This window comes from Psychrobacter lutiphocae DSM 21542, assembly GCF_000382145.1.
GTDB classification, from domain to species: Bacteria; Pseudomonadota; Gammaproteobacteria; order Pseudomonadales; family Moraxellaceae; genus Psychrobacter; species Psychrobacter lutiphocae.
Genome location: NZ_KB907631.1, coordinates 1 through 92,470, shown reverse-complemented (window position 1 = coordinate 92,470; position 92,470 = coordinate 1). Strand labels below are relative to the sequence as shown.

The window sequence follows — 92,470 nt, the reverse complement described above, 5'->3', positions numbered from 1 at the left end:
GTTATGGATGGTGCTCTATGGCATCAACCAAGTTTAAACCTACATAATGTGACGATGCTTAAATTACCCCCTTATTCACCTGAGTTAAATCCATCTGAACAGGTGTGGTCGTATTTGAAACAACATTGGTTATCCAATAGGTGTTTTGATGGTTATGAGGCTATTGTTAATGCTGCTTGCAAGGCTTGGAATAGACTTTGTTCCAAGCCCGAGCTCATTCAGTCTATAACTTCTCGTGATTGGATTGGTTTATAGGTTTATTTATGGAATTGGTATTAGTTAGCTAGGAATGAACATATAAATTAGCTAAAAACTATCCGTAAAAAAGGCGTGCTATATAGCACGCCTTTTTCTTTATAACTCATTTTGCAGCACTAATTAATAGACCAACTCGGTATCTTCATCTGGCTCATAGCCAACAGCAAACTCATCAGAAATAATATCACCACGCTCGACAAAGCCAACTTCTGGATCTATAAAGTCATCTTCAACGCTTTGGATCTCATGATCTTCAAGAACATGATTATTAGGTCCGTAACTCACTGGATTGTTGTTTGTATTAACATTAACGTTGTTTTCAATCTCGCCGGCTAATTCATTGGCTAAATCATCGACTGCCTGTTCATTAGTTAACTCTTCAGTTTCGGGAGTTAAAGCAGCCGTTTCTATAGTATTGTCTGTAGCGGAAGCGCCTTCTTCTAAGGTATTGGCAAGGGCGATACGAGTCACTTTCCAGCTTAAGCCATCACGACGCATAATGATATCGACTGGATCACTGCCATTCTCATTTAACAGAGTTACCTTGAAGGTCTTGTAATTGACGTAGCTGGTTTTATAGTCAATATTTGGGCGATTATCAGCTGTATCAGGTGAATCTGAGGCCGAAGTTTCTGCATCAGACTCATCAAATAAAGGCTTCTTACCTTGTACCATTAAGGCTAGACCATCTGGCGTGACTATTTTATCCACGATGGAATCTATCATTGCACTTGCCATCATAGCACCTAAAGCCTCAAAACCATCAGTATCTTCTTTGGCCACGTCTTCCATAATTTGGGCATTGATCTGATCTTTTAGGCTTTGCTTGACACTGGGAAAGTCGATATAGTCTGATAACACATCTGCATTACCTTCCACGGCAGCATTTTTAATATTTCTTAACACCAAATAAGGCGAGGCGTATAGGTAGATAGCAATAATGACGATAACGCCAGCAATCCAGATTAATGGTTTTTTCACACAATTCCCCTAAATATTGATTGTCTGTAATTTCTAATTAAAAAAGAAATACATTATAAAAACAAATTAAATATTTAGCAAAATTTAAAGCCAGAGATACAGGTTAGACAGTTGTGTGATAAGCGATAATGTGTTAACAACTATTTTTCTGCTTAATACTTCAATTATGCACTTAACACAACCGTCTAGTTGGATTCAATACACGGCTTTGTTAATCTCGGATTGACTGATTTGGGTGGTGATATTTGAATCGATGGCGACCATATAACAAACTTTCCTTAAATAGAATGATTTTTAATTATTATCGGTACGACTATTCGGTGAGTGCGTCAAGGCAGGTAAAAGTATTGACTTGCACCTTTTTAAGCAGTCGGTAGTCTTGATCGTTGAATGTATACATTAACATATAATTATTAGCAAGCATGAATTCATTAGGTATGAAGTAGTCTATGCATAACTCTTGTAGCAGTTCTTTAGAAGATAAGGCGTTAATTACTTCGCGTCTCTCATCTGCCGTAAAAGGTATGGTGAACATTCCTTGCACATCAGCAAAGTAGGGGGTGAACATGGTACTTTGAATGCGGCTAAAGCTATTGATATCACTGGGCAAAGACTGGGCATATTGATTGGTAGTATATCTGAAAAACTCACTAACTAACGCTTCGTCAGCTATATATACATAGCTTTCATCAATAAGACCGATAGATTTTAACGCTTTATCGATATCCGACTCAGCAAATGCGGCATGAGATAGGAACAAACAGCAGATTGCTGGTAGTATTTTTGTAATAAAGTCTTCATTAGATCGTCCATTGATTCATTAGGGGTAGTAAGTATTTGATTATAGCATTGAAGTTGATTGTCTGAAGAAAAGATGTGGTTTTAGGAGGGATATGGGTGTTGGTATATTTGGATAGCTTTTAGCTGCAATACCAACAATCGTTTTTTAAAAGTAGTTTAAAACAGGTTGAAAAAACTGAATAACTCGCAAAATAACCTGTAAATAAAATACTAGGACGTACTACTAAAAGAGGGGTGAAGGCGCTAAAGCCTTTAAAATAGGTGTTTTTCAGGCATAAAAAAAGCCAGACGGTCTATGACTGTCTAGCTGATTTCATAAAATTGGTGGAGATGGCGGGAGTTGAACCCGCGTCCGCCAGCACTACGCTCATGACTCTACATGTTTAGGGTCTGTCTTTGGCTTTAACCCGCACCGAACCGACAGTCAGGTTGGATAGGGCGATCCTTTAAGTTTGAACCCAAATACCTAAGGCAGATATTTGAGCGAACCCATATGCGTGCGCTTCAACTCGACTAACCCACTATGGGTAAAGGGCAGCGGAGTAAGCAGGGTTTAAGCTGCTAGAGCGTAAGTTTCGTCGTTTGCGACTATAACAATATATGTTTGATTTACGAGAGGACATATACTCTCGACATGCATCATTGAGTTTCATCACCAGCGTCGAAGCCAGAACATCCCCAATGGAACAATACATTATACACAAGTTATGTGCATAATGCAAGGTGGCTGCTTGACTTGCGTTGTGGCGCAAATGAGAGCCATAAGTTGAACTAGATACTGAGCAAGAAATTGAACCATAAAAAAAGCCAGCCGAAGCTGACTTTTTTATCTAAACTATCCGAATGAACGGATAACGCATCAAAAAAGAATAAATTATTCTTCTTCCTCAGCAACTTGTTCTTCTTGCTGTTGCGGCGCAGCTTGAACATTGCCGTCTTCAGAAAGAATAGTCACTAAGATATTCGCAAAGATATCGTGGTGAAGTTGGATATCTACACTGTATTCGCCAACTTGACGTAGCGTACCAGAAGGTAGTTTAACTTCTGAACGGTCAACTTCAAGACCTGACTTGGTTAGGGCATCAGCGATATCGCGAGTACCGATAGAACCAAATAGCTTACCGTCTTCACCAGATTTGGCGCGCATGATGACGTTAACATCAGTTAAGGCATCAGCACGTTTTTGAGCAGCGGCTAACTCTTCAGCTTCGATCGCTTCAAGTTCAGCACGACGTGCTTCAAACTTCTCAATGTTTGCTGGTGTTGCTGGTAAGGCTTTACCTTGAGGGATAAGGTAGTTACGACCATATCCTGCTTTTACATCCACAGTCTCGCCAAGTTTACCAAGGTTGACGATACGCTGTAATAAAATAACTTGCATGAGTCACTCCTAAGTTGGCTTACTTATGGTTGTCAGTGTATGGGAGCAATGCTAAGTAACGAGCTTGCTTAATAGCAGTTGCTAATTGACGCTGATATTTGTTAGACGTACCTGTGATACGGCTAGGAACAATTTTACCATTGTCACTGATGTATTGTTTTAATAGCTCAACATCTTTATAGTCAATGTGAGTAATACCTTCAGCGGTAAAACGGCAAAACTTGCGACGGCGATAAAAACGTGCCATGGATCTTCTCCTTAAATGAGCTTAAATTAGTCGTCAGACTGATTATCCTGATCGTTGTCTGTTTGAGGCGCTTTACGAGCACGTTTCTCATCAGCGCTTTTTGCTAGTTGAGATGGCTCAGTGATTGCGTCATCACGACGAACAACTAGACTACGGATAATAGCGTCGTTATAACGGAATAGCTCTTCAAGCTCTGCTAGAGTGTCACCATCACACTCTATGTTAAATAGTACATAGTGTGCTTTATGGATTTTGTTGATTGGATATGCCAGCTGACGACGGCCCCAGTCTTCAAGACGATGAACCATGCCATTGTTGTCTTGAACTAATTTGATATATCGCTCAACCATACCGACTACTTGGTCGCTTTGGTCAGGGTGTACGATAAGCACCACTTCGTAATGTCGCATTTAAGACTCCTTACGGATTAGTAGCCATTGACCCCATGTCAATAGCAAGGAGATTTATAGTAGATATAGATAATTTTATATCTTACTTACATAAAAAACTAAACTTAACGATTTTGAACAAAAATATTAAGCTGTCAATTATAAAGTCCACTTTTGCTTAAGTACAGAGTTTAGCATTCATTTACTAAAGTCTTTTATAAGCAAATAGTCCTATAAAGCGGCGAATTATAACAGGTAAGCTTAAGTGTTACAAGCTTTGTATCAAATGTTTTCAGCAGTTAATTTCTGATTGAGCCTTGATAAAAAAATGTTTACAGTAATCAACAGTTGCATATTTTTGAGGTTAAATAATAAAAAACTACAAGCGACAGGTTTAATTATTATCTACGATATGCTTATATAACAGATTAAAGAGTATTTATGCGGTATGTATAACGAAATGACGTTATCAAATTAGGTATTATTTATGAAACGTAAAGCCATAGTAATAGGCGCCACAGGGCTGGTAGGCCGACATTTGGTAAGCCAGCTTAGCTTAATGTATGACAGCTTAACTATTATTGCAAGAAAGCAACCTGAGCATATATCTTCCAATATGCAGTTTTATCAGCTTGGGGATTTTAATAATTTACAAGAGGTTATGTCTGGCATATCACTTAGCACAGATACAGATGCCTTTACTTGCTTAGGCACCACCTTAAAACAGGCGGGGAGTGAAGAGGATTTTAAGCGCATTGATTATGACTATAACCTTAGCTTTGCTAAGATTTGTCATGACAAAGGGGTGCAAAGATTTTTTTTACTTTCGGCTTTAGGTGCTGACAGTGATAGTCGTTTTTTTTACAATAGAGTAAAAGCAGAGCTAGAGGAGGCGGTGCGAGCGCTTGAGTTTAGACAGTTATTAATATTTCGCCCCTCTTTATTACTTGGCAAGCACAAAGGTCGCTTATTGGAAAATAGTGCGCAAACTGTGTATAAGCTGTTTGCACCCTTGGTACCGAAGACCATGAAGTATCGTCCTATTGAAGTACAGCGTGTGGCAGCGGCGATGGCACTGTATGCACAAGACTTGCATGAGCGCCATAAGTTTATTAACTCAGATAAATATGTCGAGCAGATACCCAGCCAAGTTACCATTATTGATAATAAGCAGATGCTGGAGATAACCCAGCTTAAAACTTAGCTATAATTAGCTATAATCAGTAAGCTCTGATAATAAGAGCGTCAAAACAACATAAAGGCCAAAACAATATAGAAAGCCAAAACAATAATATAGAAAGTCAAATCAACATAAAATAAGGAAATAAACAGCCATGACTGACATGACTAAAACTAATTTTGTCACCTGTGACTTATTAGATGCCAATCCAGACAGCCAAGTGTGTTTGCCTAATATTGAGGGTAAGTCTTTTCATAGCTTTGGTGGAAAAAACAAGTTCTGTGGTGAGATAGTGACGGTAAAATGTTTTGAGGACAATAGCCGTGTCAAAGAGCTATTAAACAGCGATGGACGTGATGCTAACGGCGATGGTAAGGTATTGGTCGTCGATGGTGGTGGCTCGATGCGTTGTGCGTTATTGGGTGATATGATTGCCCAGTCTGCCATTGATAATGGTTGGGCTGGAGTCATTGTTTATGGCTGCGTTCGTGATGTCGATGATATGGCACAGATGGATATTGGGGTGAAAGCCTTGGGCTGTATTCCTCGTAAGTCAACCCGCCGTGGTGAGGGTCAAACGGATATTGAGATTTGCTTTGGTGATTTGATTTTAACTTCAGGCATGTATGTTTACGCTGATAATAATGGTATTATTGCCAGTAAAAAGCCACTGCTATAAGCTTTTTTCGTTGCTAGAAGTTTGTTTATAGTAAGCTACGCCAGTATTAACCCAATCTTAATTTAGTATGCAGGCTGTTATAGCCATACAGTTGCAGGGTTTGGATTCCTTCCTTTTTTAAAATAAGGGCTGGGGATGGATTTTAGGTTAAATAGAATAAAGTCCTTCCTAAATATCCTAATTTGTACGACATCAGTTATTTTAATCAGGGGGTATCTTAGGATATCCCCCTAATTTTCGTTATTCTTTTTTAGTTTTAGTTCATCAGAGTATTAGAGTAAAGGATAAATAATCATACCACCATGCCGAAACCCACATTAACATCCTCAGCGCAATCTCTCATCCAGATGTTTACTACCATTAATCAACAACTTTTTCCGATTGATAATGCGCAGCGACGCTGGCTGTATCCTGTGCATGGGGCGGCGGGCAGTTTGTGGTTAGCGAGTTTGGCAGACTGTCCAGTTGCTGATGTTGGTAAGCGTCTTAAAGTGGTGGTCACCAAAGACCAAAATCAGCTCAATCAAATTGAAACTGAGCTGGCGTTTTGTGGCGTCGATGCTTATGTGTTCCCAGATTGGGAGACCTTAACTTATGATGAATTATCACCACACCAAGACATTGTCAGTGAGCGTATTAATCTACTGACCGATATGCCAAAGCAAGGCATTTTGTTAATCAGTATTCAGACGCTGATGCAGCGTATGGCGCCACCTAGTTGGTTAATTGGTCAGCATTTTGATTTAAGTATCGGTGACGTCTTTGATATTGAAGCTCAGCGAGAGCAGTTAACTGCTGCTGGATATCGGGTAGTTGACAACGTATTTGAACCAGGTGAGTTCGCGGTGCGTGGTAGTATCATTGATATCTTTGCTATGGGTCAGCCGTTTCCATTACGGTTAGATTTGTTCGATGATGAAATCGAAACCATTCGCTTTTTTAATCCTCAGACCCAGCGCACCTTGTCGCCCCAGACCTTGATGGATTTGGTCGCTGGTCAATCCGATGCAGACACTGCCAGTCGTCATGAGCTAACGGTTGAGTCTTTGTCACTGCTGCACAAGCTGCCAGATGTGTCGCAGCCGATTACTCAGTTTCAGATATTACCTGCCAAAGAGTTTCCGCTAGAAGAGGGCAAAGAGACCTTTCGTACTAACTTTGCCGCTATGTTTCCTAAGGCCAGTAGCCGTAAGTTTGAGCTACACAAGGATGTGATGGCTGGCATTGCTAGCAGTGGACTTGAGTACTATCAGCCGCTATTTTTTGAGTTAGATGACTGGACGCAAACTGGGCATTTATTTTCCTATTTCCCCAAAGATGCGCTGTTTATCCTTGATGACATCATTGTTGAGGCACAAGCAGATTATTGGTCACAAATTCAGCGCCGTTATGAAGAGCGTCGCCATGACATTGATAAGCCAATTGTCGATCCCAATTTGTTGTATTTGTCCAGTAACGAGTTAAATCAAAAGCTAAATGCTTATCCAAGGGTGGTGTTAAGTCAGCAAGACTTGTCGGCAGATGACAGCAATCAAAGCGGCAAGGTGCATTTGCCTGCTGTGCTACCACCTGAGTTGCCAGTCAGCCATCAAAAGGCTGAGCCCCTGTTGGCGTTATTAGACTATGCCAGTAGCCAGTGGGGTGAGGTGGATGCAGAGCAGTCCTTGTCAGCACAAATTCAAACTAAAACACAGCGTCCAATATTAATCGTCGCAGAAACCGCAGGACGGCGTGAGATTTTATTAGAGCTGTTTAAAGGAAAGATTCAAGTCCAGACCTTTGTTAATTTTCAGCAGTTTTTGGCCAGTGAGTTGTATCAAAATCCAAGAGATGTCTCTGCCAGCACACAGGCAGACAATACAAGTGATACCGTTCTAGATAATAGACCTGTGGTTGGATTGACTATTGCTCCAATAGAGCGTGGTGCTGTGCTATATCCACAGCTGTCAATTATCAGTGAAACTCAATTATTTGGGAGGCAAGTACTCCAAACTCGTCGCCGTCGTCAAAGTGATGTATCAGAAGAGTTTTTGATAAAAAGTGTTACTGAGCTCACCGAAGGCAGTCCTGTGGTGCACATTGATCAAGGTATTGGTCGCTATCATGGCTTGGTGACTATTGATGCGGGTGAGGGCGAGCAAGAGTTTATTCATCTAAAATATGCAGACGATGCTAGCATTTATGTACCCGTTGCCAATTTGCAGTTAATTAGCCGTTACAGTGGTGGCGATCCAGCACTTGCGCCACTACATAAGATTGGTAGTGGCAAATGGGATAAAGCCAAACAAAAAGCAATGGAGCAAATCCATGATGTGGCAGCTGAACTGCTAAATATGCAGGCACGGCGTCAAGCGAAGGAAGGTATCCATTTCAAGGTAGATAGCGCTCAATATGAGCTGTTTGCCAGTCAGTTTGCATTTGAAGAAACACCAGATCAGGCCAATGCTATTGAGGCGGTTATCCATGACATGAAGCAAAATAAGCCGATGGATCGCTTAATCTGTGGTGACGTGGGCTTTGGGAAGACAGAAGTGGCGATGCGGGCGGCCTTTATTGCGGTTAATAGTGGCTATCAGGTGGCGGTTTTGGTGCCAACCACTTTGCTGGCAGGTCAGCATGAAGATAACTTTAAAGATAGATTTGCCGATTGGCCGATTCGAGTCGAAACTCTCTCACGCTTTGGGGGAAAAAAATATCAAGATCAAGTATTAGCAGACTTAGCTGAAGGCAAAGTGGATATCGTTATTGGTACCCATAAGTTGTTACAAAAAGATGTTAAATTTGCCAATTTAGGCTTAATGGTTGTCGATGAGGAGCATCGTTTTGGCGTTCGCCACAAAGAGCGGATTAAAGCGATCCAGAGTAATGTGGATAGTCTATCGATGACGGCAACGCCAATACCGCGCACATTGAATATGGCATTAACGGGTATGCGTGATATGTCGATTATTGCCACCCCGCCAGCACGACGCTTGGCGATTAAAACCTTTGTCATGCAAAAGACCAACCAGCTGATGAAAGAGGCTATTTTACGTGAGCTATTGCGTGGTGGTCAGGTGTATGTCTTGCACAATGATGTCGCCAGTATTGAACGTATGGCAGAAAATATTCGTGAGTTGGTACCAGAGGCTCGTGTTGGTGTGGCTCATGGTCAGATGAATGAACGTGGACTTGAGCAAGTGATGCAGCAGTTTTATCACAAAAAGTTTAACGTTTTGGTTTGTACCACCATTATTGAGACGGGTATTGATGTGCCCAATGCCAACACCATTATCATTGAGCGTGCAGATAAGTTTGGATTGGCACAGTTGCATCAATTACGTGGTCGTGTTGGACGCAGTCACCATCAAGCTTATTGTTACCTACTGGTACCTTCAATTAAGGGTCTAAAAGGCGATGCAAAAAAACGACTAAGGGCCGTTGAGCGTGCCAATACTTTAGGCGCTGGCTTTATGTTAGCCAGTGAGGACTTAGAGATTCGCGGAGCTGGCGAGATACTTGGTAAGCAGCAAAGTGGTAATATGCAGGCCATTGGCTTTAGCTTGTATATGGATATGCTTGAGCGTGCGACCAAGGCGATTAAAGCTGGTAAAGAGCCTGATTTAAATACACCACTGTCGTTAACCAGTGATATTAATCTGCATTGTTCAGCTCTTATTCCTGAGGACTATGTTAATGACGTGCCACAGCGTTTGTTGTTTTATAAGCGCATCAGTAATGCTGAAGATAAAGGGGCACTGACTGATATTCGTACTGAGATGATTGACAGGTATGGCGCACTACCAGATCAGAGCAAGCAGTTGTTTGCGATTCATCAGTTGCGAGTTCAAGCTGAGCCGTTGGCGATATACAAAATTGATGCTACCACCAATAGTGTGGTATTAGAGTTTGCACCAGATACGCCAGTAGATGCGCTGGCGATTATTCAACTGATTCAATCTGATGGTAATCGCTATCGGATGCATGGTGCTTCAGGGATACGTTATACCAATCCAGATCGACTTGAGACACCTGAACAGAGGGTAAAAGTTGTGCAAGACTTACTCACTCATTTTGCAAACCACTTAACTGATACTTGATAAACTCTGCCCACGTCTCTTGATGCAGGTTATCGCTTTGGATTAGGGCGTGTTTTCAATTCGTGCAATGACATTTAAAGGGGCCAAAAATAGCTAAATATTGTTAGACAGCGTAAAATAACGGATTAATATAAATATTATTATCTGCATTATTTTCCTAGTCTGACGGTGATTTATCTTATTGTTATCACCATTTTCAAAATGAAAACACGCCCTAGTATCATTTAATACAAATGTCATAATTGAGCATTATATTTACTCCTTATAGCCCCAAAACAAATTAATAAAATAAGGAGTAATAAGCAATGAATAAATTTCGCAGTATCCCTAGCTATAACAATAAGTGTTATATTCATAGTTACGTTGCCCAAAATAGTTACGTTATCCAATGCGCCGTGGATTTGGAAGAGTTACAAGTGCCAGATGCAGATTGGTATGATGATGAAGCTGACGATGCGATGGAAATGTAGGTATTAGTGATATGCCTTAGCTAGCAGTGCCATGCTTAGATTAAGGAAAGCGTAAATAACAACACCTAAAGCAACTTAGACTAAAAAGCTTAGATGAAAAAAGTGACCTCGCTAAAATTATAGTTAGACTTAAAATAGTTGGAAAAGATGGGTGGTCAGATAAAGATATCAGAGCATCTATAATATCTTGCTAATACCTGATAAAATATTGGTTTGCAAAATCATGATAATAACTAAGAGAGCCAATATGTTTCAACTTCATCCAACACTTGCTAAAGATTCGTTTTTAGTTGGAGATTTTCCGCTATCAACGTGTCGTTTGATTAATGATTGTCAGTTCCCTTGGTTGATTTTGGTCCCTAGAGTGGCTGGTGTACAAGAGATTTATGAGCTGTCAGCAGCAGATCAAGCTCAGTTTTTACGTGAATCAAGTTGGTTATCTAGCCAGATGGCTAAGACCTTTAACGCAGATAAGATGAATGTGGCAGCTTTGGGCAACCAAGTACCACAGCTACACTTTCACCATATTGTACGTTACCAAAATGACTTAGCTTGGCCAAATCCTGTATGGGGTACACCTGCGGTACCTTATACTCAAGAGGTCTATTTGGCAATGCAGCAAACCTTGATGATGGCGCTAAGAGGGCACAATCAGATGCCGTTTGATTGGCAGATGCAGTAGTTTAGTTGTACAACAGAGACAGTAGCTGATGAGTTGAGACCGCGACATCTTTAGTTTGGTTTATAATATCTGGCTCACTTATCACAGATCTGCTCTTAAAAAGCCTAGCATATTGATAAATTAACAACTGTATGGTAATAAATAAAAAACACCCAGCTAATTTTACATTAACTGGGTGTTGAGTATATTCTGACTAGATGCCATAAGTCCTAATGATTCTCACTGGCATGGTTAATGGTATATTTAGGAATTTCAACCACAAGATCGGTGTCTTCGATGACTACCTGACAAGACAAGCGTGAATCAGGCTCTAAGCCCCAAGCTCTATCAAGTAAGTCCGCTTCGATATCATCCATCTCATCTAAGCTATTAAAGCCTTTGCGAATAATAACGTGGCAAGTGGTACAGGCTTTTGACATTTCGCAAGCGTGCTCAATTTTAATGCCTTTTTCTAACAAGCCTTTACACAAGTTATCGCCACTTTCTAATTCAACTTCAGCGCCTTCAGGGCAGATTTCGTGGTGTGGGAGTAGCGTAATTTTTGGCATAGCATTTTCCAATATCTTATTTAAAAAAAGGAGTTATTAAGGTCTATTGAGCATTCACATCATGTGTTTAATAGCAATTTAGGTTTCAAAAAAAGTTTTATTTTCGTGCAAAAATAGGCTAAATTTTTTTGACGAAGATGACTGTTCAACAGACTCTAATCTGGATCAAATATAAAAATCAAGATGACTTACTGCGCCCAGTCTTCTGTGCTGGTACCCGATAACGACTGCTTCACACTTAGATCCATGATACGTGCGGCAAAGTTATCACTTAGTGGTTTTAGTTGTGCTTGTTTGGCTTCAATATCTGATTTAAGCATGTGTAAGTCATCGTTATTATTGGCGATATCTGTATTGGCAATCTTTGTTGAAGACACTTGATTGATTGCAGTATTTAGCTGCTGCATCGCCTGTTGTAGTGCTTGGGTTTCCTGCTCTGTTAGTAGGGTATGAAACTCTTGTAATGCAGATTGCAGTGCCAAGATTTCGCGTTCAGCCTCAAGCTTGGCTTCAAGTAAGCTTCGTGCCAACTTGTCTTCGGCTGCATGTTCAAATCCAGCACGTAATAGCTGCTCTTGTTGCTCATCGCTTAGACCATAAGATGGAGTAATCTTAATATCACTATGTACTCCAGAAGTGGCTTCTAGTGCGCTAACAGACAGCTGACCATTGGCATCAATATCAAAGGTAACCTCAATGCGTGCAAGCCCAGCCTTCATCGGTGGAATACCGTATAGCTCAAAGCGTCCTAATGAGCGATTATGCTCTACGGTATCACGCTCACCTTGCACGACATGGATGACCATGCCGGTTTGACCATCTTGGTAGGTAGTGAAGGTTTGTTTTTTGGCAACTGGGATAGGCGTGTTACGTGGGATAATTACTTCGACTAAGCCACCCATGGTTTCGAGTCCTAATGATAAAGGGGTGACATCTAGCAACAAAACATTATTCGATTTGTCTTGCCTTATAAGTTGATCAGCGACTTGTGCAGCGCCTAAGGCGACTACTTGGTCTGGATCTAAATGAGCTAGTGGTGATTTCCCAAAAAACTGTGCTACTACTTGTTGAATCACTGGCATACGGGTTGAGCCACCGACCATAATAATCTCGTCAAGTTGCTCAATGCCTATCCCAGCATCTCGCATAACCTGTTCACAAGTGGCTACTGTACGGCGTGTGATTGGCTCGATGATTTGTGCTAAATCTGAGCTACTCAATTGGCCTTGCCATGATGTGTCAGCTACCTCAATCGCCACTTCAACAGTATCATTTTGGGTTAATTGTTGTTTGTAGCGTTCTGCTTGGCGAGCGATATGAGTGCGTTGTTGCGCACTTAAATCAGCGGGGGCTAAACCAGCTTGTTTAAGTAGCCAGCCCATGATCAGCCGATCCATGTCATCACCACCAAGGGCGCTATTGCCTCCAGTTGCTAATACCTCAAAGACACCATCATTCATCTTTAATAAAGACACATCAAATGTGCCACCACCTAGGTCGTAGATGAGATAAATCTTTTCATCTAGCTTGTTTGCTGAAGACTCAGTATCTGTTCTGTCTAGACCGTAGGCCACAGCAGCTGCGGTAGGTTCATTTAATAGCCTAAGTACATTTAAGCCAGCTAACTTAGCTGCATCTTTGGTGGCTTGGCGTTGCGCTTCATCAAAATAGGCGGGAACAGTAATCACAGCCCCTTGGATACTGCCATTAGGTAAGGCTTTGATAGCGCGTTGTGCCAAGGTACGCAAGATTTCAGCAGAGACAGCAACAGGAGAAATCTCACCTTGTTCAGTGACAAAAGAGGGCATTTCTTTGTCATTTGTGGTACTTGATTTTAATCGATATGGGTGTGAAAACTTAATATCTTTACTACTGCGACCCATAAAGCGCTTTGCTGAAATAATGGTGTTGCTAGGATCTGATTCGAAGTGTGCTAAGGCGGCTTGCCCAACAAGAGGGTGGGTTGAGCCATTTGTATTATGGGTATTGCCATAGTAAACAACTGATGGCAAAAGGGTGTCAGAGACGCTATCGGTAGCCCCTTCAGCATCAATCAAGGTAGCCTTGCCTGAGCGTACGACAGCAACCATTGAACGTGTGGTGCCTAAGTCAATGCCTAGCGCATATTGATGCTCGTGAGGATTGGCACTTTGATTGGGTTCCGCAATTTGTAATAAAGACATAACACACTCAATTTATGATAAAGATTAACAATTAAAAAACAAGATAAGGCTTATAAATATAGATCATCATCGTCTTGTTGCGTTTGTTGTTTACTCACATCAATCGCAGTATCCATATCTTTTTTTAATTTCACTAAAAATTTTAGCTTTTGAGTAGCATCCATGGCTACCGTCCAGTCTTGGTCTGCATAAGCGACTTTGAATTTTTGCGAATACTCGGCAAGGCGTTGATCTACTTTGCTTTTTAGCTCGTTGATACGTGTAAAGTCAGCATCCAAGCTGGCGTCATCTAAGGCTATTCGCATTTCCATTGCATCATCTAAAAAGTCAAAGTCTGCAATGGATAGATCGGTATTTAGTGACTGTCCAGATAACTCTAGTAAGTAATTGGCTCGGCTATCTTCATGACTTAAAATATCATAGGCATGATTGATCAGCGCCGATGTTTGTTGTGATGTTGATGTTTGTTCTTTAGCTGGCTCATGCTGCAAGTTTAACTGATCAGGATGATATTGTTGTTGCAGTAATCGTAAGCGCTCACCTAATTTTTTTTGATCTATATCAAAGGCGATAGGCAGCTCAAAAAGAGCAAAGAAGTTGGCAAAAGTAGGGGCGTTATCAGACATAAGTTTAGATGCTATTAGTGTTTATGGTTAAGTTATGGGCTATAAGGCTACTATTATTGTTAATGGTATTAATGTCATGCTATAAAGGATATGGGATTTGCCTTATGTTATATACGTGCAGTTGCAATATATGTCTTATGGGATTGCCATAAAAATAAAAACAGCCACGAATAACCACTGAAAACTCAATGGCTAAGTGGTGGCTGTCATCAGTGCAGACACGTATTTATGCTATATATCCTATTTATGAGCGCTGTTAATGTATGTGCTCTGTACAAAAAGCTGGGAGAGACAAAACACTTTCGGCTAGTACAAACTACTGTCTGACAGAGGCTACTGCTTACAAAAACACATCATAGGATTAACGGCTAATTATACGGTAAAAGACTCACCACAACCACATTCCCCTTTTTGATTGGGGTTAGTGAATTTGAAGCCTTCATTTAAACCTTCAACCACATAGTCCATATGTAAGCCATCAAGATATACCATACTCTTGGGGTCAACGAAGATGTTTACCCCTTGGCTTTCGAACTTTTGGTCTGTGTCATTCGGCTCATCTACAAATTCTAACACATAGGCCAGTCCTGAGCATCCTGCAGTACGAATCCCTACACGAATACCCTCACCATGACCACGGTTAGTTAAATAGTCGGTGACGTGTTTTGCAGCACGTTCGGTCAGTTCAATCATTTAGACTTTCCTATTGTTAAAATTAGTGAAAAGTGTCTGTATATTTACTATAAAGATTTCAGTATCTTTATCTTTCAGTATCTTTATCTATTCTAGTGTCGTGTCTCTATCAATAAAGATTACTGAATCTGTCTGATTAAGCGCTTATGCATCTACATCATTGGTTTGACCACTTTTAACTCGATAGTCGTTAATAGCGGCTTTAATTGCATCTTCTGCCAATACTGAGCAGTGAACTTTTACTGGAGGTAGCGCTAGCTCTTCAGCGATATGTTTGTTTTTGATCTCAGATGCTTGATCAAGGGTTTTACCTTTTAACCACTCAGTAACCAGTGAACTTGAGGCAATGGCTGAGCCACAACCGTAAGTTTTAAAGCGGGCATCTTCAATGATACCGTCATCGCCAACTTGGATTTGTAAGCGCATGACATCACCACAAGCTGGAGCACCAACCATCCCGGTACCGACATTTTTAGCATCTTTGTCTAAATTACCAACGTTGCGTGGGTTTTCATAATGGTCAATTACTTGATTACTATAAGCCATGATATTACTCCTGGGGTTTAACCTAGATATTTGATTGAAATAATTAGATAAATCTATCTATTATGTAAGGTGTAAGTTAAAAAAATTAAAGTTTTAAATAAAGGGTATAAAAACAGCTTAATGATCTGTCCACTCAACTGTATCTAAGTCGATACCTTCTTTATACATGTCCCAAAGAGGAGATAAATCTCTTAACTTATCAACAGCTTCGTGAATTTGTGCTAAGATGATATCAATATCTTCTTCTGTGGTATAGCGACCAAAGCTAAAGCGAATTGAGCTGTGCGCTAACTCATCTGGACGACCAATTGCACGTAGAACGTAAGACGGTTCTAGTGTTGCTGAGGTACAGGCTGAGCCTGAAGAGACAGCCATATCTTTGAGTGACATCATTAATGATTCACCTTCAACAAAGTTAAAGCTGATGTTAATGATATTTGGAATGCTATTTTCGGCATCACCGTTTAAATAAATCTCTTCAATATCTTGAATGCCATTCCACAGTTTGTCATGCAACTTTTGTGCATGTTCATGATCTTGTTGCAAACGCTCGGCTGCGATGGCAAAAGCTTCACCCATACCTACGATTTGGTGAGTTGCTAATGTACCTGAACGCATACCACGCTCATGACCACCACCATGTTGCTCAGCACGTAGTCGGACGCGTGGCTTACGGCGGACATACAAAGCACCGATACCTTTAGGGCCATATATTTTGTGACCAGAGAAGCTCATCAAATCAACTTTTAACTCCTCTAAGTCAATTGGTAATTTGCCAGCTGCTTGCGCGGCATCTACATGGAAAATTACGCCAGCTTCACGGGTAATCTCACCAATGGCCTTGACATCTGTCACTGTGCCTAATTCATTGTTTACCATCATTAACGATACTAAGATAGTATCATCACGTAATGCTTCTTTAACCTGTTCGGGTAGAATAAGCCCTGTGCCTGGCTGCGGATCTATATAAGTAATCTCGTAGCCTTCTTGCTCTAATTGACGGCAAGTATCGAGTACCGCTTTGTGCTCGATTCTACTGGTAACTATATGCTTGCCACGGCTTTCGTAGAAGTGAGCAGCACCTTTGATTGCTAGGTTATCCGACTCGGTTGCCCCTGAAGTGAAGACGATTTCACGAGGATCTGCATTTACCAAGTCTGCGATTTGTTGGCGTGCTATTTCAACAGCTTCTTCTGCTTGCCAGCCATATCCATGCGAGCGTGATGCTGGATTACCAAACATGCCATCAAAGGTCATGTAATTTGACATTTTTTTTGCCACTTGTGGGTCTACTGGGGTAGTGGCGGCATAGTCTAGATAGATAGGGCGGTTTAAGTTACTCATGCTGGGTTAACCTCGCTGGCAGAAAATATGATATTTGAATTAGATTTTGTTTCAGATGCTTCGGTAGCGACATCATAAATAAGTTGCTGTCGATGCGAAACGTCATTGACATTTTCCATTTGTAATAATTGTTCTAACGAGATATTTTTTAAATATTGCTCGATATGTTTTGACAAAGCACACCACAAATCATGGGTTAAGCACATGGCACCACCTTGGCAGTTGCCTTTGCCACCGCATTGCATGGCATTGACGGACTCATCCACTGCGGTGATGATGGTCATCACATCAATATCAGCCAAAGGTTTGGCCAAATGATAACCACCAGAAGCACCACGAGTGCTGGTTACCAGTCCTGCTTTGCGTAATTTAGAAAATAATTGTTCTAAGTAAGAGATGGATATCGATTGACGCTTGGCAATATCTGATAAGGAGACAGCACTTGATGACTCGCTATCCTGAATAGCCAAATCAAGTAACGCAGTAACGGCGTATCTTCCTCTAGTTGTTAAGCGCATTGATTGCCTCCACAATGTTGTTGTCAGTGTTGCTGTAAGTTGTTGTGTTGGCTATTATAGTTAATCCTGAGTAAAACAGTCAAGATTAATTGGTAACTATTTTGTAAGAGTAACTTTGTAGGTATTTATTAAGTGTAAATTGAGGGCAATTTACGTAACTGCGCGCGCCACTGAATACTAAAAATATGGTGTCAGGTGCTCAAATTACAAGAGCGTTATCTTAGACAGATTAGGTGCTTAGGTAGTTTTTTAATGAGTTGTTACTGATAAGTTATGCTGTATCTAAAACTTTATGGTTAAGTTTTATAAAACAATGGGACTAAGACAGTTATGCTGAGGCAATGTTATATGGATATGGTGTTTAAGTAATGATGTTGGGACAATGGCATGCGGGTTTTTTATGATGGGGCTGTATGCAGTCATGTTCTTTTTAGCACTTTCTCGTCAGTTTGGTAAGTAGTTTTTCTTTCAACGCTTATTTATTATTAGCAACAAAACAAATATGCTGACTTTTAGTCCATAACTCATGTAATTTGCAAATAGGGACACGTCCTAGTAAGTAACAGGTTTTTATTAATAAAATAAATAGTGGCCAGCCCCTGTTTGCTATGCAGACATTAAATGAAGCTAACTTATCCAACCAATTACAGAAATAACCGCTATCAAGGTTGCAATAATAAAGGCAGTTAATGTCACTTTTTGTTTGCTTTGTATCTCTTTTAAGCTCACTTCCAGCTCACGGTTGCGAGTGCTGAGTGCATTAAGCTGTTGTTGTTGCTCTTGGATACGAGCTTTATAGTCTGGCTTATCTGCTTGCTCAGTCTCCTTTTTATCTTTGCTTTTGCCTTTAACTGTCTTAATCACGCCTTGAAATAAGCTGGCCACACCAAGCTGTACCAAAAAGTGACGGGTTTCATTGACAGTATCTGTTGCACCACGCATGGTGATCTTGCTAACTTGTGTCGCATCATTGCTAATGAGGGCGCTAATTAAACTATGACTATAAGTATTGATAACCACATCAGGCTCGGTCACCTTATTAGGCAGTTGACTATCAAGTAATACACCTTTGTTGGTAAAGGTTGCGTAAAATTGAGTGTGTGGTATATAGGTGCGGACACAGACAACAGTATTTTTCTTTGCCAACGGATAGGCCGCTTTACGCAGGTTTGGGTCGAATCTTAAAACCAAAGTAATTGCAGACTCTGCAAGTACCAGGACGACATTAAGTAAAGAGTTTGATATCGAATTTTGACTCATACTAAACCTATTTGAATTGTAAAAGTGAAGCGTTATGCTCATGTTACTGGCTGTTAAAATCTTTGAAATCTATAACTTAGTACGCACAAAAAATAAGCAAACAGCTAAATATGCTATTTACCTTTAAACAATACTATTTATTTTACCTTTAAACATACTATTTATAACCTTTTATCTTGCTTTCGTCCTATTTTATCCATCTATAAAGTGACAATAATCTATGCCTTTTAACCCTGCTACGATGCTGAATTAAGCGTCACTAGTTAGGTAATTATGGATGTCTCTGTCCTAATAACTTATTAATAAATACCAATATAAATAACAACTATTACTATCAGAATAGCCTGTATAGTCAGTTTGCCTATGGTGATAAATAAGAGCGTAAAGGTTCTAAATGTGGTAAATAATAGCACAATGCAGCGTTGACACCATAGGTATCATTGCTATTAATTTGATTTTAATGGGTTAGATATCATTATTTTTGATGAATTAGCTGGCATTGTTCGATATCATAGATAGAATTCAAGTGGTAAACTGATGGAAGTAAAATCTAATCGAAAGTAAATCTAATCGGTAGTAGCACTAAAAACAGTAGCAGTATAATATAAAGTCGCTGCTTAAAATAAGGGTATAAAAGCGGTTTTCTAGTCAATTATTGCAAATTATTACACTTAATGCGCAATAATATGTAAATTTGCTTGCACATTTTAAGCCTGCTTGTTATAACTGCATTTATAAACTATCCCGTCAATAATACTAGAAAGAAAAAGGTGCATTTTTTTGCGCTATTGTGTAGTATTTAAGGGCTTGGCTATTGCTTAATTACCTTTTAAGCGATAGAATTCACCCCCGAATTTATAATCTTTTTAAAGGAATCCTTTATGAATAAATCAGAATTGGTTGATAGCATTGCAGAAAAAAGTGGTTTAAACAAAACTCAAGCTGCTGATGCTTTGAATGCTATGATGGAAAGTGTTGGCGAAGCATTAGAAAATAATGACACAATTTCATTAGTAGGTTTTGGTACATTCAGTGTAAAAGAGCGTAAAGCCCGTACTGGTCGTAACCCAAAAACTGGTGCTGAGTTACAAATTCCAGCAAGCCGCGTACCACACTTTAAAGCAGGTAAAGGCTTAAAAGATCGTTTAAACTAAGCCAAGTCTTATCTTATAATTTGTGCTAAGTTTAGTGAAAATGCTGTCTTTTGTAGACAATAACGCACCTTAGGGTGCGTTTTTTTTGTGTCAGAGCATATTTTCACGTATGATAGGACGTTACCTTTTTATTAACCAATGACTGATATGTACTATGGAATCGATACGTAATTTTCTGAAAAGTTGGCCTGGAAGAATTTTCTTAATGCTGTGTTTGTCACCTTTAGTGATATTGGGGCTTGAGAGTTATTTTGGCGGTGGCAGCAGTGTCAACGAAGTGGCAAAAGTTGGTGAGCAGTCAGTGAGTCGTATGGACTATCAAAACAGTATTAACGCACGTAGAACTGAGCTGCTAGAAAGGGGTGTTGATGCCAGTGCCATTAATACCAATGTGCTTAATAAGGAAGTGTTAACAAGTCTGATTAATCGCGCTTTATTGCGCAATCAAAGTGAGCAGCTTGGTATGCACGTATCTGATGGTATTATTAATAGAATCTTGTTACAAGATCCACAATATCTAGATCAAGATGGTCAGTTTTCTAATGAACGTTTTGCCTTTGCATTACAGCAGCAAGGGATAACCAAAGACCAGCTGTTTGCTGAATATCGTCAGCAGTTAAATTTGATGCAATTGTATGCCAGTATTGCGCAAACTGCGTTATATCCTGAAGCAGAGATTAATGATTTATTAGCGTTACAACTAGAAACGAGGAATGCGTGGGTCTATCGTCTGCCTTGGGCTTTGTTCCAAGATGAGGTATCTGTTAGTAAGGATGAGATTGAAACTTACTATAATGAGCATAAAAATGAGCTAAACAGCTTGGCAATGGTGGATTTATCCTACATTAAATTAGATCCTAGTAAGCTTACTATTAGTCCAGTGACAGAAGAAGAAATACAAGCACAGTATGATGCTTATAAAGCTCGGTTTGTTGGCAATTATACCCAAAGAATCAGCCAAATCTTAATTACTGGTGATAATGCACAAGAGACTATCAAGCAGCTTGAGCAGCGTCTTAAAGCTGGTGAAGACTTTGCGGCTTTGGCCAAAGAGTACTCGGCAGATTCGGTCAGTGCGGCTAAAGGTGGAGATATAGGTACTTTCAATCCAGATGCTTTTGGTGCTGATGGTACTAAAGTTGCTAGTGCTATTGAAAACTTAACCGTAGGCCAAGTCTCAGCACCGATTAAAACTACTTATGGTTATCAATTATTTAAAGTAACCAAGATGTCTGGTGATGAAATGCCATCGCTTGAGAGCTTGCGTGAGCAGCTAACTGCACAAGCTGAACGTCAAAAGCGTGAAGAGCTTATAGCTGACAAAATTACCCGTATTAATGATATGGCAACCGATGGGGTTGGAATTGAAGACATAGCGGCTCAAGAAGAGATGACCGTACATCGCTTAAAAGACTACACTAAGGTCAATAATAAAACCGAGCTACGCCAACCAGCAGTTATAGAAGCTGCCTTTGATGACTTTACCATTCAAGATGAGTCGGTCAGTCCAAGTATTCAGATAAATGCAGGTACGATATGGGTACAGCCGACCAACTACCGTCCAGTAGCACCGTTAACCTTAGCTGAAGCTACCCCGCAGATTAAAGAGATTATTACCAAGCAAAAAGCCAGTGAACTAGCCTTGGTAGAAGCCAAGCGTATTGCTGAGACTGTGAATAATCAAGATATGAGTGCGACCACAGTGACCTTTAGCCCATTGGGTATTGTCAATCGTCAAACGCCACTATTGACTGCGACTGAAAAAGCGATGGCTTTTAGTCAGGATACTGAAGAGGGTAAGCGCTTGGCGGTTGCTGATATTACAGATACTGGTGCTAGTGTTTTGGTACTAGGTAAAATCAAGAAAGGCTCAATGAAAGATGTACCGAAAGCTGAGCTTGCACAGGTGATGTTCGATATGAGAGACACACGTGGTCAAGAGCAGTTTAGTGACTATATTGAGTATTTACGAGTTGCTACCCCAATCAAAGAAAATGAGGCGGTTATTAATGAGGTGGGTGGCTTATAAAGTTTATATCTGCTAAATTACAACCAAAAAAGCCGCTGAAGTAAAGCGGCTTTTATTATACTTTTTTGTAGTCTTGTTTTAGGCTATATTTGATTGAGCGATCAATTTATACCTCTTCTGAAAAACGACCTATCTTTTCATTGTCAAACTTGCCAAACTTACTACTTGTAGCGTTTGCACTGGTTTTCCTCGATATCTTAATTTTCAGACTAGGTATTAGTTTTCTAAATCGATTAACGCATATCAAATCAATTAACGCATATCAAATCGATTAATGGCGGAAATGACGCATACCAGTAAACACCATTGCTATACCATGCTCGTTGGCCGCTGCAATGGTTTCATCATCACGAATAGAGCCACCTGGCTGAATAATGGCCTTAATTCCGACTTCAGCAGCATTATCAATACCATCTCTAAAAGGGAAGAAGGCATCTGATGCCATGACAGCACCTTGGGTCATTAAGTTGGCATGCTCTGCTTTAATTGCTGCAATACGGGCTGAGTTAACACGACTCATTTGACCAGCACCAATACCGATGGTGCGCTTATCTTTAGCATAAACAATCGCATTGGATTTGACATATTTTGCGACAGTCCAGGTGAAGAGTAAGTCATCCATTTGTTCGGTAGTAGGTTGTAGATCAGTAACAACTTTAAGGTCGTCAATACCAATCAAGCCTAAGTCTTGGTTTTGAACCAGTAGTCCACCAGTGACACGTTTATAATCAAGCTGTGGTTTACGCTGCTGTGAATCTGGTAGCGTACCACAAGTTAATACACGTACGTTTTTCTTTTTTGCCGTCACGTCTAGTACGCCATCTTCCAAGCTTGGTGCAATAATAACTTCTGCAAACTGGGTATCAACAATAGCTTGCGCTGTTGTTACAGTTAATGGGCGATTAAAGGCGATGATACCACCAAAAGAAGATTCTGGATCTGTGCTAAAAGCGGTTTTATAGGCTTGGGTTTGGTCAGCATCAATTGCAACACCACAAGGGTTAGCATGTTTGACAATTACACAAGCTGACTCGCTAAAGGATTTGACACACTCTAGAGCTGCATCTGTATCAGCGATGTTGTTATATGATAGCTCTTTGCCTTGATGTTGCTGAGCGGTGGAGATGCTACCCTCATCTGAATTTGTGGTTTCCACATAAAATGCAGCTTTTTGATGTGGGTTTTCACCATAGCGTAAATCTTGTGCTTTTTGTAGCTGTACATTAAAAGTGCGTGAAAAGTCATCTGGCTGTTCAAAAGACTGTAAGCGGCTACCTAGGAAGTTGGCAATCATACCATCATATTGAGCAGTATGTTCAAAAGCTTTGACTGCAAGATCAAAACGGGTGGTCTGTGATAGGCTACCTGACTCTTTTAGCTCTTGTAAAATGCGGTCGTAATCTGTTGGGCTGGTGACAATCGCTACATGCTCATGGTTTTTGGCGGCTGAGCGAACCATGGTTGGACCACCGATATCGATGTTTTCAATGGCGTCTGCTTTAGTTACATCAGGTTTGGCAACAGTTTGGGCAAAGGGGTATAAGTTTACCACAACCAAGTCGATTGGGCGGATACCATGCTCGCTCATAACGGCGTCGTCTTGACCACGACGACCTAAAATACCGCCATGAATCTTTGGATGTAAAGTTTTCACACGACCATCCATCATTTCAGCGAAGCCAGTATAATCAGCCACTTCAGTGACAGCAATACCGTTTTCAGACAGTATGCGATAGGTGCCACCAGTAGATAAGAGGTCATATCCTGCATCAATCAGACCTTTAGCAAAGTCTTCAATATTTGATTTGTCAGATACAGAAATAAGAGCGTACGGCTTAAAAGACATAATTTTTCCCATTGTGTACGATAAGAAGAGGATTAGATGCAAAGATTAAGGTAAAAATAAAAGATAAATGAAAGGTGTTGAACTATTGTTGAGTTATTTTTGACTCAATATTCTTTATGCAACACCTTTATATAGTCAATACCCTTATAGTAGAGTAGTTGCTATTTAAAGCATTTTACAATGGCTACAAGCTATAATGGCTACAAGACAACTAAGTGCAATTACGACTAAAGTTGGCTTAGTGAAACACCACATTGATAGTCAATCACTTTAAACTAGCTACAAGGAGCAGACTCACTTAACATACTTTTTAGATAGTTTTCGCTTATCCATCTTGTAACACTTTAAGGATGATTGGCTGTTGTAGTCCACAGGCGATATTATAGCAGATGATGGCGCTTTGCTTATACAATTAGCTATTTTGATTAGCTCTTTTGATGATGGTGTCTAAGTTCTAAGTCCTTGTATTTTGCTATTTATAGTTACATTAAACCATAAAGCTGCATTTTTTTGCGTAAGGTACCTCGGTTTAGACCAAGAATAGTGGCTGCTTTTGATTGATTGCCCTCTGATTGCGCCAAAACGACTTCCAGCAATGGCTTTTCAACTTCTTGTAAAATAGTTTGATACAAGTTGATTGGTAATTCACCTTCAAGCTCAGCAAAATATTGCTCAACTGCCAACTGAACATGTTGGTGTAGTGGTGTATGCGATGTGGTAGTGACAGCTGGATCTGGTTGTCTAATGTTAGTGTTTGTAGTACGCATTAAGCTTTGGTCGCTATAACAGCTGTCAAGTCTAGGTGATTTGGGTAATGGATTACTCATACCGGTATCTTGTGGGTTGTGGGTGGTTAAGGGTTGTCGTTAAGTTAAGTTGGTAACACTGTCAATGTACCAGAGAGACGGTGCCAATGAGCATCATCCTCTTTATCATAACTGTGATGACCATCTAAACTAAACCAAGGGCTGTAAGCTTCTTTTACAGCTTCTAACTGTTCTGAAATTAAACCTGCTAAAACGATATTTCCTGCTGGTTTTAATAGGGTTGCCAAATAAGGGGCCAGATCCATTAGGGGCTTAGCTAAAATATTAGCGGTAATGAAGTCTGCTTGCGGAATATCACCAGCGCCATGAGCTTTTGCAAAGTCTTCAGGGAGATAGGCTTGTAAGCGATTCGCTACGGCATTACGCTCAGCGTTTTGCTTGGTAGCTAATACTGCTTGTGGGTCAATATCAACACTATATACTTGTTTTGCGCCTAATAATAAAGCCGCTATACCTAAGATACCTGAGCCACAGCCATAGTCGATTACTATCGCACCAGTTAAGTCTTGATCGGTTAACCAGTCTAAGCACAGACGTGTAGTAGCATGATAGCCAGTACCAAAGGCTAAGCCTGGATCCATCATGATATTAACTGCTTTAGGATTTGGTGGCGTCATCCATTTGGGTACAATCCATAAATTATTGGCACACTCAATGGGCATATAGTGCGACATCCATTCTCGCTCCCAGTCGGTATCAGCTAGGGCAGTAGTCCATACTCGATTGGCATTGACTTGGACAGCAATGGTTTGTGCCACAGTTTCAATATTTTGAGCTTTATTGGCATTAAATAAGCCAGTTAGGATGATCTCATCCCATAAAGGTGACTGGCCTGGAAGTGGTTCAAATAAAGGTTGATCACCGGCATCTTCCAGACTAATTGATAAAGCGCCTTCTTCTAATAATAGGCTCTCTGCCAGTTCAATGTCTTGTTTTGCACATTGTAGGTGTAGTTGTTGCCACTGCATAATAATCCTCAAATTAATCTACATTATCTAAAAGTTAATCAGTCACCTCTCTATTCTAGCTGGAATACAGCTTGGTTAATAGAGCTGTATGGAGGTGGAATGTATAGTCATAGCCAAACAAAAGAGTGACAGCGTCAACCTCGTTTAGCCTACGACAAGTACTTCTACTGGGTTACTTGGAACCTCAAGTTATTGATTTCAGCTTACAAGTTATTAACTTCAGCTTATAGGTAGGGACTTATAAAAATAGTTGGCGCTTAGCGAGCCAAAGCGGCTTTGGCCTCATTAATAACGCGTGTATTGCCTTGAGCCTGACCAGACATCAAGATAATTTGCCAAAGTGCTTTTTTTGTAGCTGTCGTTTGCGCAACTACTAGACCACGGCGTGCCATGGCTTCCGCTTTTAGTGGCTGATTTTGTTTTAATGCTATTTGACTGAGGTAGTAATAAACGGCCGATGATTGCGGCGCTATGCGCTGTGCTCGAGTAAAGGTGCTTTGGGCGGCGCTGAGCTGCCCTTGGCGCATTTGTGCCATACCAGTATTCATCAGTCGTTGAAAGGCAGGTATGTTGCTACCATCTTCAATACTTGAGGTGGTAGGGCTAGCTTGCTTACTATTTTGGCGGGCCTGCTCAAGTAGTATTTGTTGTGCTGTTTTGGTTTCAGGCACTGGCATTGGTGGGATGGAAGGCACAGGCTCTGTTTTTTGGGGTGTCGTAGTTGGTTTTGGCTTAACCGAAGGCTCTGACTTAACCGAAGGCTCTGGCCTTGTTGGTTTAGCGATTGTTGTCGCACCTTGCTCATAGATGCCTAGTTGCTGAGTAGTCGATTGTGAGGTGTCATGCTGTATTACGTCTGAAGGTGTATCACCGCGGCTGCTACTAGGTGTGCTGCTACTAGGCAGGTGGGATGTGGTTTGACAGCCTGTCAGTATCCCGACCATTAGTAAAGCAGTGCTAATAGGAGCAATGCTGATAGCTAGCTGGGGTGTTGTTTGATAGCGATGTATTCGAACAAAAAAGGGCATAAACATTCAGTCCGTAGCAGGTTTAGAATTTTCAATTAGTATGCAACAAGTGTAGTGATCTGTGTTTTTATACCTTTTCTGAAAAACCCCCATCTTTGTCAAACTCGCTAAACCTACTATTTGTAGCGTTTGAACTTGTTTTCCTCGATATTTTAATTTTCAGTTTTGGTATTAGCTAGCAACCATAAAAGATAGCTTATATTTAGAGATATCAGATATTCAAACTACTATCCCTAACTTAATGCGATGGACACACAGTTTAAAACCACTCTAGTGCTTTATTATACCAAGTTTCTGCGTTGTTGCCTTCATCTTCAAGTGGCTGGTTGGTTGAGTCTGTATCGACTGTTGCTGAGGCATCCTCATCTGCTGCTAAGCCATCAACTTGTGCCTCATTATCTAACTGACGGCTTTGGTCGAGTAAGGCTCTATGTTGATTTCTAAACCATTGCAGACGCTGGCGCTCTTGTTCTTGCTGATAAATAGCCAATGCACAGTCGCTGGCTTCTTCTGGTAAATATTTACTAAGTACAGGCAAATAACGGGCACCTTCACAGCTTTCATGTGATAGCTTGCCAGTACCGTTTTCTAGCCACAGCCACTCAACACTGTCAGGCTGTACCAGCTCAACTGGAGTTAAGTGCAGCCGGTTCATATAGTCTTTCCAAATAGGCAAAGCACCACTACCACCACTCAAGCCAATAGGTTTGTTATCATCACGACCCACCCAAACCACACTGACATAGTTGCCACTATAACCTGCAAACCAAGCATCTCGATAGTCATTTGTGGTGCCGGTTTTTCCTGCTAGATTTAGTTTTGATCCCAAAGATTTTAATGAGCTTGCTGTACCACTTCTGACGACTTCTTGTAGGGCATAATTGGTGACATAGTTAACATCAGGTGCGATACTACGTTTGGTATCTAATCCTGAGCGCTGTAAGATGTGACCTCGATTGTCAACCACAGAGCGGATACTAATCAGTGGCGTACGAAAGCCACCAGCAGCCATCACTTGATACATACCTAACATATCCATAGGGGTTAGCTCAATTGACCCCAAAAACAAAGATGGATAGGTAGGGATTTTTTCATTTATCCCAAGTCGCTGCATCTGGGCAATAAAAGGGGTAACCCCGTACTCAAGACCAGTATTAACCGCTGCCTGGTTATAAGACTTTGCCAGCGCAGTCATTAAGGGGACATAGCCATGATCGCGACCATCATAGTTTTTTGGACTCCAATTTGAGCCATCAGGTAAGTTTAAGGTCACAGGATTATCATTAACTTGGCTAGCCAAGTTGTATTTACCACTTTCAATAGCCATCATGTAAATAAAGGGCTTTAGTAATGAGCCAACTTGACGTTTGGCATCGACTGCACGGTTAAAACCTGTAAACTCACTACCACTACCGACCACAGCGACCAGCTCACCAGAGGCTGGATTGGCACTGACTAATGCCGCTTGTAGTGACTTAGTTTTACTACTGCGTTTGCGCAAACTGCCCAGCTGTCTATCAACCGCTGCATCAGCAGCCAGTTGTGCAATGGGATCCATCGTAGTAAAGACTTTTAGCCCTTCGTTTTTTAAATCTTCAGGATGATAATTGGCTTGTAGTTCACGCTTTACCACATCCATAAAGTCTGGAAATAAGCTTTTTCCTGTACTGGGCTTGGCGACAACATCAAGAGGCTGAGCGATGGCCTCTTCATAAGTGGCCTGATCTATTTTTCCTGTGGTCAGCATATTGGCCAATACAGTGTTACGCCTGGTTAAAGCCCGTTCTGGATTGCGGCGAGGATTGTAATAACTGGTACCTTTGGCCAGTCCTACTAGCATAGCTTGCTGATCAATGCGAAGCTCTTTTAATGGTTTGTTAAAATAAAACTGAGATGCCAAGCCAAAACCATTAATTGAGCGATTGCCATTTTGACCTAGGTTAATTTCATTTAAATAGGTTTGTAGGATTTCATTTTTATCATAATGTAGCTCAAGTAGTATCGCCATTACAGCTTCATTGGCTTTACGTTTGAAGGTACGATCTGAATTTAAAAAGAAGTTTTTTACCAACTGCTGGGTGATGGTTGAGCCGCCTTGCATTGAGCCACCTTGCAAGTTGTTATAAATGGCACGAGCGATGCCTTTTAGTGATACGCCTTTATGTTGATAAAAACTACGATCTTCGGTGGCAATCAGTGCATCAATTAATGGCTGTGGAATTTCTGCAATAGGCAAGACAATACGGTCTTCATTATTATCTGGATAAATACCACCTATGGTTGCTGGTTCAATACGTACTATGCCAGTAGCATTAGGCTGAGTGCTTTGGATACTGGTAATTTTTGAGTTTTCAATTTTGAGTTTGATGACTTGTTCTGGATCAACATCATTAGCGCTATAACGAAAGCCACGGGTGTGAATAATGTATTGCCCAGAAGACTTATTATACGTACCTGTACGGTCATAGTTGGAACTGGATTGATAATTTAACAGGTTTAGCCAAGTATCTAAGTTTTTTGTCGTCAGCGGTGCGCCTTGATATAATTCAAGGGGCTGTGAGTAAACTTTGGCAGGGATATTCCAGCGTTTACCTTCAAACTTCGTGGTAATGACTCTATCTTGCTTGATCAGATACATGGCTAAGATGAGCATGCCTACGATAATAATAATGAGCAAAATAAAGCTAAAAAATGACCGCCCCTGTTGCTGCTGTGGGCTGGGCAGATGGTTTGTGTGTAGGTTATTTGTGGTCACAGGTTTTAGCTTTATGTGTTTGGGTGTGTTATTTGATGGGTTGTGATGCACGATAGTTTTACCAACATAAAAAAAGACTCGATTATAATGACGTAAAACCACTTTATTTTCAATGTAATTGCCGTCATTGTCTGCCTATATAGTGCTAACACAGCTACTTTTCATTGCTTTTTCACATTTTGCTACCACAGTATTGATAAATGTGTAACATACGAGCAATGACGGTTGGCTGCCAAGACTAAGATGGCATTATTGAATCTACTATAACTGGTACAATAGGCTGAGCTTTATCCCTTAACTGTGTCACTGATTGTGAATAATATGATGACCCATTCCAAAGATAATACTAATTCACCTGCTTCTAATTTACCAAACTCATCTCAGCAACAAACTGCTACGAAGTCAGGTTACTCCTATTTACCAGAGGATCTTACCGACTTGGTATTACCACCAGAAGGGCATTGTTTTCACTGTGCTGAGCCCGTTCCAGATCCACCTTTTCGAGCCTATGTGTTAGGTGAATCACGCTTAATGTGCTGTCTTGGCTGTCAGTTGGCAGCAGAGAGTATCGTCGAGGCTGGGTTAGAGCAATATTATTTAGACCGATCAGAGATCAACCGCACAGCCAGCTTGCCGACTCAATTAGAGCGGTTGCAGGCATATGATCATGAAGAGATTAAGTCACAATTTGTCTATGAGTCAGAGGGTAAATCGGTAGCGGAGCTGTCAGTGAATAACTTGCGCTGCGCAGCTTGTACCTGGTTGATTGAGTCTCGGTTATATGAGCTAGATGGGGTAGAAACCTGTCAGGTGAATTTAACGAATCAGCGTATGCGGGTCATTTGGGATGAAAATAAGTTGCCCATTAGCGATATTCTGGCCACTGTCAACCAAATAGGTTATGACGCGAAGCCGTATCGACAAGATACCCATGAAGCGATGCTAGCACGTCATAACAAAACCATGCTGATACGCTTAGGCATTGCTGCTTTGGGAGCAATGCAGGCCATGATGTTTGCAGTGGGTATGTACTTTGGTAACTACACAAGTTATAGCGGTATGTTGGTTGAGCAACGTGACTTTTTGCGCTGGGTATCGTTATTTGTCAGTGTGCCAGTATTTTTTTATTGTGCAGTGCCTTTTTTCACTTCTGCTTGGTCTGCGGTCAAAGTACGTCAGGTAAATATGGATGTGCCAGTCAGTATTGCCCTGATAGTGACTTTTTTTGCCAGCTTGTACGCTACTATTAGCGGTGGCGGAGAAACCTACTATGATTCGGTCAGCATGTTTGTGTTTTTCCTGTTGGCAGGACGCTATATTGAGCATAATGCGCGTTTAAAGGCGGCCAATATGGCAAATGACTTGGTAGTGGTTGAGCCGACCTTAGTGCAGCGTATTGATTTTGCACCACAATTCGTTGCTGATATTCAAGCCCTAGACAAGACTGATCATAAAGAAGACGTTGCCAATGTCCATGCTGCTTATGTTCATAGAGATGAAGCTGGACGACAACAGATAGATGATATTGAGTTGTTAGAGACAGATGCCGCCCCAATGGCCTTGAGCACTGAGCAATTGACGCAGTTAGCTCATTACGGTGATAAAATACATAATGTGCGTCGTCATAAACGAATTGATGATAAAAAACAGAAGTTAGCTTTGGCGAATAGCAGCTCTGACCAAGCCCAAAAACTTACACCAAATAGCGACATTGTCACCGCCCAATCACTAAATATAGGCGATGTCATTATGATTGAAGCGGGTAGTGAGGTTGTGGCTGATGGTATCTTGTGTAGCGAAACAGCGACTGTGTCACAAAGCCTATTAACTGGCGAAAGCTTGCTTATTGTCAAGCACAGAGGTGAACACATTATAGGTGGCTCACAAAATGACAGTCAGCCATTTATTATGATAGTTACTGCCTTGCCAGAAGATAGTCAAATTGCGTTGATTGATAGATTAATGAATCGGGCAATGAGTGAAAAGCCAAAAGTTGCTGAGCAAGCGGATAAGTGGGCACGCTGGTTTGTAGCACGTATTTTGGTGCTGTCGGTATTTGTGTTTATCGGTTGGTTCTTTGTAGATCCGTCACAAGCTTTATGGGCAACAGTTGCGGTATTGGTAGCCACCTGTCCTTGTGCCTTGTCACTAGCAACGCCGATCGCCTTGACGGTTTCAACCAACAGGCTGGCAAGTTATGGTTTTTTGACCACCCGTGGTCACACTATCCAGACGTTAGCAGAAATTACCCATGTAGCCTTTGATAAAACGGGAACTTTAACTTATGGTAAGCCCAATTTGCTCTATATAGATGCGATGACGAAGGGTAAGGACTCACCTTTAGCGGATAAAGATAACTTATTAGCAATAGCTGCCGCCTTAGAGGTAGGCAGCCGTCACCCAATAGCCACAGCGCTATTAGATGCGGCATATCAGTTGCATCTGCCAAAGGTCAGCGGCTTAGTACATCATACTGCAGGTGGTGTTGAGGCGGTAGTAGCTGATGAAGGAGATGGCTTCAAATATCGTTTGGGTCATATCGAGTTTGCACTTAATGGACAAGTACTTGATTTTGATTTAGAGCAGGCATTGAAGCAGCAGCAGGCCAGTACCGCAGTGATGTTGGCTCGCTGTGTCAATCCTAGTACGTATCATGAGGATGGCCTGCATAACACAAAATTGTCAAATTTGCCGCAACCCTTAGAACGCTGGGAACCAGTCGCATTGTACTACTTCAATGACAGTGTGCGTGAGGGGGCAGCACAAATGATTGCAAAGCTACAAGCGTTGCAGATACAGCCACTAATTTTGACAGGAGATCCGAGTAGTCACGCACATCTAGTCGCTGATCAGCTAGGTATCAATCAGGTGTATACTGGGCTATCACCGAAAGATAAGGTGAATCATATTAAGCAGCTACAACAGCAAGGCCATGTGGTGATGATGGTTGGTGATGGCATTAATGATGCCCCTGTATTGGCAGCAGCTAATATATCTACTGCCATTGCAGGCGCAGCTGATTTGGCGCAAGTGTCTAGTGATAGTGTAATTTTAAATGGTACGATCTCTGCTGTATATGATGCCAAGCGTGTGGCTGACAAAGCACATAAGATTATCAAGCAAAACATACACTGGGCAATTAGCTACAATTCTTTGGTATTGTTGCCTGCAGCGTTTGGCTATGTACCACCATGGCTTGCTGCTATTGGAATGTCATTAAGCTCATTTGTGGTAGTAGTAAATGCGCTGCGATTGCAGCGGGCTTAGCTATCTTATTTTTATTAGGACTTACGCATAGTTGACACTCCCAGCTATTTTGTTTAGCTGGTTTATGTTTTTGATGCGTAGCTTGAGTGTTTTCATAGGGTTAGTGTGTCAAACTTATACCAAATCTGAAAATTAAGATATCGAGGAAAAAGAGTGCAAACGCTACAAGTAGTAGGTTTAGCGAGTTTGACAAAGATAGGTTATTTTTCAGAAAAGGTATTACTGTTTGGCTGCAAGTATAGTTGTAGTCAGATAAATAAGTTACAAGGCAATCGAGTGCAGTGCCACTGAGGTAGGCTAAACGAGGTTAACGCTGTAACTCTTTAATATGGCTGTGACTATAATTATGCGATAGTCTTGTTGCCTTATATCCACAGCCTAAAGTCGGTGGTTTTACGGCAACGCTGGATAAAAAAATATACGGTAAAAAACTGACATCTAAAACAAATGACTAATCACTGGTGCTTTAAATCCAAAAACACGTTACCTTAATCAAATATGCTGGGCTAAAGCCACAGCCTTGCTACCCACACCCTACGCTAAGCGTTGAGTGTGAGGTTAAAAGTAGAAATGTTTATAAGTTAAGTAAGGTGTTTATAAGTTAAGTAGAAAGCAAAAAGGTCGGTGCAGTTTGCAACGACCTTTTAATGACTTATTAATAAGGTTATGGCTGTCATTACTTGCAAAAAGCTTTAGTCTTGGAAATGGCTTAATAGACGCATAAACTCAAAGTACATCCAAACTAAGGTTGCCAAAATACCTACACCAAATACCCATTCATATTCTTCCGATATACCAGCAGCAACGCCACGCTCAACATTATCAAAGTCTAATAATAGACTAAATGAGGCAATAACCACAACAAATAAGCTAAAGCCAATAGCAACTAAGCCACCACTTTGAAACAAAAATGGTAAGCTTGAGCCAAATAAAACGAAGCCCCATTGCGCCAGATAAATAAGCATAATAGCAATAATTGCTGACATCATAATTGAACGAAACTTCTCATTTACTTTAATTAAGCCTGAGCGGTATAAGCCAAGCATAACGGCGGCAGTAACGAAAGTTGCCGCTAAAGCATTAACCGGAATAGTGGGATCAATGGCAGCAAACATAAGAGAAACGCCACCTAAGAATATACCTTCTAAAATAGCATATGGGGCAGCCAGTGCTTTTGCTTTTTGAGGTTTAAAGGTGATAAAAAGACCCAAACCAAAGGCTGCAAACATACTGCCAAAGGTGATCATCTGTGCCATACCAAAGCTCATACCACCACTAACAATATAGAAGAAAAAGCCGATGGCAGCTAGCGCACTTAAGCCAAGTAAAAAGCTGGTTTTATGTACCACGCCTTGGACGGTCATTGCTTTACCGCCAAGGGTAAATTCGGCACGACTGACAATAGGATTTGCCATGATAAATATTCCTTGATGTATTTATAACGATGTATTTATAACTTGAGGTCTATGTAATAACTTGAGGTCTATATAATTAGTTTAAGACGTATTTTATCGATAGATGATAAGCACAATTATCGATAATCATAACTTAGTTAAGTAGATGTAGTAAAGCATTTTTTTATTCTTTTGTCTGTGGCGGCACCTATTGTTTTTAGAACCCTTTACTTGAACTATGCAAAAGTGGTGAGGTATATCAAATAACGTATATTATAATTAGGCTAATGCAGTTATGCATAGAATGTGATACGCTTACGGCTGTATTGATAGCTTTTTTGTTAATTTTATTTTCTAAATTTATTGTTTAATTGAACCGTTAATGACTCATTTATTGAAGCTTAAGCCTATGGAAAGCTCTGCGCAGTCTGTTAAGTTGCCTGATCTATCTAATTCACCTCATTTTCATTCAATCAAAAACCCAGCTTTTCGCCGTATTGGAGTCATGGGTCGTGCACGCAGGCGTGGAGTGATTACTACAATCCACGAGATTGGTCGCAGAATTAATGAGATGGGACTGAACTTATATATCGACTCTGAAACCGCTAGTTTACCTGAATTAGATCTAGCCAAGCTCAATCAGTTACAGATAGTAAAGCGAAGCTTATTGGGTGAGATATGTGACTTAGTGATAGTGGTTGGCGGTGATGGCTCTATTTTGCACGCTGCCCAAGCATTGGCACGCTATCGAGTCCCAGTATTGGGGGTGAACCGCGGACGTTTAGGTTTTTTAACAGATGTTAACCCTGATGAGGTAGGCGTCAAACTACGACAAGTATTGATGGGGGATTATCAATTAGATTTACGCTTTTTATTAGCAATGGAAGTGCGTGAGGGTCGCAAAATTGTGCATCAGGATATGGCATTAAATGATGTGGTGCTGCACGCTGGTAAGTCGGTGCATATGATTGATTTTCAGTTGACCATTGATGGACTTGATGTATATCGTCAGCATAGTGATGGTTTGATTGTTGCAACACCGACAGGCTCTACCGCTTACGCCCTATCTGGAGGTGGACCTATTATTCATCCAAGTTTGGATGCTATATGTTTGGTGCCTATGCATCCACACACCTTGTCTAGTCGTCCAATTGTGGTTAGTGATCAAAGTGAGATTATGATACATATCCATCGAGATAATAGAACGCAGCCTATGGTTAGTGCCGATGGTAAGCCAAGTATTGCTATCGAGCAGGGGCAACGTTTGTATATCAATAAGCATCCAGATAAATTAACTTTATTGCACCCACCTGGATTTGACTTTTACAAAGCTTGTCGAACTAAACTTAATTGGAATGTGCATGCTGAAGAGTTTGGTCTGGATAGCGATGATGAGGATTAACTGGATAGGGATGATAAAGATTAAATAGTTGTTTATTTTATTGTTAACTGAGGTGTTGTATGAATAAAGAGGATGTATTGGCGGCAATGACGCCAGAGTTGGTTGAGTCATTTCGGGTAGCGATTGAAATTGGTAAATGGCCAGATGGTCGCCGTTTATCCGATGAGCAACGTGAAACTTGTATGCAAGCAGTGATGATTTGGGAACATGAAAATCTGCCACCTGAAGAACGTATCGGTTATATTCATAAGCCAGTAAAAAAAGACGGCACTGTGGTTGGTTCAGAGTGTGAGGTTGAGCATGATAAGCATTATCCAAACTTGCCTAATCCAAGCGGTGATATTCAGCCAGTTAAGTTCCGTGAGCATTAAAGTCAGTTATAGTCACAGCCACATTAAAGAGTTACAGCGTTAACCTCGTTTAGCCTACTTCAGTAGTATTTGCACTCGGTTGCCTTGTAATTCATTTACCTGACTTCAACTATATTATACCTTTTCTGAAAAATAACCTATCTTTGTCAAACTCGCTAAACCTACTACTTGTAGCGTTTGCACTCGTTTTCCTCGATAGCTTAATTTTTAGATTTGGTATTATTATCAGCGTATGTTTGGCTTAGCTTAAAAGCATAAGACGTAAAAAAAAGACCAATCTTAGATTGGTCTTTTTTATTTGCACGAATTTAACTATTTAAAACTAACTGCCTATTAAAAATAACTGCCTATTAAAAATAACTGCCTATTAAAACTAACTGCCTATTAAAACTAACTGCCTATTAAAACTAACTGCCTATTAAAACTAACTGCCTATTAAAACTAACTGCTTATTAAAACTAACTGCTTATTAAAACTAACTGCTTATTAAAACTAACTGCTTATTAGAGCTAACTGCTTATTAGTTAGAGCTAACAGTCTAGACTTAACTCGTTCGATTTAAATAGTCAGGCTTAAGTGATTAGATGTTTTTTACATCAACACTTGGGCGTGGAGTTAATGGATTTTTTTCCATTAAAAACGCTTTCCAGCCCCAATGCAAAAAGTTACGGATATTGGCATGATCTGTGCCATTTGGCGTTGCTAATACTGAGTGATAATGCTCACCAAATAATGCTAAGGTATCTAGTTGATTAAGCTTATGGAGTTTAGCAAAACCAAATACTTTGGCACTGCCTTCATTAACACCAGGCGGGTTGACCTCCTCACCATTGACAAATTTGACCGGTGTATAACGGTAAAAATCATCAATGAAATTAATCACATCACTAAAGCTGATGGCTTTTTTGTCTAGCCCGTTTAATAGTGCAGACACGTCAGAATCTCGGATACTCATAATGCCCTCATTATCAAATGTAATATTAAAATTAATAGGATAGTTGCTTGTGTTTGCCTTTATTTGTAGTGGCAATGACGCTATTGGCAGGTGTTACCCTGCCACAGCAATCTATCTATTAAAAAAGTCATCATCATCAAATGAAGCAGGGAAGTTGCCTTGCTCTAAGTGTTGCATTTGTGACTGCATTGCACGTTCATGTTGAATGCGTTGATAAATTTCTTCACGGTGAACAGCAATGTCTTTTGGTGCATTTACCCCAATACGTACTTGATTGCCTTTAACGCCCAGTACGGTTACGCTGACTTCATCACCAATCATTAAAGTTTCGCCAACACGGCGGGTTAAAATTAGCATGCGTCACACTCCTTATGTCGCAAAAAAGAAAAATGGCTAAGGCCAAAAAATAAGATATTCATAACGTTGCCCATTAAGTTTGCCCTGTAAAAGAGGCGACCTTTTTATATAGTGTCATGCCAAATTAAAATGAGTTACGCTTATTTGTTTTAGCAAAGTGTAACGTTAGTCAAATAAATATAGGTATTAACACTAGTATGTGATGTCTTTGCCCTAAGTGATTTGCGGTTACTACTTACCTGCCAACCTGTTTAACATGCCAACTTGTTTAACATGCCAACCTGTTTTAAGGTTACTAGTAGAGTGCGCACTTAAAAACACATCAGTATAGGCCACAATTGAACAGAGTATTATAAGGTTTAAACGCCACTGTGTCATTAATATTCAATATTCTTAACAAAATTAACAAACAAATGCCCACTAACTATGGTAGTGAGCGTTTGTTGAATTTAACGTTTAAGTCTTTGTGGTCTTGGGTTTATTGAACATTCGCCACAGGTACTCAATAGCAGTTTAGATTTAAAAGTAGTCTAAATTTGAAGGAAAATTTTATTTTTCCGCACCTAGTTTTAATACAAAAAATAGGCTAAATCTTTCCTACGAAGACGACGGTTCAACAGACCCTAATAAGATCTAAATAAAGGATTATAAGCCAGCAACTTTGCTTTCGCCATCAGTTCTGTCTAGACCAAAGGCGGTGTGCAATGATTTGACTGCTTTTTCTAAATGCTGTTCTTTGATTAATACCGAAATTTTAATTTCACTGGTAGAGATCATTTGGATATTGATATTATTTTCAGCTAACACCTGAAACATTTTGCTAGCAACACCAGCATGTGAGCGCATACCGACACCGACCAAAGAGACTTTGACCACATCAGTATTGCCATGAATTTCTTTGGCATTGATGTCTAGCTTGACCTCCTCAAGAATACTGATGGCTTTATCAAAGTCTGGACGGTTGACAGTAAAACTAAAATCGGTCAAGCCTTGGTCTGATAGGTTTTGTAAGATCATATCAATTTCAACATTGGCATTACTAATCGGTGTCAAAATTGATGAGGCAACTCCAGGGTGATCAGGAACACCACGTACTACTATTTTTGCTTCGTCTCTGTTAAATGCGATGCCTGAAATGACCGGCTGTTCCATGTCGTCTCCTTCGTCTACTGTAATAAGTGTGCCAACGGTTTGGCGGAATTCTTCATCAAAGCTGCCATCAAGGCCTTCATCAAAGCTTGATAACACTCTTAACGGTACTTGGTATTTGCCTGCAAATTCAACGGCACGAATTTGCAATACCTTTGAACCAAGACTTGCCATCTCTAGCATTTCTTCAAAAGTAATTTTGTCGAGTTTGCGTGCTTTTGCAGTCACGCGTGGGTCTGTGGTATAGACGCCATCGACATCGGTATAAATTTGGCATTCATCGGCATTTAATGCAGCCGCCAAAGCCACACCTGTTGTATCAGAACCACCACGCCCCAAGGTAGTAATATTGCCTTTGTTATCAATACCTTGGAAGCCTGCAACCACCACTACATTGCCAGTATCAAGCTGAGTTTTAATATTTTGATCATCAATGGCTTCGATACGTGCCTTATTGTGGTTACTGTCGGTCTTAATCGCCACTTGACCACCAGTAAATGAGCGTGCACCAACGCCTAGCTCTTTTAGCGCCATTGACAATAATGAGATCGATACTTGCTCACCAGTTGAGACCATTTGGTCATATTCACGTGGATCTGGTGTGCTGCTGATTTGTTTAGCTAAGTCAATTAAACGGTTTGTTTCTCCGCTCATGGCTGATACGACAACGATGACCTGATGCCCATGGTCATGCCAGCGTTTAACCCGCTTTGCAACATTTTTGATACGATCGATACTGCCCATCGACGTACCGCCATATTTTTGTACAATCAATGCCATGTGAAACCCTTTATCTGAAAAGTTTGGTTTTCACCATTATCTCTACTATTATCTATCGAATACTCATCTGTCTATCGAGTACCCATCAAAATAATAATAAAAAACGGTAATCTTTTATGTAAATTGGTATTTGTCACAAATAAATTAAAAAATAAAAAAACAAAAAGTAAATAAAATAACAAAATGTAAAAAGGTATTTGCAAGGAGTTTATTATCTATTAAAGTCATATCTGTCGTTAATTATAAAACTTACTTTATAACATAAGTGCTCATTAGCAGTAAAATATTAAAGTATGTCAGTAAAATAAAAGTATGTCAGTAAAATTAATGATGGTAAATAGTTATTAACGACTAAACTTATTGCGATAGCTGCTGATTTAGGCAAACAGCACTTAAATCAACAGCAATCAAAAAAAGTGCATAAAAAATAGCGCTTAAATCAACAGTGATTCAAGCCAACAGTGATTCAAGCCAACTGGGCAACTGGGCAACAACTGTCGCTAGCTTGTCACTATTTGGCGCGCCACCTTGGGCGTAATCAGGCTTGCCACCACCTTTACCACCAAGTTCAGTGGCTAGGTAGCGAATGATATCGCCAGCTTTAATGTCACCAGTTAATGACTTGCTAACTGAAGCTGCCAGTGCAAGTTGTTCACCCTTTTCCCCGATTAATACAATAATTGTATCTTGTAGCTTGGACTTCATATCATCCATTAGGCCACGTATTGCCTTACCATCAATACCAGCGACTTGGGCAATCAATACTTTTTTATCTGCAATAAGTTGTACGTCATCGATCAAAGAAGCAGCTTGAGCGCTGGCAATTTTTTGATTTAGGCGCTCAATTTCTTTTTCTAATTCACGCTGCTTGTCCGCCATGCTTTGGACACGCTCAGCTACTTCTGGGCGTTTGGCTTTTAGCTGATTGGCTAGGGTCGTGAGCTGGCTATCCGCCTGTTGCACATAACGAAGTGCACCCATACCTGTCAAGGCCTCAATACGGCGGATACCGGCAGCAATACCTGACTCAGAGGTGATTTTGAATAAGCCAATATCACCTGTGCGTTTGACGTGCAGACCACCACAAAGCTCAATAGAGAAGGGCTTTTCAACACCATCCTCAATTTCACGAGTACCCATAGTTAACACACGTACTGTTTCACCATATTTTTCACCGAATAGAGCAGCGGCGCCTTTGGCCATCGCCTCATCAATGTTCATAAACTCAATTTGAGTGGCGATGTTGGCTTGAATTTGCTCATTAACCAAGCGCTCAATGGTCAATAAATCGCGCGCGCTGACTGGGGTGTCGTAAGAGAAGTCAAAGCGTAAAACCTCACTGGTCACCAAAGACCCTTTTTGTGATACTTTCTCACCGAGTACTTTACGTAAGGCGGCATGTAATAAGTGGGTAGCTGAGTGGTTACGTGCTGATGCCAAGCGGATATTTGACTTAACTTGGGCTTCTGCTGGTTGCTGGGTGGTTAGACTGCCCATATTGACCACCCCATGATGGATGATGGCTTGTCCAGATTTTTTAGTATCTTCTACTTCAAACACACCAGAGGCGCTACGAATCTCACCCATTTCACCGACTTGACCACCACCTTCGGCATAAAATGGTGTACGATTTAAGACGATAACCCCTTGTTCGCCTTCATTAAGCTCGTCCACTTCTTTACCGTCTTGGTACAGCCCTATAATGGTCACTTGATCATCCTCTAGCTGCTCATAGCCGACAAATTCGGTAGCAGTTTCGACTTTAATAGCTGCTGAGTAATCGACATCAAACTTGCCTGAGTCACGAGCACGTTGACGCTGTTGCTCCATGTGCTCATCAAAGCCAGCTTCATCAATGCTAATGCCACGCTCACGGGTAATGTCAGCGGTTAGATCCACTGGAAAGCCGTAAGTATCATAGAGTTTAAAGGCGGCTTCGCCAGAGAGGACATCCCCCGATTTTAACCCCTCAAGCTCACTGTCTAATAAGCGTAAGCCTTGGGCTAAGGTCTTAGCAAACTGTACTTCCTCTTTTTCAATAGCAGACTCGATAAAAGCTTGCTTTTCAACCAGTTGCGGATAAGCTTCTCCCATCTCTGTCACTAAAGGCGCAACCATTTTATAAAAGAAACTATCTTCTGCGCCTAGTTTGTTGCCATGACGCACAGCACGGCGAATAATACGGCGAAGTACATAGCCACGACCTTCATTACTAGGAAGCACGCCATCAGCAATTAAGAAGCTCACTGCTCGAATGTGATCAGCGATGACCTTTAATGAGGCCTGTCCTTCGTTTGCAATACCAAGCAATTTGGCAGCGCTATTTATGAGGTTAACGAATAAGTCAATTTCATAGTTACTATGCACGCCTTGTAAAATAGCGCTAATACGCTCAAGTCCCATACCAGTATCGACACTCGGTGCTGGCAATGGTTCCATGGTACCATCAGCGAGACGGTTGAACTGCATAAAGACACAGTTCCAAACTTCAATATAACGGTCACCGTCTTCTTCTGGAGTGCCAGGAAGGCCGCCTTCAACGTGCTCGCCATGATCAAAGAAAACTTCCGTACAAGGGCCACAAGGGCCAGTATCTCCCATTGCCCAGAAGTTATCAGATGCATATGGAGCGCCCTTATTGTCACCGATACGGATGATTCGATCAGCAGGCAAGCCAATGTCATTGTGCCAAATATTATAGGCATCATTATCAGTTTCATAGACAGTGACATATAGACGTTCTGCATCTAATGCCAACCATTGCTTTGAAGTTAAGAATTCCCAAGCATAGCTAATGGCCGCTTGTTTAAAGTAATCGCCAAAAGAGAAGTTACCGAGCATTTCAAAAAAAGTATGGTGTCGTGCGGTATAGCCAACATTGTCTAAGTCATTGTGTTTACCACCTGCACGCACACATTTTTGTGAAGTAACTGCACGGGTATAGTCACGCTTATCAATACCCAAAAAGCAGTCTTTAAACTGGTTCATGCCTGCATTGGTAAAAAGTAGGGTAGGGTCATTAAATGGCACCAAGCTTGATGACGGCACATGGGTGTGCTGTTTGCTGACAAAAAAGTCGATAAATGCTTGACGTATTTGAGCAGTACTTAAAAGCTTATCAGAGCTAGATGGCACTGAGTTAGAAGACATAGAAGAGATAGGCGCAGATTGAGTCACATGAACTCCTTAACAATGGCTGTAAGCTAAAAACTAAAAAATTATAATCTGGTCTGGATAAATTATAATCTGGTCTGGATAAAAGGTTACTGCAATATAAAATGCTAGCGACAAAGTTTAGCATATTTATACCAAAAACATGAGTTTCTGGTGTTGTCTTCGTCAAAATGGTTGGGTTTTAAAAAATAAATAGTGTTCATTTTGGGTGCATCTAAGTCAATACTCTCTAAAAACCAATATACTCTACCTCAATATCAACTCTTAACAAGGCTGTGGCTTTAGCCCAAAATTTGTCATAAAAATTTATTCTTTTACTGGGCTAAAAGCACCAGCATACAGCAAATGATAATAAGTTGAGAGTGAGGAACACTCTATAAGATAAGTCAACACACCCTATAACTTAATACATCTTACTCAACAGATAACAAAGTGGCATCAGTTTGGCTAATCTCATCAGTATTATTGGGACTAGACTCAATCACAACCACTGGCAAATAACGCAGTTGTACCCGCACTGGTAGGTAGTTTGGGTAATGTTGGTTTATTTGGTTATTAACCTGTTGCTCTAAATATTGAACATCAGTAGCGGATGGCTGGGTTTCCCCTTGTATAACAGCGCGTACTGTTTGATGGTCGCTACGAGTGACAAACTGAGTGGTGCTTAGGGTGTTGCCTTTGTCAGCAAAGTACTGCTTAATTTGTTCAGCTACTTCATTTTCAAACGTTTGTTTTTTGGTAATACTGTGTAAGTTGTAGCTTAAATAGCCACCAATGACGGTCAGAAGTAATAAAGGCACAGCGTTGCGCCTAAAAAAGGCAATGACTGGGCTGGTTTTGTAGTCATCTTCCATTAATCGGCGAAATCCAGTAAACCATAAGACTAAAGCGTTGGTAAACTGGATGGCAATGATGTTGGTGATGGCGAGTAACAAAGCGCCCAATCCCAGCGCTCCTTCGCCATGAGCGAATAAGATACCACTAGCTGCTAAAGGGGGCACTAAAGCGGTGGCAACAGCGACTCCAACCACAGCAACAGACAAATGCGGTGAAATCATGGCATACGCCCCAGCAGTACCACCAGCTAAAGCAATCATCAAATCCATCGAGGTGGGCTGAGTGCGCGATAAGATTTCATGGCTAAGCGTTGTGTCTTGATGGGTAAAGCCGACAATAAAACCAATGAATACCACCATAGCGCCACCTGCTAATACCGTCATTAATGACTTGCGCAAAAAAGGAATGCGGTAGTCAATAATTGCCAGTGCTACACCACTAATAGGTCCTAGCATCATAGCAACTAACATAGCGCCGATCACTACCGCAGCAGAGTTTATTACCAGTCCATAGCTGGCGATAATAGCGGAGAGCGCATTCATAATAAAATACATACGGCTAGGTAGGGCATTGGCTTCGATGTCAACACGAATGCCTTGATAGTCTATATCTATTTTACTTTTTTGGGTGGCGACAAATTGTTTATAAGATTCAAGTTTAGCTTCTTTTTCCTGTTTGAGCTTTTCTTCTTCACTTAGCTCGTCATCTTCATCATCTTCGCCATTTTCCTCATTGTCGTCACTGTCTTCATTTTCACTATATTCAGTGCGTTGCGTCTGTTTTTTGTCTGCGATATCGTCAGCAGGACTGTTAGACTCTATCTTTGTTGTTATTTGTAGTTGAGTATCCGACTCTGACTCCGACTCTGACTCTGAGTCTATATTGGTGCCCAGTAAGTCATTTGAGTTATTAGTACTACTTTTTGAATTCGGGGTTTTTATACCTTTTCTGAGAAATAACCTATCTTTATCAAACTCGCTAAACCTACTACTTGTAGCCTTTGCACGCCTTTTACTCGATATCTTAATTTTTAGATTTGGTATTACTGTTGACTCAAGGCTGTCACCATCACCTCCATTAACATCAGGGGCTAGGTCTGGTTCGTTTGTGTTGTTGCACTCAGCTTTGGTTTTAGTTTCAGACTCTTGCTCAAGTCCAAAACTTGTCTTAGAGTCAGCCTGAGCCTGAGCCTGAGCCTGAGCCTGAGCCTCAGTGTTATCGTCTGGATGGATATCAGTATCTGGATAGGGCAATGCTTCTTGTTGTGCTAAATAATCAAGGCGTTGCTTCTCTTTGGCTACCTGATGCGTGCTATATTCAGTGCATTTAGGGCTGGCTTGCTCTACATCTGTATCCACTGGATCTTCGACTTTAGCATTCAGTTTGGATTCAACAGACTTAGATTGTAGGTCTGCTGACTCTGGGACAGGTGACTCTGATGGGTCAAAATCAGAGCTGTCATTTAGCTCAGAGCTTGCCGTTTGTTTAAGACTATCATTGGCGACTGCAATAGCGACATCTGCAATAGGTTTATCAATTAAAGCGGCATCGATGATGATAAAGGGACAGTGCCAATGAATTTTTTCATTCGGAACTGTCTTGTAAACAAAGGTAGCTAAATCAGAAGTGGCAGCATCTGGGCTAAACTGAAAATAAGGTACGGGAATAAACAAGTGTTTTGCCATGGTAAGACCTAGGATTTACAGTTTGTAACGGTTAATGCTAGGGCGAGTCCCTAATGATACAGAATAATTAACTGTGCAAATTGACCTTGCTAATGGAAAGATAGGCCAATATAAAGCAGTATAAAAAGTAATTTTTTAGTATAACATTTTGCAACAAAAGCGTCTGCAACAATATACGATACGGCGTGTAATGAAATTAATTGTAAAAATCCTTAAAGTTATTAGGGAATTAGTGTATAACTATATTATAATTAATGCAAAATAGACTAGGATCTGTATAGCATTGATAATGAGCAATGATAAATGTCACTGACAGTCTGAGAAGTTTTGGTTATCAGCAGTACTAATATAATATACCAACTCTATACAGCCCCGAAGTATAATGTATAAAAGATATAATGGATAAGATAAAAACTGTTTAACGAATTCATTCAGAGTCTGATCAACAGCCCCTGATGTTGATAAGTCAATTTGATTGATTAGTTAACATATTTAAGGTCTATTAATCATTTTTAGTTTTTACTTAAATTTTTTAAATCTTTATAGTGAGGAATTAAGCATGAACTGGCAATTACTGAGTATGATTTGGGGAATGGCAGCAACTGTATTAATTGGTGTGCTTATGATTGCAGCTTTGGTAATAGGATTTGATGATATTCCACACATAATTGCAACTGCTGTGGTTGGTGCATTAGTGGCAATTCCTATCTCTTTTGTTCTGACCAAAAAGATTGGCAAAATTAATTAGTAAAAATTAACCAGTAAATAGAAAATAACTGACATAAAAAGGGTCTGCTTTATACAGATCCTTTTAGATCTCTTTTTTAGTTTTTTAACCTGTATCTATTAAGCAGGGTGGTTATTGAACAGTCTGTTATAAGCGGTTTTCTTATAGCGGTCTGTTCTAGGTAGTCTATTAATAGGTCTAAGGGGCTTTTTATTTGGTTCCCTTGGGGTATACCGCTATAAATCTGGTTGAATGCTGATTAGATACCATAACCGTAATTGCGTCTACGAAGCAGACACCGTATTATTATACAAAAGTTGGGCTTACACAGCGTAATAGCAACGCTTAAACCAGTTTAAAAACAGAGCTTAGTTCTATGAGGGAATATAAATAATGACTAAGATACCATCAGCAGGTTCTAAAGATACGGTACTCATGGCAATTAGTACTGGACCCTCATTCAATTATACTTCACATAAAAAAGATGCCGTTGCTGGTTATACCTTGTACTCGTTTATCGATAATGCAGAGGCGACAGCCGAACATACTTTTTTCAACGGTCAGCCTGCCTATTTACTTGATCAAACCACTCAGCCCAAATGTTTCGGCGATGCCGCAGGTATAGGGGGCGGTGTAAAATCAGGGACGATAGGCGGTGAGGTCAAACCTATATCAGGATCAAGCACCATTTTTATCGAAGGCAAGGCGCTGGTTAGAGAAGGTGATGCTTGCACGATGAACAACGGCAATGTCAAAGGAATGTATGTCACGGTAGATGCCGCTCAGGCTGAGCAAATTATGGCGCAATGGGCTGACCAGTCAACTGAGCAAGCTTTAGCAGATGGTGGGCTTTGGGCGGATACTGGAGGGCCAAGTGCTGCCGAATTGTGGCAGAAGTTCTTAGACATACCTTCTGAAACAGCAAAGAATTTGAAGGAAATAAGAGATAAGTTTCTTAGGAATTCAAAGAACTATGCGAAATTTTTCAAGGGTGATTTTAACGCTGGTATGCTAACAGCGGCTAGAAGTATGGCAGAGGACTATAACGCTGATTTCGCATATGTAGAAGGTGGCGTGAATATCGGTGGTATTGAGACATTTGGGACAATTTCAATAAATGTTCATAATGGAAAAGTGTATGTACCTGTAACAGCGAATGCAGGTATAAAAAGCGATTCTAAACTATCGGGCGGTGGAGTATATGGTATAGGATGGATAATAGATGCTCCAAAAAACATGTCAGACGCTGATGCTATGGATATGGGTTTGGGAGGAAAAGGTAGCTATACTAATGTAGCTTTTGGTGGTGGAGCAATAACCTACTCTCAAACTGACGATGGTCAGGTGAGTATGACATCTTTTGACGCAGGTCGAACGATAGGTGGTTCTAAAAGTAATGTTTTCGGTGTTGCAAGTGGCTCGACTAATATGGAAGAATTAGACTTATCAAAACAAAATATTAAATACGACAGTAACAAAAAAGAATATATTTACAATGATGATAAAGGGTTTGAAATAGAGTGGTAGTCAATACAAAAAAAAGGCAACGATAAAATGAAAACTTTGGAAGGTTTAACCCTCAAAACGCTGCTAATAAACAGTATGATTGTCATTTTAATTATTGGTTTTATGTTTACTATTAGTAATTCACCGACACCAAGACCTGATGGGATAGAAACAGAGCTTGAGCAAAAAATGCCTTGGTTAGAGCAAACTTCTAAAGATGTTGCTGAGTTTATGGATTATGAAGATGCAAATGTTTTTGTTTCATCTAGGAGTCATAAGTTTGTTAGTTATTATACCAGTCCTGAATATTCAGAAGACAAACTAATAAGTTTGGGTCACCATTTAAAAAGCCAAGGATGGGAGCCTATTAGCTTACAGCAGTTTTATGACTTACAAAATCAAAGTGTCTCTTTTACTACCAGTCAAGAGGTCAATGAGAAGACCATCATTTTATGCAAAGGCAATGCTACTGTATTAATATGGGTAGAAAACCTACTAGGCAAGTATAAACACACAGAAAATGTAGCGACCTCTATTTTTATAAAATATGACTATCTGTCTCCTTGTTATGGGCTAGAGACTTAACGAGACGATCATTTTCTAACGCCCTAGACTAGTACCTAATTTCTGACTTAGAGAATTTCCCAAACTCACTGTTCCTTGAGGATCTGGTGCTTCCTCAACACTATTAGCTACCTTCACTTTTTGTATCTCCAAAGGTTCAGGCAAAGTAGCTTCCTTATATCGGTCCTGATGATATTGGGCCTTAATTTTAACCCCTTCATCTAAATTCATCTTATCTAGTTGGCTGCGATGAATCTTATTAGGCTCATTGTAGTAGGTATTACTATTAATCTGTTGGATATATGGTTTAAACTCAATCCCCCTATAGTTTTTAGCAAACATACCTCCCGTAAGCCTCACACTCATAACCCTACCATTTTTGTCCTTTAAGTTATCGTGTTTCACTGACACACTGGTTTCGCTATTACTCCGATTGACGTTAAGTCCCCAGCGCCTTAACGTGGTCAAAAGCGATTGACGATTGGTGACTACCCCTCTTTGAGACTCAAGCAATAACCGCCGTTTAAGTGCATCTTCTAAATCACGACGATTTGGGGGATGTCCGAATTAATTTACCAAGCAGAAGCAGATGCTCTTTGGATCGATGTAAAGGGCGATGAAAAAGCATATTATGAAGGACTTAAAAAGATTGCTGAAAGGGATATGATAGCTTTTGATATATTGACTATGGGCTATCCTGTTGGAAAAGTTGGAAGTTTAGCTACTCAAGGGGTAATCAGAGCGATTCCTAAATTCTCTCTTTTCAGAGTTCCAGCAACACGTATTTTAGAAAACCCAAAAACCATTTGGAACAGACCAGCAAATACGATAGCAAAAGAATTTAGAGATGCTGGATATACAGTTGTTGAAAAAGGAAGTAAAGTTTCAGGTAATCAATCGCAAATTATTAAAATCCAAGGGCATAAGCAGATAACACAAATTCAAGTAAGCCCTTCTAGTACTAGACACGGTGGGGCATACTATAAAATATCAACCTCTGATAGAGGTATTGTGAAGGTTGTAGATAAAGCTACTTATAAACCAACTCCTGGCGAGAAAGCCACCATTATTTATAAATAGGATAGCAAAAATGAATTACTATTTGACACAACTAAAGTGGATCATAAATGCTTTTGCCTTAGAACCTAAACTTTTACACACTCTACTTCCAGTAGAAGATCCTATCCCTTTAGAGTTAATACAACAGTATGAAGGGGTAGTAGATGAAGACCTATCTAACATTAAATCTATTATATCCTCTGATCAGCTCATAAAAATTAAGTCTCTAAATACTTATTTATATACTCTTATGCAGAGAGAAGATTTGACAGATAATTGGTATGACAATAATTTCATTTACAGCAAAGAATGGGGAATTATTCACTCAATGGCTAAGGATTTTGAACAGTATATGGGTTGGGAGATTTCTGAGCCGTTAGAGCCATTATATAGCGAAATTATTTATGTCGATTCTGATGAGAAATAGAAACTAGAGAATTTCCCAAACTTTGTGTAACTGCTTATAATCCATAGTAAAGGAGAATAAGCAATGACAAAACAAACAGAACTAAAGAAACTAGCCGAACAAATGGCCAAACACGTTGGAAGCTTTGAAGACATCAAAGCATTTCAAAAAGAGCTCATGCAGTCATTTATTAACACTGCATTAGAAGCCGAGATGGAAGAACATCTTGGCTACCCCAAGCATGAGAAGGCGGATAAGCCAAACAAACGTAACGGTCACACCAAAAAGACAGTACGCAGTGACACAGGTGAGATTGAAGTAATGTTTTTGGTGTTGCAAGTGGCTCGACTAATATGGAAAGATTAGACTTATCAAAACACAATATTAAATACGACAGTAACAAAAAAGAATATATTTACAATGATGATAAAGGGTTTGAAATAGAGTGGTAGTCAATACAAAAAAAAGGCAACGATAAAATGAAAATTTTAGGCGATTTAAACCTTAAAACGCTGCTCATAAACATTACGATTGTTATTTTAATTATTGGTTTTATGCTAACTTTAAGCAATTCACCGTCACCAAGACCTGATGATATAGAAACAGAGCTTAAAAGTAAAACGCCTTGGCTAGAACAAACTTCTAAAGATATTGCAGAGTTTATGGGTTATAAAGACTCAGATTTTATTATTTCATCTAGGAGTAGTAGTTTTTTTAGTTACTATACTAGTTCTGAATATTCAGAAGATAAGCTTATACGTTTAGGTCAACAGATGGAACGTCAAGAGTGGATACCTATTAGTTTACAGCAGTTTAAGAGCTTACAAGATCCAGGTTTACCATTTACACCCAATCAAGAGGTTAATGATAAGACCATTATTTTGTGTAAGGATAATGCCATCGCGTTAATATGGGTGGAAAATTTACAAGGAAAGTATGAACATACAAAAGACATATCAACTTTTATCATGATTGAGCTCGACTATCTGTCTCCATGTTATGGGCTAGAGACATGACTCTTTCAAACTATTAATAAGCTCACTCATTAGATCCTTATCTCCCTGCCTAGTTAAGAATATGTCTAGATTGTCGGCTGTATATTGAGTTAATCCGACAACCTTACCAGTCTCTAGAAGCTCAACCATGAAAGCACCCAGTAGAATTTTTTGCCGTGTTATCTTCTTATCTAGCTTCTGTTTTTCTTTATTTATTTTAAGCTCAAGATCATTAATCTTCTGCTGTTCCTTTAAATCATTACCACCAAGTAAGCTCATAACCCTTCCTTAAATTACCAAAACTATAGTTCTTGCAACTATAGCAACTTCGCCAGTACCTAACAACAGTTTATGATATAGTTAATTGGCGGATGGCTGCGTCCCACTGACTAAGTGCGAGTTTTCGACTTAAAACTATAATCCACTACGTTACTCATAATTTCAAATCAAAACCTCGTGAGGGACAAGCCCCCTCAACCCCCTCCCCAAACAAAAAGTCGTTTGGGGTAAAGCAAAAATTGGAGTTTGTACAAAATGGCCATTTTCATCGCCAGCTCAAAATCAATAAGTAGAGGTAAAGGGCAATCAGAGGTTGCGTCTGCTTCATATCGTGCTGGTGAAAAATTAGAAGATAAGCGATACGGAAAAGTTCATAATTACTCAAAACGCTACGGTGTTATGAGTGCTGATATTATTTTGCCCTCATCTTTAAAAGATAAAAAGATCAGTATCAATAGGAGCGAGCTTTGGAACAAAGCTGAGCAAGCAGAAAACCGAAAAGACGCAACGGTCGCTCGTGAATGGTTAGTTAACTTGCCATATGAACTATCAGAAAAAGAGCGAAAAGAACTAGCTCATAAGTTCAGCCAAGAGCTAGCTGACAGATACGGAGTTATTAAAGATTGTGCTATTCATAAACCGGCCGACAAAGAAATAAATGAGGGGCAGATCCTCGTAATTTTCATGCGCACATCATGCTAACAACACGCCAAGTCGAGCTAAACGAGAATAACGAAATAATACTAACAGACAAAAGCACAGCAGAACTGTCAGATAAAAAAAGACGTGAGCTTGGACTTGAGCGTATGAGCCATGAAGTTAAACAGGTGTGCCAATTGTGGGAGTCAGGCGCAAATGAAAAACTAGCAGGGCATGGCTTAGATCTAATTGATAGCAGCAGTTACAAAAGCCAAGGAGTTGATATTGAGCCATAGTTCAAAATGGGGTCAGTTGCAACAAAGCTAGAGCGTAGAAAGTACGCAGAAGAACTTACTAACTGCCAATTGACCGTTAATTTTTTAGCGCTTTTGATTTTCACATCAATTCAATCACTATACCTATTCAACCGCTATACTAACTTAATTACTTAACCCCACTCTCAACTTATTACAATCCCAAATAGGCTGGTGATTTTAGTCTAGCCAAAGAATAAATTTTTATGACAAATGTTGGGCTAAAGCAAAAGCCCTGTTAAGAGTTGAGAGTGAGGTTTACTTAGCATTCTTCATTCCATTCCTTAAATACTATTTATTAGCATAAATTGGGTTATTAGCATTAAATTGGGATTATCGGCTATCTAGATCTAGCAAAGCTATCATCTTCAATCTGCATTGTACCAGCATACTTTTTTAACTTGGTAAAAAGCAGAATACCGAATAATAAGTTGATGCTACCTGTGACCAAAAATAACTGTGGCAAAGACAAGTCCAAAACAGCTAAGATTAAGATGGCAAAAATAGCTGAGGCCACCATAAAAATGGCATTAAAAATATTATTGGCACCAATCACCCGTGCACGATGGCTAATAGGTGAATAAGCTTGCATCGAGGCATACAGTGGCACGATATAAATACCACCACTGAAACCTAATAAGAACAAATCTGCAAACACCCGCCAACTATCTTCAATAGCGGTCAGCTGTGCCACACCTAACAAAGTGTCGCTACTGATGTCAAATACTGATAATGAAAAATACAAGTCAATGGCAAAGATACTCAGACCTGCAATGCCAAAAGGTAGTAATTTAAAACTTACTTTGTTTTTTGTTAAGCTTTTACATAGCAACGAGCCAGTTGCCACGCCAATAGAAAATAAAGTTAGCAAAAAAATCACCACAGACTCATTGCCTTTTAGAATTTCTTTACTAAATTCTGGCGTTTGGGTAATAAAAGTGGCACCATAAAACCAAAACCAACTATTGCCGATGACAATAAAAAATAATAAGGGTAATGAATATAAGTATTTCACCGTATCTCGGCTGGTACTAAAGATATTCCAGTTGATTTTTAGTTCGGGTTGAACCGCAGGCATTTTTGGGATAAATTTGGTTGCCAGTAAGCCAAACAAGGCTATCAGCAGTGCCATAGCACTCACCCAATATAGATTGTTTTCAAGTTGGGTAAATAAGCCAGCGGCTATCATACCTATTAAAATAGATAACGAAGTGCCTGTTTGGAACAAGCCATTAGCACCGACCAGCTCATCTTGACGCATGGCTTGTGGTAAATAGGCGTACTTAATAGGACCAAAAAAGGTAGATTGAGCGCCAAGTAGAAATAACGCCAAAAACAATAACCAATATAGCTCGAAAATAAGCCCGATAGCGGCAAATATCATGATTATTACCTCCAATACCTTGATATACCAAGTAAGACGCGATTTTTCGTATTTGTCCGCGAGCTGTCCAGCCAAAGCAGAAAATAAGAAAAAAGGGAGGATAAACAACATGGCAGCTAAGTTGTTAAGTAAACTGATAGACCAGCCAAGCTTAGCGGCGGCGCTATAAGTTAACACCAATAGTAAGGCCTGTTTAAAGAAGTTGTCATTAAACGCTCCTAAAAACTGGGTAAAAAACATCGGTGTAAAACGGCGACTGCGAAAAAGGGTAAATTGTGATGCCATAAGGTGGCTTCCTATTGTTTATATCTATATTTTTATTGATGCTATTTGTTATTTACTATTTACTATTTATTGTTTATCCCCACTCCTAACTATTAGAATCCAATGTGGGCTAAAGCCACAGCCTATGGCCAGAGTAGAGAGTGAGGTTTATTTGATAGGGTTATACAGCATTTAATTAGGTTATATAGCTCCTAGCTTGTTTTATAATTATATAGCTCCTAGCTTGTTTTATAATGATGCTCATAAGTTAAAATAAAAGAGAATACAAGTGGCTATCATTGACAAATATAATCGATTAAGTTTGATAAAGAAAGTTTCACAAAGAAAGTTTGATAATTGATAGTTGGTAAATATAAAGACCACTGACAAAATAACTGCTGATAAAAAAGCCTAATAACGTTATCATAGCGACATTTTATGACAACTAATTATCACAACTAGGTTGTTTTTTAAATGAGCAAAATAAGAATAGCAATACAAGTACAAGTACGAATACGATAAGTGCTAACAGATTTTTAGTGAGCATGTTTTTAGCAAGATAAGTGACTAGATATGAGGTTGGGAATGAGTAGTCAACAACAGCCACCGCTGCTGGTTGTCACAAAGTTAGTGAGTCATAAGTACCTGAAGTCGTCAGGTGCGCCACTAGTCTGTGCCAAGATAAATTTCAAATCACCGTTTCGTTACTCACAGTTAGCCTATGGCTTATCGCTTTGCTTGTTGACACAGGTTTGCTTACCAGCACTGGCTAATGCCGCAACCAATACGGCAACCCATGCCTCATCTGAGTCTGCTCAAGAACAGTCAAAATCTCAAGCACAGCAAGCAATCGAACAAGCCAGTAGTGTTGCAACCAAAGAGCTACAAACATCGAGGCAAACAAACAAATCTGCCAATCAGTCCGCAACATCTGATGCTGCTTTAGAGCAAGCACTAATTGCATTAAGATTAAAACGGGCAGTTGAACAGGGTTTGATCGATGCCAGTGTTTTAGAGGCTTATCAACGCGAAACACTCAACTCAAGTAGTCGCTCAACTAGCGACCAGTCAAAGTCATCAGTCTCTAATGATGCAGTTGATGTTGCGATTAAGACGCAAAGCAGCAGTACTAATACTGATAGCAGATTGCCAGAGTCAACATTGCAGACGCCAAATCAGCAACAGTCTTCGGTGTTAGCAGATACACAGAATAATCAGTACCGTCACGCCACCAATACAGATGATACTTTCAATCCTAGCCTAGATGGTAATAGCAAAAACAGTAGTGATGCTATTTTTGAGCGCGTCTTTACAGACCGTCACTTAGATGCCAATCAAGTTGGTACTGACCCAGAACAAGCTGAGGTGTTGCATACAGCCGAGCAGCTAGACAGTCTGTTAGCTGAGATTGGCTCACAATTATCAGTAGATTTTGAGCAGCCAGTAGCACGGCTTGATGCACAGCAACCACCGATAGGTTTTGGCAGTCAATTAGATCCTGCAATAGTGAATCCGTCAAATCGTCAGACTTTAGGCATAGAGGATACTGACACAGAAGGCACAGTAAAAACAGATAGCGTTAATCAGACACAACAAGTTCAAGGTAATATCTCTAATGAGATGGCAAAAGAGGTACAGCAACAAAATGGCCATCAACAAGCTGAGATTAACCCAGAGGATTATTTGCCAGAATATCAGCCGGCGCATAAAGGTTCTAAAAATCAGCTGTCCGCTACCCAGCAGCAGTCAATGCTCGATGGGATCGATAGTGCTACTGATGATGAAGAAAATGTGCAGGTGCAGACAGATCAACAGGAGTCCGAAGCCAAGCCAGGCTTAGTAAAGCGTCTATATAACCGTTTTTTTAATGATGGTGTTAGCAGCTTACCAAGACTAAAAGCAAAAGTATATCTTAACGAGACAGGTGTTGCTTTAGGGCAAGAGCAGCTAGAGATAGCATTGAGTCGCTCTGACCCAAGGTTGGTTGCTGCTAATAAAGGCGTGCAACCGATTACCAATATCAAGGCAGCGATGGAGAATATTCCAGCAGGATCTATAACAGACTTTAGTGCAGCTGTGCCTAAGCTAAATCAGGAAGCATTAGACGCAGCGCAAGCCGTTGGTTATTATGATATTAGATTTAGCTTTAAAAAAATAGCCAATGATGAGATTGCGGTGGTCATCGATCACTTAGGCGATCCTGTAAAAGTTTCGAGTCGTATCGTAGATATTCGAGGTGAGGGAGAGTCGTTAAAAGAGTTTCAGACCATCGCCAATACAGCACCACCCAAAGTGGGAGATGTATTTAACCATGGCGTATATGAGACTGCGAAGCATGAGATTGAAGCTACCAAAGAGCAGTTTGGCTTTTTTGATGGAGAGTGGTTAAACCGTTCAGTGGATGTAATTTTGCCAGATAATACGGCAGATATTGATTTGATTTATGATACGGGTGAGCGCTATCGCTTTGATGAAGTCGTGTTTTTTACTATTGATAAAGAAACAGGTCAGCTCACCACAGATCCAGATAAGCTACCAGTAAAAGTAGAGTTGCTGCATCAGTTGCATGAGTTTAAAGCTGGCGATAAGTTTGCTGCACCTTTGGTAACTAAGTTTACCAATGACTTATCGATGACACAGTATTTTAACTCAGTTAACGTTGAGACCATTCGCCCAGGAGTATCTAAAGCGGTACTGGATTTTGAACAAACAGAAGCTGAAGGTGATGATGTCTTACAAAACGAACTGCAAGGGATAACAGATAATGCTGAAGCTAGTGATACGCAAGCAGATAGTGATGGCAAAGGCGATATCAGTCAAAATAATGGTAAGCTGCAAACAGACGGTCAGCAACCAAAAGCTGGGGCTAATGCTAAGGGTAGAGTAGAGGATCTTGATAAGCTGACAGCGGAGGCAGGTTCAGATAATGCAGGCAGTACAGAAAGTGGCTTTGATGACTTTGAAGAAGAGCTTGCTCCTCTTGTATATTCAGTCGATGAAGAAACTACTGAAAAGCTGGCGCAAATACGTGCAAAAGCCGAGCGCTTATCGCGTCTGCCTGATGATAGGGTGTTAGATGAAGTAGAAGCAGAGGCCAAGGGCTTGCTCGGAAAGATTGCAAATACTATAAGTAATACGGTGAAAAAGGTGCTGCCAGATGAAAAAGATCCATTAGCAGAGACTGCATTTTTACCAGATGATTTAAGTAAAACTGTGTTGGCAAACCGTAAAACCCCACAGCAAGTAGCAGAAACCAAATCAGTGCCTTTGTATGTATTCGTCAGTGCTGATAAGCCAAGAGATGTAGACTTTGGTATAGGTTATGGTACCGATACGGGAGTACGGGCAGTCACAAGATTGGAAAACAATCTAATTAATAGGGATGGTTATCAGGCAGGTATAGCAGTTGGTGCGTCGAAGATTAATCGTAGTATTAACCTGCATGGCAGTAGGCCCTGGAAGCATCCACTAAATGATACACTGACAGGTAATATCAGTTTTGAGCAAGAAGAGATTAATCAGGGTAAGGGTAATCTAGACTTAAAAACCAATACCATTCAAGCAGGTGTTGCGCGCAACATTCGGAAAGAAGATGGTTGGAACCAAACTTTTTCGCTTCGATATCGACTTGATGAGCTAGAAAGTGGCGTGGAAGGTCCTGCTCGTGAAAACCTGCCTGTACCGTTTGATCGTGAAGGTGCAAGATTTAAGCAAGAGGCCTTATTACTTGGCTATCAAATTGATAGAACTAAAGCCGATAATGTACTGAACCCAACCAAAGGATGGCACCAGTATTATTCACTGGAAGCTGGGTCAAAAAATGCACTGACAGATACTAATATTGCAATTGCTAGGGCAGGTGTCAGTGGCTTATATAGTTTTGGTGAAGATAAAAAGCATCAGGTATTGGCCAGCTTAGATGGGGGTTATATTTGGGCTGACGACTTTGAAGCAGTGCCTTATAAGTTACGTTTTTTTGCAGGTGGTGATCGCAGTATTCGAGGTTATGATTACAATAGTTTGTCAGCTTTAGAAAAGGGCTTCTTGGTCGGTGGTCAAGTGTTGGCTGTGGGTAGCGCAGAGTATAACTATGAGTTTAAGCCAGGGCTAAGGGGTGCTGTTTTTGCTGATGTTGGTAATGCTTATGATAAGGACTTTGAGGCAGAAACTAAGCTAGGTCTTGGATTTGGTGTGCGCTGGGCATCGCCTGTGGGGATGGTGCGTGTGGATGTCGGTGCTGGAGTATTAGAAGATAGTATTCCGATTCGCTTACACTTCTTTATTGGCTCTCCGTTACAGTAGCCACAGCCAGAAATTGCAGCGACACAAAGACAAAGAGAGCAGCAAAACGCAGCTAGGACTCCATCATATTGCTTAGCTGTCAGATTTGATTTACTATGAGCGGCATTTTTTAAAGCAGTTTTTCAGTACATTTATGAACATTAACCTTAACGCCATATTTAAGAGCCCCTAATATTAAAAAAAATTTTGATATAACTTATACCAAATCTAAAAATTAAGCTATCGAGAAAAACGAGTGCAAACGCTACATATAGTAGGTTTAGAGAGTTTGACAAAGATAGGTTGTTTTTTAGAAAAGGTATTAAATATAATAAGTAGCTTACGGATTTTATGACCACATCACAAATGCCACAGTCTGAACAGGAACCAAATAATACGCAGCCTAGATCACCTCAGGCTAAGCGTTCTTTTCTAGCATCTTGGTTGATCAAGTTGTTAGCGTTGTTATTGTTTTTGTTGGTTATACTGTGTGTTGCGGTGTACATTATGGCTGGCAGTGATAAAGGCACTAAGTTTTTAATTGAAAAGATTGTGTCGGAAACTGGTGTTAAGCTTGAATATGGTGAAGGTAATTTGCGTGATGGTTTACTGGTAAAAAGTATCAGTATGAATGCAGCAGAAGGGATTAATGTTCACTTTTTAGATACCTTTGTACAAGTTGGGTGGCGGGCTATCCTTGCGAAAGAGGTACATCTGCGCAATGCTCAGATCGAATCGATTGTAATTAATAATAACAATCCGCCATCAGATGACCCTTTTGATTATAAATCTATTGAGCTACCAGTTGACTTGCGCTTTGACCAGGCACGTATTAATAAGATTATCTATAATCAAAAAGATAAAGAACCAGTAACTGTCACTGATATTTATGCAGATGATTTGACATGGGTTGGCACCAAATTAGATATAGGTAAAGCCAGCTTAAACTATGGAGATATGGTGGATGTTACTGAATTAAAAGGTTCAATCAATCTAACAGACAGCTATCCTCTAGACTTATCAACAGTGGTAACTGTACATAATCTAGAGCAGGCCTATATAGACCCTATTGAAATTGAAGCCACAGGTAGCTTAAAACGAACCTATGGTAAGTTACGTAGTAAATACAATAACAGTAAGGTTAATGGTGAGTTTACTGTTCAAGGTATGGATGCAAATACTCCGCTTTCTGCTAAGTTGTTTTGGGATGAGGTTTCGATACCTTATGCCGAAGGGCTAGACATTCGATTGCAACAAGGTTTGGCAACGGTATCTGGTGTGTTGTCGGATCTGGAGTTACGTATTAACAGTCAACTATTGGCCAATAATATTCCCAGTGGTCTTTATCAAGGTCGTGCTAATATTGTTGATTTTGGTGCCTTGCACGTCCAACGATTAAAGGCGCATACCCCAGATGGTGATTTGTTAGCAAAAGGGATTTTAGACTGGCAAAATGACTTTAATATCAAGGCTATGCTTTATAGTAATGACTATCAAGTGGCGGCGTTATTGCCAGAAGAAGCGCAGCCAGCCGCTGATTTTGTGCCCAAATATCTTGATGGCAAACTGGCTTTTTTATTTGATTTAAAAAATAAAGATGGACTGATGCAGATTCAGGCCAATTTACAACAAAAAGATGGCGAAACACTGAAAGCCAAGGTTGTCCAAGGTGAAACCCCTAGAAATCCAAGATTCAGTGCGCCTTGGTATATTGATGCCAGTTGGCAAAATCTAAAGCGTCAAAATACCCCACAGGTAGGCAATATCAATAGCCCTTATGGGGTGGTAGATGTGCAACTGCGTGATAATAAACTGTGGGTAAAAGCAGATGCTCAAATTGCAGAGCTCAATGCTGCTCCAGCTGGCGACTATAAGTTGAGTCTAAACAAAATAGATGATCGTATTAATCTGTCAGTTATTGACTATAAAGGTGTTATGGGTGATTTATCGGGTAAGGGCAGTGTTCTGCTTGCCAGCAAATCCTCCCCCCTAAGTTGGGAGATAACTGCCAATACGCGAGAGCTCAAACCACAAGCGCTCAGTGAAAACATCCCAGTTAGTAAATTGGCAGGTCACCTTGAGGCCAGCGGTAAAATACTGGATATCACCCAACGCATAAAGGGTAAAACCGTTAGTGGTCAGCGCCATGTATTTACCTTAAAAGCAGCAGATTTGGATTCACAACTGACAGCACAAGTGGTGGTTCCAGATACCAAAGTAGCCGACTTACAATCAGGTCAGACCATAGAAACTCAGTCGCAACGCACAGAAGCGCGTTATGTCAAAGTTGTTGGGAGTGGTGATGGCTCAGTGGATTTATTTGATGGAGAGGTTCAGCACTTTGATGCTAGATTTAACGGTCAGGTAGCTTCGCAAGGCTTGCCTAACGGTGAGCTAAAAGTGGATGTTAACGGCGCTTTAAATAATATTAATATTAAGCATATTAGCCATAAAGGTGATGCTGGTAGCCTCTTGGCATCAGGTAATGTGAATTTAATAGATGGCATTAAATGGAATGTGCGTGCCAATACTCAAGAGTTTAATGTCGGATTTTTTGTACCACAAACTCAAGGTATTGTGACTGGTGATTTAACCAGCTCTGGACATTGGCGTGACAATCAAACTCAGTTGGGTGATTTACGTGCGTTTGATGTTAAGTTTGATGGTGCTATTGATACGCCACAACTACCTAAGGGCAAGTTGATGTTGGATGCTGGGGGCAATGCACAAAGCATTAACGTACGTAATTTTAGTCATATTGGTGAGGCAGGAAGCTTGGTCGCTAAAGGTAATGTTACTGTTAAAAATGGCGTATCTTGGGATATTAATGCGGTAATGGAGGAATTTAATCTGGGATACTTTGTTAGCGATGTACCCAGTAATATTACAGGCCGTGTTTCTAGTACAGGTGCTTGGAAGGACAGTGTTCAGCAGATCAATATCAGCCAAATGGCGCTACGTGGTCAGCTTGATGGTAAGCCATTAAGCACACAAGGTAGTTTAAAGACCACCTTGCATTTGCCAAAAAATATGGATCAATATTTAACACGCTTAAAAACAGAAGAGACTAGCAATCAAGTAGCTACTGTCAAAAGTATCGTAGATACCTTAAATATTAATAATCTATTATTGCGTTGGGGAGATAACGAGGTATTGGCCAATGGTAACATTGAAAACTTGCAAGCCAAGGTTAATATTCGTGATTTGACCCAAGTTGGATCTGAGTTTTCTGGCAATATTTTAGGTGGATTGACACTCGTACAGCCAAAAGGACAAGCGTTACCAACCATTTATGTCGATTTAGAAAGCAAGCAGTTGCGACTGCCTGGCGTGTACCTGGCCAATGGAAGTGTAAAAGGTAAGATTGTCGATCTTGCCAAGCGCCCGAGTGTTCTGGTAGTAATGGTTGAGGGTATGGAGGCTGCACAAAGTAAAATTGCTAATATCCAAGCTACATTTAATGGAACTGAACAATCGCATACATTAACGGTCAAAGCGGACACAGTAAGCGCAGGAACTGATGTCGCCTTGCAAGCGGTAGTAAAAGGTAGTTTGGATCGACAAGCACAGAGTTGGCAAGGTGTCATTGGTAACGGTAGGATTGCTACTAAACATATGACGTTAGCGCAAAGTCAGCCAGCGCAGTTGAACGCCTCTTTTGCTAATGATAAGCCCAAGCTACAATTGGCAGCTCATTGCTGGCAAGCGACTAATCAAGAAGGCAAGATTTGTCTGCGTGAAAATCTAGTAGCTGCTGCAGATCAAGGTCAGGTCAATCTAGCGATTCAGGATATTGACACCACCTTGTTTGCACCATTTTTACCCAAAGAGCTTAGCTGGAAATCTACATTAAACGGTAAGGCAGTTATGGCTTGGGGCAAGGGTGTGGATCCAACCATCAATGCTACTTTATACACAGATAATGGCCAGATTGGGATGCAGCAAGACAGCTACTTAGACCCTGTTAGCTTGCCCTACAAGCGCATCTCTTTAATCGTACGCTCGATTGCCAATGGGGTACAGATACGTACTGACATTAATAGTGGTCAGGGTGCACGTGGTTATGCAGATATTGTCGTAGATCCTTATAAAGAGCAAAAACCAATATCTGGTGCCTTGGTATTAAATGAATTTCACTTAGCGGTATTAAAGCCTTTCTTCCCTGGTATGCGTCAATTGGGCGGTAATATTACTATGGCTGGTGGGCTAGGTGGTACGCTATCTAAGCCAGTCTTTTATGGTGATGTGGATCTAAAAGACGCCACAGTGGCCATGTTAGACTTGCCAGTTAATTTGACCAGTATTAATGCCAAAGCAAGAATACGTGGTCAGCAAGCCAAGATTGAAGGTAGTTTCATGAGTGGTGAGGGCAAAGGGGATATCAGCGGTGAAGTGAATTGGCAACAAGAGCTGCAGGCGATGCTGCGCATCAAGGGTGAAGAGTTGGATGTAACTCAGCCACCATTATTATTTGCCAAAGTCAACCCTGACTTTCATATAATTGTCAAACCACAACAGCAGTATGTCAATATTGTTGGTGCCATCACCATACCAAGTGCTACCATCCGCCCACCTGAGGCCAATGCAGATGTAGTTACTAAGTCTGAGGATGTGGTAGTTTTAGATCGTGAACTAGTTGGTAATATTGACGAAGTTTTGGCCATCTCTAAGCCCTGGTCTATTAATGCTGAGATTGGGGTAGATCTTGGACGTGATATCAACTTCCGTGGCTTTGGTGCAGTCATTCCATTAGCAGGTGCGCTACATTTACAGCAACAAGGGCAAGGGACTATGACGGCTTTAGGGGTGATTCAGGTCAGTCGCCGCACTCGTATTGATGCCTTTGGACAAAGCCTTGAGCTTAATTATGGTCAGATACGCTTTAATGGTGACGTGACCAACCCAAGGCTTAGCATTGAAGCTGCCAGAGAAATAGAGGGCTATGATGTAGGGATTCGAGTTAAAGGCAATGTTGCTGAGCCAAATATTACAGTATTTAATGAAGCAGGATTGACTCAGCAGCAAGCGATGAATGCATTGGTAACAGGACGTATTTCAAATGCTGGGGCAACACAGATTAGTGAGGAAGGTTTTAAGTCGCAGGTTACTCATAACTTGGCAGCGGCAGGATTAAGTTTAGGTTTAAGTGGTGCCAATAGTTTAACTAATAGTATCGGTGATGCCTTTGGGCTTGAGCGTTTAACTATTGATGCTTCGGGTAGCAGTGATGATACCAATGTTAACGTCACAGGCTATATTACACCAGACTTGTATATTCGCTATGGGGTGGGGGTGTTTAGTGCACAAAATAGCTTGTCATTACGTTATCAGTTAACCCGTCGTATTTATATTCAAGCGACATCTTCTATCGAAAACGCAGTCGATGTGGTATATAGTTTCCGTTTCTAGTTGTACCTTGGTTAGAGGTTAATTAGGGCGGTGTCCTTTTTTAGCCTATCAATCTTTAGAGTAGCAACTAGAGTTGCCTAAGAGCTGAGGTTGAAAAGAGCTGCGGCGAAATAAGAGGTCTAAAAACTACAGAAGATAGAGAGAATAGAATACAAAAGAGGACAGCTTGTGGGCTGTCCTCTTTGGTTTAACATTTTTAACGATATGATGTCTTATTTGATTAGTACTTATGAGTTGGTCGTTACAGATGATTACACGTATTTAACAAACTATATGAGCTCAAACTTAAACTATATAAGAATAAGATAAGTTTCAGCATTACTATAACTTTATTAGCATTATGCTATTAAGTTAAGATTCATTTGGTTAAGATTAGACGATTGTTTCTAGTCAGGCGCAACCGGTACTCTTCACCTTCATGCTGAATTCTAACTTCTTTAGTTAAGGCAAAAAGATGCTCAGACTGTAACATGGGAAGCTGGTTATCACGTAAACGAAGTGCACGAGAAATGATGGTAGCCATAGTCGTATTCCTTATATAAGTTCGTGGTTGTTACAAAGACTCAGTACGCAACTTACTGAGTAATCCAGATAGGCTTCTCTCTCAAAAGTCTATTTGGTTTTTTTAATGATAATGATTATCATTTATTATGAAGCAATTTGCAAGTGTTTTTTGCATCAGATTGTTAAAATTAACAATAAAAATTTAAAATTACTTATTTTTCAGGGGTTTATACTTTTTTAAAAGGAGAGGCTATGCAACAAATAGAGGTTGCAATTGCGGTAATTCATTACGCACAACATTATTTATTAAGCTTTCGTGACGCACAGCAGCACCAAGGTAACCGCTATGAATTTGTTGGTGGGAAGCTAGATCCCAATGAGTCACCATTACAAGCACTTATTCGTGAGGTGCAAGAAGAAATCGGCTTAGATATCTCTCAAGGTAGTCAAATTAATCCTCTTGGTGTGCTGCGTCATACTTACTCAGATCTTACAGCCAAAAAGCAGGTTTGTTTGCATGTGTTTCGTGTACAGTTATCTAAGTTTCAATATTTGCAACAGTTGAAGTATACACAAGGGCAAGAGGGTCAAGCATTAACTTGGGTTGATTTACCCGATTTATTAGCGCAACATTACCAACTACCTGAGGCCAATAAATCAATTTTGGCTTGGTTGCAGTTGGGTGATTGTATTAGTATTACTTATGATTTGGATGCGTTTAATAGTCTGGTTTACTTTGATCTTGCAACCTTTAGCAGTAAAAATACTGCCAACACTGCTAAGAACTCTACAAGTCAAGTGAATCAATTGAGTCAGCATGCCCAACACTGGTTGAATTACTATACTCGCCACTTACCAGTCAATGGCTGGGTATATGTGCGCCTAAAACAAGTAGATATGCAAGAGCAGCAGCACATGCTATTACAACTAATACAAAGGCGTGCTGATGTACAGCTGATTGTTAATAGTCAGTTAGCAAAAGCATTGCAGCGCAGTGGTCAGATGCCAACGCAAATCAGAGCACAGCATTTGACCCAAGCGCAGCTTATGCAAGCACATCGTCAGATACAGGCGCAAGCCCATGTTGATTGTCATGAACAATCAAACTCGTCAATAGCTATTTTGCCTGATTTGCCGATTACGGTCAGCTGTCATGATGCTACCAGCATCGAACAATTAAATGATTTGGCTCGATATCGATTAAATCAGAGGCTCTCAGTAGTCATTGGTGCTTATATATCGCCAGTTCTTCCTACCAAGTCCCATCCTGAGCGTGATGCATTAGGCTGGCAAAAATTTGCACAAATGGCACAGCTAGCAGAAGTTCCAGTTATTGCATTAGGAGGAATGATGCCAGCAGATTTGTGCCAAGTTCGTTATCATCAAGGTGATAAAGTAGCTGGAATACGTCAATTTTTAGTTTAAGGTATTGCTACTAGCACTCATAAACCAGTGCTTATGCGACAGCTCAATCTATTTTAGTAACTAATTTATCAGTACTATCTTATACGCCAAACAACTAAAAAAGTGGTAAGTCTTTCTTTTTCAAAGGGGAAGTGGAGGAAGTTTCACCCTGCGTGTCAAACTATGCAGTTCAAGGTTTGGACTGGTGTAGGTTACAAAGTTTGCGATAAATATTAATACAGAAAATGGCTGTAACTTAGTTAAACAAAGTGCTTGCTGAGTAACGATAGATTTTACAAATTTTAGCGTATTAATACACTTTATCGATAGTAAGTATCAATTTGGTTGCCTACAATATATGAGGTATTAAGGATATGAGGTATTAAGCCACCTGTTCAACGTAAAAGTTGTAAGTGGGAAGTACCGATTAAGTGGGAAGTACCGATAATGAAGTACCAATAATACTAACAGCCAATCCTTTACTATCATTTATTCACTAAAAACGCAGACCACTATGCAAAAATATGATCATAATATTCCAGAGCGAGCATTTATGAATGCCTTGCTGAAACACACAGGCATTGCGTTATTGATTTTAATTCCATTGGCAGCCTACTCAGTGGCTTCTGCCCAGACGATACCTGTTGAGCAAATACAAATGCTGTCAGAGGTAGAGGTGAGCAACATTCCTTGACCATCTTATTATAATCTCATAACCTCAGGGTATATCCTATCGGATAAATAAAGCTATCATATAAATTAAATGGCAAATCAGGGTAATTCTTTATTTATATATATCTTTGTTTATATATAAATGATTTTATATATAAGTGATAAGGGTGAATCAGACTGGCTAAAACTGTCAATATGATTTAGAATCTATGCGCAAACCTTTACTATCTACACTGGATAATCCAAAACAGACGATGACAGCAACAATAAGCACTTAAAAGCATTAACAAGTACCGACACTCTTGATTTAATGCGATTACTGGGCATATCAATGCGTTTGTTAACGGGTTGATAACGTAGAGACTAGCGCAACTATTTTTTATTCATCCTTCACTTCATTGGACCAAAGGAAGACTATTGTGAGTAATGCTAATACGCGTCGTGAATTACACCAAAAATACTTGGCCGATTACCAGCAGCAAGAGAATAAAGCTTATGAGTTGGCCAATCAGCTTCATGAGCTATACACCAGGAAAGATGTTAAAGTAAATTTGTTTGGTGAAAGTCTTAATGGATTGGCAGCTGCTGATCTACTGACAAAAGTACAACAAACAGCAGATCACAACCAAAGCAATGCGCTTAATATCGATGATATCGTTACAATTGTTAAGCAAGTAGCTGACAATCAAGAGATTGCAACAGCGGTTGTTGATGCAGGTCAATTGGTAAAAAATAAGCTAAGTGTGGCAGATGCTTTTGCAAAAGCAGACAAGTCACAACCCGCTGCTAGTAAAGCGACCGATGTTGTATTATACGGATTTGGTCGTATCGGTCGTATTTTAACCCGTCTATTATTAGAAGAAGCGGCTACCGATAAAGGCTTACAATTAAAGGCTTTTGTGGTGCGTCCAGGTAAAGAAGGTGATTTGGCAAAACGTGCGTCATTACTTGAGCGTGACTCAGTACATGGTACTTTCTCAGGCTCAGTCGTGGTTGATGAAGAAAATCAAGGTATCTTAGTCAATGGACGCTTTATTCAAGTTATTTATGCCAATGATCCTAGCGAAATTGATTACACCAGCTATGGTATTGAAGATGCGATAGTCATTGATAACACAGGTATTTGGAAAGACGAAGACGGTCTTGGTAAGCACTTGAAAGCCAAAGGTGTTAAAAAAGTACTATTAACAGCACCATCAAAAGGTGATATTAAAAACGTTGTATATGGTGTGAACAACAACACCATTGGCGATGACATTATTGTTAGTGCTGCCAGCTGTACCACTAACGCCATCACACCTTCGTTAAAAGTAATCAACGATGAGTATGGCATTGTTAACGGTCATGTTGAAACCATTCATGCCTTCACCAACGACCAAAACTTAATCGATAACTATCATAAGTCAGATCGTCGTGGTCGTAGCGCTGTATTAAACATGGTTATCACCAGTACTGGTGCTGCAAAAGCAGTAGGTAAAGCGTTACCAGAATTAAATGGTAAGCTAACTGGTAATGCCATTCGTGTACCAACACCAAACGTTAGTATGGCTATCCTAAACTTAAACTTAGAGAAAGCACCAGAGAGCGCTGATGCGTTAAATGCCTTCTTCAAGAAAGTATCTGAAAGCGATGCTTGGCAGTCACAAATTGCTTACACTGACTCAACTGAAGCTGTTTCAACAGATTTTGTGGGTACTAAGCAAGTAGGTATTGTTGATGCGCAAGCGACTATCGTCACTGACAATCATGCCACCGTTTATATTTGGTATGACAACGAAGTGGGTTATAGCACTCAGGTATTGAGAGTGGCTGCACAAATGGCTGGTATTCACTACACCAACATCAGTGCCTAATCTAGAATAAGTGCCAATAGTGCTATAAATATCTAGCACAATTTGCAATGATGCCCGATAATCGTTATGGTTATCGGGTATTTTTATGACAGTTATTAAATAATATTGAAATAACGTCAATCTCAACAAGAATAGTTGGCAACATCAATAATTGGTTTATTGACAGTATCTGTATAGCTCATTTGTTACAAAATATCGACAAGGATGGCAGTCCCCCTTTTTCAAAGGGGGATTTAGGGGGATTTTATTGATGTTTACCGAAAATCCATCCCCAGCCCTTCCTTTGGGAAAGGAAGGGAGTTAAATCTCGCATAAACCACAGCCTGCATTTTAAGTTGAGAGTGGGGTTAAATAAGATATTTTTGATTTGTTGCACGAAACTAGAAGATAGCTACTTTTGTTGAGCCAAATTCAGGCAGCTGATGTAAATAAATAGTAGTAATTAGCGACTAAGAATGATGTAGAATACACAGTTATCAATTTGCTACTTATTTTTAGCAAATTATTTTATAAAATATGATCAATTTAAGAAAAGTTAGGGAGCAAGACCAATGCGATTTATTGATGAAGCAATTGTTACTGTCAAAGCAGGAGATGGCGGTAATGGCATTGTGAGCTTTCGTCGGGAAAAGTATGTTCCCCGAGGTGGCCCAGATGGTGGTGATGGTGGTAAAGGCGGTGATGTGATAGTCATTGCGGATGATAATACCAATACTTTAGTAGATTATCGTTATACACGCCGTTATGATGCAGGTCGTGGTCAAAATGGGCAAAGCAAAAACTGTTCAGGAAAAGGCGCAGATAATATTTATTTGCGTGTACCAATTGGCACCACCATTGTTAATAATGAAACAGGTGAAGTGATCGGTGATTTAACAGAAATTGGACAAGAGCTATTGGTGGCAAAAGGCGGTGACGGTGGCTTAGGGAATACTCACTTTAAAAGCTCGACCAACCAAGCGCCACGTAAAGCGACTTCTGGATTTGAAGGCGAGTTAAAAGAGTTAAAATTTGAACTAAAAGTTGTGGCCGATGTCGGCTTGATTGGTTTGCCAAATGCGGGTAAATCAACCTTTATTCGTCAAGTTTCTTCCGCCAAACCAAAAGTGGCTGATTATCCGTTTACCACCCTAGTACCAAACTTGGGTGTGGTAGATGTTGGTTTGCATCGCTCGTTTGTCATGGCTGATATTCCTGGATTAATTGAAGGCGCATCTGAAGGGGCAGGCTTAGGTATTCGATTTTTAAAACATGTCGCACGTACCCGCCGTTTATTGCATATTCTTGATATTAAGCCTATTGATGGTAGTGATCCAGTTGAAAATGGGCGCATTATTTTAAATGAGCTGGAGCGTTTTTCACCTGAGTTGGCCAATTTGCCACAGATTTTAATTCTCAATAAAATTGATCAAGTGCCAGATGAAGATGAATTAAATGAGCTATGCTTACATATCGTTGCTGAGCTAGGATGGACAGGTGCGGTGTTTAGAACCTCAACTTTGACTGGAGAAGGCGTTGATGCGGTCAAATATCATTTGATGAATGAAATTGAGCGTGAGCAGGAGCGTGAAGAAGAAGATCCAATTTTTGCTGAAGCGCAACGTGAAAGATTTGCTCGTTTAGAAGAAGAAGTGCGTCTAAATACTGAGGAGCAAAAAGAAGCATATCGTGCAGCTCGTCGTGCACAACGTGAAGCTGCATTAAAGATGGATATGGACGATGACGATGACGATGACGAGGGTGTCGAAGTTATCTATGCGCCTTAAGCGACTGACAATAACCTCAAAATAACTGGCAAGTTTAGTAACTGGTTAGCGATTTATTATTATCAAGTTGATGCGATTTTTTTGATTGTATTCATTTTGGGTTGAAAAGATTATGAGTGCGGATACGCAAAAAAAAACAGATTTAAATAAACCACAAAGCAGTATTGCTAAGCCAATAGCTGCCGATGACAATCGATTTGCCATAGAAAACAGATCTTTTGATATACAACGAATTATTGTCAAAATAGGCTCATCATTACTGACTAATAATGGCAAAGGTTTGGATCGTACTGCTATTTATGAGTGGGCCAGTCAAATTGCACAGCTACACAATGAAGGTAAAGAGGTTATATTGGTATCTTCAGGTGCGATTGCTGAAGGCGTAGTACGCATGGGACTTGATGAGCGTCCCAAAAAACTAGAAGCGCTACAAGCTTGTGCCGCTATTGGGCAAATGGGACTGATCGAAACATGGTCTTCAGCATTGATACAAAGTGGAGTACGAAGTGCTCAAATTTTGTTGACGCATGATGATTTGTCAAATCGCAACCGTTATTTGAACACCGCCAACACGCTACACAAGCTACTGCTGTGGCGAGTGTTACCTGTCATTAATGAAAATGATACTATTACTGTTGATGAAATAAAGTTTGGTGATAACGATACTTTAGGTGCGATGGCTGCAGCCATGGTCAATGCTGATCTGTATATTATTTTAACTGATCAAGAAGGTGTGTTTACTGACAATCCCCGTGATAATCCAGATGCAAAAATGATTCGTCAAGAGCGTGCGATGGCAGATTATTTATTTGATATAGCTGGTGAAGGCGGTAAGCTGGGCAGTGGTGGTATGCTGACCAAGATTCGTGCTGCTCGTTTGGCAGCCATGGGTGGTTGCCCGACTGTAATCGCAAATGGTAGCCTAGATAAGGTTATTACTCGTGTGGCCGCAGGCGAATCGGTAGGAACTCTACTTAGCACCAATCAGGCAGATAAAATTATTGCTAAAAAGCAATGGTTGGCCGCTCATTTGCGTATGGCAGGTACCTTATATATTGATGCAGGTGCTGAGCACGCCATTACGGTACAAGGAAAAAGCTTGCTACCTGTCGGTGTGGTCGATATCCAAGGTGACTTTGATGAAGGTGATGTGGTGGCTGTGGTCAGTCAAGATACCCAAGAACGCATTGCTGTGGGTCAAGTCAATTTTTCTTCTGAAGAAGCTCGGCGTGTGGCACGTAAACGCACCCATAGTTTTGATAAGATTTTAGGTGAATCTGAAGATAGGGTAGTCATGGTTCATCGAGATGATATGGCTATTTTGAATAAATAACTGTTTGTAAAAAATGAGCCTAAAAAGTAGTTATTCTAACAAATAAAAGTAATCAGCAATAACCAAGTTATATTAATTACAAGGATAACAAGAGATATTTATGTCAATGACTAATGTAAATACGACACATAACTTTGCACCATTAAAAAATGATCGTTTGTTAAAAGCCTTGCGCTTTGAAACGGTCGATGTCACGCCAGTATGGATGATGCGTCAAGCAGGTCGCTATTTGCCAGAGTATAAGGCAACACGTTCTGAAGCAGGAGACTTTATGAGCCTGTGTAAAGATACTGCCCGAGCGACAGAAGTGACCATGCAGCCGTTGAGACGATTTGATTTGGATGCGGCCATTTTGTTCAGTGATATTTTGACCATTCCAGATGCGATGGGGCTAGGCTTATATTTTGAAACTGGGGAAGGCCCAAAGTTTAAGCGCACTTTACGCACTGAAGCTGACTTTAAACAGCTCGAGCCGTTTATTGCCAATGATTCTTTGAGTTATGTGATGGATGCAGTGACTAGTATCCGTAAAGAGCTAAATGGTCTGGTGCCTTTATTTGGTTTTTCAGGCAGTGCGTGGACGCTGGCTACCTATATGATAGAAGGTGGTAGCTCAAAAGACTACCGTTTTACAAAAGGACTTTTATACAGTAAGCCTGAGTTTTTACATCAAGTATTGGCACATGTAAATGCCGCTATTATTGATTATTTGGATGCACAAATTGTTGCAGGTGCACAAATTATTCAGTTATTTGATAGCTGGGGTGGTGCGTTGGCGCATCGTCAGTTTGTAGAGTTCTCACATCAGTATAACAAGCAAGTGGTTGCTGAGCTTAAAAAGCGTCATCCAGATATTCCAGTGGTGGTATTTACCAAAGGTGGTGGCTTGTGGCTAGACGTACAAGCAGACAGTGATGCTGACTGTTTGGGGCTAGATTGGACGATGCCATTGGATAAAGCCAGAGTGATTATTGCCGAAGCTAATAAAGGCAGTAATAAGCGCACCGCTATTCAGGGTAACTTAGATCCAGCGACTTTATATGGCTCACCGGACTCTATCCGTCAAGCTGTGAAACTTATGTTAGATGATGCTTATGCGACGGGTGAAAAGACAGGTTATATTGCCAATTTAGGTCATGGTATTACGCAATGGGTAGATCCTGATAATGCCAAAGTTTTTGTTGATGCGGTACACAGCTATCAGTTGTAGCATCACCAGTTACCATGCTAGCCAGTTATCATGTTAGCCAGTTATCATGCTAAAATTTACCCACTAATTTTATCTACTAAAGATAGAATAATAATCAGATAGGATAAGATATGTTGCAAGTTGCCATAGTTGGTGGAACTGGATATACAGGCGTTGAGCTTATAAGGCTGTTATCTTCACACCCAAAAGTTTCGATTAAATGGTTAACCTCACGTGCTGAAGCGGGCAAGCCGGTCGCTTCTGTTTTTCCAAGTTTAAGAGGTGTTTCAGACTTGGTATACAGCGATCTAGGTGAGCAAACGGTTGATGCTTTAGCTGGGTGTGATGTGGTGTTTTTTGCCACACCACATGGCGTGGCGATGCAGCAAGCTCAAAATCTGGTCAATGCGGGAGTGAAAGTGATTGATTTAGCGGCAGATTTTCGCTTGCAATCGCTTGAGGCATTCGAGCAGTGGTATCAGCATAAACACGCTTGTCCTGAATTACTAAAGCAAGCCGCTTATGGGTTACCAGAAGTCAATCGTGAGGCGATTAAGTCTGCACAAGTGATTGGTAATCCTGGCTGTTATCCAACCACTGCGATTTTGGGCTTAAAGCCTATTATTGAAGCACAAAATGCACAAAATACGCAATTGATTGAGCCTTCTATTATTATTGATGCAAAGTCTGGCGTCTCAGGTGCTGGACGTCAGGCGAAGTTACACTTAAACTATGCCGAAACGACAGACAATTTCAATGCTTATGGGGTGACGGGACATCGTCACTTACCTGAGATTGAGCAAGGTGTACATCAATTACTAGCTAGCCAGTTTGTGCATAATATACGATTTGTACCACATTTGGTGCCTATGATTCGTGGGATGTTCACCACTATTCACCTTAGTCTAACTGATGCTGGCGCTGCGGTGGATTTGCAAGCATTATATGAAGCTGCTTATCAACATGAGCCGTTTGTTGATGTGTTACCACAAGGTGATTTCCCAGATACTCGCAGTGTGCGTGCTAGTAATATATTGCGTATAGCTGTTTATCAAGATGCAAATAAAAAACAGGCGACTGTCATGGTAGTGCAAGATAATTTGGTTAAAGGGGCTGCTGGACAGGCGGTACAGTGTATGAATGTGATGTTTGGTTTTGATGAGGCATTAGGGCTTAGTCATGTGCCTGTTGTGCCTTAACCCTGCCTTAACTTATGTTCCCTTTGAAAGTAAATGTTTTATGTATCCTAACCAGTCGCTTAGCTTATATACAAATGAGTTTTGTGCCTTTAGTTTAATCTATGCCTTAGGTAGTATGGCGTTAACAAAAAATATTATACCTTTTCTGAAAAATAATCTATCTTTGTCAAACTCGCTAAACCTACTACTTGTAGCGTTTACACTCTTTTTCCTCGATATCTTAATTTTCAGATTTGGTATTAAATGAATGCTTTAAATGCGTATCACGACTAAGCTTATGTTAGGTATTAGCCCTAGAGTTAGGTATAATATTAAGCCCAAAATTGTTTTGGGCTTAACTTTAATGTCAATGTATTAAATATCAATATGTCTAATAGCTATATATCTAATATCAAGGTCCAGTTTTATTATTTAATTTGTAATAGACAGGATTAGTTATAAATAAGCGATAATGGCATATAACTTTATCATTATGAATTATCTTGATGCTTTAACTCATTGCCGATTCACCAGATGCGAGTCTAAAACACATGCCTACCGAAATTAGCAAACCCAGATCCAAACTTGTTAAGCAGTCATCTAAAAGTGTCATGAGTCCGCTGGTATTGGTATTATTTGTTAGTGCTCTGATATTAACTGGCGTGATTGCGATGGCATTTGGTCATAAGTTCGGTTATTACCGTGGTTATCAAGCTTCACAAAAAGCTTTTGAAGCTAAAAACGAATCGTTACAATTAAGTGCGGAAGGTATTCAGCAGCTTAGAAGTAACGTAGCTTTATTAACCGAACAGTTAGATGCTACCAAAAAAGAGCGTGATATTAGTTTAAATAATTTAGGTCAGTTGCGTACCGATATCCAAGATCTAGAAGTGGCAAATTTGCAACTATTGCAGGTTAATGAAGTGTATGCGAATAGCCTTATCGCACAAGGCGGCATACCGTTGCAGATTGTCGGTGCTAAGATACAGCCGTTACCAGAGAATGCATTTGAGTATCGCTTTGATGTTGCCATGCTAGCAGAAGATGGTAGGCAACATCGATTAAGACCTAAGTTGACCTTGCTAGATGAAGATAGCTTGGTAGAAGTACCTTTAGAGCCGAGTATTTATGACATCAAAGGGATAGCACGTATTCGTGGTCGCTTTGTGATGCCTAAAGGTTTTCGTCCCAAACAAGCAAAACTGGAATTGGTCGCTAATGAAGAAAAAGTGGAACAGATTTATAATTGGCAGCTATCTAGTCCGATAGATAAGATGCCGATGTCCTTGTCTGAAATTCCAGAAACAGACCAACGCCCTGTAACTGATGACAATAGTAGCAATTAGTGGTAGTGACCATTATTAATTTCATAAGCCTTTAATAAAAGATCATATTTTGTTGGGTCACAAGTAGCAACTTTCAGTACAAGTGCCAGCTTTCACAATTATTGAGTTGTATCTTAATATGAAAAGTTGTTGTTTGTTGAGTTGTGTTTTAATCTGAAAGTGAAGTAAAAGATTTAATAAAGACATCAGCTTTTGCCTGATATGACATCAATGTTATGAAGCGATTAATGAATACTGATACGATAAAGAGTAAATCCATGACAGCAGATTGGCATCATCCAGCTTTTGAGCCCATCTTACCACCAGCCATCACCTTGCCATCACGATTGACTGATGAACACACCGAAGAAGAAGGTGAAGTCGATGTAATGGTTGCGGAGCCTGAGCTGGCTAAGCCACCAATGTTCGCAGTGGTGATGTATAACGATGATTATACTCCGATGGACTTTGTGGTTTATATTCTACAGTCACAGTTTCGCCATAATATTGATGATGCGGTTGACATCATGCTCAATATTCACCATAAAGGTCGCGGTATTGCAGGTATTTATCCAAAAGATATCGCTGAGACCAAAGCGCAGCATGTCAATCAAACCGCACGCAAAGAAGGTTATCCATTGCTGTGTCAAATTGAGCCACATCAAGACTAGATGCGTTACTGACAAGATACTTAACTTAACTGTAAAACCCCTTAATGCCTTTATAATCGGCACTAAGGGGTTTTTTGTGTCAGTTAGATAGGCTGGGCAAAGAGAAGAACAAGAAACAGCTGCCAATCTTGACACTATTATTACAGGGTGCTCTTGATTTTTGAGGTAAGCAACCCTACTAAATAGGTATGCTTATGTGGTTAAGACCAGTGTCTAGCCCATCAAAACTACAATAAAATTAGGATATCTTTATGTTAAGTCGTCACCTCGAAGTTTCCTTACGTCTTGCCATGACTTTGGCACGACAAAAGTCACACGAGTATTTGACAGTGGAGCATTTACTGCTGGCACTGCTTGAGAATAATAATGCCGCCACCACACTTAAAGCTTGTGGCGCAGATATTAGTAGTTTACGCGCAGATTTAGAAGCTTATATAGAAAAGCACACTCCAAAGATAGATGCAGATTTAGAGCAAACTCCACAAGCGACACAAAGTTTTGACCGCATCTTACAGCGTGCTATTTTTCATGTGCAATCAATTGGATCAGGTCGTTTGGTGCAAGGCTCAGATATTTTGGTATCTATGTTTTCTGAGCATGATACCTATGCGGTATATTTACTCAAAAAACAAGGCGTGAGTCGCCTTGAATTAACACAGTATTTATCACACGGTGCAGACGGTGATGAAACTCGTAGCAATCAAGATGCAGAAGCAGAAAACAACAAAGCAGGTCGTAGTAAAAAAGATCCACTCGAAGAGTTTGCACAAAACTTAAACAAACGTGCTGCCGAAGGCAAAACCGACCCATTAATTGGCCGCGAAAGTGAGATTGAGCGCACAGCTCAAGTATTGTGTCGCCGGCGTAAGAACAACCCTTTATTAGTAGGTGATCCAGGGGTGGGTAAAACCTCGATAGCCGAAGGTTTAGCCTGGCTTATTATTAATAATAAAGCACCAAAACCATTACAAGGCTGCGTGATTTATAGTCTTGAAATAGGATCTTTAATTGCGGGTACTAAGTATCGTGGTGACTTTGAAAAGCGTATGAAGGCTTTGCTAGATGAGTTGAAGAAAAAGCCGAATGCCATATTATTTATTGATGAGATTCATATGATTATAGGTGCTGGATCTTCGATGAGTAGCAATATGGATGTATCCAACTTGATCAAGCCAGCACTGGCAAATGGTGAGCTAAGATGTATAGGCTCAACTACTTTTACCGAATATCGTCAAGTTTTCGAAAAAGACCATGCGCTGTCACGCCGCTTCCAAAAAATTGATGTAAACGAGCCAAGTATTGAAGATAGTATTGATATCTTACGTGGGTTAAAGTCACGTTATGAAGAGTTTCATAATGTAAAATATACAGATGAAGCTTTGGTGAGTGCTGTGCAGTTGTCTGCGAAACATATCCATGAGCGCTTTTTACCTGATAAAGCTATTGATGTGATCGATGAGGCAGGTGCTTATAAGCGACTAGGTATCGTACCTAGTGCTGATCAGGTAGTTGGCGAAGATCTATTGATTGATGAAATTAACAGTCAAAGTCATGCCGATTATGATGCGCAAATTAATGCAGATGAAACGGGCTTAGACAATGAGGACGCAGTAACTGAATCAGGGTTTGAGGCAACCGATACTGAAATAGGTAGTAGCGAAACAATAGGTAGTAGCGAAACTGAAACAGAAGCGGAAGCGTCAAGGGCTGAAGATCATGCTGAAACAGTAGAGGAGCATACTGATCCAGTAGTCATTGATGTGGAAGACATTGAAGCCATCATTTCAAAATTGGCACGTATTCCACCTAAGTCCGTCTCTAACGATGATAAGTCTTTATTACAGCACTTAGACCGTGATTTAAATCGTTTGGTATTTGGTCAAGCAGAAGCGATTAAAACCTTATCGGATGCCATTAAATTGTCACGTGCAGGTCTGAAACCGACAGATAAGCCGATTGGTTCATTTATGTTTGCTGGCCCGACAGGGGTAGGTAAAACAGAAGTGTCAAAACAGTTGGCAAATCTGATGGGGATTGAGCTAATACGTTTTGATATGTCAGAATATATGGAAGCACATACGGCTTCGCGGTTAATTGGTGCGCCACCAGGTTATGTAGGCTTTGATCAAGGTGGATTATTAACCGAAAAAATCAATCAACACCCGCATTGTGTTTTGCTACTTGATGAGATAGAAAAAGCGCATCCTGATGTATTTAACTTGCTGTTGCAAGTAATGGATCATGGCTCACTTACAGATAATAATGGTCGAGTTGCCAGCTTTAAGCAAGTTATTTTGATTATGACTACTAACGTGGGTGCAGAAAACATTAGTCGCTCGTCAATGGGCTTTACTAAGCAAGATCATAGTAAAGATAATACCGAAGCGATGAACCGAGTATTCACACCAGAATTTCGCAACCGCTTGGATGCCATTATTCAGTTCAATCCACTAGACCCTGCTATTGTGATTTCAGTAGTTGATAAGTTCTTGGTTGAGCTTCAAGCTCAGTTAGATGACAAGCAAGTGGTGCTTGAGATTGATGATGCGGTACGTGAGTACTTGGCAGAAAAAGGCTATGATCGCTTGATGGGTGCACGTCCAATGCAGCGTTTAATTCAAAATGAAATCAAAAAGCCATTAGCTAATATGGTGCTATTCGGTGATTTGGTAGATGGTGGCGCAGTACATGTCACTTTAAGTGATGAGGCCTTTACCAAGGCAGTTGATGATGAGGACAAGGCAGCAGCAGAAGGCAGTCGCATCCTACTGACCGTTGTTGAAAAACACGGTCAGCGTGGTGTGGAGTATGCCGATACTGAAGAAGGTTAATAACTGCTAAGGTTGCATTACTTTAGATTAATTAGTCTAAAAGTTAGAACAGTAAAAAAGAGGTTAACCCTAGGTTGGCCTCTTTTTGTTTTCAGACATAATTTTATGCTTGGTCTAGCTTCGGGCATTTTATATCAACCATGACCTAACGGTAACAGCCCAGATGTTATACAATGGTTTCAAACGATAAATTTCACAAACTTTAGAAATCCAACAGACTTTAGATAAGAGTGCTTGCGATGCAAAATGAATTAAAACCTCAAAAAACAGAAGCAGAAAAACAGGCGATATTGGCCAATGTTAAGATGCCAGAAGACTGGAAACACGCACTAGCTGATGAGTTAACCTCAGAGAATATGGACAACTTACGTGAGTTTTTGCGTCAAGAATATGGCTCAGGAAAAAGCATATATCCTAAAGCCAGTATGATGTTTAACGCCTTTAATTTGACGCCACTATCGAATGTGAAAGTCGTCATCTTAGGACAAGATCCTTATCATGGTCCAGGGCAGGCAATGGGTCTGTCATTTTCTGTACCGAAGATTATCCCTAAGCCACCTTCATTGAATAATATTTTAAAAGAAATGGCCGATGATATCGGTAGCTTGCCACCCAAACATGGTGACTTAACCTCATGGGCGCAGCAAGGTGTATTGCTACTAAATGCCTCGTTAACGGTAGAAGAAGGTATGGCTGGGAGTCATCAAGGTAAAGGCTGGGAGCAGTTTACCGATGCGGTGATTGATGTGGTCAATCGACAAACTGAAAACACGGTGTTTATCCTGTGGGGCAGTAAGGCAAAATTAAAAGGTCGTTTTATTGATACAGACAAGCACTTGATACTCTCTGCAGTGCATCCGTCCCCCTTAGCAGCCAACCGAGGGGGGTTTTTTGGTACTAAGCCATTTTCGAAGACAAACCACTATTTGCAACAGCATGGTAAAGCGCCGATTGATTGGCAATTGCCACAATAGTTTATTTTTTATCAGCCAGCTTTTATTATCTATATTTAGCTAAGGTCTAGACATTATCGTCGATTTACGCCTAATCTAGAACGATCTTAGCTATCATATCAGCAGTCTTAATAAATCAATCCTATACAGCCCCTATTAGAGAATAGTCTTATATTTCTTAGGGTATAGTATTTATCTAGGATATGGTGTTTGTCACCACATAACATTTTATCAGCATATAGCTTTTGTAAGGCAGCTTAAAGTCAAGGTAACTGAAAGTTAATGACGCCATTTTTGACACAACAAACAAATACAAATAATTACGCTGAGTATTTGCAACAAGCCAAATATTGGATGCTAGAAGATGTACAGTTTATGTTACGAGCTCTGCAATTAGCCAATCAAGGCGCACAAGCAGGAGAGGTGCCTGTTGGGGCGGTGATAGTTTGCGATGGTAAGGTTATTGGAGAGGGATTTAATCAACCTATTGAAACCCATGATCCGACCGCACATGCTGAGATTGTGGCATTACGCTGTGCCTGTGAGGCAATACAAAACTATCGATTGCCAGTTAATAGCACTTTATATGTCACCTTAGAGCCTTGTACCATGTGTTTTGGTGCGCTTATCCATGCTCGTTTACAGCGCTTAGTGTTTGCTACTTTCGAGCCACGGGCTGGTATGGTAGGTAGTCGGTTAGATTTAGCAAAAATGGGGTTTTATAATCATAAAATAGCGGTAAGTTCTGGATTATTATCCAAACTAAGTCAAAATCATTTAAAACAGTTTTTTAAAAAACGTAGAATGAAAAATAATAAGAAATAAAAAGAAGGTAAAGCGTAAAATTTGGCTGGTGAGATAGTCTTTTATTTGTTATAATCTTGACCTATTTGCGTTTACTGCCATCATATTTTTTGTATCAAGCTTATAGACTAAATCACTATTTATTTGTGTTGTGGGGCTATTAGTTTGTGAAATAGCTACTTATTAGTGAGTTAGGTTAATAATGATGCAACAAGCTACTGATGTCGCAGGATACGAGTTAACAGACTGTGGGTGAGCAAAGATGACTTTTCCTGTTATTACAATTGATGGACCAAGTGGTGCAGGAAAGGGAACCGTTTGTTTAAAGCTAGCACAAGCGTTAAATTATCGACTGTTAGACTCAGGAGCTTTGTATCGAATTGTCGGTCTAAAAGCTTTTGAAGCAGGACTAATCGCAGGTAATAAATCTAAGCTTGATGCAGAAGATGAAAAAAACATTGCACAACTGACTGAGCAACTAGACATCCAATTTTTGCCGCAAGCATCAGGCCTAGTTAATATTGTCGTTGATGGCAATAATGTGGCTGATGACATTCGAAATGAAACAGTAGGTGGCTATGCGTCACAAGTAGCTGCACTTCCCAAGGTTAGAGAAGCCTTGCTGGCGCTACAACAAAATATGGCTAATGAGTCAGGCTTAATTGCAGATGGTCGTGATATGGGAACAGTTGTGTTCCCCAATGCAGATGCTAAGGTATATTTAACAGCGAGCGCAAAAGCTCGTGCTGACCGTAGAGTTGCTCAGTTAGAGCAGGCAGGTCAAGCAGTAGATTACGAGTCTATTTTACAAAGCATTAAGCAAAGAGATGCGCGAGATGAAAATAGAAGCGTTGCGCCCTCTAAGCCAGCCAAAGATGCTTTAGTCTTAGATAGCTCAAATATGAGCGCTGAAGAAGTCTACCAAAGTATCAAAAAATTCTGCCAAGAAAAAGGCATTTGTTTTGCTACCTAGTGTGCATTTAGGTGTCAAAATATTGACTATCTAATGTGGTAAAAGGTAACGGTGTGAATACAGCACACCTTGTATGTAAACAGTTTTTTTAATATTAAATTTATCAAATGGAAATAAAAAGAGTAAAACCAGCGTTAATCTTTTATTTTCATTAACTTGAACCGTACTGTGCTGGACAGGATACGGCTATATTAAGGTAATCATATGGAATCATTTGCTGAACTATTTGAAGCGAGTCTTGAAGAGCAGGGTCTTGATATTGAGCGTGGCTCAGTAATCAACGGTACTGTTGTAGCAATCGATAGCGATTGGATTACAGTTGACACTGGTCTAAAGTCTGAGGGTGTGGTAGCTCGTGAAGAGTTCTTAGACGATAATGGCGAGCTTGAAGTAGCAGTGGGCGATAGCGTTGATGTTGTTGTTGAAGCTGTTGACAACGGTATGGGTCAGACCTTACTGTCACGTGAAAAAGCAAAACGTGTAGAAACGTGGAATGCGCTTGAAAAATTATTTGAAGGCGACGAAATTGTTAAAGGTATCATCTCAAGCAAAGTAAAAGGTGGTTTTACTGTAGATGTGGGTTCAGTACGCGCTTTCCTACCAGGTTCATTGGTTGATGTTCGTCCAATCCGTGACACTACGCACCTTGAAGGCAAAGAGCTAGAATTCAAAATTATTAAATTAGATCAAAAACGTAACAACGTCGTTGTTAGCCGTAAAGCGGTTATGGAAGCTGAAAACTCAGCTGAGCGTGAAGAGCTACTTAATAAGCTTGAAGAAGGTATCGAAGTTGAAGGTATCGTTAAAAACCTAACTGACTACGGTGCATTCGTAGACTTAGGTGGTATCGACGGTCTACTACACATTACTGATATGGCATGGCGCCGTATTAAGCACCCATCTGAAGTTGTAGAAGTCGGTCAAGACCTTAAAGTTAAAGTTCTAAAATTTGATCGTGAACGCAACCGCGTAAGCTTAGGTCTAAAACAGTTAGGTACAGATCCTTGGGATAATGTAAGCGGTACATACCCAGTAGGTAGCATCGTGAAAGCACGTGTAACTAACCTAACTGACTATGGTTGCTTCGCTGAGATTTCTGACGGTATCGAAGGTCTAGTACACGTTTCAGAAATGGATCACACTAACAAAAACATCCACCCATCTAAAGTTGTTCAGATTGGTGACGAAGTTGACGTTATGATCCTAGATATCGACGAAGAACGTCGTCGTATCAGCCTAGGTATCAAGCAAACTCTACCAAACCCATGGGAAGAGTTCGACAAGAAATATGATCGTGGTGATAAGCTAACGGGTACTATCAAGTCAATCACTGACTTCGGTATCTTTATCGGTCTTGACGGTGGTATCGACGGTCTGGTTCACCTATCTGACATTTCTTGGAATGAGCCTGGTGAAGAAGCTATCCGTAACTACAACAAAGGCGATACTGTTGAAGCAATGGTTCTATCAGTTGACGCTGAAGCAAACCGTATCAGCCTAGGTATCAAGCAGTTAAGCTCAGATCCATTTAATGAGTATTTAGTAGCTCATGACCGTGGCGCTATCGTAACTGGTACGGTTAAAGAAGTTGATGCTAAAGGTGCGGTAATTACTCTTGCTGATGAAGTTGAAGGTTACTTACGCGCTTCTGAAATTCAGCGTGACAAAGTTGAAGATGCGACTAAGCATCTAAACGAAGGTGACTCTGTTGAAGCGAAAATCATCAGCGTAGACCGTAAGTCACGTAGCATCAGCTTATCAATCAAAGCGAAAGATGAAGCAGAAGAGCGTCAAGCGATTAAAGAGCTTGGTAGCACTCAAGCTGCTCCTGAAGCACAGCCAAAAACTATTGGTGACTTGATCAAAGAGCAAATGCAAGAAGACTAATCACTATTAGTGATAAAAATACGACTTTGTCATAAAAATTATTACCGAATAATCAGTAATTTTCTATTGACATAGTTGTAAATGAAAGTCAAAAAAAAGGAGTGACCCTAGGGTTGCTCCTTTTTTGTTGTAAATTGGATTGTTTTAGGACAAATATCGAAAATAAGTGCAGATAAACTCCACAATAAGAGCAAGTTATGATTTAATAATAGAAGCTGTATTGAGTTGATACATGAACACTGCTGATATAGTCAACGAACTACTAAATGGTTAAGGTGTTAACCTCGCTAAGCCTACATGAGTAGCACCTAAGCTCGGTTATTATGTGACCATTTTAGCCGTCATTGGCTATGGCTTAAAGGACGAACAGTTTATAGCAGTTGTTACTATTTTTTTAACCACTTTTCTAACCAAACTATTATTTATCAAGGTCAGATGGATATGACAAGCATTATAAATAAATCAGATTTAATTCAAGATATTGCCTCTCGCTGTGATTACATTACTGATTCGGATGTGGACAGCGCTGTACGCGAAATATTAACATTGTTATCAAAGAACTTGATTAACAATAGCCGTATTGAAATTCGTGGATTTGGTACATTTTGTTTACATCATCGTGATGCCAGACAAGGGCGTAACCCAAAAACAGGTGAGATGGTGTTGGTTCCTGCAAAATCAATTCCACACTTTAAGCCGGGTAAAGCGCTACGTGAAGGCGTCAATGAGAAATGGATGTAATCTAGACGCAATTAATGATATCCTGTAGCTCTTATTTTTTATTATGTTTAACTACATTAGGTATTTGACTTGAAAGCTCGATTTAGAATATCAGCATCTTTTTTTCGTACACATATATTCTCACTTATACTTGCGCTATTTGTCATCATACCAGTAGCTGCCTATGCAGCAGGCGCAGTTGACACCGCAGTACAGACATCTAGCTATAGCTTCCATGTAGCGATGCTAATTGGTTTTGTAGCTTTGTCAGTAGCTGTCTCTTTTGTATGTTCGGTATCTGAGGCTGCATTACTGACAATGACCCCATCTTATGTGGCTTCTATTTCTGAAGAAAATCCAAAAAAATCAGCTATGCTAAAGAGTGTAAAAATTGACAATATAGATCAGTCAATTGCAGCTATTTTAACTTTAAATACAGTAGCACATACGGTTGGTTCAATAGGTGCAGGGGCACAAGCTACTATTGTTTTTGGTAGTCAGTGGTTTGGGGTTTTTTCGGCAGTAATGACTTTAATCATTTTAATAGGCTCAGAAATTATTCCAAAAACTTTAGGAACGGTTTACTGGAGACAATTATCAGGACCGATTGCCTATTTTGTGAAAGCCATTATATTTTTGTTATATCCACTGATTTGGGTTTCTGAAAAGATAACCAAACTGTTAACTCGTGGTAAAAAAGCACATACCTTTAGTCGTAATGAGTTTGCCGCATTAGCCAGCGTTGGTGAGCAGTCTGGTCAAATAGATCCTTTAGAGTCACGAATTATTCGTAATTTGTTGGCGTTTGGTGCGATTAAAGTTGAAGATATCATGACACCGAGATCTGTGATTCATGCTTTTGATCAATCTATTACTGTGGCAGAGCTGTTAGCAAACCGTCCCAAGCTTATGTTTTCACGTTTGCCAATTTATGATGAGGATTTAGATAAGGTTACTGGCTTTGTTTTAAAGTCAGATATTTTATTGGCAAAAGCCAACAATCATATGGATAAGCCACTTGAGAGCTATAAACGTGAGATTACTTTTGTCTTTTCTAAAATGAAGCTGTTTGATTTATTAGATTTGATGTTAAATAGCCGTATTCATATAGCCATTACGGTTGGTGAATATGGTGAAGTTAAGGGACTAGTGACACTAGAAGATGTGTTAGAAACGTTACTTGGACTTGAGATTGTAGATGAAGTGGATAGGGTTGAGGATATGCAAGCGTTAGCACGACAGATGATGCAACGGCGCGCAGCCCGATTAGGAATGTTGGTAGAAGATGATGATACCCATGGACAAAACTAAGGTCTACTGAACACATATGGAGTACGCTCAAAAGCCCCTAGTTAGTCACTAATTATTACAAGCGGTTAATGTTCGCCTAGGATTATATTCTATTAAGTATAGTAAGATATTTGTGTGTTGGAAATAGCAGGAGATATGGCATATTGGTAAAAGATTGAGATGCCTGTATTTAGCCGCATATCCTGTATTTAGCCGCATATATTGTTATCAAGACAATATTTAATCCAAACTATTTCATTTGGTATTGATTTTAGGGGCTGTTGAACATTCGTCTTGGTAGAAAAAATTGAGATAAATTGGTCTTAATCATGGCGATGAATCTAGCTAATATCTAAATATGACCAGTTTCCCTAATATAACTTAAATAAACAAGTAACAACAAGGATAGATACTATGGCTCTATTTAATACAAATAACTTAATATCAGCAGTCATTGCACCAGTTAGTATTGCAGTAGTAGCAACCTTCACCGCCACAGTAGCTCAAGCAGCAGATTTGTCTGAAGCAGATGTGCAAGCCTATGCATCAAAAATGAAGCAGGCAGCCAATAGCAAAAGTGTCAGTCAAGTGTCAAACTTGGTTGCAGATGAAGCATTGATTTCTTTATCACGGCGAGGCAAAACTACCAGCTTAGATAAATCAGCTTATCTTAATTTGTTACAAAAAAGTTGGACGAACACTTCCAACTATACTTATGATATTAGTGTATCAAATATTGTAATTAGTGGTAGTCAGGCAAAAGCAGATGTCAAAACGGTAGAGTCTTGGGTAAAAGATGGTGAAAAAAGAACATTTACCACCAACTCAAGAGCGACTCTCAAAGCAGGTGCGAATAATGCTGTGCTATTACGTGCCGTATCACAAGTGACGATTGATTAGTTCAATACATAAGTTATTTTAAAAGGCTGACTAACCTTACAATTGATGCGTTTTATCTTGCGCTACTTATTCACTATAAAACTTTAATCTTCAATCTTTTATTTTCTACACTGGGTTATGATTGTTATGGACTTTAAAAAAGCCTCTGTTCAATTTTGTAAACTTCCTTTAGCGCTGGCTATCGGTTCTGTTCTGTTAGCAAGTTGTAGTAGTAATACAGCGCCTGGGACAGGCACGTCCGCAAGTACAAGACTTCCAGTAGCTCAACACGAGGCCGTATCTAACGTCCCTGCTGCAGATGGTGGTTACAGTACTTCTTTGTTAGATGATGAAAGTTTGGCTGAGTTGGAGAATTTGCTTGAAGCCACTGACATGAAAATGGTGGAAGATGATAAGTTAGCTATTCAGCAGTATGGTAACTTATGGGATAGAATGCGTGCTGGTTTTCGCATGGATCAAAACTATGGCTTTAGTCAGCAGCAACGAATTGATGCGCAAAAAAACTGGTTTATTACCCGCCAAGAATATATTAATCGCTTAACTGCTCGTGCCAGTCGTTATTTATATCATACTATTCGAGAAGCAGAGCGTCGCAATATTCCAACAGAACTTGCGTTATTACCAGTAATTGAAAGCTCCTATGACCCAACAGGTACTAGTAATGCAGCAGCAGCAGGTCTATGGCAGTTTATACCAAGCACTGGTCGTATCTATGGATTAACACAGACACCAACCTATGATGGGCGCCGTGATGTGATTGAGTCAACGCGTGCTGCTTATGATTTTTTGACTTCCTTATATAACCAGTTTGGTAGTTGGGAGCTTGCGTTAGCTTCGTATAATGCAGGTCCTGGTCGTGTACAACGTGCAATTGATGCCAATCGTGCTCGTGGCTTACCAACTGATTATTGGTCGCTATCATTACCGACAGAAACCATGCATTATGTACCACGCTTTATGGCGGTTGCACAAATTGTTAAAGATACCAATGAATATAGTATCGCATTACCCGCAATAGCTAACCGTCAGCATTTTAGGAGTGTACCTGTTAATTATGGTGTCAGTTTGCATGAAGTGTCACAGTTGACAGGGGTAGGCTATGATGAACTAAAAGCGCTTAACCCGGCGCTGACAATGGGTAAAGTTGATGTTGCTGGACCGAACCGTGTAATTATACCTAATCAAACCAATATACTGGTGGATGCTAAATTAAGCAGACTTACAGGAAGTGGCTTTTCAGGTAGTGCAAGCTCATCGCCTTATTCTGTTCCTGACTCACAGTATGAAGCCATGACAAGGTCGCCAGAAGGGTTGGCTGAGTTTGCCAGTATCGCACGTGCACCGCAACAAACCAGCTCTTATATTGCGCCGATTACATCTCCAGTGATGGCTACAACAGTAACTCAAGAACCACCTATCAGCGATACTGAAAAAAGGAGAATCGAATCTGAGCTTGCGCGTTCAAATACGCTACCAACTACCTCAGCTCAGTTGACTAAAAATGATACGATTGTACAAGAACCTCCTTTGTCACCAGAAGAAAAAGAATTTATTTCACAACAGATACGCCAGTCATCACCAGATGTCGGTGAGGTGTTAAGCTCAGTAGATGGTAATATCAAGCTTGAAGCTATTCAGACTCAGCAGTCAATCCTGGAAGCACGTGGGGAAGAAAAGCGTATCAGTTTCGATCGTAGTAGCAGCGCGTCTACACCATCTTCACAGCCACAATATCAACAAGCAGCAGAGGCACCAAGACCAACGGGAACACGTAGTGTCTATACTGTTCAGCGTGGTGATACCTTAGTAAATATTGCCTCAAGAGCTGGGCTTAATTGGCGGGATATTGCCGACTGGAATCAGATTAACCCCAATGCAACCCTATTAACTGGTACGAAGCTGTATTTATATAATGCAAAGCCTATCGCACCTCTTGGCTCAAACGCACAGACAGATAGTAGCCAAAGTGGCGCGAAGCCCAATACATATATCGTACGTCCAGGAGATACTCTAATTGGTACTGCTAATCGAGTTGGACTTAGTGTGTCTCGCTTAGCAAGTTATAATGGCTTGTCAACCAATGCTCAATTACGTACAGGTCAAAAGCTGTGGCTAATTCCAGGTATGGTGAAAACAAGTCAGAATAACAGTAGCAACTCTTCTGGTAGTACATCAGCTTACAGTAGTACATCAGCTTATAATGGTAAAACGCAAACTTATACGGTTAAGCGCGGTGAAGGCTTAATTGCCTTGGCATCTCGATTTAATGTGCCTGTTGAGACTTTGGCTGCGATGAATGACTTAGAAGCTAATGAGCAATTATTAGTGGGGCAGCGCTTAACAGTACCAGCGCAAACTACAACTAGTAGTCGCACAAGCTCAAACAGTACAACAAACCGCGCTAATAACAGTAGCAATTACCAAGGAGAAACCAGCAGTTATACTGTTCAGGCAGGAGATACCTTAATCGGTATAGCTAATAAACTTGGCGTGTCTCATACCCAAATTGCACAAATGAATAATATATCTGCCACAGGTCAACTATTGCGTGGACAAAAACTAAAACTGCCTGCATCGCAGCAGCAAGTTGCGTTGAGAGTTAGCAATGAACCCATAAATTATAAGGTAAAATCTGGTGACTCATTGACCAGTGTGGCAAATAGTCATGGCGTGTCCTTGGCTGCACTTGCCAGTGCCAATAACTTATCGACAACATCAAACTTAATTATTGGTCAGTCATTGACAATACCAGCAGCGGGATCAGCTAGCGGAAGCGTATCACAATCAGCTACTAGCAGTAGCGCTCGCAGCTCAGTATCTAATGCTTCGCAAGTGAGCTATACCGGTACTTATAAGGTAAAAGCAGGTGATGGTTTGATTAATTTGGCACGTGAATATGGGGTGTCAACAGCAGATTTGGCAGCAGCAAATAATATTAGTGCCAGCTCAGGTTTGCGTATTGGTCAAACTCTAAAAGTGCCTAATACCAAATCCAGTGGTAGTCAATCAACCAGCAGTGGCTCTACAAGTCGTTCGTCAGTAGCTAGTAGCAATGGTGGTAACTATACAGTTAAGTCAGGTGATTCATTGATCCGTTTGGCCAGTCAGCATGGATTAACGCTCAATCAGTTGGCATCGGCAAATGGGCTAAGCACAACAGCTCAGTTACAAATTGGTCAAAAAATCACTATACCAGCAACCACCACCAGTTATAAGGTAAAATCTGGTGACAGCTTGATTGGGTTGGCTAGAAAATATGGTATGACGCCAGAGGAGTTTGCCGAGTTAAATGGTATTAGTAGTAATACCATGCTACAAGTTGGTCAAACGCTTAAAGTACCAGTGCAATAAGCTATTGGTGCAAGCAATAAAAAAGTTTAAATTAAAAATAGCTAAATAAAAAATAGCTCCCGCATTAGGGAGCTATTTTTGTACATATTGTTATAATACCAAATCTAAAAATTAAGATATCGAGGAAAACGAGTGCAAAGTCTACAAGCAGTAGATTTAGCAAGCTTGACAAAGGTAGGCTGTTTTTCAGAAAAGGTATAACTACGACTTATGGTAGCTGCTTCTAGCCTATTTAAATATCATTGCCCATAGAAGGCACGCCCTAGGATTATATCGGTTTAAGCAGTGCGTGTTTTTAGTGACTCTAAGTAGCTACGAATATTAGTCACGTAGTGCATACACTGCACATAACGGGCGTTACTGGTTGCATTATCCAACATATAAGTATAGACATTTGCCCAACTATTTGGGTCTTGCCCTGCTTGTGCTAGTTTGTTTTGGATTCTTTTAACCGCATTGGGACCCATATTGTAAGAGGCCAACGCAAACCAAGTGCGATCTGGATCTGGGATATCATTAAAACTTTGCTTTAAAAGTTCTAAATAGCGAGCACTGCCACCAATACTTTGATAGGGATCTACTCGATTCGAAACACCCATTGCTTCTGCGGTGCTATTGGTAAGCATCATTAACCCACGAACTCCAGTAGGTGATACGGCATTGGGGTTGAGATGTGACTCTTGATAACCCATAGCCACTAATAGTTCCCAATCATGATCATAGTTTTTGGCTTGCTCTTGAAAGGAGGATTGATATAAAGGCAAGCTATGAGTTAATACCTTTTCAAAATGACGGCGATTATAGTCATCTTTTAATAGGGTTTGATCATAAAAGTTAGCAATTTTAGCGGTGCTGGTCAGTTGTTCATTATGGCATAAAAAGTGGCTGGCTTTCATTGCAAGTGGATCTTGATGGTTGCGAAAGCTCAAGCTGGTTTTAGGATTCAGCCCATTTTGAGTAAGACTGCTATCAAAGCCACAGCTTATATTAATAGCTGCAACGGCATTATTTTCAATAAGTTTGGTGCTGGCGGTGGTGAGTGCCATATCAGCTTCACCTTTGGTGACGGCTTGTAGCGCGTCAGACTCGCTGGCATAACTTTTTAGGGTAAGGTCAACGCCTAGATCATTGGCATATGCGCGAGCAATATCATAGCCAAAACCATGTTGGAATCCATCGGTGGCAAAAAAGGTGCTTTCACCTGCCACAGATGCAAGAGTTAAGGTGTTGGTTGCTATGACATGGCTGTAAGCATCAGCAGATTTGCTATTATTAAATAAGGCAGTGCTAATACTGATTGCTGGTAAAGATACTAAGGCAATACCAGAGAGGCTTGCAGCTAGTTTAATCTTAGTAACTTTTTTAATCTTAGTAACTTTTTTAATCTTAGTAACTTTGTTGCCATCAGTCTTGTTACGATTGACATAAGCGTCTACTTTATTTAGTAGCTGATTAGAAAATAAGTGCACTGAGTGTTTTAGGCGGCTGGTATTTGTTGCCAGATGGTTGGAGTTATTACTAGTACTGGCTTGCCTATCAGTTTGGCGCTTCGCTTCATTGCTCACTTGCTGGTGGCAATTTGCTGGCGCTCTGGGTGTGATTAGAGTTGTTGAACGGCATTCATGACAATAGAACACTTGTCCGTCATCAAAAGGGGAATATGCCACTGCCTTGCTATCTGTATACCAATAGGTCATGCGTTGCATGGATCTCTCCGTTGTCTAATCATCCATACTGTGTGGAAAGTCATACACCATTGTATTTAGCTTTCGTTATAACCACAGCTATGAGCAAGCAGGGACATCACGAACTTAACCTTTGAATCACATTTTGCTATGATAGTTTGTATTTTTCTATGATGGATAGTTATTGATTTAAGGATAGTTATTGATTTAAAGGTATTGTCATAATGTTTATGATGACTTTATGAGTCCATGTAGCCGACTCATTTAGTCACCTTACAACTGCTGCTAGCAAGACGAATTAAAAACAAGTCAGATAAAAAGTAAGGCTTAATAAAAAGCCAAACCCTAGTCAAGCAAAGAGCAATCAGTTGTTGGCAGCGCACTAAGCTTGGCTAGTGACCCATATTTTTATAGTGTTATCTGTTAAAGCTAACAGCTAGTTATGAATCACTTATCTATTATTATTTTTTACTTTGCGATAGTGAGTGGCTTAGATTCTAATAGGGTTTGGGTTATTTAAAACTTGGGTCATTTAAAATAACGACAACCTATATGCTATGCGCCTATTAATTATAGATTTATTAACCATGCTTCTACTATATTATGTATGTATTTACCACATAAAGAGAAGATGAACGATAGTATTAATATCTAAATTAATAGTCTCTAAAACAACAAAGTATTTATTAACCTTAATCTGCTTATCCTAAAGGTGCTTTTTAAGCTAAAGATGCTTACTAACTGGATCAACGTATCTAATAAAAACGGTTACGCTTATCCTTAGTTAATGGCGCTTACTTAGGTAATAAAACCAGGCTAATAAAAATCCGCACTTACGATGATTTGTAAAGTTTGGCAATTTACTACAAAATAAAGCAAAATAAAACTAATTGCTTCAGTTAAGATACTCTTTATTATAGCATCTATCTTAGTAAGCTATGTTTCATCTCGCCTTTTTTTTGTTATTCTCTATTGTTATGGCTACCAATCAAAATTTCAAGATATAACTCCCACATATTCTATTTTAGAATAATTGAATTCTGATGATATTAAGTCAATACTTAGATCTATTGAATCTATATTCGACAGAGCTTGATCTTTGGTCATTTTAAAGTATGCAGATAGCGCTTGTGCTAGGCTGGATTTGGGTCATCGATAAAGCGTACTTTAAGCCCAAGCGACTGCTCAATTAGCGTCCCTAATGCTTGAATACCGCCTTTTTCAGTGGCGTGATGTCCACAAGCCAAATAATCAATACCAAGCTCTCTTGCAGTATGGGTGGTGCGTTCTGATATTTCGCCTGAGATATATAGCTGACAACCCATTGTTGCAGCTTGCTCTATCATGTCTTGTGCACCACCACTACATATACCAACTTGGGTTATTTGCTTGTTGCCAGCACTGATATGAGTTGGTATGCGTTGTAGTTTGTCACTGACTTTGGTGATAAAATCGGTTATTGCAATTGGCTCACATTGAGCGATATTACCTACGGGATGTTTTTCATGTGGATAGAGTGCACCTATGATTTCAAGGTCTAGTTGTTGGGCAAGTATCGCATTATTACCTACTATTGGGTGTGCATCTAATGGTAAGTGATACGCTAATAAGGAAATGTTATTTTGTAATAGGCTACGGATTCGTTTGCCTTTCATACCAGTTAGCGGTGCTGGCTCTCCTTTCCAAAAGTAACCATGATGTACTAAGATGGCATCTGCTTTTTCAGCGATGGCAGCGTCAATTACGTTTTGAGTGGCAGTAACGCCAGTAATAATTTTGCGAATTGGGGTGTTGGCATCGACTTGTAGCCCATTTGGACAGTAGTCATTAAATTCATTAGCTTGTAAGTAGTTATCGCACCACTGAGCTAATGTGTTGGGATAAATTTGAGTGTTGAGCATGCCATTATCCTTAGGTTGTTGCTGTTTTATATTTAATCGCTTATCACTGATGGTTTAATCTTAATAGCTAAATTCTAGAAGGTTAGTTTAGAGGGTCAGTTTAGAGGGTTAGTATAGCACAGCACTATAAGTGCTATAACACAGCGTTATCAATAGGCTTAAAGCGTCATAAATGAGTTTAAAAAGAGACCAAAAGCGTTATAGTAAGGTTTGTAACATGATCTTAACAATTTAGGCAGTAATTTTTGAGAGTGGCTTACCAGTAAGGGGGCAACAAATGTTAAACTAAGCCCTTGTCCAATAAATTTTCTTTAAGTACAAAATTGACGCATTTTTTTATCCAAGGTTGCCGTAAAACTATCGCCTAAAGTCGGTGGATATAAGGCAACACAGACTATCGCATAATTATAGTCACAGCCACATAAAAGAGTTACAGCGTTAACCTCGTTTAGCCTACTTCAGTAGTACTTGCAATCGGTTGCCTTGTAACTCATTTATTCGACTACAACTATACTTGCAGCCAAACAGTAAATTTGACACACTAACCCTATGAAAACACTCAAGCTACGCATCAAAGACAAACACGCAAACCAGCTAAACAAAATAGCTG

At 40.2% G+C, this 92,470-nt stretch carries 69 protein-coding genes, 1 other RNA gene and 2 pseudogenes; 40 read left to right on the top strand and 32 right to left on the bottom strand.

Annotation, left to right across the window (positions count from 1 at the left end):
• Positions 1–255 (top strand): transposase (locus H140_RS0105555; protein ID WP_019672673.1); only part of this gene is annotated, 255 nt, incomplete at its 5' end.
• Between the two features lie 123 nt (positions 256–378).
• Here the strand turns inward: H140_RS0105555 and H140_RS15120 are convergent.
• From H140_RS15120 to rpsF, 6 genes are all read right to left on the bottom strand, one after another.
• A complete protein-coding gene (locus tag H140_RS15120) occupies positions 379–1,239 on the bottom strand; it encodes a DUF2939 domain-containing protein (RefSeq protein ID WP_019672672.1) in 861 nt (286 codons plus the stop codon).
• A gap of 313 nt (positions 1,240–1,552) precedes the next feature.
• Positions 1,553–1,999: a hypothetical protein gene (locus H140_RS0105545; RefSeq protein ID WP_019672671.1), complete on the bottom strand. Its 447-nt coding sequence runs from the start codon at positions 1,997–1,999 to the stop codon at positions 1,553–1,555.
• Between the two features lie 363 nt (positions 2,000–2,362).
• Positions 2,363–2,720, bottom strand: a transfer-messenger RNA (tmRNA) gene (gene ssrA, locus H140_RS15450).
• Positions 2,721–2,914: 194 nt separating this feature from the next.
• The gene (gene rplI / locus H140_RS0105540) at positions 2,915–3,421 is read right to left on the bottom strand and encodes a 50S ribosomal protein L9 (RefSeq protein WP_019672670.1); all 507 of its coding nucleotides are present in this window, start codon (positions 3,419–3,421) and stop codon (positions 2,915–2,917) included.
• 19 nt (positions 3,422–3,440) lie between these two features.
• The gene (gene rpsR, locus H140_RS0105535) at positions 3,441–3,668 is read right to left on the bottom strand and encodes a 30S ribosomal protein S18 (protein ID WP_019672669.1); all 228 of its coding nucleotides are present in this window, start codon (positions 3,666–3,668) and stop codon (positions 3,441–3,443) included.
• 26 nt (positions 3,669–3,694) lie between these two features.
• On the bottom strand, positions 3,695–4,078 hold the full coding sequence (gene rpsF / locus H140_RS0105530) for a 30S ribosomal protein S6 (protein ID WP_019672668.1): 384 nt from the start codon (positions 4,076–4,078) through the stop codon (positions 3,695–3,697).
• A 466-nt stretch (positions 4,079–4,544) separates the two neighbouring features.
• Between rpsF and H140_RS0105525 the strand changes: the two genes are divergently transcribed.
• From H140_RS0105525 to H140_RS0105505, 5 genes are all read left to right on the top strand, one after another.
• Positions 4,545–5,261 (top strand): NAD(P)H-binding protein, encoded by a 717-nt coding sequence (locus H140_RS0105525; RefSeq protein WP_019672667.1) that lies wholly within the window; start codon positions 4,545–4,547, stop codon positions 5,259–5,261.
• Positions 5,262–5,391: 130 nt separating this feature from the next.
• On the top strand, positions 5,392–5,916 hold the full coding sequence (rraA, locus tag H140_RS0105520; protein WP_019672666.1) for a ribonuclease E activity regulator RraA: 525 nt from the start codon (positions 5,392–5,394) through the stop codon (positions 5,914–5,916).
• Between the two features lie 302 nt (positions 5,917–6,218).
• Positions 6,219–9,995: a transcription-repair coupling factor gene (mfd, locus tag H140_RS0105515; RefSeq protein WP_019672665.1), complete on the top strand. Its 3,777-nt coding sequence runs from the start codon at positions 6,219–6,221 to the stop codon at positions 9,993–9,995.
• 305 nt (positions 9,996–10,300) lie between these two features.
• Positions 10,301–10,465, top strand: a complete 165-nt coding sequence (locus H140_RS15820) for a hypothetical protein (RefSeq protein WP_019672664.1) — start codon at positions 10,301–10,303, stop codon at positions 10,463–10,465.
• Positions 10,466–10,712: 247 nt separating this feature from the next.
• Positions 10,713–11,147 (top strand): HIT domain-containing protein, encoded by a 435-nt coding sequence (locus tag H140_RS0105505; protein WP_019672663.1) that lies wholly within the window; start codon positions 10,713–10,715, stop codon positions 11,145–11,147.
• 209 nt (positions 11,148–11,356) lie between these two features.
• Here H140_RS0105505 and fdx read toward each other — a convergent pair whose 3' ends face one another.
• The 8 genes from fdx to H140_RS0105465 all read right to left on the bottom strand — a co-directional run bounded on the left by fdx (position 11,357) and on the right by H140_RS0105465 (position 18,865).
• Positions 11,357–11,695, bottom strand: a complete 339-nt coding sequence (gene fdx / locus H140_RS0105500) for an ISC system 2Fe-2S type ferredoxin (RefSeq protein ID WP_019672662.1) — start codon at positions 11,693–11,695, stop codon at positions 11,357–11,359.
• A 188-nt stretch (positions 11,696–11,883) separates the two neighbouring features.
• Positions 11,884–13,878, bottom strand: coding sequence for a Fe-S protein assembly chaperone HscA (hscA, locus tag H140_RS0105495; RefSeq protein WP_019672661.1), 1,995 nt, complete (start codon positions 13,876–13,878; stop codon positions 11,884–11,886).
• A 50-nt stretch (positions 13,879–13,928) separates the two neighbouring features.
• Positions 13,929–14,504 (bottom strand): Fe-S protein assembly co-chaperone HscB, encoded by a 576-nt coding sequence (gene hscB, locus H140_RS0105490; protein ID WP_019672660.1) that lies wholly within the window; start codon positions 14,502–14,504, stop codon positions 13,929–13,931.
• 372 nt (positions 14,505–14,876) lie between these two features.
• Positions 14,877–15,197 carry an iron-sulfur cluster assembly protein IscA gene (gene iscA / locus H140_RS0105485; RefSeq protein WP_019672659.1) on the bottom strand — a complete coding sequence of 107 codons (321 nt, stop codon included), beginning with the start codon at positions 15,195–15,197 and terminating at the stop codon, positions 14,877–14,879.
• Positions 15,198–15,341: 144 nt separating this feature from the next.
• Complete coding sequence (iscU, locus tag H140_RS0105480) at positions 15,342–15,743, bottom strand: Fe-S cluster assembly scaffold IscU (protein WP_019672658.1); 402 nt, start codon at positions 15,741–15,743, stop codon at positions 15,342–15,344.
• A 117-nt stretch (positions 15,744–15,860) separates the two neighbouring features.
• Entirely contained in the window at positions 15,861–17,087 is a 1,227-nt protein-coding gene (locus tag H140_RS0105475) for an IscS subfamily cysteine desulfurase (protein WP_019672657.1), read from the bottom strand.
• Complete coding sequence (locus H140_RS0105470) at positions 17,084–17,605, bottom strand: Rrf2 family transcriptional regulator (protein ID WP_019672656.1); 522 nt, start codon at positions 17,603–17,605, stop codon at positions 17,084–17,086. The genes H140_RS0105475 and H140_RS0105470 overlap by 4 nt, the downstream gene beginning before the upstream one ends.
• A 627-nt stretch (positions 17,606–18,232) precedes the next feature.
• Entirely contained in the window at positions 18,233–18,865 is a 633-nt protein-coding gene (locus tag H140_RS0105465) for a hypothetical protein (protein ID WP_019672655.1), read from the bottom strand.
• An 881-nt stretch (positions 18,866–19,746) separates the two neighbouring features.
• On the opposite strand from H140_RS0105465, the gene H140_RS0105460 reads away from it, so the two are divergent.
• The gene (locus tag H140_RS0105460; protein ID WP_019672654.1) at positions 19,747–20,019 is read left to right on the top strand and encodes an HU family DNA-binding protein; all 273 of its coding nucleotides are present in this window, start codon (positions 19,747–19,749) and stop codon (positions 20,017–20,019) included.
• Between the two features lie 154 nt (positions 20,020–20,173).
• Entirely contained in the window at positions 20,174–22,048 is a 1,875-nt protein-coding gene (locus H140_RS0105455) for a SurA N-terminal domain-containing protein (RefSeq protein WP_026348860.1), read from the top strand.
• A gap of 271 nt (positions 22,049–22,319) precedes the next feature.
• Here H140_RS0105455 and purH read toward each other — a convergent pair whose 3' ends face one another.
• The 5 genes from purH to mrcB all read right to left on the bottom strand — a co-directional run bounded on the left by purH (position 22,320) and on the right by mrcB (position 29,574).
• The gene (purH, locus tag H140_RS0105450) at positions 22,320–23,894 is read right to left on the bottom strand and encodes a bifunctional phosphoribosylaminoimidazolecarboxamide formyltransferase/IMP cyclohydrolase (RefSeq protein ID WP_019672652.1); all 1,575 of its coding nucleotides are present in this window, start codon (positions 23,892–23,894) and stop codon (positions 22,320–22,322) included.
• A gap of 482 nt (positions 23,895–24,376) precedes the next feature.
• Positions 24,377–24,640 (bottom strand): helix-turn-helix domain-containing protein, encoded by a 264-nt coding sequence (locus H140_RS0105445; protein WP_051086866.1) that lies wholly within the window; start codon positions 24,638–24,640, stop codon positions 24,377–24,379.
• Between the two features lie 125 nt (positions 24,641–24,765).
• A complete protein-coding gene (prmA, locus tag H140_RS0105440) occupies positions 24,766–25,689 on the bottom strand; it encodes a 50S ribosomal protein L11 methyltransferase (RefSeq protein WP_019672650.1) in 924 nt (307 codons plus the stop codon).
• Positions 25,690–25,946: 257 nt separating this feature from the next.
• Positions 25,947–26,717: a tetratricopeptide repeat protein gene (locus H140_RS0105435; protein ID WP_167320787.1), complete on the bottom strand. Its 771-nt coding sequence runs from the start codon at positions 26,715–26,717 to the stop codon at positions 25,947–25,949.
• Between the two features lie 259 nt (positions 26,718–26,976).
• Positions 26,977–29,574, bottom strand: coding sequence for a penicillin-binding protein 1B (mrcB, locus tag H140_RS0105430; RefSeq protein WP_019672648.1), 2,598 nt, complete (start codon positions 29,572–29,574; stop codon positions 26,977–26,979).
• Positions 29,575–29,793: 219 nt separating this feature from the next.
• Here mrcB and H140_RS0105425 point away from each other — a divergent pair, with 219 nt between their 5' ends.
• Positions 29,794–32,739, top strand: coding sequence for a heavy metal translocating P-type ATPase (locus H140_RS0105425; protein WP_019672647.1), 2,946 nt, complete (start codon positions 29,794–29,796; stop codon positions 32,737–32,739).
• 24 nt (positions 32,740–32,763) lie between these two features.
• Here the strand turns inward: H140_RS0105425 and H140_RS16485 are convergent.
• Positions 32,764–32,835 (bottom strand): annotated as a pseudogene (locus H140_RS16485) (transposase); the annotation flags it as partial.
• Between the two features lie 596 nt (positions 32,836–33,431).
• The gene (locus H140_RS0105420; RefSeq protein ID WP_019672646.1) at positions 33,432–34,154 is read right to left on the bottom strand and encodes a Bax inhibitor-1/YccA family protein; all 723 of its coding nucleotides are present in this window, start codon (positions 34,152–34,154) and stop codon (positions 33,432–33,434) included.
• Between the two features lie 361 nt (positions 34,155–34,515).
• On the opposite strand from H140_RS0105420, the gene H140_RS0105415 reads away from it, so the two are divergent.
• Both H140_RS0105415 and H140_RS0105410 read left to right on the top strand, forming a co-directional pair.
• Complete coding sequence (locus H140_RS0105415) at positions 34,516–35,535, top strand: NAD(+) kinase (RefSeq protein ID WP_019672645.1); 1,020 nt, start codon at positions 34,516–34,518, stop codon at positions 35,533–35,535.
• 59 nt (positions 35,536–35,594) lie between these two features.
• A complete protein-coding gene (locus H140_RS0105410; RefSeq protein ID WP_019672644.1) occupies positions 35,595–35,906 on the top strand; it encodes a YeaC family protein in 312 nt (103 codons plus the stop codon).
• Between the two features lie 580 nt (positions 35,907–36,486).
• On the opposite strand, the gene H140_RS0105405 is transcribed toward H140_RS0105410, so the two are convergent.
• The 5 genes from H140_RS0105405 to H140_RS0105385 all read right to left on the bottom strand — a co-directional run bounded on the left by H140_RS0105405 (position 36,487) and on the right by H140_RS0105385 (position 44,843).
• A complete protein-coding gene (locus tag H140_RS0105405; RefSeq protein ID WP_019672643.1) occupies positions 36,487–36,861 on the bottom strand; it encodes a HopJ type III effector protein in 375 nt (124 codons plus the stop codon).
• A gap of 111 nt (positions 36,862–36,972) precedes the next feature.
• A complete protein-coding gene (gene csrA, locus H140_RS0105400; RefSeq protein WP_019672642.1) occupies positions 36,973–37,218 on the bottom strand; it encodes a carbon storage regulator CsrA in 246 nt (81 codons plus the stop codon).
• Between the two features lie 645 nt (positions 37,219–37,863).
• Complete coding sequence (locus H140_RS0105395) at positions 37,864–39,147, bottom strand: aspartate kinase (RefSeq protein WP_019672641.1); 1,284 nt, start codon at positions 39,145–39,147, stop codon at positions 37,864–37,866.
• Positions 39,148–39,597: 450 nt separating this feature from the next.
• Positions 39,598–42,297 carry an alanine--tRNA ligase gene (gene alaS, locus H140_RS0105390; protein ID WP_019672640.1) on the bottom strand — a complete coding sequence of 900 codons (2,700 nt, stop codon included), beginning with the start codon at positions 42,295–42,297 and terminating at the stop codon, positions 39,598–39,600.
• 437 nt (positions 42,298–42,734) lie between these two features.
• On the bottom strand, positions 42,735–44,843 hold the full coding sequence (locus tag H140_RS0105385; protein WP_019672639.1) for a DUF389 domain-containing protein: 2,109 nt from the start codon (positions 44,841–44,843) through the stop codon (positions 42,735–42,737).
• 559 nt (positions 44,844–45,402) lie between these two features.
• Between H140_RS0105385 and H140_RS0105380 the strand changes: the two genes are divergently transcribed.
• The 3 genes from H140_RS0105380 to H140_RS0105370 all read left to right on the top strand — a co-directional run bounded on the left by H140_RS0105380 (position 45,403) and on the right by H140_RS0105370 (position 47,661).
• A complete protein-coding gene (locus H140_RS0105380; protein WP_019672638.1) occupies positions 45,403–45,591 on the top strand; it encodes a hypothetical protein in 189 nt (62 codons plus the stop codon).
• A gap of 372 nt (positions 45,592–45,963) precedes the next feature.
• Complete coding sequence (locus tag H140_RS15115) at positions 45,964–47,097, top strand: PAAR-like domain-containing protein (RefSeq protein ID WP_019672637.1); 1,134 nt, start codon at positions 45,964–45,966, stop codon at positions 47,095–47,097.
• 27 nt (positions 47,098–47,124) lie between these two features.
• Positions 47,125–47,661 (top strand): hypothetical protein, encoded by a 537-nt coding sequence (locus H140_RS0105370; protein ID WP_019672636.1) that lies wholly within the window; start codon positions 47,125–47,127, stop codon positions 47,659–47,661.
• Between the two features lie 15 nt (positions 47,662–47,676).
• Here H140_RS0105370 and H140_RS16115 read toward each other — a convergent pair whose 3' ends face one another.
• Positions 47,677–47,982 carry a hypothetical protein gene (locus tag H140_RS16115; protein WP_201546663.1) on the bottom strand — a complete coding sequence of 102 codons (306 nt, stop codon included), beginning with the start codon at positions 47,980–47,982 and terminating at the stop codon, positions 47,677–47,679.
• Between the two features lie 216 nt (positions 47,983–48,198).
• Between H140_RS16115 and H140_RS0105360 the strand changes: the two genes are divergently transcribed.
• The 4 genes and pseudogenes from H140_RS0105360 (at position 48,199) to H140_RS0105345 (ending at position 50,121) form a co-directional block, all read left to right on the top strand.
• Positions 48,199–48,720 (top strand): hypothetical protein, encoded by a 522-nt coding sequence (locus H140_RS0105360; RefSeq protein WP_019672634.1) that lies wholly within the window; start codon positions 48,199–48,201, stop codon positions 48,718–48,720.
• Between the two features lie 10 nt (positions 48,721–48,730).
• Positions 48,731–49,126: a hypothetical protein gene (locus tag H140_RS0105355; protein ID WP_019672633.1), complete on the top strand. Its 396-nt coding sequence runs from the start codon at positions 48,731–48,733 to the stop codon at positions 49,124–49,126.
• Between the two features lie 63 nt (positions 49,127–49,189).
• Positions 49,190–49,426 (top strand): annotated as a pseudogene (locus H140_RS15815) (transposase); the annotation flags it as partial.
• Between the two features lie 158 nt (positions 49,427–49,584).
• Entirely contained in the window at positions 49,585–50,121 is a 537-nt protein-coding gene (locus H140_RS0105345; protein WP_019672631.1) for a hypothetical protein, read from the top strand.
• Here H140_RS0105345 and H140_RS0105340 read toward each other — a convergent pair.
• Positions 50,110–50,379, bottom strand: a complete 270-nt coding sequence (locus H140_RS0105340; RefSeq protein WP_019672630.1) for a hypothetical protein — start codon at positions 50,377–50,379, stop codon at positions 50,110–50,112. The two genes, H140_RS0105345 and H140_RS0105340, sit on opposite strands and share 12 nt — an antisense overlap.
• A 255-nt stretch (positions 50,380–50,634) precedes the next feature.
• On the opposite strand from H140_RS0105340, the gene H140_RS15110 reads away from it, so the two are divergent.
• Both H140_RS15110 and H140_RS16370 read left to right on the top strand, forming a co-directional pair.
• Complete coding sequence (locus H140_RS15110; protein WP_051086862.1) at positions 50,635–51,081, top strand: MobA/MobL family protein; 447 nt, start codon at positions 50,635–50,637, stop codon at positions 51,079–51,081.
• Positions 51,075–51,314, top strand: coding sequence for a hypothetical protein (locus tag H140_RS16370; RefSeq protein WP_051086861.1), 240 nt, complete (start codon positions 51,075–51,077; stop codon positions 51,312–51,314). Before H140_RS15110 ends, H140_RS16370 begins: the two co-directional genes overlap by 7 nt.
• Positions 51,315–51,672: 358 nt before the next feature.
• Here H140_RS16370 and H140_RS0105330 read toward each other — a convergent pair whose 3' ends face one another.
• Positions 51,673–53,001, bottom strand: a complete 1,329-nt coding sequence (locus tag H140_RS0105330; protein ID WP_019672629.1) for an MFS transporter — start codon at positions 52,999–53,001, stop codon at positions 51,673–51,675.
• A gap of 564 nt (positions 53,002–53,565) precedes the next feature.
• Here H140_RS0105330 and H140_RS14000 point away from each other — a divergent pair.
• Positions 53,566–57,282, top strand: coding sequence for an autotransporter assembly complex protein TamA (locus tag H140_RS14000; protein WP_019672628.1), 3,717 nt, complete (start codon positions 53,566–53,568; stop codon positions 57,280–57,282).
• A 330-nt stretch (positions 57,283–57,612) separates the two neighbouring features.
• On the top strand, positions 57,613–62,670 hold the full coding sequence (locus tag H140_RS0105320) for a translocation/assembly module TamB domain-containing protein (protein WP_019672627.1): 5,058 nt from the start codon (positions 57,613–57,615) through the stop codon (positions 62,668–62,670).
• 358 nt (positions 62,671–63,028) lie between these two features.
• Here H140_RS0105320 and hemP read toward each other — a convergent pair whose 3' ends face one another.
• Positions 63,029–63,193 (bottom strand): hemin uptake protein HemP, encoded by a 165-nt coding sequence (hemP, locus tag H140_RS15445; protein WP_011960827.1) that lies wholly within the window; start codon positions 63,191–63,193, stop codon positions 63,029–63,031.
• A 233-nt stretch (positions 63,194–63,426) separates the two neighbouring features.
• Between hemP and H140_RS0105310 the strand changes: the two genes are divergently transcribed.
• The 18 genes from H140_RS0105310 (at position 63,427) to H140_RS0105225 (ending at position 88,274) form a co-directional block, all read left to right on the top strand.
• Positions 63,427–64,599, top strand: coding sequence for an NUDIX domain-containing protein (locus tag H140_RS0105310; RefSeq protein ID WP_019672626.1), 1,173 nt, complete (start codon positions 63,427–63,429; stop codon positions 64,597–64,599).
• Between the two features lie 493 nt (positions 64,600–65,092).
• Positions 65,093–65,272: a hypothetical protein gene (locus H140_RS16205; protein WP_019672625.1), complete on the top strand. Its 180-nt coding sequence runs from the start codon at positions 65,093–65,095 to the stop codon at positions 65,270–65,272.
• A gap of 397 nt (positions 65,273–65,669) precedes the next feature.
• The gene (locus H140_RS0105300; protein WP_019672624.1) at positions 65,670–67,103 is read left to right on the top strand and encodes a glyceraldehyde-3-phosphate dehydrogenase; all 1,434 of its coding nucleotides are present in this window, start codon (positions 65,670–65,672) and stop codon (positions 67,101–67,103) included.
• A gap of 551 nt (positions 67,104–67,654) precedes the next feature.
• Positions 67,655–68,869, top strand: a complete 1,215-nt coding sequence (gene obgE / locus H140_RS0105295; protein WP_019672623.1) for a GTPase ObgE — start codon at positions 67,655–67,657, stop codon at positions 68,867–68,869.
• A 112-nt stretch (positions 68,870–68,981) separates the two neighbouring features.
• Positions 68,982–70,202: a glutamate 5-kinase gene (proB, locus tag H140_RS0105290; protein WP_019672622.1), complete on the top strand. Its 1,221-nt coding sequence runs from the start codon at positions 68,982–68,984 to the stop codon at positions 70,200–70,202.
• 100 nt (positions 70,203–70,302) lie between these two features.
• Positions 70,303–71,412: a uroporphyrinogen decarboxylase gene (gene hemE / locus H140_RS0105285; RefSeq protein ID WP_019672621.1), complete on the top strand. Its 1,110-nt coding sequence runs from the start codon at positions 70,303–70,305 to the stop codon at positions 71,410–71,412.
• Between the two features lie 110 nt (positions 71,413–71,522).
• Positions 71,523–72,590, top strand: a complete 1,068-nt coding sequence (gene argC, locus H140_RS0105280; RefSeq protein WP_019672620.1) for an N-acetyl-gamma-glutamyl-phosphate reductase — start codon at positions 71,523–71,525, stop codon at positions 72,588–72,590.
• A 530-nt stretch (positions 72,591–73,120) separates the two neighbouring features.
• Complete coding sequence (locus H140_RS0105275) at positions 73,121–73,915, top strand: hypothetical protein (protein ID WP_033426861.1); 795 nt, start codon at positions 73,121–73,123, stop codon at positions 73,913–73,915.
• 227 nt (positions 73,916–74,142) lie between these two features.
• Positions 74,143–74,565: an ATP-dependent Clp protease adapter ClpS gene (gene clpS / locus H140_RS0105270; RefSeq protein ID WP_026348851.1), complete on the top strand. Its 423-nt coding sequence runs from the start codon at positions 74,143–74,145 to the stop codon at positions 74,563–74,565.
• 251 nt (positions 74,566–74,816) lie between these two features.
• Positions 74,817–77,396 (top strand): AAA family ATPase, encoded by a 2,580-nt coding sequence (locus tag H140_RS0105265; RefSeq protein WP_019672617.1) that lies wholly within the window; start codon positions 74,817–74,819, stop codon positions 77,394–77,396.
• A gap of 239 nt (positions 77,397–77,635) precedes the next feature.
• The gene (locus H140_RS0105260) at positions 77,636–78,370 is read left to right on the top strand and encodes a uracil-DNA glycosylase (RefSeq protein WP_019672616.1); all 735 of its coding nucleotides are present in this window, start codon (positions 77,636–77,638) and stop codon (positions 78,368–78,370) included.
• Positions 78,371–78,631: 261 nt separating this feature from the next.
• On the top strand, positions 78,632–79,174 hold the full coding sequence (tadA, locus tag H140_RS0105255) for a tRNA adenosine(34) deaminase TadA (protein ID WP_019672615.1): 543 nt from the start codon (positions 78,632–78,634) through the stop codon (positions 79,172–79,174).
• Between the two features lie 241 nt (positions 79,175–79,415).
• On the top strand, positions 79,416–80,126 hold the full coding sequence (gene cmk, locus H140_RS0105250; RefSeq protein WP_019672614.1) for a (d)CMP kinase: 711 nt from the start codon (positions 79,416–79,418) through the stop codon (positions 80,124–80,126).
• A 204-nt stretch (positions 80,127–80,330) separates the two neighbouring features.
• Positions 80,331–82,013 (top strand): 30S ribosomal protein S1, encoded by a 1,683-nt coding sequence (gene rpsA / locus H140_RS0105245; RefSeq protein WP_019672613.1) that lies wholly within the window; start codon positions 80,331–80,333, stop codon positions 82,011–82,013.
• A 441-nt stretch (positions 82,014–82,454) separates the two neighbouring features.
• Positions 82,455–82,754: an integration host factor subunit beta gene (locus H140_RS0105240; RefSeq protein ID WP_019672612.1), complete on the top strand. Its 300-nt coding sequence runs from the start codon at positions 82,455–82,457 to the stop codon at positions 82,752–82,754.
• A 69-nt stretch (positions 82,755–82,823) separates the two neighbouring features.
• Positions 82,824–84,044: a CNNM domain-containing protein gene (locus H140_RS0105235; protein ID WP_019672611.1), complete on the top strand. Its 1,221-nt coding sequence runs from the start codon at positions 82,824–82,826 to the stop codon at positions 84,042–84,044.
• 393 nt (positions 84,045–84,437) lie between these two features.
• Entirely contained in the window at positions 84,438–84,923 is a 486-nt protein-coding gene (locus H140_RS0105230) for a hypothetical protein (protein WP_019672610.1), read from the top strand.
• 126 nt (positions 84,924–85,049) lie between these two features.
• Complete coding sequence (locus H140_RS0105225; RefSeq protein WP_019672609.1) at positions 85,050–88,274, top strand: lytic transglycosylase; 3,225 nt, start codon at positions 85,050–85,052, stop codon at positions 88,272–88,274.
• Positions 88,275–88,552: 278 nt separating this feature from the next.
• On the opposite strand, the gene H140_RS13995 is transcribed toward H140_RS0105225, so the two are convergent.
• Together H140_RS13995 and H140_RS0105215 are read right to left on the bottom strand one after the other, a co-directional pair.
• On the bottom strand, positions 88,553–89,980 hold the full coding sequence (locus H140_RS13995; protein ID WP_019672608.1) for an MltF family protein: 1,428 nt from the start codon (positions 89,978–89,980) through the stop codon (positions 88,553–88,555).
• 1,112 nt (positions 89,981–91,092) lie between these two features.
• Positions 91,093–91,860: a Nif3-like dinuclear metal center hexameric protein gene (locus tag H140_RS0105215; RefSeq protein ID WP_019672607.1), complete on the bottom strand. Its 768-nt coding sequence runs from the start codon at positions 91,858–91,860 to the stop codon at positions 91,093–91,095.
• Between the last annotated feature and the right edge of the window lie 610 nt (positions 91,861–92,470).

What these genes read in the sequence shown, in the direction of transcription:
- rplI (WP_019672670.1), bottom strand. Translation starts at nt 3,421, where the DNA reads ATGCAAGTTATTTTATTACAGCGTATCGTCAACCTTGGTAAACTTGGC.
- rpsR (WP_019672669.1), bottom strand. Translation starts at nt 3,668, where the DNA reads ATGGCACGTTTTTATCGCCGTCGCAAGTTTTGCCGTTTTACCGCTGAA.
- rpsF (WP_019672668.1), bottom strand. Translation starts at nt 4,078, where the DNA reads ATGCGACATTACGAAGTGGTGCTTATCGTACACCCTGACCAAAGCGAC.
- H140_RS0105525 (WP_019672667.1), top strand. Translation starts at nt 4,545, where the DNA reads ATGAAACGTAAAGCCATAGTAATAGGCGCCACAGGGCTGGTAGGCCGA.
- rraA (WP_019672666.1), top strand. Translation starts at nt 5,392, where the DNA reads ATGACTGACATGACTAAAACTAATTTTGTCACCTGTGACTTATTAGAT.
- mfd (WP_019672665.1), top strand. Translation starts at nt 6,219, where the DNA reads ATGCCGAAACCCACATTAACATCCTCAGCGCAATCTCTCATCCAGATG.
- H140_RS15820 (WP_019672664.1), top strand. Translation starts at nt 10,301, where the DNA reads ATGAATAAATTTCGCAGTATCCCTAGCTATAACAATAAGTGTTATATT.
- H140_RS0105505 (WP_019672663.1), top strand. Translation starts at nt 10,713, where the DNA reads ATGTTTCAACTTCATCCAACACTTGCTAAAGATTCGTTTTTAGTTGGA.
- fdx (WP_019672662.1), bottom strand. Translation starts at nt 11,695, where the DNA reads ATGCCAAAAATTACGCTACTCCCACACCACGAAATCTGCCCTGAAGGC.
- hscA (WP_019672661.1), bottom strand. Translation starts at nt 13,878, where the DNA reads ATGTCTTTATTACAAATTGCGGAACCCAATCAAAGTGCCAATCCTCAC.
- hscB (WP_019672660.1), bottom strand. Translation starts at nt 14,504, where the DNA reads ATGTCTGATAACGCCCCTACTTTTGCCAACTTCTTTGCTCTTTTTGAG.
- iscA (WP_019672659.1), bottom strand. Translation starts at nt 15,197, where the DNA reads ATGATTGAACTGACCGAACGTGCTGCAAAACACGTCACCGACTATTTA.
- iscU (WP_019672658.1), bottom strand. Translation starts at nt 15,743, where the DNA reads ATGGCTTATAGTAATCAAGTAATTGACCATTATGAAAACCCACGCAAC.
- H140_RS0105475 (WP_019672657.1), bottom strand. Translation starts at nt 17,087, where the DNA reads ATGAGTAACTTAAACCGCCCTATCTATCTAGACTATGCCGCCACTACC.
- H140_RS0105470 (WP_019672656.1), bottom strand. Translation starts at nt 17,605, where the DNA reads ATGCGCTTAACAACTAGAGGAAGATACGCCGTTACTGCGTTACTTGAT.
- H140_RS0105465 (WP_019672655.1), bottom strand. Translation starts at nt 18,865, where the DNA reads ATGAGTCAAAATTCGATATCAAACTCTTTACTTAATGTCGTCCTGGTA.
- H140_RS0105460 (WP_019672654.1), top strand. Translation starts at nt 19,747, where the DNA reads ATGAATAAATCAGAATTGGTTGATAGCATTGCAGAAAAAAGTGGTTTA.
- H140_RS0105455 (WP_026348860.1), top strand. Translation starts at nt 20,174, where the DNA reads ATGGAATCGATACGTAATTTTCTGAAAAGTTGGCCTGGAAGAATTTTC.
- purH (WP_019672652.1), bottom strand. Translation starts at nt 23,894, where the DNA reads ATGTCTTTTAAGCCGTACGCTCTTATTTCTGTATCTGACAAATCAAAT.
- prmA (WP_019672650.1), bottom strand. Translation starts at nt 25,689, where the DNA reads ATGCAGTGGCAACAACTACACCTACAATGTGCAAAACAAGACATTGAA.
- H140_RS0105435 (WP_167320787.1), bottom strand. Translation starts at nt 26,717, where the DNA reads ATGCCCTTTTTTGTTCGAATACATCGCTATCAAACAACACCCCAGCTA.
- H140_RS0105425 (WP_019672647.1), top strand. Translation starts at nt 29,794, where the DNA reads ATGATGACCCATTCCAAAGATAATACTAATTCACCTGCTTCTAATTTA.
- H140_RS0105420 (WP_019672646.1), bottom strand. Translation starts at nt 34,154, where the DNA reads ATGGCAAATCCTATTGTCAGTCGTGCCGAATTTACCCTTGGCGGTAAA.
- H140_RS0105415 (WP_019672645.1), top strand. Translation starts at nt 34,516, where the DNA reads ATGACTCATTTATTGAAGCTTAAGCCTATGGAAAGCTCTGCGCAGTCT.
- H140_RS0105410 (WP_019672644.1), top strand. Translation starts at nt 35,595, where the DNA reads ATGAATAAAGAGGATGTATTGGCGGCAATGACGCCAGAGTTGGTTGAG.
- H140_RS0105405 (WP_019672643.1), bottom strand. Translation starts at nt 36,861, where the DNA reads ATGAGTATCCGAGATTCTGACGTGTCTGCACTATTAAACGGGCTAGAC.
- csrA (WP_019672642.1), bottom strand. Translation starts at nt 37,218, where the DNA reads ATGCTAATTTTAACCCGCCGTGTTGGCGAAACTTTAATGATTGGTGAT.
- H140_RS0105395 (WP_019672641.1), bottom strand. Translation starts at nt 39,147, where the DNA reads ATGGCATTGATTGTACAAAAATATGGCGGTACGTCGATGGGCAGTATC.
- alaS (WP_019672640.1), bottom strand. Translation starts at nt 42,297, where the DNA reads ATGTCTTCTAACTCAGTGCCATCTAGCTCTGATAAGCTTTTAAGTACT.
- H140_RS0105385 (WP_019672639.1), bottom strand. Translation starts at nt 44,843, where the DNA reads ATGGCAAAACACTTGTTTATTCCCGTACCTTATTTTCAGTTTAGCCCA.
- H140_RS0105380 (WP_019672638.1), top strand. Translation starts at nt 45,403, where the DNA reads ATGAACTGGCAATTACTGAGTATGATTTGGGGAATGGCAGCAACTGTA.
- H140_RS15115 (WP_019672637.1), top strand. Translation starts at nt 45,964, where the DNA reads ATGACTAAGATACCATCAGCAGGTTCTAAAGATACGGTACTCATGGCA.
- H140_RS0105370 (WP_019672636.1), top strand. Translation starts at nt 47,125, where the DNA reads ATGAAAACTTTGGAAGGTTTAACCCTCAAAACGCTGCTAATAAACAGT.
- H140_RS16115 (WP_201546663.1), bottom strand. Translation starts at nt 47,982, where the DNA reads ATGTTTGCTAAAAACTATAGGGGGATTGAGTTTAAACCATATATCCAA.
- H140_RS0105360 (WP_019672634.1), top strand. Translation starts at nt 48,199, where the DNA reads ATGTCCGAATTAATTTACCAAGCAGAAGCAGATGCTCTTTGGATCGAT.
- H140_RS0105355 (WP_019672633.1), top strand. Translation starts at nt 48,731, where the DNA reads ATGAATTACTATTTGACACAACTAAAGTGGATCATAAATGCTTTTGCC.
- H140_RS0105345 (WP_019672631.1), top strand. Translation starts at nt 49,585, where the DNA reads ATGAAAATTTTAGGCGATTTAAACCTTAAAACGCTGCTCATAAACATT.
- H140_RS0105340 (WP_019672630.1), bottom strand. Translation starts at nt 50,379, where the DNA reads ATGAGCTTACTTGGTGGTAATGATTTAAAGGAACAGCAGAAGATTAAT.
- H140_RS15110 (WP_051086862.1), top strand. Translation starts at nt 50,635, where the DNA reads ATGGCCATTTTCATCGCCAGCTCAAAATCAATAAGTAGAGGTAAAGGG.
- H140_RS16370 (WP_051086861.1), top strand. Translation starts at nt 51,075, where the DNA reads ATGCTAACAACACGCCAAGTCGAGCTAAACGAGAATAACGAAATAATA.
- H140_RS0105330 (WP_019672629.1), bottom strand. Translation starts at nt 53,001, where the DNA reads ATGGCATCACAATTTACCCTTTTTCGCAGTCGCCGTTTTACACCGATG.
- H140_RS14000 (WP_019672628.1), top strand. Translation starts at nt 53,566, where the DNA reads ATGAGTAGTCAACAACAGCCACCGCTGCTGGTTGTCACAAAGTTAGTG.
- H140_RS0105320 (WP_019672627.1), top strand. Translation starts at nt 57,613, where the DNA reads ATGACCACATCACAAATGCCACAGTCTGAACAGGAACCAAATAATACG.
- hemP (WP_011960827.1), bottom strand. Translation starts at nt 63,193, where the DNA reads ATGGCTACCATCATTTCTCGTGCACTTCGTTTACGTGATAACCAGCTT.
- H140_RS0105310 (WP_019672626.1), top strand. Translation starts at nt 63,427, where the DNA reads ATGCAACAAATAGAGGTTGCAATTGCGGTAATTCATTACGCACAACAT.
- H140_RS16205 (WP_019672625.1), top strand. Translation starts at nt 65,093, where the DNA reads ATGCAAAAATATGATCATAATATTCCAGAGCGAGCATTTATGAATGCC.
- obgE (WP_019672623.1), top strand. Translation starts at nt 67,655, where the DNA reads ATGCGATTTATTGATGAAGCAATTGTTACTGTCAAAGCAGGAGATGGC.
- proB (WP_019672622.1), top strand. Translation starts at nt 68,982, where the DNA reads ATGAGTGCGGATACGCAAAAAAAAACAGATTTAAATAAACCACAAAGC.
- hemE (WP_019672621.1), top strand. Translation starts at nt 70,303, where the DNA reads ATGTCAATGACTAATGTAAATACGACACATAACTTTGCACCATTAAAA.
- argC (WP_019672620.1), top strand. Translation starts at nt 71,523, where the DNA reads ATGTTGCAAGTTGCCATAGTTGGTGGAACTGGATATACAGGCGTTGAG.
- H140_RS0105275 (WP_033426861.1), top strand. Translation starts at nt 73,121, where the DNA reads ATGCCTACCGAAATTAGCAAACCCAGATCCAAACTTGTTAAGCAGTCA.
- clpS (WP_026348851.1), top strand. Translation starts at nt 74,143, where the DNA reads ATGAATACTGATACGATAAAGAGTAAATCCATGACAGCAGATTGGCAT.
- H140_RS0105265 (WP_019672617.1), top strand. Translation starts at nt 74,817, where the DNA reads ATGTTAAGTCGTCACCTCGAAGTTTCCTTACGTCTTGCCATGACTTTG.
- H140_RS0105260 (WP_019672616.1), top strand. Translation starts at nt 77,636, where the DNA reads ATGCAAAATGAATTAAAACCTCAAAAAACAGAAGCAGAAAAACAGGCG.
- tadA (WP_019672615.1), top strand. Translation starts at nt 78,632, where the DNA reads ATGACGCCATTTTTGACACAACAAACAAATACAAATAATTACGCTGAG.
- cmk (WP_019672614.1), top strand. Translation starts at nt 79,416, where the DNA reads ATGACTTTTCCTGTTATTACAATTGATGGACCAAGTGGTGCAGGAAAG.
- rpsA (WP_019672613.1), top strand. Translation starts at nt 80,331, where the DNA reads ATGGAATCATTTGCTGAACTATTTGAAGCGAGTCTTGAAGAGCAGGGT.
- H140_RS0105240 (WP_019672612.1), top strand. Translation starts at nt 82,455, where the DNA reads ATGACAAGCATTATAAATAAATCAGATTTAATTCAAGATATTGCCTCT.
- H140_RS0105230 (WP_019672610.1), top strand. Translation starts at nt 84,438, where the DNA reads ATGGCTCTATTTAATACAAATAACTTAATATCAGCAGTCATTGCACCA.
- H140_RS0105225 (WP_019672609.1), top strand. Translation starts at nt 85,050, where the DNA reads ATGGACTTTAAAAAAGCCTCTGTTCAATTTTGTAAACTTCCTTTAGCG.
- H140_RS13995 (WP_019672608.1), bottom strand. Translation starts at nt 89,980, where the DNA reads ATGCAACGCATGACCTATTGGTATACAGATAGCAAGGCAGTGGCATAT.
- H140_RS0105215 (WP_019672607.1), bottom strand. Translation starts at nt 91,860, where the DNA reads ATGCTCAACACTCAAATTTATCCCAACACATTAGCTCAGTGGTGCGAT.